This window comes from Rhodovulum viride (genome assembly GCF_003265965.1).
Classification (GTDB): Bacteria; Pseudomonadota; Alphaproteobacteria; order Rhodobacterales; family Rhodobacteraceae; genus Rhodovulum; species Rhodovulum kholense.
The window spans coordinates 110864-224354 of sequence record NZ_MUAV01000005.1 but is presented as its reverse complement, the minus strand read 5'-3'; the positions used below and the strand labels follow the sequence as shown (position 1 = coordinate 224354).

General features: G+C 69.0%; 101 protein-coding genes and 1 tRNA gene (2 of these 102 cut by a window edge). 51 read left to right on the top strand and 51 right to left on the bottom strand.

What is annotated here, in order from left to right; translation table 11 throughout:
• Nucleotides 1-595: the 5' end (the start) of an esterase-like activity of phytase family protein gene (locus BYZ73_RS06260; RefSeq protein ID WP_112315303.1), read on the bottom strand. 1574 nt of this gene lie to the left of the window's left edge; 595 of the gene's 2169 nt are visible here — the first part of the coding sequence; the start codon lies at nucleotides 593-595; the stop codon falls past the left edge of the window.
• A 181-nt stretch (nucleotides 596-776) separates the two neighbouring features.
• Between BYZ73_RS06260 and BYZ73_RS06255 the strand changes: the two genes are divergently transcribed.
• Nucleotides 777-1601: an NAD(+)--dinitrogen-reductase ADP-D-ribosyltransferase gene (locus BYZ73_RS06255; RefSeq protein WP_112315302.1), complete on the top strand. Its 825-nt coding sequence runs from the start codon at nucleotides 777-779 to the stop codon at nucleotides 1599-1601.
• Entirely contained in the window at nucleotides 1594-2478 is an 885-nt protein-coding gene (gene draG / locus BYZ73_RS06250) for an ADP-ribosyl-[dinitrogen reductase] hydrolase (RefSeq protein WP_112315301.1), read from the top strand. The genes BYZ73_RS06255 and draG overlap by 8 nt, the downstream gene beginning before the upstream one ends.
• Nucleotides 2479-2486: 8 nt before the next feature.
• Here draG and BYZ73_RS23720 read toward each other — a convergent pair whose 3' ends face one another.
• Together BYZ73_RS23720 and BYZ73_RS06240 are read right to left on the bottom strand one after the other, a co-directional pair.
• On the bottom strand, nucleotides 2487-3707 hold the full coding sequence (locus BYZ73_RS23720; protein WP_112315300.1) for a cyclin-dependent kinase inhibitor 3 family protein: 1221 nt from the start codon (nucleotides 3705-3707) through the stop codon (nucleotides 2487-2489).
• A 74-nt stretch (nucleotides 3708-3781) separates the two neighbouring features.
• Nucleotides 3782-4582 carry a transglutaminase family protein gene (locus tag BYZ73_RS06240; protein ID WP_112315299.1) on the bottom strand — a complete coding sequence of 267 codons (801 nt, stop codon included), beginning with the start codon at nucleotides 4580-4582 and terminating at the stop codon, nucleotides 3782-3784.
• Between the two features lie 130 nt (nucleotides 4583-4712).
• On the opposite strand from BYZ73_RS06240, the gene ggt reads away from it, so the two are divergent.
• Nucleotides 4713-6500 carry a gamma-glutamyltransferase gene (gene ggt / locus BYZ73_RS06235; protein WP_112315298.1) on the top strand — a complete coding sequence of 596 codons (1788 nt, stop codon included), beginning with the start codon at nucleotides 4713-4715 and terminating at the stop codon, nucleotides 6498-6500.
• Between the two features lie 6 nt (nucleotides 6501-6506).
• Here the strand turns inward: ggt and BYZ73_RS06230 are convergent, their stop codons facing one another.
• The 6 genes from BYZ73_RS06230 to BYZ73_RS06205 all read right to left on the bottom strand — a co-directional run bounded on the left by BYZ73_RS06230 (nucleotide 6507) and on the right by BYZ73_RS06205 (nucleotide 12959).
• Nucleotides 6507-7433, bottom strand: coding sequence for a DMT family transporter (locus tag BYZ73_RS06230; RefSeq protein ID WP_112315297.1), 927 nt, complete (start codon nucleotides 7431-7433; stop codon nucleotides 6507-6509).
• Between the two features lie 114 nt (nucleotides 7434-7547).
• Nucleotides 7548-8885 (bottom strand): TrkH family potassium uptake protein, encoded by a 1338-nt coding sequence (locus BYZ73_RS06225; protein ID WP_108025904.1) that lies wholly within the window; start codon nucleotides 8883-8885, stop codon nucleotides 7548-7550.
• A 4-nt stretch (nucleotides 8886-8889) separates the two neighbouring features.
• Nucleotides 8890-9558, bottom strand: a complete 669-nt coding sequence (locus tag BYZ73_RS06220; protein WP_245895602.1) for a potassium channel family protein — start codon at nucleotides 9556-9558, stop codon at nucleotides 8890-8892.
• Between the two features lie 93 nt (nucleotides 9559-9651).
• Nucleotides 9652-11211, bottom strand: a complete 1560-nt coding sequence (locus BYZ73_RS06215) for an AMP-binding protein (RefSeq protein ID WP_112315296.1) — start codon at nucleotides 11209-11211, stop codon at nucleotides 9652-9654.
• A 130-nt stretch (nucleotides 11212-11341) separates the two neighbouring features.
• Complete coding sequence (locus BYZ73_RS06210; protein WP_112315295.1) at nucleotides 11342-11893, bottom strand: DUF2087 domain-containing protein; 552 nt, start codon at nucleotides 11891-11893, stop codon at nucleotides 11342-11344.
• A gap of 157 nt (nucleotides 11894-12050) precedes the next feature.
• A complete protein-coding gene (locus BYZ73_RS06205; RefSeq protein WP_220086794.1) occupies nucleotides 12051-12959 on the bottom strand; it encodes a LysR family transcriptional regulator in 909 nt (302 codons plus the stop codon).
• Between the two features lie 90 nt (nucleotides 12960-13049).
• On the opposite strand from BYZ73_RS06205, the gene BYZ73_RS06200 reads away from it, so the two are divergent.
• From BYZ73_RS06200 to BYZ73_RS06160, 10 genes are all read left to right on the top strand, one after another.
• Nucleotides 13050-13601 (top strand): GNAT family N-acetyltransferase, encoded by a 552-nt coding sequence (locus BYZ73_RS06200; protein WP_112315293.1) that lies wholly within the window; start codon nucleotides 13050-13052, stop codon nucleotides 13599-13601.
• Nucleotides 13602-13605: 4 nt separating this feature from the next.
• Entirely contained in the window at nucleotides 13606-14919 is a 1314-nt protein-coding gene (locus tag BYZ73_RS06195; protein ID WP_112315292.1) for an MFS transporter, read from the top strand.
• 36 nt (nucleotides 14920-14955) lie between these two features.
• The gene (locus BYZ73_RS06190; RefSeq protein WP_112315291.1) at nucleotides 14956-16086 is read left to right on the top strand and encodes a TRAP transporter substrate-binding protein; all 1131 of its coding nucleotides are present in this window, start codon (nucleotides 14956-14958) and stop codon (nucleotides 16084-16086) included.
• A gap of 70 nt (nucleotides 16087-16156) precedes the next feature.
• The gene (locus tag BYZ73_RS06185) at nucleotides 16157-16741 is read left to right on the top strand and encodes a TRAP transporter small permease subunit (RefSeq protein WP_108025894.1); all 585 of its coding nucleotides are present in this window, start codon (nucleotides 16157-16159) and stop codon (nucleotides 16739-16741) included.
• Nucleotides 16738-18153 carry a TRAP transporter large permease gene (locus BYZ73_RS06180; RefSeq protein WP_112315290.1) on the top strand — a complete coding sequence of 472 codons (1416 nt, stop codon included), beginning with the start codon at nucleotides 16738-16740 and terminating at the stop codon, nucleotides 18151-18153. Before BYZ73_RS06185 ends, BYZ73_RS06180 begins: the two co-directional genes overlap by 4 nt.
• Nucleotides 18154-18163: 10 nt before the next feature.
• On the top strand, nucleotides 18164-19501 hold the full coding sequence (locus BYZ73_RS06175; RefSeq protein WP_112315289.1) for an amidase: 1338 nt from the start codon (nucleotides 18164-18166) through the stop codon (nucleotides 19499-19501).
• Nucleotides 19502-19535: 34 nt separating this feature from the next.
• Nucleotides 19536-19697 carry a hypothetical protein gene (locus tag BYZ73_RS22690; RefSeq protein ID WP_181497978.1) on the top strand — a complete coding sequence of 54 codons (162 nt, stop codon included), beginning with the start codon at nucleotides 19536-19538 and terminating at the stop codon, nucleotides 19695-19697.
• Nucleotides 19698-19847: 150 nt separating this feature from the next.
• Nucleotides 19848-21104 carry a PQQ-dependent sugar dehydrogenase gene (locus tag BYZ73_RS06170; protein ID WP_112315288.1) on the top strand — a complete coding sequence of 419 codons (1257 nt, stop codon included), beginning with the start codon at nucleotides 19848-19850 and terminating at the stop codon, nucleotides 21102-21104.
• Entirely contained in the window at nucleotides 21104-21715 is a 612-nt protein-coding gene (locus BYZ73_RS06165; protein ID WP_112315287.1) for a c-type cytochrome, read from the top strand. Before BYZ73_RS06170 ends, BYZ73_RS06165 begins: the two co-directional genes overlap by 1 nt.
• Nucleotides 21716-21873: 158 nt before the next feature.
• The gene (locus tag BYZ73_RS06160; protein WP_112315286.1) at nucleotides 21874-22377 is read left to right on the top strand and encodes a cytochrome b; all 504 of its coding nucleotides are present in this window, start codon (nucleotides 21874-21876) and stop codon (nucleotides 22375-22377) included.
• 99 nt (nucleotides 22378-22476) lie between these two features.
• On the opposite strand, the gene BYZ73_RS06155 is transcribed toward BYZ73_RS06160, so the two are convergent.
• From BYZ73_RS06155 to BYZ73_RS06145, 3 genes are read right to left on the bottom strand one after another with little or no spacing between them, the layout of a single operon-like run.
• The gene (locus BYZ73_RS06155; RefSeq protein ID WP_112315285.1) at nucleotides 22477-23451 is read right to left on the bottom strand and encodes a threonine-phosphate decarboxylase; all 975 of its coding nucleotides are present in this window, start codon (nucleotides 23449-23451) and stop codon (nucleotides 22477-22479) included.
• A 2-nt stretch (nucleotides 23452-23453) separates the two neighbouring features.
• Entirely contained in the window at nucleotides 23454-24401 is a 948-nt protein-coding gene (gene cbiB, locus BYZ73_RS06150) for an adenosylcobinamide-phosphate synthase CbiB (protein WP_112315284.1), read from the bottom strand.
• Nucleotides 24398-25192, bottom strand: coding sequence for a propanediol utilization protein (locus tag BYZ73_RS06145; RefSeq protein WP_245943064.1), 795 nt, complete (start codon nucleotides 25190-25192; stop codon nucleotides 24398-24400). The genes cbiB and BYZ73_RS06145 overlap by 4 nt, the downstream gene beginning before the upstream one ends.
• 717 nt (nucleotides 25193-25909) lie before the next feature.
• On the opposite strand from BYZ73_RS06145, the gene BYZ73_RS06140 reads away from it, so the two are divergent.
• Both BYZ73_RS06140 and BYZ73_RS06135 read left to right on the top strand, forming a co-directional pair.
• Nucleotides 25910-32824, top strand: a complete 6915-nt coding sequence (locus tag BYZ73_RS06140; RefSeq protein ID WP_181497977.1) for a type I polyketide synthase — start codon at nucleotides 25910-25912, stop codon at nucleotides 32822-32824.
• A 1-nt stretch (nucleotide 32825) separates the two neighbouring features.
• Nucleotides 32826-34136: an aminotransferase class I/II-fold pyridoxal phosphate-dependent enzyme gene (locus tag BYZ73_RS06135; protein ID WP_181497976.1), complete on the top strand. Its 1311-nt coding sequence runs from the start codon at nucleotides 32826-32828 to the stop codon at nucleotides 34134-34136.
• Between the two features lie 7 nt (nucleotides 34137-34143).
• On the opposite strand, the gene BYZ73_RS06130 is transcribed toward BYZ73_RS06135, so the two are convergent.
• Entirely contained in the window at nucleotides 34144-34938 is a 795-nt protein-coding gene (locus tag BYZ73_RS06130) for an SDR family NAD(P)-dependent oxidoreductase (RefSeq protein ID WP_112315281.1), read from the bottom strand.
• Complete coding sequence (locus BYZ73_RS06125) at nucleotides 34935-36053, bottom strand: capsular polysaccharide export protein, LipB/KpsS family (protein WP_181497975.1); 1119 nt, start codon at nucleotides 36051-36053, stop codon at nucleotides 34935-34937. Before BYZ73_RS06125 ends, BYZ73_RS06130 begins: the two co-directional genes overlap by 4 nt.
• Nucleotides 36054-36166: 113 nt before the next feature.
• Between BYZ73_RS06125 and BYZ73_RS06120 the strand changes: the two genes are divergently transcribed.
• Entirely contained in the window at nucleotides 36167-37450 is a 1284-nt protein-coding gene (locus tag BYZ73_RS06120; protein ID WP_146176245.1) for a capsule biosynthesis protein, read from the top strand.
• Between the two features lie 57 nt (nucleotides 37451-37507).
• Here the strand turns inward: BYZ73_RS06120 and BYZ73_RS06115 are convergent, their stop codons facing one another.
• The gene (locus BYZ73_RS06115; protein ID WP_181497974.1) at nucleotides 37508-42289 is read right to left on the bottom strand and encodes a PAS domain-containing protein; all 4782 of its coding nucleotides are present in this window, start codon (nucleotides 42287-42289) and stop codon (nucleotides 37508-37510) included.
• Between the two features lie 817 nt (nucleotides 42290-43106).
• Between BYZ73_RS06115 and BYZ73_RS06110 the strand changes: the two genes are divergently transcribed.
• A complete protein-coding gene (locus BYZ73_RS06110; RefSeq protein WP_112315278.1) occupies nucleotides 43107-43724 on the top strand; it encodes an exopolysaccharide biosynthesis protein in 618 nt (205 codons plus the stop codon).
• 65 nt (nucleotides 43725-43789) lie between these two features.
• Here BYZ73_RS06110 and BYZ73_RS06105 read toward each other — a convergent pair whose 3' ends face one another.
• The 4 genes from BYZ73_RS06105 to BYZ73_RS06090 form a co-directional block, all read right to left on the bottom strand.
• Complete coding sequence (locus BYZ73_RS06105) at nucleotides 43790-43930, bottom strand: entericidin A/B family lipoprotein (protein ID WP_075784054.1); 141 nt, start codon at nucleotides 43928-43930, stop codon at nucleotides 43790-43792.
• Nucleotides 43931-43996: 66 nt separating this feature from the next.
• Complete coding sequence (locus BYZ73_RS06100) at nucleotides 43997-45826, bottom strand: sensor histidine kinase (protein ID WP_112315277.1); 1830 nt, start codon at nucleotides 45824-45826, stop codon at nucleotides 43997-43999.
• The gene (locus BYZ73_RS06095; protein WP_245895608.1) at nucleotides 45823-46326 is read right to left on the bottom strand and encodes an RNA polymerase sigma factor; all 504 of its coding nucleotides are present in this window, start codon (nucleotides 46324-46326) and stop codon (nucleotides 45823-45825) included. The genes BYZ73_RS06100 and BYZ73_RS06095 overlap by 4 nt, the downstream gene beginning before the upstream one ends.
• A 47-nt stretch (nucleotides 46327-46373) precedes the next feature.
• Nucleotides 46374-46520 carry a NepR family anti-sigma factor gene (locus tag BYZ73_RS06090; RefSeq protein WP_337248276.1) on the bottom strand — a complete coding sequence of 49 codons (147 nt, stop codon included), beginning with the start codon at nucleotides 46518-46520 and terminating at the stop codon, nucleotides 46374-46376.
• Between the two features lie 120 nt (nucleotides 46521-46640).
• On the opposite strand from BYZ73_RS06090, the gene BYZ73_RS06085 reads away from it, so the two are divergent.
• Nucleotides 46641-47459: a response regulator gene (locus BYZ73_RS06085; RefSeq protein ID WP_112315276.1), complete on the top strand. Its 819-nt coding sequence runs from the start codon at nucleotides 46641-46643 to the stop codon at nucleotides 47457-47459.
• A 136-nt stretch (nucleotides 47460-47595) separates the two neighbouring features.
• On the opposite strand, the gene BYZ73_RS06080 is transcribed toward BYZ73_RS06085, so the two are convergent.
• Nucleotides 47596-47766 carry a DUF1328 domain-containing protein gene (locus BYZ73_RS06080; RefSeq protein WP_042459606.1) on the bottom strand — a complete coding sequence of 57 codons (171 nt, stop codon included), beginning with the start codon at nucleotides 47764-47766 and terminating at the stop codon, nucleotides 47596-47598.
• A gap of 177 nt (nucleotides 47767-47943) precedes the next feature.
• On the opposite strand from BYZ73_RS06080, the gene BYZ73_RS06075 reads away from it, so the two are divergent.
• Together BYZ73_RS06075 and BYZ73_RS06070 are read left to right on the top strand one after the other, a co-directional pair.
• Nucleotides 47944-48270, top strand: a complete 327-nt coding sequence (locus tag BYZ73_RS06075) for an ElaB/YgaM/YqjD family protein (protein WP_108025861.1) — start codon at nucleotides 47944-47946, stop codon at nucleotides 48268-48270.
• Complete coding sequence (locus BYZ73_RS06070; protein ID WP_075784060.1) at nucleotides 48270-48626, top strand: hypothetical protein; 357 nt, start codon at nucleotides 48270-48272, stop codon at nucleotides 48624-48626. Before BYZ73_RS06075 ends, BYZ73_RS06070 begins: the two co-directional genes overlap by 1 nt.
• A gap of 12 nt (nucleotides 48627-48638) precedes the next feature.
• Here the strand turns inward: BYZ73_RS06070 and BYZ73_RS06065 are convergent, their stop codons facing one another.
• The 3 genes from BYZ73_RS06065 to BYZ73_RS06055 form a co-directional block, all read right to left on the bottom strand.
• Nucleotides 48639-49733, bottom strand: coding sequence for a 5-(carboxyamino)imidazole ribonucleotide synthase (locus BYZ73_RS06065; protein ID WP_112315275.1), 1095 nt, complete (start codon nucleotides 49731-49733; stop codon nucleotides 48639-48641).
• Nucleotides 49726-50214 (bottom strand): 5-(carboxyamino)imidazole ribonucleotide mutase, encoded by a 489-nt coding sequence (gene purE / locus BYZ73_RS06060; RefSeq protein ID WP_112315274.1) that lies wholly within the window; start codon nucleotides 50212-50214, stop codon nucleotides 49726-49728. The genes BYZ73_RS06065 and purE overlap by 8 nt, the downstream gene beginning before the upstream one ends.
• Nucleotides 50215-50278: 64 nt before the next feature.
• Nucleotides 50279-50497 (bottom strand): YdcH family protein, encoded by a 219-nt coding sequence (locus BYZ73_RS06055; protein WP_075784063.1) that lies wholly within the window; start codon nucleotides 50495-50497, stop codon nucleotides 50279-50281.
• A gap of 156 nt (nucleotides 50498-50653) precedes the next feature.
• Here BYZ73_RS06055 and BYZ73_RS06050 point away from each other — a divergent pair, with 156 nt between their 5' ends.
• Nucleotides 50654-51067 (top strand): Hsp20 family protein, encoded by a 414-nt coding sequence (locus BYZ73_RS06050; protein WP_108025855.1) that lies wholly within the window; start codon nucleotides 50654-50656, stop codon nucleotides 51065-51067.
• Between the two features lie 11 nt (nucleotides 51068-51078).
• Entirely contained in the window at nucleotides 51079-51306 is a 228-nt protein-coding gene (locus BYZ73_RS06045) for a DUF1150 family protein (RefSeq protein ID WP_075784065.1), read from the top strand.
• A gap of 30 nt (nucleotides 51307-51336) precedes the next feature.
• Here the strand turns inward: BYZ73_RS06045 and BYZ73_RS06040 are convergent, their stop codons facing one another.
• Together BYZ73_RS06040 and BYZ73_RS06035 are read right to left on the bottom strand one after the other, a co-directional pair.
• Nucleotides 51337-52287 (bottom strand): alpha/beta fold hydrolase, encoded by a 951-nt coding sequence (locus tag BYZ73_RS06040; protein ID WP_108025853.1) that lies wholly within the window; start codon nucleotides 52285-52287, stop codon nucleotides 51337-51339.
• A gap of 5 nt (nucleotides 52288-52292) precedes the next feature.
• Entirely contained in the window at nucleotides 52293-52580 is a 288-nt protein-coding gene (locus BYZ73_RS06035; protein ID WP_108025851.1) for an SCP2 sterol-binding domain-containing protein, read from the bottom strand.
• A gap of 104 nt (nucleotides 52581-52684) precedes the next feature.
• Between BYZ73_RS06035 and BYZ73_RS06030 the strand changes: the two genes are divergently transcribed.
• From BYZ73_RS06030 to BYZ73_RS06000, 7 genes are all read left to right on the top strand, one after another.
• Complete coding sequence (locus BYZ73_RS06030) at nucleotides 52685-53212, top strand: tetratricopeptide repeat protein (RefSeq protein WP_342768191.1); 528 nt, start codon at nucleotides 52685-52687, stop codon at nucleotides 53210-53212.
• A 23-nt stretch (nucleotides 53213-53235) separates the two neighbouring features.
• On the top strand, nucleotides 53236-56214 hold the full coding sequence (locus BYZ73_RS06025) for a helicase-related protein (RefSeq protein WP_112315273.1): 2979 nt from the start codon (nucleotides 53236-53238) through the stop codon (nucleotides 56212-56214).
• 6 nt (nucleotides 56215-56220) lie between these two features.
• Nucleotides 56221-56598, top strand: a complete 378-nt coding sequence (locus BYZ73_RS06020) for an RNA-binding S4 domain-containing protein (protein WP_112315272.1) — start codon at nucleotides 56221-56223, stop codon at nucleotides 56596-56598.
• 51 nt (nucleotides 56599-56649) lie between these two features.
• Nucleotides 56650-56988 carry a ferredoxin FdxA gene (fdxA, locus tag BYZ73_RS06015; RefSeq protein ID WP_108025846.1) on the top strand — a complete coding sequence of 113 codons (339 nt, stop codon included), beginning with the start codon at nucleotides 56650-56652 and terminating at the stop codon, nucleotides 56986-56988.
• Nucleotides 56989-57262: 274 nt separating this feature from the next.
• Nucleotides 57263-57772, top strand: a complete 510-nt coding sequence (locus BYZ73_RS06010; protein WP_075784071.1) for a CarD family transcriptional regulator — start codon at nucleotides 57263-57265, stop codon at nucleotides 57770-57772.
• Nucleotides 57773-58155: 383 nt separating this feature from the next.
• On the top strand, nucleotides 58156-61179 hold the full coding sequence (locus tag BYZ73_RS06005; RefSeq protein ID WP_181497973.1) for a chemotaxis protein CheB: 3024 nt from the start codon (nucleotides 58156-58158) through the stop codon (nucleotides 61177-61179).
• A 308-nt stretch (nucleotides 61180-61487) separates the two neighbouring features.
• Nucleotides 61488-63635, top strand: coding sequence for a putative bifunctional diguanylate cyclase/phosphodiesterase (locus tag BYZ73_RS06000; protein WP_181497972.1), 2148 nt, complete (start codon nucleotides 61488-61490; stop codon nucleotides 63633-63635).
• 121 nt (nucleotides 63636-63756) lie between these two features.
• Here the strand turns inward: BYZ73_RS06000 and BYZ73_RS05995 are convergent, their stop codons facing one another.
• The 9 genes from BYZ73_RS05995 to BYZ73_RS05955 all read right to left on the bottom strand — a co-directional run bounded on the left by BYZ73_RS05995 (nucleotide 63757) and on the right by BYZ73_RS05955 (nucleotide 74757).
• A complete protein-coding gene (locus BYZ73_RS05995; protein ID WP_112315269.1) occupies nucleotides 63757-64854 on the bottom strand; it encodes a transglutaminase-like domain-containing protein in 1098 nt (365 codons plus the stop codon).
• A 115-nt stretch (nucleotides 64855-64969) separates the two neighbouring features.
• On the bottom strand, nucleotides 64970-66142 hold the full coding sequence (locus tag BYZ73_RS05990; protein ID WP_112315268.1) for a M20 aminoacylase family protein: 1173 nt from the start codon (nucleotides 66140-66142) through the stop codon (nucleotides 64970-64972).
• Nucleotides 66143-66145: 3 nt separating this feature from the next.
• Nucleotides 66146-66616 (bottom strand): L-2-amino-thiazoline-4-carboxylic acid hydrolase, encoded by a 471-nt coding sequence (locus BYZ73_RS05985; RefSeq protein ID WP_112315267.1) that lies wholly within the window; start codon nucleotides 66614-66616, stop codon nucleotides 66146-66148.
• A 16-nt stretch (nucleotides 66617-66632) separates the two neighbouring features.
• The gene (locus tag BYZ73_RS05980) at nucleotides 66633-67937 is read right to left on the bottom strand and encodes an NAD(P)/FAD-dependent oxidoreductase (RefSeq protein ID WP_112315266.1); all 1305 of its coding nucleotides are present in this window, start codon (nucleotides 67935-67937) and stop codon (nucleotides 66633-66635) included.
• A complete protein-coding gene (locus tag BYZ73_RS05975) occupies nucleotides 67934-69580 on the bottom strand; it encodes an aminotransferase class V-fold PLP-dependent enzyme (RefSeq protein WP_112315265.1) in 1647 nt (548 codons plus the stop codon). Before BYZ73_RS05975 ends, BYZ73_RS05980 begins: the two co-directional genes overlap by 4 nt.
• 11 nt (nucleotides 69581-69591) lie before the next feature.
• Nucleotides 69592-71229: an ABC transporter ATP-binding protein gene (locus BYZ73_RS05970; RefSeq protein ID WP_112315264.1), complete on the bottom strand. Its 1638-nt coding sequence runs from the start codon at nucleotides 71227-71229 to the stop codon at nucleotides 69592-69594.
• Entirely contained in the window at nucleotides 71226-72104 is an 879-nt protein-coding gene (locus tag BYZ73_RS05965) for an ABC transporter permease (protein ID WP_108025829.1), read from the bottom strand. The genes BYZ73_RS05970 and BYZ73_RS05965 overlap by 4 nt, the downstream gene beginning before the upstream one ends.
• The gene (locus BYZ73_RS05960) at nucleotides 72101-73084 is read right to left on the bottom strand and encodes an ABC transporter permease (protein WP_108025827.1); all 984 of its coding nucleotides are present in this window, start codon (nucleotides 73082-73084) and stop codon (nucleotides 72101-72103) included. Before BYZ73_RS05960 ends, BYZ73_RS05965 begins: the two co-directional genes overlap by 4 nt.
• A 65-nt stretch (nucleotides 73085-73149) precedes the next feature.
• Complete coding sequence (locus BYZ73_RS05955) at nucleotides 73150-74757, bottom strand: ABC transporter substrate-binding protein (RefSeq protein ID WP_108025955.1); 1608 nt, start codon at nucleotides 74755-74757, stop codon at nucleotides 73150-73152.
• A gap of 196 nt (nucleotides 74758-74953) precedes the next feature.
• Between BYZ73_RS05955 and BYZ73_RS05950 the strand changes: the two genes are divergently transcribed.
• The 3 genes from BYZ73_RS05950 to BYZ73_RS05940 are packed head-to-tail and all read left to right on the top strand — an operon-like array spanning nucleotide 74954 to nucleotide 77077.
• Nucleotides 74954-75676: an SDR family oxidoreductase gene (locus BYZ73_RS05950; protein ID WP_108025825.1), complete on the top strand. Its 723-nt coding sequence runs from the start codon at nucleotides 74954-74956 to the stop codon at nucleotides 75674-75676.
• Between the two features lie 28 nt (nucleotides 75677-75704).
• Complete coding sequence (locus BYZ73_RS05945; protein WP_112315263.1) at nucleotides 75705-76565, top strand: VOC family protein; 861 nt, start codon at nucleotides 75705-75707, stop codon at nucleotides 76563-76565.
• Nucleotides 76562-77077, top strand: a complete 516-nt coding sequence (locus BYZ73_RS05940) for an Lrp/AsnC family transcriptional regulator (protein ID WP_245943063.1) — start codon at nucleotides 76562-76564, stop codon at nucleotides 77075-77077. The genes BYZ73_RS05945 and BYZ73_RS05940 overlap by 4 nt, the downstream gene beginning before the upstream one ends.
• Nucleotides 77078-77080: 3 nt before the next feature.
• On the opposite strand, the gene selD is transcribed toward BYZ73_RS05940, so the two are convergent.
• Complete coding sequence (selD, locus tag BYZ73_RS05935) at nucleotides 77081-78133, bottom strand: selenide, water dikinase SelD (protein ID WP_112315262.1); 1053 nt, start codon at nucleotides 78131-78133, stop codon at nucleotides 77081-77083.
• Nucleotides 78134-78387: 254 nt separating this feature from the next.
• On the opposite strand from selD, the gene BYZ73_RS05930 reads away from it, so the two are divergent.
• Genes BYZ73_RS05930 through amaB form a run of 3 tightly spaced genes read left to right on the top strand, consistent with a single transcriptional unit; the run spans nucleotide 78388 to nucleotide 82618 of the window.
• Nucleotides 78388-79617 (top strand): NAD(P)/FAD-dependent oxidoreductase, encoded by a 1230-nt coding sequence (locus BYZ73_RS05930; RefSeq protein WP_245943062.1) that lies wholly within the window; start codon nucleotides 78388-78390, stop codon nucleotides 79615-79617.
• Between the two features lie 12 nt (nucleotides 79618-79629).
• Nucleotides 79630-81051 (top strand): hypothetical protein, encoded by a 1422-nt coding sequence (locus BYZ73_RS05925; protein WP_112315260.1) that lies wholly within the window; start codon nucleotides 79630-79632, stop codon nucleotides 81049-81051.
• Nucleotides 81052-81109: 58 nt separating this feature from the next.
• Entirely contained in the window at nucleotides 81110-82618 is a 1509-nt protein-coding gene (amaB, locus tag BYZ73_RS05920; protein WP_181497971.1) for an L-piperidine-6-carboxylate dehydrogenase, read from the top strand.
• Nucleotides 82619-82624: 6 nt separating this feature from the next.
• Here amaB and BYZ73_RS05915 read toward each other — a convergent pair whose 3' ends face one another.
• Nucleotides 82625-83518 (bottom strand): MurR/RpiR family transcriptional regulator, encoded by an 894-nt coding sequence (locus BYZ73_RS05915; RefSeq protein ID WP_112315309.1) that lies wholly within the window; start codon nucleotides 83516-83518, stop codon nucleotides 82625-82627.
• Nucleotides 83519-83779: 261 nt separating this feature from the next.
• Here BYZ73_RS05915 and BYZ73_RS05910 point away from each other — a divergent pair, with 261 nt between their 5' ends.
• From BYZ73_RS05910 to BYZ73_RS05880, 7 genes are read left to right on the top strand one after another with little or no spacing between them, the layout of a single operon-like run.
• The gene (locus tag BYZ73_RS05910; protein WP_112315258.1) at nucleotides 83780-84847 is read left to right on the top strand and encodes a substrate-binding domain-containing protein; all 1068 of its coding nucleotides are present in this window, start codon (nucleotides 83780-83782) and stop codon (nucleotides 84845-84847) included.
• Nucleotides 84848-84849: 2 nt separating this feature from the next.
• The gene (locus BYZ73_RS05905) at nucleotides 84850-85932 is read left to right on the top strand and encodes an ABC transporter ATP-binding protein (protein WP_112315257.1); all 1083 of its coding nucleotides are present in this window, start codon (nucleotides 84850-84852) and stop codon (nucleotides 85930-85932) included.
• Nucleotides 85932-86789: an ABC transporter permease gene (locus BYZ73_RS05900; RefSeq protein ID WP_112315256.1), complete on the top strand. Its 858-nt coding sequence runs from the start codon at nucleotides 85932-85934 to the stop codon at nucleotides 86787-86789. The genes BYZ73_RS05905 and BYZ73_RS05900 overlap by 1 nt, the downstream gene beginning before the upstream one ends.
• Nucleotides 86790-87563, top strand: a complete 774-nt coding sequence (locus tag BYZ73_RS05895; RefSeq protein WP_112315255.1) for an ABC transporter permease — start codon at nucleotides 86790-86792, stop codon at nucleotides 87561-87563.
• A gap of 14 nt (nucleotides 87564-87577) precedes the next feature.
• Nucleotides 87578-88819 (top strand): diaminopropionate ammonia-lyase, encoded by a 1242-nt coding sequence (locus BYZ73_RS05890; protein ID WP_112315308.1) that lies wholly within the window; start codon nucleotides 87578-87580, stop codon nucleotides 88817-88819.
• Nucleotides 88816-90072 carry a Zn-dependent hydrolase gene (locus BYZ73_RS05885; protein ID WP_112315254.1) on the top strand — a complete coding sequence of 419 codons (1257 nt, stop codon included), beginning with the start codon at nucleotides 88816-88818 and terminating at the stop codon, nucleotides 90070-90072. Before BYZ73_RS05890 ends, BYZ73_RS05885 begins: the two co-directional genes overlap by 4 nt.
• A complete protein-coding gene (locus tag BYZ73_RS05880) occupies nucleotides 90069-91043 on the top strand; it encodes an N-carbamoyl-D-amino-acid hydrolase (protein WP_112315253.1) in 975 nt (324 codons plus the stop codon). Before BYZ73_RS05885 ends, BYZ73_RS05880 begins: the two co-directional genes overlap by 4 nt.
• A 15-nt stretch (nucleotides 91044-91058) precedes the next feature.
• On the opposite strand, the gene BYZ73_RS05875 is transcribed toward BYZ73_RS05880, so the two are convergent.
• From BYZ73_RS05875 to BYZ73_RS05840, 9 genes are all read right to left on the bottom strand, one after another.
• Entirely contained in the window at nucleotides 91059-92111 is a 1053-nt protein-coding gene (locus BYZ73_RS05875) for an HlyD family secretion protein (RefSeq protein ID WP_112315252.1), read from the bottom strand.
• 10 nt (nucleotides 92112-92121) lie between these two features.
• Nucleotides 92122-93693: an MFS transporter gene (locus BYZ73_RS05870; RefSeq protein WP_245943061.1), complete on the bottom strand. Its 1572-nt coding sequence runs from the start codon at nucleotides 93691-93693 to the stop codon at nucleotides 92122-92124.
• A 47-nt stretch (nucleotides 93694-93740) separates the two neighbouring features.
• On the bottom strand, nucleotides 93741-94178 hold the full coding sequence (locus BYZ73_RS05865) for a MarR family winged helix-turn-helix transcriptional regulator (protein ID WP_108025801.1): 438 nt from the start codon (nucleotides 94176-94178) through the stop codon (nucleotides 93741-93743).
• A 106-nt stretch (nucleotides 94179-94284) separates the two neighbouring features.
• Nucleotides 94285-94533 carry a DUF6525 family protein gene (locus BYZ73_RS05860; RefSeq protein ID WP_220086793.1) on the bottom strand — a complete coding sequence of 83 codons (249 nt, stop codon included), beginning with the start codon at nucleotides 94531-94533 and terminating at the stop codon, nucleotides 94285-94287.
• Nucleotides 94530-95726 carry a GTP-binding protein gene (locus BYZ73_RS05855; RefSeq protein ID WP_112315250.1) on the bottom strand — a complete coding sequence of 399 codons (1197 nt, stop codon included), beginning with the start codon at nucleotides 95724-95726 and terminating at the stop codon, nucleotides 94530-94532. Before BYZ73_RS05855 ends, BYZ73_RS05860 begins: the two co-directional genes overlap by 4 nt.
• A gap of 154 nt (nucleotides 95727-95880) precedes the next feature.
• Nucleotides 95881-96534: a YggS family pyridoxal phosphate-dependent enzyme gene (locus tag BYZ73_RS05850; protein ID WP_108025795.1), complete on the bottom strand. Its 654-nt coding sequence runs from the start codon at nucleotides 96532-96534 to the stop codon at nucleotides 95881-95883.
• Nucleotides 96524-98269 carry a tetratricopeptide repeat-containing sulfotransferase family protein gene (locus tag BYZ73_RS05845; RefSeq protein WP_181497970.1) on the bottom strand — a complete coding sequence of 582 codons (1746 nt, stop codon included), beginning with the start codon at nucleotides 98267-98269 and terminating at the stop codon, nucleotides 96524-96526. Before BYZ73_RS05845 ends, BYZ73_RS05850 begins: the two co-directional genes overlap by 11 nt.
• Entirely contained in the window at nucleotides 98209-98694 is a 486-nt protein-coding gene (locus BYZ73_RS22685) for a hypothetical protein (protein WP_181497969.1), read from the bottom strand. The genes BYZ73_RS05845 and BYZ73_RS22685 overlap by 61 nt, the downstream gene beginning before the upstream one ends.
• 154 nt (nucleotides 98695-98848) lie before the next feature.
• Nucleotides 98849-99895, bottom strand: coding sequence for a porin (locus BYZ73_RS05840; protein WP_112315248.1), 1047 nt, complete (start codon nucleotides 99893-99895; stop codon nucleotides 98849-98851).
• A gap of 305 nt (nucleotides 99896-100200) precedes the next feature.
• On the opposite strand from BYZ73_RS05840, the gene BYZ73_RS05835 reads away from it, so the two are divergent.
• From BYZ73_RS05835 to BYZ73_RS05815, 5 genes are all read left to right on the top strand, one after another.
• Nucleotides 100201-100722 carry a DUF3576 domain-containing protein gene (locus tag BYZ73_RS05835; RefSeq protein WP_112315247.1) on the top strand — a complete coding sequence of 174 codons (522 nt, stop codon included), beginning with the start codon at nucleotides 100201-100203 and terminating at the stop codon, nucleotides 100720-100722.
• Nucleotides 100723-100866: 144 nt separating this feature from the next.
• Nucleotides 100867-103488 carry a leucine--tRNA ligase gene (leuS, locus tag BYZ73_RS05830; protein ID WP_112315246.1) on the top strand — a complete coding sequence of 874 codons (2622 nt, stop codon included), beginning with the start codon at nucleotides 100867-100869 and terminating at the stop codon, nucleotides 103486-103488.
• Nucleotides 103475-103978, top strand: a complete 504-nt coding sequence (gene lptE, locus BYZ73_RS05825; protein WP_108025787.1) for an LPS assembly lipoprotein LptE — start codon at nucleotides 103475-103477, stop codon at nucleotides 103976-103978. Before leuS ends, lptE begins: the two co-directional genes overlap by 14 nt.
• Nucleotides 103975-105003 carry a DNA polymerase III subunit delta gene (gene holA, locus BYZ73_RS05820; RefSeq protein ID WP_112315245.1) on the top strand — a complete coding sequence of 343 codons (1029 nt, stop codon included), beginning with the start codon at nucleotides 103975-103977 and terminating at the stop codon, nucleotides 105001-105003. The genes lptE and holA overlap by 4 nt, the downstream gene beginning before the upstream one ends.
• Nucleotides 105004-105056: 53 nt before the next feature.
• Nucleotides 105057-105644 carry a glutathione S-transferase family protein gene (locus BYZ73_RS05815; RefSeq protein ID WP_112315244.1) on the top strand — a complete coding sequence of 196 codons (588 nt, stop codon included), beginning with the start codon at nucleotides 105057-105059 and terminating at the stop codon, nucleotides 105642-105644.
• A 3-nt stretch (nucleotides 105645-105647) separates the two neighbouring features.
• Here BYZ73_RS05815 and BYZ73_RS05810 read toward each other — a convergent pair whose 3' ends face one another.
• From BYZ73_RS05810 to BYZ73_RS05790, 5 genes are all read right to left on the bottom strand, one after another.
• On the bottom strand, nucleotides 105648-106877 hold the full coding sequence (locus tag BYZ73_RS05810) for a TIGR03862 family flavoprotein (protein ID WP_112315243.1): 1230 nt from the start codon (nucleotides 106875-106877) through the stop codon (nucleotides 105648-105650).
• A 182-nt stretch (nucleotides 106878-107059) separates the two neighbouring features.
• Nucleotides 107060-107135 (bottom strand) — tRNA-Thr (locus BYZ73_RS05805).
• A gap of 54 nt (nucleotides 107136-107189) precedes the next feature.
• Complete coding sequence (locus BYZ73_RS05800) at nucleotides 107190-108587, bottom strand: heme biosynthesis protein HemY (RefSeq protein WP_112315242.1); 1398 nt, start codon at nucleotides 108585-108587, stop codon at nucleotides 107190-107192.
• A gap of 13 nt (nucleotides 108588-108600) precedes the next feature.
• Nucleotides 108601-109833, bottom strand: coding sequence for a COG4223 family protein (locus tag BYZ73_RS05795; RefSeq protein ID WP_112315241.1), 1233 nt, complete (start codon nucleotides 109831-109833; stop codon nucleotides 108601-108603).
• 81 nt (nucleotides 109834-109914) lie between these two features.
• Nucleotides 109915-110637, bottom strand: coding sequence for a uroporphyrinogen-III synthase (locus BYZ73_RS05790; RefSeq protein ID WP_112315240.1), 723 nt, complete (start codon nucleotides 110635-110637; stop codon nucleotides 109915-109917).
• Between the two features lie 78 nt (nucleotides 110638-110715).
• Between BYZ73_RS05790 and tsaD the strand changes: the two genes are divergently transcribed.
• The 4 genes from tsaD to BYZ73_RS05770 are packed head-to-tail and all read left to right on the top strand — an operon-like array spanning nucleotide 110716 to nucleotide 113451.
• A complete protein-coding gene (gene tsaD / locus BYZ73_RS05785; RefSeq protein ID WP_112315239.1) occupies nucleotides 110716-111801 on the top strand; it encodes a tRNA (adenosine(37)-N6)-threonylcarbamoyltransferase complex transferase subunit TsaD in 1086 nt (361 codons plus the stop codon).
• Entirely contained in the window at nucleotides 111798-112763 is a 966-nt protein-coding gene (locus BYZ73_RS05780; RefSeq protein WP_112315238.1) for an NAD(P)H-dependent glycerol-3-phosphate dehydrogenase, read from the top strand. Before tsaD ends, BYZ73_RS05780 begins: the two co-directional genes overlap by 4 nt.
• A gap of 2 nt (nucleotides 112764-112765) precedes the next feature.
• On the top strand, nucleotides 112766-113038 hold the full coding sequence (locus BYZ73_RS05775) for a YciI family protein (protein WP_112315237.1): 273 nt from the start codon (nucleotides 112766-112768) through the stop codon (nucleotides 113036-113038).
• Nucleotides 113038-113451: an EVE domain-containing protein gene (locus BYZ73_RS05770; RefSeq protein WP_112315236.1), complete on the top strand. Its 414-nt coding sequence runs from the start codon at nucleotides 113038-113040 to the stop codon at nucleotides 113449-113451. The genes BYZ73_RS05775 and BYZ73_RS05770 overlap by 1 nt, the downstream gene beginning before the upstream one ends.
• An 11-nt stretch (nucleotides 113452-113462) precedes the next feature.
• On the opposite strand, the gene BYZ73_RS05765 is transcribed toward BYZ73_RS05770, so the two are convergent.
• Nucleotides 113463-113491 carry the end of an MBL fold metallo-hydrolase gene (locus BYZ73_RS05765; RefSeq protein ID WP_112315235.1) on the bottom strand. The gene runs 832 nt beyond the window's last position, so 29 of the gene's 861 nt are visible here — the last part of the coding sequence; its start codon lies beyond the right edge, outside the window — the gene reads right to left on this strand; its stop codon occupies nucleotides 113463-113465.

The window sequence follows — 113491 nt, the reverse complement described above, 5'->3', positions numbered from 1 at the left end:
TCTTGAGGCTGGCGCAATCCAGCGCACCATCCTTCAGCCCGACCAGCACCAGCCAGCCCTCTGGCATCTGCGGCAGGACCCCGTCATTCAGGTCTTCATCGCGCTCGTTCTCGATGGCCACGGCCAGAAAGCTGCCGTCGGGCGCCTTGGCCACGCTGTCGGGCTGGCCGCCCAGATCGCAGGACCCGGTCTCGGTCCGGCTGGCGATGTCGATCGAGGCCAGCCGCCCCGACGGGTTGGTGTAGCTTTCCGACGTGTTGATGCCGACGAAGGCGGTCTGACTCAGCACCGCGACGCTGGTCGGCTCGCCGTCCAGAACCACATTGCCCAGCGGCTTCGGCGCCGCCGGATCGGCGATGTCGATCATCCCCAGCACGCCGAGCGGGCTGTCGGTATAGACCAGCGTCATGCCGTCGGCGGTCGCGTCGATGATTTCTGCCGAGCTTTCGCGGGACCGGTCCTCGCCCTCGGCCATGTTCTCGACCACCGGAAAGGATGCAATCCGGTTGAAATTCATCCCGGCGTTACCTTCGGCACCGACCGAGCCCGCGGCGAGGGCAAGCATCGAACTCATCCCCCAAAGTCGCAACGTCATCGTAACTCTCCACGCAATCTGCTCAAGACCTCATGGCGCGGCTTTGTAACGTCGCAATGAAGGCGGCCGGAACGCGGGGCGTCAGAGGCGCCTAGGCCCGGCCGCATGGCGCCAAATCGCCGCTTCGACCAGGGCGCCACGGGGCTTTCCCGCCGCCCGGCAAGGACGCATGATACCGGCGATGGACGACCAGCCCTCTCTTGCCCGGCGCGGCCCCCGCCATTCGACCAACCTGGTGGGTCGGTCCTCGGAATGGCTGGAAAGCTGCGCCTTCAACGACGCGCCCGCGCCGCTGCATATCTGGGGCGTGCAGGAGATGAACCAGGGGCTCTTCGGCATGCTCGACCAGGCCGCCGATCTGGCCGAGGCGGGCGAGGCTTTCCATGCCTACATGATGGCCATGTTCGGCATCGACGACGAACAACGCGACGTGCCCTCGGCCGGGCGTCAACGGTTCCGGTCGTCCTTCCTGCGGCTGATCCAGGGCTGGAGCTTCGACAGCAACGGCCCTGCGGGCGCGGTGCTGAAGGGCTGGGTCGAAAGCCGGTTCGGGGTCTGCCCGTCGTTTCACAAGGAGATCATCGACGCGGTGCCCGGCCCGGCCTGGGAGGTCTATACCGAAGAGAAGATGTCGAGCCAGTTCCACAACAACGCGATCTGGGTCCAGCTCGACCTGCTGTTCGAGTTTTGCCAGTGGGCGATCCGGACTTTCGCCTTTCCCGGCCAGAGCCATCTGACCCTTTATCGCGGCATCAACGATGTCGAACGCCACCTGATCGTCGAGCGCACCGACCGGCGCGAGGCGGTGATCCGGCTGAACAACCTCGTCTCGTTCTCTTCCGACCGCGAGGTGGCCGACTGTTTCGGCGACCGGATCCTCACGGCCCGGGTGCCGCTGTGCAAGATCCTGTTCTTTCCCGGTCTGCTGCCCTCGCATCTTTTGCGGGGCGAACGCGAATATCTGGCGATCGGGGGCGAATTCCGGGTAAGCGTCGATTATGTCTGACGCGACGCGCCCCGACCCGACCGACCGTGCGCTGGCCGCCTATCTGGGCTTTGCCATCGGCGACGCGCTTGGCGCGACCGTCGAATTCATGACCCGGCGCGAAATCGCGGCCCAGTACGGCCAGCACCGCGAGATCATCGGCGGCGGCTGGCTGCGCCTCGCCCCCGGTCAGGTCACCGACGACACCCAGATGTCGCTGGCCCTGGGCGCCTCGCTCATCCGCTGCGGCGGGCTCGATCCGCAGGATCTGTGCGAGGCCTTCGCCGCCTGGCTGAAGACCGGCCCCGCCGATGTTGGCAATACCTGCCGGCGGGGCATCCAGCGCTTCCTGAACAGGGGAACGGTCGAGGGGCCGCGGTCCGAAGGCGATGCCGGGAATGGCGGCGCGATGCGGGTGCTGCCGGTCGCGCTGGCGACGCTGGGCGCGCCCGACCGGGCCGAGGATTGGACGCTGGCCCAGGCCCGCACCACCCATCACCACCCGCTGTCCGATGCCGCCTGCCTGAGCCTCGTGCGCATGGTTCATCGCCTGATCGGCGGCGAGGGCCCCGGCGCGGTCCGGAACGAGGCCACCGCGCTGATCGAGGCCCATCGCGACTTCCGGTTCGAGCCCTATCGCGGCCAGTGTTCGGCCTATGTCGTCGACACGATGCAGACCGTGCTGCACCACTATCTCGCGGCCGACAGCTTCGAGGACTGCCTGATCCGCACCGTCAACGAGGGCGGCGATGCCGACACCACTGGTGCGCTGGCGGGCATGCTGGCGGGCGCGACCTGGGGGACGGAGGCAATCCCCGCGCGCTGGCTGGACCGGCTGGACCACGCCGTCGCCGAGGCCATCCGGGCGCAGGTGCCGGGGCTGCTGGACCTAGCCTGAGCCCCGCGTCACCCCAGACGCGCGGCCAGATCGGCCTTCCGGGCGATCATCTTCTCGGTCAGCCGTGCGCTGCCGCCCCTGCCCTCGACGGTGCCGCGGATCGCCTCGTCGGGCAGGCCGGTGACGACGCGCACGGCCTCGGCCAGCGCCGCCGGGGCGATATCGCCGAAAAGCCGCACGGCATGCGGGTTGTCGGGGTCATCCCTCAGCCGGTCAAGTTCGGCCACCTCCGCGCCGAAGGCCCGGCCCTTGGGGTCGCCGCAGGCGCGGAACTCCAGCGCGCCGCCGACATCGAGGGTCAGCACCCGGCCCCCCGCCACGCCCTGGTTGTCGCCGTCGAAGCCCGCCGCATCCCAGTTCGCGGTCCAGGCATGCACCCCCAGCCAGTGCTGCGCCGCCCGCCGCTCCTCCTCGGTGAACTGCGCGGCATGGGCCTTTTCCAGCGTCACGAACTCGGTTGCGACCTGGCAGGGGTCGACGGTCGGGCGGTAGGTCAGCGTCGGCGCCCCCGCCAGCCGGTAGAGCGCGGCCGCGATCCGTTCGTTGCGCGCATGGGCCGGACTCTCCAGCTCCTTGATATAGAACCGGCGCCCTTCGGCATCTCGATAGACCCCGCCCGGATTGCTGCCCAGCCGCCCGCCCGTCCGCTCAAGCGCCGCCAGATCCAAGTGCCGGTCGTCCGCGGGCTCTGTGCGCCGCACCAGCGCCAGCTGCGCCGGGGTTTCGATCGCGCCGGGCCGCGCCCGCCGCACGGCACGGATCGCCTCCGGGGGCGCCACGCCAAGCTCGGCCAGCAGCCGCGCCGCGATCATCCCGGCCCGGCCGAGCCCGCCTTTGCAATGGACAAGCACATCGCCGTCCTGCCGCAGGATCGTGCGGATCTCGGGGCCGGTCGTCGTCCATTGGCGCTCGAAGAAATCGTCCGGCACCGAATAGTCGCGGATCGGCAGGTGCCGCCAGACCATCCCCCGCGCCCGCACGCCCGCACCAAGCCCCGGCACCTTCAAGGCGACAAGCTCGGCCTCCTCGACCAGGCTCAGGACCAGCCGCGCGCCCCAGCCCGCAATGGTGTCCAGATCGGCATCGAGATCGCGCGCCCAGGCGCCGGTGCTGGCCACCGGGTCGTGCTTGCCGGGACAGAAGGTGATGCCGATCCGACCGTGGCCCGGCCCGACCGAGACCTCGGCGATTTGAAGAGGATGGGTCCTGCTTGTCCGTGCCTCGCGCATCGCCAACCTCCTGTCCCGCCCCGGCGCCCGAGGATAGCCGGGCTTCAGCCAATGGACCAAGCGGGGCCGCTGCTTCAATCGGGCGCAGCGCCGTCCGGCGCGGTCGCGACCCGCAGATCGACCTCCATCGCGGCCGTCACCGGCCCCGCGATAAAGCCGCCCTCGACCGGCATGGTCCCGGCCTGATCGGGCGCCACGGCCAGCGCGACATGACCAGCGCCGACCGCGCAGCCATGGGTCGGATCGTAGCCGCACCAGCCCAGGCCCGGTACCAGCGCCTCGGGCCAGGCATGCATGTGGCGCGGGCCGCCCGGACGCTCGCTTTCGGCCTGATAGCCGCTGACGAACCGCGCCGCGATCCCGCGGCTCGCGGCCGCGGCGATGAAAAGAACCGCCAGATCGCGGCAGGCGCCCTGCCCGCGCGCCAGCGTCACCTCCGCCGGCCAGGCGGCGCCGGTCGGCCGGACCTGCCGCGCGATCCGGGCATGGAGCGCCTCGGTCAGAGCCGTCAGGAACCGGTCCGGTTCGCCGCCGGGGGGACCCAGCGCCGCCGCGAAGGCCGCGACCTCGGGGGCAACGGCACAGAGGGGCGGCACAGGGCCGCCCTCCGGGGCCTCCCGCCCGGCCCAAGTCCTCAGCGTAAAGCGGCTTTCGAGGATCAGCGCCCGGGTCTCGCCCGCAAACTCCAGCCGGGTGACGCGGTTGCCATGGGCATCGGTCTCGTCCCGCCGGGCCACCGGCTGCGGCGTGACCGTGAGGGCATGGGAAAGCTCCGCGACACGGCCGGGCCGGGGCGTCAGGCGCAGCAGATGCGGGCCAAGCCGGACCGGGCCCGAATAGCGATAGACCGTCCGATGCAGCACCTCGAAACGCATGGTCCCAGCTTGCGCAGGATCGCCCCCGGGTCAACGGTCCTTCCGCAAGGTTACCCGCACCCGGGGTTCGGCATCTCGCCCATCGCGTGTAGGCTTGGCGGATCACACGCCGAAAAGGGAGGAAACCGACATGCCGAACTGGCCGATTGCCCTGCTGCTGGCCGCCTGCGCCAGCACCGCCACCGCACAGCAGGCGGCAGATGCCGTCGCCCCCGAAGCGGCCTCGGCGACCGAGGCCCTTGCCGGGATTTCGCCGGAGGCCCGCACCGCCTGGGACAGCCGCGAGGCCGGCCGCCCGACCGAGGCGCAGGACTGGATGGTCGCCGCCGCCAACCCGCTGGCGGTCGAGGCGGGCGCCCGGATCCTTGCCAAGGGCGGCAGCGCGGCCGACGCCATGGTCGCGGTCCAGACCGTTCTGGGTCTGGTCGAGCCGCAATCCTCGGGCCTTGGCGGCGGCGCCTTCCTCGTCTGGTACGATGCCGAAACCGGCGAACTGACCACGCTTGACGGGCGCGAGACCGCGCCTCTGGCCGTCACGCCCCGGCTGTTCCAGACCCCCGAAGGCGAGCCGCTGGAGTTCTACGACGCGGTCGTCGGCGGGCGGTCCGTCGGCACGCCGGGCACGCCGATGCTGCTGGAAGAGGCGCATCGGCGCTGGGGCCGGATCGCCTGGGCCGACCTGTTCGAGGACGCCATCGGACTGGCCGAGGGGGGCTTCGCGGTCTCGCCCCGGCTGGCGGGGCTGGTGGCCGAGGACGAAGAGCGGTTGCGCCGCCATCCCGCGACCGAAGCCTATTTCTTTCCCGAAGGCGCCCCCATCGCCACGGGCACGACGCTTCTGAACCCGGCCTATGCCGACACGCTGCGCCAGATCGCGCGGGACGGCAGCCGCGCTTTCTATACCGGCGCCATCGCCGAGGACATCGTCACCGCCGTGCGCGGTGCCAAGGGCAACCCGGGAGTGCTGTCGTCGATCGATCTGGCGCTGTACCGGGTGAAGGAGCGCACGCCGGTCTGTACCCCCTATCGCGGCCACGAGGTCTGCGGGATGGGGCCGCCCTCGTCGGGCGGGCTGACCGTGGGCCAGATCCTCGGCCTGCTTGAACCCTACGATCTGGCGGCGCTTGGCCCCGAGTCCGCCGAAAGCTGGCGGCTGATCGGCGATGCCTCGCGGCTGGCCTTCGCCGACCGCGGCCGCTACATGGCCGATTCCGACTTCGTGCCGGTCCCGGCGAAAGGGCTTCTGGACCCCGCCTATCTGGCGGAACGCGCGAAACTGATCGCGGGCGACGACGCGCTGCCCGAAGTCGCCCCCGGCGATCCCAAATGGGACCATGCCGGGCTTCGCGCCGACGACCGGTCCATCGAGTTTCCCTCGACCTCGCATATCTCGATCGTCGATGCGGACGGCAATGCGCTCTCGATGACCACGACCATCGAGAACGGCTTCGGCTCGCGCCTGTTCGTGCGCGGCTTTCTCTTGAACAACGAACTGACCGACTTCTCGTTCGAGACCCATGAGGCCGGCCGCCCCATCGCCAACCGGGTCGAGCCCGGCAAGCGGCCGCGCTCGTCGATGGCGCCGACCATCGTGCTGACCGACGGCAAGCCCTCGCTGGTGATCGGCAGCCCGGGCGGCAGCCGGATCATCGGCTATGTGGCGCAGGCCATCGTCGCGCATCTGGACTGGGGAATGGATGTGCAGCAGGCGGTGGCGATGCCGCATCTGGTCAACCGCTTCGGCACCTACGATCTGGAAGAGGGCACATCGGCCGAAAGCCTCGCCGACCCGCTGGCAGCCCTTGGCTTCGAGGTCGGCGCGCGCGAGCTGAATTCGGGGCTGCACGCGATTTCGGTCGGCGAGACGCTGCAGGGGGGCGCCGACCCGCGCCGTGAAGGCATCGCGCTCGGCCGCTGAGACGTCTCAGGCTTTCTGCGCGGCGGCCCGGCGCAGCCCCGGCCGCCGCAACACGCCCTGCGCCAGCAGCACGCCCGCGATCACCACGGCGCCGCCGATCAGATGGTAGGTCCGTGGCATCTCGGCCAGAAAGACCGCCGACAGCAGGCTGCCGAAGACCGGCATCAGGTGCAGAAAGCCGCCCGCCCGCGCCGCGCCGATCAGCGCCACCCCGCGATTGAAGAACAGAAGCGCCAGCAGCGAGGCGAAGACCGCCAGATAGCCGATGCTGAGCGCATCGACCGGCTGGCGCGGCAGCTCATGCCCCGAAAGCCACCAGACCGGTGCCAGAAGCGCCAGCCCAAGCCCGAAGATCGCTACCAGAAAGGCCATCGGGTGCAGCCTCGGCCCCGAGCGCAGGGTCGCGAAATAGACCGCGTTGCCCGCGACCCCCAGCAGCACCAGCGCGTCGCCGCGCCCCAGACCGATCTCAAGCAACCGCGCCGGATGGCCCTCGGTCAGGATCCAGATCACGCCTGCGAGCGACAGGGCGACGCCCAGCACCTGCATCCAGCCGATGCGGTCGCGGTAGATCGCGAATCCCGCCACGAGGATCAGCACCGGAATCGCCGATTGCAGCAGCAATGCGTTCAGCACCGGGGTCGATTGCAGCCCGACATAGATCAGCGTGTTGTAGGCGGAAACCGACATCAGCCCGGCGAACAGCAGGAAAGGCCAGGCGCGGGCGATCTCGCGCCGCTCGCGCCAAGCCAGGCGTCCGCCAAGCGCCAGCACCAGCGCGAAGGCCGCGACCCAGCGCCAGAAGGCCAGCGCCACCGGCCCCAGATCGCCCGCAGCCCCGGCGCCGACCGCGCGCCCCAGCACGAAATTGCCCGCCCAGAAGAGGCTTGCCAGCGTCAGCAGAAGCGGCGCGGCCGACCACAGGCGGCTCATCGGACCGCTCCCGACCGACGGCCTGAGATGTGAAGATCTGTCATGGCGTTGCCCTTGTCTCCGATATCCGAAGACCCGGCCACGCGGCACGATGGCCAGAACCGCCGCGACGGCCTAGCCCAGATAGACCGTGCCCGCAGGATAGGATACCCGCTTCGGGCTGCGTACCGCCAGCAGGAAGCCCAGGGTCAACGGACCGACCCGGCCAAGGAACATCACCCCCATCAGAACCGCCCGGCCCGCCGCATCGAGATCGCCGGTGATGCCCCGGCTCAGCCCGACCGTCCCGAAGGCCGAAACCGTCTCGAAGGCCAGATCGAGGAAATCGCCCTCGTGAAACAGGATCAGCACGAACAGCGCGATCAGGATCGTCAGGGTGCTGACCATCGACAGTGCCAGCACCTTCATGATCTGCTCGGCCCCCAGACGGCGCCCGAAGACGTCGATGGCGGTATGGCGGCGGAAGAAGCTGACCGTGGCCAGCAGCAGCACGATGAAGGTCGTGACCTTGATGCCGCCGCCCGTAGAGGTCGAGCCCGCCCCGACCATCATCAGCGTCATGAACAGCAGCGTCGTCGCCTGCGTCAGCCCGCCGATATCGACGGTGTTGAACCCTGCGGTGCGGGTGGTCGCGGCCTGAAACCAGCTGGCCCAGAGCTTGGTCGAGACGGCATCGAACTGTCCCAGCGTGGCCGGGTTGGTCCATTCCAGCACCGCGAAGGTCGCGGTCGACCAGACCAGAAGCGCAAGCGTGCCCACCAGCATCAGCTTGGTATGGACGGTATAGCCGCGCCAGCCGGTGCGGCGCTGCATGTCTGCGACCACAGTAAACCCGAGCCCGCCGAGGATCAGCAGGGCGGGCACGGTGACATTGACCACCGGATGCGCGACCCAGGCCGTCAGACTGTCGGAGTAAAGCGAAAAGCCTGCATTGTTGAAGGCCGAGACGGCATGGAACAGGCTTGACCACAGCCCCGCCTGCCAGCCGAATTCGGGCACGAAGACCACCGCCAGAAAGGCCGTGCCCGCCGCCTCGCAGACCAGCACGAAGCGCAGGATCGTCTTCGTCAGCCGGATCAGACCGCTCATCGAAGTCTGGTTCAGGTCCTCGCGCAGGTAATGGCGATGGGTGATGCCGACCGGCAGGCCCAGCATGGTCAGGATCAGGACCGCGAAGGTCATGAGCCCCAGCCCGCCCAGCTGGATCAGCACCAGGATCACGGCCTGGCCGAACAGGGTGAATTCGGTGCCGGTATCGCGCACCGCGAGTCCGGTCACGGTCACCGCCGAGGTCGCAGTGAAGGCGACGTCGGACCAGGTCATCGCCACGGTCCGGGCCACCGGCAGTTTCAGCAGAAGCGTGCCCGCCGCGATCAGTGCCGCATAGGTCAGCATCAGGGCCAGAGGCGGCGGCAGAAAGCGGCCGCTGCGCAGCGCGGCAAGGCGCGCCATGGGCTCAGGCCTCGTCCAGCAGGTCGTCGCCGAAGCGGCGCAGATCGGCACGGCGGCCCAGCACCAGAAGCTTGTCGCCGGTCTTCAACCGCAGCTCGCCGCCTTCGCAGGACAGGAACTCGCCCTCGCGCATCGCGCCCAGCGCCCGCAGGTCGTAGCCCGACAACAGCTTGACATCGCCGACCGCGCGTCCCTCCAGCGGCTCGGGCACGGTCAGGTCGACGACATGAAAGCCATTGCCGAGGCTCACGTAATCGCGCACCAGCGGGTTGTGCAGCATCTGCGCGATATGCTGGCCGACCTCCTGTTCGGGCAACACGATCCGGTCGACGCCGATCTTCGACAGGATGCGGTGATGGGTCTTCGACAGCGCCTTGACCCAGATCGCCTTCACCCCCAGCATCTTGACGTTCATCGAACAGAGGATGTTGGCCTCGAGATCCTCGCCGATGGCCACCAGCGCCACGTCGTAATTGCCGACCCCGGCCTCGCGCAGCGCCAGCTCGTCGCGGCCGTCGGCGATCACCGCCTCGGACAGCACATCGGCATAGCGGCCGACGATCTTGTCGTCGAGATCGACCCCCATGACCGGATTGCCGAACCGCGCAAGTTCGGTGGCGACAGTGCTGCCGAACGTGCCAAGGCCGATCACGGCAAAGCTGCGTCTTTTCACTTGGTAACCGCCTGTCCTTCGGGATGTCCGAGCCCGACCCTAGCACGTTCTGGCGCCCCCGGGGCAAGCCCCCGCGCAGCACTGCACCCTGGATCAGGCGGCATCGCGCAGAAGCCGCCGCAGGATCTTGCCCGAGGCCGATTTCGGCACCGCCTCGACGAAATGCACCTCTGCCAGCGCCTTGAAATGGGACAGATGCGCCAGAACATGGGCCTTCAGCGCCTCGGCATCCGCATCCGCCCCGGGCCGTGGCACCACATGGGCGACCGGCCGTTCGCCCGCCTCGGGGTCGGACCGGCCGACCACCGCCGCGTCCAGCACGTCGGGATGGGTCAGCAGCACCGCCTCAAGCTCGGCCGGGGCCACCGCAAAGCCCTTGACCTTGATCAGTTCCTTCAGCCGGTCGTGCAGCGTCACGAAGCCCTCGGCATCGATGCTGGCCAGATCGCCGGTCTTCAGCCAGCCGTCGGGCGTCAGGGTCGCGGCGGTGGCCTCGGGCGCGTTCAGATAGCCCTGCATCACTTGCGGTCCGCGCAGCCAAAGCTCGCCCGGCTGGTCCGGCCCCAGATCGGCGCCGGTTTCGGGGTCGACGATCCGAAGTTCGGTATTGGGAAGCGCCACGCCGACCGCGCCGGGCTTGTCACGGCCGGGCGCCGACATCGTGCCGATGGGCGACAGCTCGGTCATGCCCCAGCCCTGCATCACCCGGCAGCCAAGCCGCGCGGCCAGCTCCGCGCCCTGCGCGGCGCCCAGCGGGGCTGCGGCACAGATCACCGTCTCGACCGCGCCGAGGTCGAACTGACCGACCAGCGGATGACGCGCCAGCGCCGCGGCGACCGGCGGCACGATGTAAAGCTCTCGGGTCCGGCGCTCGTGAACCAGCCGCAGGAAAAGCTCCAGATCGAAGCGGGGCATCGTCACCAGAGAGGCCCCGTGGCCCAGCACCATGTTCATCAGCACGGTCAGCCCGTAGATATGGAAGAAGGGCAGGAACCCGACCGTCCAGTCCCCGGGGCGCATGTCGCAGGCGGCAAGCCCCTGGTCGATATTGACCACCAGGTTGCGGTGGCTCAGCCGCACCCCCTTGGGCAGGCCGGTCGTGCCCGAGGAATAGGGCAGCACGGCGATGTCGCGGGCGGCGTCGAGCGGCACCTGCGCCGCCAGCCGCGGCCCCATCAGCGCCTCGAGCGGCACGGCCCCCCGGTCGGGCGCCTCCGCCCCGATCACCGCGATGTCGCTCAGCCCGGCAGCCGCGGCCCCGGCGCGCGCGGTGTCCAGACAGGCGGGCACGGTCACCAGCAGACGCGCCCCGCTGTCCTTCAGCTGAAAGGCCAGTTCCTCGGCGGTATAGGTCGGGTTGACCGGGGTCACGGTGCCGCCCGCATAGGCCACGCCATGAAAGACCGTGACGAAATCGGGGCTGTTCGGGGCCATCAGCGCCACCACCGCCCCCTTGCCGATCCCGCGCGCGGCCAACCCGCCGCCCAGCCGCCGGATCCGGTCCATCAGCGCGCCCGCGGTCAGGCCCTGCCCCGAGGGTCCGTCGACCAGCACCACCTCGTCGGGACGGGACGTCAGGCCCCGGAACAATCTCTCGGTGACCGACAGGCCGGTCAGGGGCACAGGCGCGAACCTGCTGCTGTGAACGATCATCGTTTTCCTCCCGCCTTACGGGCGCGTGGGCCGCGCTTCTCGCCTTCCGGCAGCGTAGCACGGTTCTTGCCGATGACGATGGAAAACCGGGGCGGGACAAAAGGGTTCCGCCCCGAGCCCCTTTTGCAGATCAGCCGCGCTGCGCCAGCAGGCGGATCAGGGCACGCGGTTCGGGCGGAGGCGCCTGCTCGATCCGGCGATAGTCCGACCCGTCGCGCTGGCGGGTCACCAGCCCGGTCTCGAAGAGGTCGCGACGCAGCAGCGCGGCATCGCCGAAGAGGTGCCAGGCGTTCAGCCGCTCGTTCACCTGCCGCTCGGTCCAGGTCTGGCCCGCAGGCAGCCGCGCCCAGAGCGCCCAGAGACACAACACCTGCATCGCCCGCCGCGACGGCCAGCGCACGAGCCGCCCGTTTTCGTCGAAATGGGTCAGCGTCCGTTCGATCCGGCGGTGATCGACGGGGGCCGGATCGGGCACGGGCGCGGGTGCCGCGTCGGTCAGCCGGTCTTCGGCCAGCCGGTCGGCGCGCAGATGCTGAAAGTTGCGAAACCCGCCCGCGCGGGCCAGCATGTTCATCAGGCTCAGATGCGACGGCGCGGACTCGGCCGCGCGCAACTGATGCGCCAAGGCGCGGGAAAAGGCGGAAATGTCCTCGATCGCGAGGGGAATGGAAGGTCTGGTCATGGTCTCGGTCCCGATGTGCCGAAATCCGGATCGCTGGTCGCTGGCTTACGACGGGGCACAGGAAGGAAACCAGATGAGTGCCGAGTGACGGGCAGGTTCAGCTTGCCCCTGGGGCACAGCGACGCCTCGGTGAACTGCCGACCGTGCCCGGCACATATCACGGCGCCCGCTGCGGAACAACCCCGCCCAACCCCTGACGGATCGCCGCGACCGTGTGCCGGAGCCCGGGCGACAGCCGCTTGTCGCGCCGAAGCTGCAAGGCCAGCTGGCGGCCCAGCGGCGGGTCCAGCGGCTGCACCGCCAGCCCGCCCGAAGCGCCCGGCCGCGCCACCGACGAGGCTGGCAGGATCGACCAGCCAAGCCCCGCCGCGACCAGCTCCTTGGCGGCCTCGACGCTTTCCAGTTCCATGATCGGCGCGGGCCGCAGCCCGGCCGCACGGAACCAGCCGTCGATCAGAAGCCGGGTGTGGCCCGCGCTGTCGTAAAGGATCAGCGGCCGGGCGGCCATCGCCTGCGGCGTGGCCGGCGCCCCGGCATCGGCGGCCGGGCCCACCGCCAGCAGCGCCTCGTCGCAAAGCGGGCTTGTCTCCAGCGCCCGGCCCGCCGCGGGCAGGGTGACGATGGCAAGATCCAGCAGGTTCTGTTCCAGAAGCCGCTGGATTTCCGTGCTGTTGCCGGTGCGGACGACGAAATCGAGCCCGGGAAAGGCGCGCTTGAGCCGCCCCAGCACCGGCGGCAGCAGATGAATGCAGGCGGTCGCCCCGGTGCCGATCCGGACCCGCCCGGCGCGGCCGTCGCGATGCGGCTCGACGGCCTCGCGCACCGCGTCCAGTTCCTCGCCGATCCGCCGCGCGCCCCCGATCACGATCTGCCCGGCTTCGGTCGGCCGCACCCGCTTGCCCACCCGTTCCAGCAGCCGCACCCCGAAATGCCGTTCCAGCTGGCGGACCTGCTGACTGACCGCGGGCTGCGAAATCCCGGCCTTCTCGGCCGCGGCCGAAAAGCTGCCCAGCGCCGCGACATCGGCGAAAGTGGCAAGATGCAGAAGGTTGAGCGACTGGGCCAAGGTTTTCCTTATGCTTTGAATAAACGCCATAGCATTTTCTTTGTCTCTCCGGGATGCCATTCTCTGTCTCACCCAGACCCGGAGACCACGATGACGATCAAGCCTGCCCCTCTCGGCCCCCTGACCCTTGGCGACTGCACCCCGGAGGACCTGCCCGGCGTGCAGGCCATCTATGCCGAGGCGGTGCGCACCGGCACCGCCAGTTTCGAGCTGGACCCGCCCGATCTGGACGAGATGCGCGCGCGCTGGCAAGCGGTGATCGGCGCGGGCTATCCTTGGCTGGTGGCGCGGGCGGGAGACCGGGTGGCGGGCTATGCCTATGCCAACACCTTCCGCCCGCGCCCGGCCTATCGCGGTACGGTCGAGAATTCGGTCTATGTCGACGACGCGTTCCGCGGCCAGGGCATCGGCGGCGCGCTGATGCGCGCGTTGCTGGCGCGCTGCGAGGCGGCCGGGTTCCGGCAGATGGTCGCGGTGATCGGGGATTCGCAGAACCTAGGGTCGATCGCGCTGCACCGGGCGCTGGGCTTCGAGGATGCGGGCGTGCTGCGCTCGGTCGGCTGGAAGCACGGGCGCTGGCTCGATTCCGTGCATATGCAGAAGCCTCTCGGCCCCGGTGACACCGCGACGTTCGAAGCCTAGGCCGGTGATCGGCCGCCCGACCGCCGCCGCGGTGGGGCTGACCCAGATGGTGAACTGGGGCATCTCCTACTATGCCGTGGGGGTCTTCGCGCCGGTCATCGCCGCCGATCTGGGCTGGTCGCTGGCGCGCGCCCATGCCGGGTTCTCGCTGGCGCTGATCGCCATGGCGGTTTCGTCGGGCGCTGCCGGACGGCTGGTCGCGGCCCGGGGCCGACAGGCGCTGGCGGCGGGCTCGGTCCTTCTGGCGCTGGGGCTTGCGATGCTTGGCACAAGCGCGACCTTCCCCATCTATGCCGCGGGCTGGATCGTGGCCGGGCTCGGCATGCGGCTATGCCTTTACGAGGCCGCCTTCGCGGCACTGGTCCGCGCGGGCAGAACCGGCGCGCGGCGCGCCCTGTCGCAGGTCACGCTTCTGGGCGGGCTCGCCTCGACCGTCTTCTGGCCGCTGGGCCATCTGCTGGCCGAAACCCTGGGCTGGCGCGGCGGGCTTCTGGTCTATGCCGGGCTCGCGCTGGCGGTGGCGCCGCTGTACCTGACGATCCCGTCCGGCCCCGCGCCGACCCCGGCGGTCCTTGCCGCGGCCGGGCGCGCGGCCGGACCGGTGCGGCCCGCTGCGGCCATTGGCTTCGCCGTGCTGGTCGCGGCCTCGGCCTTTCTCAGTTCGGGGCTCTCGGCCCACCTGATCGGCCTTCTGGGCGCGCTGGGTCTGCCGGTCGCCGCGGCGGTCGGGCTGGCGGCGCTGCCCGGGCTGGCGCAATCGGGCGCCCGGCTTGCCGAGACGCTGGCCGGGCACCGGATCGGACCGCTGGGGCTGGGCGTGCTGGCCTCGGGCGTGCTGACGGCCGGGATGGCGGCAGGCCTGGCCGTGACCGGGCCGGGCGCCGCCGCGCTGGCCTTCGTGCTGGCCTATGGCGCAGGCAACGGCGTGCTGACCGTGGTGCGCGGCGCGCAACCCATGGTTCTGTTCCCGCTGGCCCGCTATGCCGAGATCTCGGGGCGGCTGGTCGCGCCCTCGTTCCTGGCCGCGGCGCTCGCCCCTCCGGCCTATGCCGCCGCGATCGAGATCTGGGGTGCACGCGCCGCAATGGGGCTGAGCTTCGGGCTGGCGCTGGCGACCTTCGCCGCCGCCTGGGCGCTTTGGGCGCGGATCGGCCCCGCCGCCGAACCGGGTCTTCCGGCCCGAGACCCGGACCCGGCGCGCCGGAGAACGGCGCGCTCCCCCTCCCTTTGGCTGCTTGCAACATGGGGTCAGCCGGGTATGCTCGACGGTGCGGGATCAGAGAAAGACGCAAAAAGCGCAGGCCGGACCCCGCAGTAACCCCCGATGCATCGGGGAGTAACGGGGAGGAGACCCATGACTGACACGTCCACCATGAATCGCCGTTCGTTCCTCAAGCGCAGCGCGCTGGCGGGCGGCGTCGCCGGGACCGGCGCGCTGGCCGCGCCCGCTGTGCTGGCCCAGGCGCCGATCGTGCTGAAGATGCAGACCTCCTGGGGCGCATCGAACATCTGGGACGAATTCGCCAAGGACTATGCCCGCCGGGTCGAGGAAATGTCGGGCGGGCGGCTCAAGATCGATGTACTGCCCGCGGGCGCCGTGGTCTCGGCCTTCCAGGTGATGGACGCGGTCAATGACGGGGTTCTGGATGCCTCGCATTCGGTCTGCGCCTACTGGTACGGCAAGAACAAGGCGGCGTCCCTGTTCGGCACCGGGCCGGTCTTCGGCGGCTCGGCCACCACGATGCTCAGCTGGTTCTACGCGGGCGGCGGCGACGAGTTGTTCCGCGAGCTGACGCAGGACGTGATGGGGCTGGACGTGGTGGGCTTTCTGGGCTTTCCGATGTTCGCCCAGCCCTTCGGCTGGTTCAAGGGCGAGGTCAACACCGTCGCCGACCTGCAGGGCTTCAAGTACCGCACGGTGGGGCTGGCCGCCGACCTGATGGCCAAGATGGGCATGTCGGTCGCCCAGCTTCCGGGCGGCGAGCTGGTGCCCGCGATGGAACGCGGCGTGATCGACGCCTTCGAGTTCAACAACCCCTCGTCCGACAAGGATTTCGGCGCGCAGGACGTGGCCAAGAACTATTACCTCGCCTCCTATCACCAGGCCTCGGAGAGCTTCGAGTTCCTGTTCAACCGGCCCTTCTTCGAGGATCTGGACCCCGACCTGCAGGCGATCCTGCGCTATGGCGTCGAGGCAGCCTCGACCGCCAATACCGCGAAGGCGATGGACCGCTATTCGGCCGACCTGCAATGGCTGCAGGACGAGGCGGGCGTCACCGTGCACCGGACCTCGAAAGAGATCCTCGACGCCCAGCTCAAGGCCTGGGACGAGCTGATCCCCGAGCTCGAGCAGGACGCCTTCATGAAGAAATGCCTCGACAGCCAGCGCGCCTGGGTCGAGCGCGTGACCTTCTTCGAGGTGATGAACTCGCCCGATTACACGCTGGCCTACGACCACTATTTCCCGGGCCGGCTCAAGCTCTGACCCGGACCCCGGTCCAGTGCCCCCGGCGGCCACCGCCCCGGGGGTTTTTCATGCGCCACAGGAGAGGCCCATGATCGGTTTCATACGTTTCGCCGACGCACTGTCGGCCTGGTTCGGCAAGACCTTCGCCTGGCTGATCGTGCTGATGGCTCTCGGCACCGGCTACGAGGTCTTCGTGCGCTACGTCCTGAACAGCCCGACCGCCTGGGCGCTGGACGTGTCCTTCATCATGTACGGGACGCTCTTCATGATGGGCGGGGCCTATACGCTGTCGCGGGGGGGCCATGTGCGGGGCGACTTCCTCTATCGGCTGTGGCAGCCCCGGACCCAGGCCATGGTCGATCTGGTGCTGTACCTCATCGCCTTCTTTCCGGGCGTGCTGGCGCTGATCTTCGCGGGCTGGAAATACGCCGCCCGGTCCTGGCGCTATGGCGAGGTCTCGGTGAACAGCCCGGCCGGCATCCCGATCTACCAGTTCAAGACCGTGATCGTGGTCGCGGGCGTGCTTCTGTTCATCCAGGGCATCGCCCAGGTGATGCGCTGCCTCCTCGCGATCCGCACCAACGAGTGGCTCGAGGCCGACGAGGACATCTTCGAGACCGAGGACATCCTGATGCGCGAGGCCGACAAGGCCGAGAGGGGCCCCCATATATGACCGACCCGCAGATCGCCCTGATCCAGCTCGGGCTTTTCATCGTTTTCGTGTTCCTCGGGTTCCCGATCGCCTTCACCCTGATGGCCATGGGCATCGGCTTCGGCTATTTCGCCTATTTCGACGCGGGCCGGATGTGGCGCGCCTTCGACCGGCTGGACGAGACCGCCGGGACATGGACCCAGATCACCACCTGGATCGAGGGACTCTTCAACAACCGCATCTTCGATCTTTTCGTGAACCAGACCTATACGGTGATGTCGAACGAGGTGCTGACGGCGGTGCCGCTGTTCCTGTTCATGGGCTACATCGTCGAGCGCGCGAATATCGTCGACCGGCTGTTTTCGACGCTCAACATCGCCTCGAAGAACATCCCCGGCTCGATGGGGGTGGCGGCGCTGATCACCTGCGCGCTGTTCGCGACCGCGACCGGCATCGTCGGCGCGGTGGTCACGCTGATGGGGCTTCTGGCGCTGCCCGCGATGCTGCGCGCACGCTACGACCCGGCCTTTGCCAGCGGCATCATCTGCGCGGGCGGCACGCTGGGTATCCTGATCCCGCCCTCGATCATGCTGATCGTCTATGCCGCCGCCACCAATGTCTCGATCGTGCGGCTTTACGCGGGCGCGCTGCTGCCCGGACTGACGCTGGTCGGGCTGTATCTCTTCTACGTCGTGGGCCGGTCCATCCTGCAGCCCTCGGTCGCCCCGCGTCCGACCGAGGACGAAATCCCCGACGTGCCCCTGGGTCGGCTGCTGTGGATGATCGTGACCTCTTTCCTGCCGCTCGCGGTGCTGATCGCGGCGGTGCTGGGCTCGATCCTCTTCGGGCTGGCGACACCGACCGAGGCCGCCTCGGTCGGCGCGCTGGGGGGGCTGGCGCTGGCCCTCATCTACCGCGCGCTCAGCTGGCAGAGGCTGCGCGAAAGCGTCTATCTGACGGTCCGCACCACGGCGATGGTCTGCTGGCTTTTCGTCGGGTCCTACACCTTCTCGGCGGTGTTCTCCTATCTGGGCGGCGAGCAGGTGATCGGCCAGTTCGTCGAGGGCCTGAACCTGACGCCCGTGCAGTTCCTGATCCTCGCCCAGCTGATCATCTTCCTTCTGGGCTGGCCGCTCGAATGGTCCGAGATCATCATCATCTTCGTGCCGATCTTCCTGCCGCTGCTGGCGCATTTCGAGATCGACCCGCTTTTCTTCGGCATCCTCGTGGCGCTGAACCTGCAGACGAGCTTCCTGACCCCGCCAATGGCAATGTCAGCCTACTACCTCAAGGGCATCGCGCCCCCCGAGGTGCGGCTGACCCAGATCTTCCGGGGCGTGATGCCCTTCCTCGTCTGCGTGCTGATCTCGATGGTGTTGATGTACGTCTTTCCGCAGATCGTCTACCTTCTGCCCGAACTGGTTTACGGATGAGGGCGCGCGCATGAAGGATCTCGACACACCGGTGGAGCTGGGCGCGGTCGAGTTGCGCGACCGGCTGGCCTCGGGCGCGCTTTCGGCGCTCGATCTGGTCGAGGCCTGCCTGGCCCGCATCGCCGCGCGCGAGCCCGAGATCGGCGCCTGGGCCTGGATCGACCCCGATTACGCTCGCGAGCAGGCCCGCAGGCTCGATGCGCACCGCGTCTCGGGCCGGGCGCTGGGGCCGCTTCATGGCCTGCCGGTGGGTCTGAAGGACGTCATCGACACCGCCCGCATCCCGACCGAAAACGGCTGCGCGCTCGATGCAGGCCGGGTGCCCGCGCGCGACGCCTTCGTGGTCGAGCGGCTGCGGGCGGCGGGCGCGCTGATCCTTGGCAAGACAGTGACGACGGAACTGGCCTTCCTGCATCCGGGCAAGACCCGGAACCCGCACAACCCGGCCCACACCCCGGGCGGGTCGTCCAGCGGCTCGGCCGCGGCGGTGGCCGATGCGATGGTGCCGCTGTCCATAGGCACCCAGACCGGCGGGTCGGTGATCCGCCCGGCGGCCTTCTGCGGCGTCACGGGCTACAAGCCGACCTTCGGCGCCATCCCCCGGCGCGGAGTGCAAATGCAGTCGCACACGCTCGACACGCTGGGCGTCTTCGCCACCGACCCGCTGGGCGCGGCGCTGGTCGCCGAGGCGCTGTTCGGCTTCGACGAGACCGACCCGTCCACGGCGCCGGCCCCGGCGCCGCGCCTGCTGGACACCGCCCGCAGCGCGCCACCGCTGCCGCCGGTCTTTGCCTTCGTCAAGCCGCCGGGCTGGGACCGGGCGGATGCGGAAACCCATGCCGCCTTTGCCGAACTGACTGCGGCCCTAGGCGATCAGGCCTTCGAGGTCGCCCTGCCCACGGCCTTCGAAGAGGCCGCCGCCCAGCGCGCCCGGATCAACATGGCCGAGATGGCGCGCTATCATTACCGCTATGTCCGCGACGGGCTGGACCGGCTGGGCGCCGAGACCCGCGATGCGCTGGAAGAAGGCGCCCGGATCCCCGCCCGCGACTACCTCGCCGCGCTCGACTGGCCGAAGGTCCTGAACGCAGGTCTGGACGAGCTCTTCACCCGCTGCGATGCGATCCTCTGCCCCGCCACGCTGGGACCCGCCCCGGAGGGCATCGGCGCGACCGGCGATCCGATCTTCAACGGGCTCTGGACGCTGTGCGGCACGCCCGCGGTCACGGTGCCGGTCCTGACCGCCGGAAACGGCCTGCCGATGGGGGTGCAGCTTGTCGGCCCCCGCGGCGACGACGCGCGGCTTCTGCGGACCGCGCACTGGCTTTACGGCTGGGCCGGGGCCTGAGCCCCGCCACCGCCCCCAAGGGAAAGGAGCCCCGATGGACCGCCTGATCGCCGCCTTCGCCTTCGCCGTCTTCCTCGGTTTCGTCGGCATTCTCGCCCTTGAGGTGCCGCATGTCGATCTTTGGGCGGTGATCGCGATCACCGTCGCGCTGGTTGCCGCCGATCTGGTGTTCGCGATCTTCCAGCCGCGCGACTGACCGTCCCAACCCCTTGGCAAAAAACATCTTTCTCCCTGACGATACCGACAAACGTTGGATATGCCGGCCCCAGGCCGCGTGCTAGGCTTTGTCAGGCCCGCAGGGGAGGATCGCGGGCCGGAAACGGGGAGAACCCCGAAGGGAGGAGACATGAAGACCACCTTGATCGGCGCGGCTGCGGCGGCCGTGCTTGCCATGCCGGCCTTCGCCCAGGGCGCGGACGTGCCCGACAATCTGGAAAAGCTGGGCAATTTCCAGACCACCGGCACCACCGAATTCACCTATGTCCCGCAAGAGGGCGCCTTTGCCGACGGGATCCGCAAGACGCTCGAGCGGATCACGCTGCCCGAGGGCTTCAGGATCGGGCTTTATGCCGTGGTGCCGGATGCCCGTCACATGGCGGTCGGCCCGCAGGGCATCGTCACCTTCGTCGGCACCCGCAAGGACAAGGTCTGGGCGGTCACCGACCGCAACAAGGACCGGGTCGCCGACGAGGTGAAGGACTTTGCGCCCTCGCTGAAATTCGCGATCCCGAACGGGCCCTGCTTTTCGAAGGACGGGTTTCTCTACATCGCCGAACAGAACCGCGTGCTGCTGTTCCCGGCGGCCGAGTTCTTCTACGAAAGCCCCGATGTCGCGGCCTTCAACCTGGTCAAGCAGGGCGAGCTGATCCCGCCCGAAGAGGAAAGCTACAACCACACCGCGCGGGTCTGCAAGATCGGCCCGGACGGCAAGATCTACATCTCGCTCGGCCAGCCCTTCAACGTCGCGCCGCCGGAAAAGCTGGACCTTTACCGCGAGGTGGGGATCGGCGGCATCATCCGGATGAATACCGACGGCACCGGGCGCGAGGTCTATACCTATGGCATCCGCAACTCGGTCGGGCATGATTTCGACCCGGAAACCGGCGATCTGTGGTTCACCGACAATCAGGTCGACGGCATGGGCGACGATATTCCGCCCGGCGAGCTGAACCACCAGACCGAGATGGGCCAGCATTTCGGCGCGCCCTGGTATGGCGGGGGCGATGTGCGCACCAACGAATATGCGGGCCAGGACGTGCCCTATGACGTGGTGATGCCCGCGGTCGAGATGACGGCCCATGCCGCCGATCTGGGCATGACCTTCTATTCCGGCAGCATGTTCCCGGAAGAATACCGGGGCGCGATCTTCTCGGCCCAGCACGGGTCGTGGAACCGCACGACGCCGGTCGGGGCGCGGGTCATGGTGAGCCATGTGGCCGAGGACGGCACCGCGACCTCGGAACCCTTCGCCGAAGGCTGGATCGACGAGAACGGCGAATATCTGGGCCGGCCGGTCGATGTGGCGCAGCTGCGTGACGGGTCGATCCTGGTCTCGGACGATCTGGCGGGGGCGATCTACCGCATCTGGTATGAGGGGATGTGATGAAGGGCCTTTCGGCCCTGGCGCTGGGCGGGCTGATGCTCGCCGGCGCCGCCTTCGGCGATGCGCCCCCCGGCGATCTCGAGGCCGGGCGCAAGGTGGCCGGGCTTTGCCGGGTCTGCCACGGGTTGCAGGGCGTGGCCCAGGTGCCGATCGCCCCGCATATCGCGGGCGAGCCGGTCAGCTATATCACCCGGCAGCTGGCCGCCTTCCGGTCGGGCGCGCGCGAGCACGAGATGATGACCGTGGTCGCGCGCGGGCTGACCGACACCCAGATCGCCGATGTCGCCACCTGGTATTCCGCCCATACCGCCCGCGCCAGCCTGCCGCCGGGCGCCGACGGCTCGGCCGCACCCGCGCTTTGCGTCACCTGTCACGGCGAGACCGGCATCGCGGTCAATCCCGACGCCCCCAATCTGGCGGCCGAGACCAACATCTATCTCGCCACCCAGCTCAAGGCGTTCCGGTCGGGCAAGCGCCGCCACGAGATCATGTCCGGGATCGCCGCCAACCTGACCGACGACGAGATCCGCGCCTATGCCGACTGGTATGCGGCGATGCAGCTGGAGGTGACCGAGCCGGGCGCCCCCGGCCCCTGCGGCGCGGCATGCTAGCCCCCCAAGCTGACCGGGACCTGAAGACCCAACCCCTTGTCTCTACACAATGAATTGCCTTGCACGGGGGTTTGGGCGGGCGCAGGTTGCGCCCGTTCCGGCGCCGGGGTCAGACCCCGTGCCGCCCGCCCAGTCAACCGCCCAGCAAGGAGACGGAAATGTCCGAGACCAACGCCAGCGACCCCGCCAGCCCCGAGGCCTATTCCTTCCGACAGAAACTCGCGCATTGGGGCGTGGTCGTCCTCGTCGCGGCGCAATACCTGGTCTTCGATTCCATCGGCCGCGATTTCGGCCGCGGCATGAAGACCGGCGAATGGGTCTATTCGCCCGCCGCCACCGGCCACATCCTTTTCGGCTTTGCGATCCTCGCGCTGATGGTCTGGCGGCTCAAGCTGCGCCGCGACGAGGGTGTTCCTGCCCTGCCCGCCGCCGAACCCGGCTGGGCCGCGACGCTGGCCCGCCTGACGCATGGCGCCTTCTACCTGATGCTGCTGGCGATGCCGCTGGTCGGCGCGGCGGCCTGGTACCTGCAATCGGGCAGCGCGGCCGAGATGCACGAGGCGGCGGCGAACCTGCTGATGGCGCTGATCGCGGTCCATGTCGGGGCCGTGGCCGTGCACCAGTTCCGGTGGAAAAGCAGCATCCTCAGCCGGATGATGTGACCCGGAGCGCGCCTCCCGCGCCGACCGCTCCCTGACCGGCAGGGAAGGCGTGGCGCGGCCCGCGGGCCGATCTCTCTCCCCCGGGCCGCGCGTATCCCGTCAGGCCGAAAGAGCCGCTTCAAGCCGGACCCATTCGGCCTCGGACCCGGGCAGGCCCAGCCGCAGCCAGGTTGCCGAATAGGGAAAGATCCGCGACCAGATCCGCGCGCGCCCCAGCCGCGCCTGTGCCGCCCCGGCATCGCCCGTGTCGTAAAGACGAAACAGCGCTGTGCCGCCCAAAGGCCACCATCCCGCCGCCTCGGCCAGCGCGTCGGCCCGGGCCGTTTCCGCCATCAGCCGCGCCCGGCTGGCCTCTCGCCACCCCGCATCGGCCAGCGCCAGCGCCCCCGCCTCAAGCGCCGGTCCCGAGACCGCCCAGGGCCCCGCCCGGCTTGCCATCGGCGCGATCAGCGGCTCCGGCCCCAGCACAAAGCCCAGCCGAAGCCCCGCAAGCCCGTAGAACTTGCCGAAGGACCGCAGCACCAGCACATTGCCCGGGCAAGCCCCCGGCAGCAGCGACAGCGCGGGATGCGGATCGGCGAAGCTTTCGTCGACGACCAGCACGCCCACCGTCCCGGCGATCCGCACCAGCGCCTCGGGGGACAGGCGCCGCCCGTCGGGATTGTTGGGGTTCACGATCACCGCCAACCCGGCCCCGGCCAGCGTCCCGGAGTCAGAGACCGTCTCTGCCGCACGGCCCACCGCCTCGAAGGCGCCAGCATATTCGTTATAGGTGGGGCCAAGCACCCGCACCGGCCCCTCGGGCGCGATGACGGGCAAAAGCTGAATCGCCGCCTGCGCGCCCGCCAGCGGCAGCAGCGGCCAGCCGGTGCCATAGGCACCGCGCGCCGCCCCGGTCAGGCGGTCCATCGCGGCCCGGCCCGGCAGGTCGCGCAGCGCCGAGGCCGAGGCCGGCGGCGCCGGATAGGGCACCCGGTTGATGCCGGTCGAGAGGTCGATCCAGTCGCCGGGCGCCCCGCCGAACCGCTTGATCGCCCCCGTTAGATCGCCCCCGTGATCGCGTCCGCCTGCCACCTCTACCCTCCAAACGCCCAGACCAGCGCCGCCAGCCCCAGCGCCAGCACCGCCATCGCCTGCAGATAAAGTCCAAGCCCCCGCCACAGGTCGCGCGGCTCCGGGTCGGGCGCACCCGCGTTCAGCCAGGGCTCGTCGCTGACCCTGTCGCCATAGATCCGCGGCCCCGAGAGCCGCAGCCCAAGCCCGCCCGCCATCGCCGCCTCGGGCCAGCCGGCATTGGGCGAGCGATGCGCGCCCGCGTCCCGCGCCATCGTCTTCGCCGCCCGGACCGGGTGCCGCGCCACAAGGCAGAACAGCGCGCCGGTCAGCCGCGCGGGCAGCAGGTTGGCCAGATCGTCCAGCCGCGCCGCGACCCGGCCGAAATCCTCATAGCGGTCGTTGCGGTGCCCGATCATGCTGTCGAGCGTGTTCACCGCCTTGTAGCCCGCGATCCCCGGCAGACCCAGCAGCACACCCCAGAAGACCGGCGCGACGATGCCGTCCGACGCATTCTCGGCCAGGCTTTCCAGTGCCGCCCGGGCCATCCCCGCGCGGTCGAGCCGCGCCGGATCGCGCCCGACGATCATCGACACGGCCTCGCGCGCGCCCGCCAGATCGCCCGCCGCCAGCGGCCGCGCGACCCGGGCCACATGATCGAAAAGGCTACGCGTGGCCACCAGCGGCGCGGCCAAAAGCCCGGTCAGGACCGCGCCCGGCCAGCCGCCGGGCAGAACCGAGGCCAGCGCCCAGGCGGGCAGGACCGCCGCCGCGACCGTGACCACGACCGTCAGCCCACCCAGCCGCCTGCGGGTTGCGGGCGCGGCGCCGGGGCGGTTCAGCCGCATTTCAAGCCCCGAGATCAGCGCGCCGATCCAGGTCACCGGATGGCCGATCCGGGCATGAAGCCTGTCCGGCCAGCCGACAGCCCCCTCGACCGCAAGCGCCACCAGCATCGCCGCCGCACTCATCGTCCGCCTCCTGTCCTGAACCGCAGCACCCGGCCAAGCCCCGCCGCACGCAGCGCCGCCTCGGCCTGCCGGGGCGCCTCGCCCGGCGCAAACAGCAGGCCCAGCGCCGTGCCGGTATGGGCCGCCACCAGCCCGAGCGCGCCCAGATCGCGCCCCAGCGCCCAGATCGGCGCGGGGTCCGGACCACCGCGCAGCGCATGACAGCGCCGGGCGCTTTCGGTCGCCAGCCGCGCCCGGCCGGCGCGATCCGGCGTGACGCGCCAGGCCGCGACCAGATCCGAGATATCGGCAAAGTCGGTATCGGCCGGGTCCGTGCGCCGCCCCGGCCCCGCAAAGCCGCCGACGATCTCGAAGCCCGGCCCGGGGGCCACACGGCCCAGCACCCGCGCCGCGCGCGGCGCCCAAAGCAGCGCCTCGGGGACGGGATGCATCAGCGGATCGGTCGCGCCCTCCAGCGCCAGACAAAGGGCTGCCTCGGTGTCTGGCGACAGCGCCATGGGCGCGAGACAGCGGATCGCCGCCAGCAGCGCCGCGCTCGAGGCACCCGCCCCGCCGCCGGGCGGCATCGCCGCAGACACCCGCAAACGCCCCGGCGCGATCCCGAAAAGCCGCGCCAGACGCGCCACCTGCCCCGGCGCCAGCACCGGCCGCCCGCCCTGCCAGAGCCCCGCCATCCGCCCCGGATGCCAGACCGCGCGAACCTCCAGCGCCGGACAAGGCACGGTGACCAGCGCGATAGGGCCGTCGGCGCCCAGCCGCCCCTGAAGGAACTCGCCGAAATGACCCGCCACCCGGGCGCCGCGGCAGGCCGGACCGGGACGGGATCGGGAAACGGGACGCAGGACAGGCGGGCTAGCGGGCATCGGACCAATCGGGCGGCGGAACCGGCCTTCGCAATGGCATTCCCGGCGCGGGGATGCAACGGGCACGGCCCGCCAGGGCCCCAACCCGCGAAGCGGTGCGGCTGCAGGGATGCGCAAAGCCCGGCCGTGTGCGGAGACCGGCCGAAGGCGAGGCGCTTCTGGCGCGACCCCCCGATTGGGGCACCCCGATTGTCTCTCCGACGACACTCGCGCCAGATCGACCGTCCCCGCGAAAACCTTCCCATCCGAACGGCGCGGGTCCGCAGCGCAGAAACCGGGCGTCACACGCATGCGAAAACACGCGCCGGGCCAGACCACGGTCTCAGGCTTTTTCATCTTCGAAACAATTGTATGAACCGAGGCTTCTCTGGTCCGCGCCGCGACCGGCAGACGCGAACGGGGGCCAAACGGCGCCACATTGCCTCATTTTTGATCGGCATCGGCAGAGACCTGCTTCATCAATTGGCCAGGCGCGCTACAATCTTGAAGCGAGGTGATGTGTATGCGTTAACCTTGCCGTCGAAATACCCATGCGCTATCCGAAGTTGCGAAAAGCGCATTTCAGTTCTTTCTTTGCCGGACCGGAGCCGAATGATCAGCCGCCACTCCATCGGATCTGAAATCGCCGACGACCGCGTTTCCTGCGTGACCGGGTATTCCGCGATCCTTCCCGGCGCGGACGGGATCGACGCGGTCTGGCGGGTGCTGAGCGAGGGCCGCTGCACAATCTCGGACATGCCCGAGGACCGCTGGAGCAAGGCACGCTGGATGTCGCCCGAGCCCGGGCTGGCCGGGCACAGCTATTCGCAGCGCGCCGGGATCGTCGCGACGGCCTTCGATTTCGACGCCGGATGCTTCGGCATCACCCCGCGCGAGGCCGAGCAGATGGACCCGCAGCAGCGCCTGCTGCTGGAAGTGACGGCGCGGGCCTTCGATCATGCCGGAATCGACCCCGCGGCGGTCGCGCCCGAGCGCGTGGGCGTCTTTATCGGCGCGGCTTCGCTCGATCATTCGACGACCATGTTGCAAGACCCCGACATGGCCGGGCCGCAATACATGCTGGGCAATACCGGCTCGATCATGGCCAACCGGATCTCGCATCTGTGGAACCTGCAAGGGCCGAGCTACATCGTCGACACCGCCTGTTCCTCGGGGCTGTTCGCGCTGGACCAGGCACGGCGGGCCATCGCCTCGGGGCAGATCGACACCGCCATCGTCGGCGGCGTCAACCTGCTTTTGTCGCCGATGCCCTTTGTCGGTTTCTCGCAGGCGGGCATGCTGTCGCCGCAGGGGCTGTGCCGGGCCTTTGCCAAGGGCGCCGACGGCTATGTGCGCAGCGAGGGCGCGGTGGCTTTCGTTCTGGAACGGCTGACGACCGCGCAGGCCGCAGGGCGGCGTGTCCGGTCGGTGCTGGTGGCGACCGCGGTCAATTCCGCCGGACGCACCCCCGGCATCGCGCTGCCCTCGGCCGACCGGCAGGCCGCGCTGATCGAGGCGGCCCTGGCCGAGGCGGGCTATGACCCCGACGCGCTGGCCTTTGTCGAGGCGCATGGCACCGGCACCGCCGTCGGCGACCCGCGCGAGGCCGATGCCATCGGCCGGGTCTATGGCCGCCGCCGGGCGCTGCCGCTGCCGATCGGATCGGCCAAAAGCAATTTCGGCCATCTCGAACCCGCCTCGGGGCTTGTCGGGCTGCTGAAGGCGCAGATGGCCCTGGACCGCCAGACGATCCCGGCGACGCTCCATTGCGACGAACCGAACCCGGAAATCGACTTTGCCGGGCTCAACCTCGATGTCGCGCGCTCGGCCCGGGCGCTGCCGCCGGCGGGTCGGCCCTGGCTGGCCGCGGTCAACTCCTTCGGTTTCGGCGGCGCCAACGCCCATGCGGTGATCCGCCAGCCCCGGCCCGAGGAAAACGCCCCCGATGCCGAGGCCGCGAGGCTGCCGCCCGCATTGCTTCTGTCCGCAGCCAGCGAGGCCGCACTGACCGAGCTCGCCCGGTCCTGGCACGCGCTGGCCGAGGCGGCCCCGGCCGATCTGGGCGCGCGGATCGCCACCGCGAACTGGCGCCGCGCGCGCCACCGCCATCGCCTGTGCTTGCCTGCGGCGAGCGCCGATGCCCTGGCGGACGGGCTGGGGGCGTGGCTGGGCGACGCGCGGAGGGCCGCGCCGGGCGCCAGCGCCGAAACGACGCTGCGCGACGCGCCGCTGGCCTTCGTCTATGCCGGGAACGGCGCGATGTGGGCGGGCGCCGCCCGGACCCTGATGGAAACCGACGCCACCTTCCGCACTGTCTTTTCCGAGATCGCAGCGGACTTCGCGGCGCTCGGAATCCCGGGCCTTGCCGACAGGCTGGCCGATCCCGATCTCGAGGCGAGGCTGGGCGAGGCCGAGGTGGCGCAGCCCCTGACCTTCGCGATCCAGGTCGCGCTGACCGAGGCGCTGGCCGAGGCCGGGCTGCGGCCGGGTGCCGTTCTGGGCCATTCGATGGGCGAGGTCGCCGCGGCCATCGCGGCCGGACGGATCGCCCGCGACGACGGCCTCCGGATCATCGCGCATCGCTCGCGCGCCTTCGAGCCCCTGCGCGGCAAGGGCGGCATGGCGGCCTTCGCCGCCCCCCGCGACCGGATCGAGGCGCTGATTGCCGATCACGGGCTGGCCGCCGAAGTCTCGGCCGAGAACGCCCCCGAAAGCATCACCGTCAGCGGCACCGGGGACGCGCTGAAGGCGCTGGCGCGCATCGCCCGCAGCCATCGCATCGCCGGCCGCATCCTGCCGATTTCCTATCCCTATCACTCGGCAGCGGTCGAAACGCTGCGGCCCGCCCTGACTCGCGGCCTGGCCCGGATCGCGCCCCAGCCCGGCAGCGTTCCGTTCTATTCGGGCTGGGACGGCACCCGCTATGACGCGCCGCTCGACGGGGTCTACTGGTGGCGCAACGCCCGCCTGCCGGTGGCCTTCCGCGAGGGCGTCCGGGCGATGGCCGAGGACGGCATCCGGGTCTTCCTGGAAATCTCGCCGCGCACGGTTCTGCGCACCTATCTGCGCGACACCCTGGCCGAGCTCGACTGCGAGACCCGGGTGCTGGAAAGCCTCGATAGCGCCCGGTCCGAAGAGCGCGACGCGGGCAGCATCGCCCGCGCGGCACTGGTGGCGGGCGGGGCGGTCGACCGCTCCCGCGTGCTGGGCCCCGAACGGCCGGTGGCCGACGGGGTGCCCGACTATCCCTTCGACCGCCAGACCTACCGGCTGGACAGCCCGGTTGCGGCCGACATCTTCCACCGCCGTCCGCAGCATCCCTTGCTTGGCGCCCGCCTGCGCCCCGACAGCGCCGAATGGGAGGGCGAGATCGCCCTGGCCCGCATCCCCTGGCTGGCCGATCACCGGGTCGGCGGCCGCGTGCTGCTGCCCGCCACCGCCATGGTCGAGATGTTCGCCCATGCCGGCTGCGAGATCCTGAAATCCGACGAGATCGAGCTGCGCGACGTCGAATTCCTGCGCCCTCTGGAATTGCCCGAAAAGGGCGCCGTGCCGGTCCGGCTGGTCCATGAACCGACGGCCCGGCGGCTGCGGATCGAGGCGGGCGGGCCGCGCGCCTGGGCGCCGGTGGCCGTGGCCCGACTGTTCGCCGCGACCTGCACCCGCCCCGCGCCGGTGACCGCGCCCGAGGCGATGGGCGCGGCCGGACCGCTTTACGACGGGCTCAGGGCGGCCGGGCTGGACTATGGACCGGCCTTCGCCCGGGTCAGGGTGCTCGACCGCGACGGCCCGGCCGTTCGCATGACGCTGGCGCCCCGCGAAGGGGCGCCGGGCTTTCGCTTCGACCCGGCGCTGGCCGATGCGGGGCTGCATGGCGCGGTCCTGCTGCTTGAGGGCCGCGATGCCCGGCTGCGGGTGCCCGCCCGGATCGCCAAGGTGCGGGTCTGCGGGCCGGGCCAGATCATCTGCGCGCGGCTGAGCCGCGCGGGCGGCTGGGACGAAAGCCTGGCCTTCGATATGGTGCTGGCCGACGCGACCGGCACCGCGCTGCTGGCCTTCGAGGGGCTCCGGCTGAGGCCGCTGCCCACCGGGGCGGCCGAGCCGCACACCTATTGGGACGAACGGCTGGTGCCCCTTGCCGGAGGCGGCGCGGCCGGGATCGCCGCCGCTGCCGAGGCGGCCTGCCGTCCGGACCAGCCCCCCAGCGATGCCGATGTGCTGCGCGCGGCGCTTGGCAGCCGTCTGGCCTGGGACCGGGTCGCGACCGGCGCCGACCCGGCCGATCCGCGCCATGACATGGCCCGGCACTGGCTGGCATCGACCGGTCACGGAGAGGGCGCGCCGCAGCTTTCGGCCGACTGCCCCTGGCCCCCGACCGACGCACTTCTGGCGATGCTGCCCGAGGTCGCGCCCGGCGCCTCGGCCGAGCTGAAATCGGCGCTGGCCGCCGCCGCAGACGAAGAGCGCCCCGCCGACCCGCTGCCGCTGGCCGCGCGCACGCTGGAAACCCTTTTGGACGGCACCGCGCCCCTGGGCCGGATCGCGCTGGCGGGCGCGCTCGATCTGGGTCTGGTCGCGGCGGCGCTTAGGGCGGGTGCTCACGTCACCGTGCTGGCCGAGGATGGCGACGCGCTCGACCGGCTGCGGGCGCGGCTCGACACAAGGCTGCCCTTGCGGTTTCTCGCGCTGACCGAGGCCCGGGCCGCCGATGCCGCCGATCTGGTGCTGGGCTGCTGCCTTGCGCAAAGCCTTTCCCAGCGCGAAAGCGCCGGGCGGCTCGCGGCGATGGTTGCGCCCGGCGGCTCGCTGATCGCGGCCGAAGAGGCACCCGATCTTTTCGCACTGATGACGCTTAGGCATCGCGACGCCGACGCGCTCGACCGGCTGGAACGTGCCTTCCATGCCGCAGGGCTCGACACTGCCAGCGGCACCGCGCAGGGCTCCGAGGCGCTGAGACTGATCCGCGCCACCCGCCCCACCGCCCGCGCCGACGCCCGGCCCGCACTTGCCCTTACCGGCACCGGCCCGCTGGCCAAGGCGCTGGCCGCGCTGCCGCCGGGCTCCGATGCGCCGGTGGCACTCCATTGCACGGCGCTTGACGGCGACGACCCGCTGGCCGCCGCGCGGATCTTCCGCGATCTGCCCGAAACCGACGGCCCGCTTTGGATCGCGGTCGGGGGCACCGACCGTTGGGAGGAACTGACCGGCTGGCGCCGGGTCGTCGCCAACGAAACCGGCCGCGACATCCGCCTGATCTGCGCCGACAGCGACATCGCGCCCCAGCGGATCGCGGCGCTGGCCGCGACCTCGCCCGAGGCCGAGATCCGCCTGACCGCCACGGGCGCCGCCGCGCCGCGCGTCGTGCCGGTCAAGCCGCTGGCCCCTGAGGCCGGCCCGCGCCGCCTGGTGGCCGAGCGCCGGGGCGTGGCGCTCGACGGTCTGGTCTGGGCCAAACTGCCCGACCGACCGCTGCAACCGACCGAGGTCGAGATCGAGGCGGTGGCTTCGGGGCTCAACTTCCGCGATGTGATGTGGGCGCAGGGCGTGCTGCCCCCCGAGGCGCTGGAGGCCGGATTCTCGGGTCCCTGCCTCGGCATGGAATGCGCGGGCGTGGTGACCCGCGCGGGCGCCCGGGCCGGGCTGAGCCCCGGCGACCGGGTGATCGCGATGGCGCCCCATGCGATGGCCAACCGGGTGATCACCCGGGCCGAGGCGGTGATGCCGCTGCCCGAGACGGTCGATCTGGAAACCGCCGCCGGGCTGCCGGTGGTCTTCGTCACCGCCGATTACGCGCTGACCGAGGTGGCCCGGCTTGCCCCCGGCGAAACGGTTCTGGTGCATGGCGGCGCGGGCGGCGTCGGGCTTGCGGCGTTGCAGGTCGCCCGGCGGCTTGGCGCCCGGGTCTTCGCCACGGCGGGCAGCCCCGCCAAGCGGCGGCTGGTGACGGCGATGGGCGCCGAGGCGGTGTTCGACAGCCGCAGCCCCGGTTTCGAGGACGCGGTGATGGCCGCGACCGGCGGGCGCGGGGTCGATGTGGTGCTGAATTCGCTGGCGGGCGAGGCGATGGAACGCTCGCTGGCCTGCCTCGTGCCCTTCGGCCGCTTCGTCGAACTGGGCAAGCGCGACCTTTACGAAAACAACGTCATCGCGCTGCATGCCATGCGCAACAATATCGGCTTTCATGCGGTCGATGCCGACCAGTTGCTGCTGCACCGGCCCGATGCGGCGCGGCGCACACTTGAACGCCTGCGCGAGACCTTCGCCGAGGGGGTCTATCAGCCACTGCCGGTCACTGCCTACCCGGCCGAGGACGTGGCCGAAGCGATCCGCACGATGCAGCGCGCGGCCCATGTCGGCAAGATCGTGTTGTGCGCGCCGAAAGACCGGGGCCCGGCCCGCCCGGCGGCCGCACCGATCCGGGGCGGCTGGCTGGTCGTGGGCGGCACCCGGGGCTTCGGGCTGGAAACCGCGCGCTGGCTGGCCGCGCAGGGCGCCGAGCACCTGTGGCTGATGAGCCGGAGCGGCGCGGTCGCGCCCGAAACGCTGGAGGGCCTCGGCGTCCCGGCCGAGGCGCTGGCCTGCGACGTGACCGATACCGCCGCGCTTGACGCGGCGCTGGCGCAGATCCGCACGGCAGAGGTGCCGCTGCGCGGGGTGGTCCATGCCGCCGCGATCTTCGACGACGCGCTTCTGGCCGATCTCGACGAGACGCGACTGGCGGCGGTGCTGAGGCCGAAGCTTGTCGGCGGTCAGATCCTTGACCGGCTGACGCGCGGCGATGCGCTCGATCACTTCTGGGTCTTCAGTTCCATCGCGGCGCGGTTCGGCAACCCCGCGCAGGCGCCCTATGTGGCGGCCAACCGGGGGCTCGAGGGCCTTGCCCGCGCGCGGCACGAAGCCGGTCTGCCGGGGCTGGCCATCGCCTGGGGGCCGATTGCCGATGCGGGCTATCTGGCGCGCGAAACCGGGCTGCGCGAGGCGCTGGCCAAGCGGCTGCCGCCGATGACGACCGAAGCCGCTTTGCGCCGTCTGGGCCAGGTGCTGGCCGCCGGGGCCTCAGGCCCGACCCTGACCGTCGCCCCGATGGACTGGTCGCGCATGGCCGGCACGCTGCCGGTGCTGGGCAGCCCGCTGTTCGACCTGATCGACATCCGGGCCAGCGCCGCCGGACCCGGCAGCTTCGATCTGGCCGCGCTGCTGCAGGCCAAGGGGCCAAAGGAGGCGCGCAAGGTGCTGACCCGGCTGCTGGTCGAGGAGGCGGCCCAGCTGATGCGCGCGGCGCCGGGCGACATCGACCCGCGCCAGCCGCTGGAGCTGATGGGCTTCGACAGCCTGATGGCGATCAACCTGCGCATGGCCGCCGAAGAGCGGCTGGGCGTGACCGTGCCGGTCATGTCGATCGACGAGGGGCTGACGCTGACCGGGCTCGTCAACCGGATCATAGAGGCCAGCGGCGCCCCCGAGGCCGAGGATGCCGTGGTCGAGGAAATGGCCCGCCGTCACCTGGCCGACGGGACGCTCGACAAGGGCCAGCTGGACGAGATCAGGAAGCTCGCTCAGGGCAGTTCGGGAGGCCGTTGAGATGACAGGGACACGCGACACGCTGGACCGCCTGCGCGCCCTTCATGCGGGAACGCCACGCGGGGTTGTCCCGCCGGGACCGGCCAAGGCCGGGCCGGGCCGGGCCGATTTCACCACCCATCCGGGCTATCGTCAGGTGGCGGTGGCGCGCAGTGCGGCCGCCGCGCTGGATCTTGCGAACCCGTTCTTCCGCGAAACCGGGGCGGTCGAGGGCACCCGGGTGCGGATCGGCGACCGCTGGATCGAGAATTTCTCGGGCTACGACTACCTCTCGATCAACGGCGATCCGCGTCTGGCGGCGGCGGTCGGCACGGCGGTGGCCGAATTCGGGGTCTCGGCCCGGGCCTCGCGGCTGGTCGGCGGCGATCTCAGCCTGCACCGGAAGCTGGAAACCGGGCTGGCCCGGTTTCTGGGAACCGAGGCGGCGCTGGCCACCGTCTCGGGCCATGCCACCAACCTGGCCGCGATCCGCACCCTGACCGGCCCGGGCGACGTGGTTCTGGTCGACAGCTTTGCCCATAACTCGGTCTTCGAGGGGCTGCGCGCCTCGGGCGCCGATCATGTCTCGGTGCCCCATAACGACTGCGCCTGGCTGGAAGACTGGCTGTCGCGCAACCGCGAGCGTTACGACCGCGTGCTGATCGTGGTCGAGGGGCTTTACTCGATGGATGGCGACATCCCCGATCTGGCCGCTTTGGTGCGCATAAAAGAGCGGTTCGAGGCCTGGCTGATGGTCGACGAGGCGCATTCGGTGGGCGTTCTGGGCGCCACGGGGCGCGGAATCTGCGAAGAGGCCGGGATCGCGCCCGGGCGGGTCGATCTGCTGATGGGGACGCTGTCGAAGACCTTCTGTTCCTGCGGCGGGTTCCTTGCCGGGTCGGAAGCCGTCATCGAGATCCTGCGCCATACCGCGCCGGGCTTTGTCTATTCGGTGGGCCTGTCGGTGCCGAATACCGCCGCGGCGCTGACCGCGCTGGAGATCCTCGAGGCCGAGCCCGAACGGGTGGCCCGGCTCCTGGCGCGTTCGGTCCGGTTTCTGGACCGCGCAAAGGCGGCCGGGCTCGATTGCGGGCTTGGCCAGGGTTACGCCGTTGTGCCGCTGATCGTGGGGGACAGTCTCAAGGCGACGCTGGCCTCGAACAAGGTCTTCGAGGACGGGGTTCAGGCCTTTCCGATCATCGCGCCCGCCGTGCCGAACCAGAAAGCGCGGCTGCGCTTCTTCATCAACGCGGACCATTCCGAAGCCGCCATCGACGCCGCCGTGGCCTCGGCCGCGGCCCGCATCCGGGAGGTCGGCGGTGCCAGCTTCTGAGCCCGTCCTAGCCGCCCGCCGCCTCGTCGGGATCGGGCAGGATCTCGGCCCGGTAATGGGCCATGATCCGGTCAGCGAGTGGCGCGGGCAGCCGTTCGCCAAGCCAGGCGCCAATAATCAGCGGCAGCGGAAAGGCGATGATGGTCCGGCCGCGTTCAAGCCCGCGCGCGACGATCCGCGCGGCGCGACCCGGCGACATCAGCATCGGCGCGGGGCCCTTCTGGCGGTCGGTCATCGGCGTGTCCATGAAGCCCGGAATGACGGCCGTGACCCGGACCCCGCTGCCCTTGAGGCTGCGCCGCAGCGCGGTGGCATAGGCCTGCAACCCCGCCTTGGTGGCGCTGTAGGACAGAAGATCGCCATGCGGCGCGATCGCGGCCAGCGAGCCCACGATGGCGATGCGGCCCCGGCGCCGCGCGCACATGGCGGGCAGCAGCGCCTGCACCGCGTGGATCGTTGCGGTCAGGTTGACGGCAATCACCCGTTCGGCCTGGGCACCCGGCTCGATCCCGTCGCGATTGCCGGTCTTCACCCCTGCATTGGCGATCAGCAGATCGACGGGATGGGCCGCGTCGAACACCTGCAGGCAGCCGGTCAGCGCGGCGGTCTCGGTCAGGGCCACCTCCGCGGTCTGAACCTCGGCGCCGCGCGCACGGGCGGCCTCGGCAGCGGCGGCCAGCCGCGCAGGGTCGCGCCCCATCAGCAGCATGTGGCACCCCGGCGCGGCCAGTTCGGCAGCCAGCGCCCGGCCAAGCCCGCCGCTTGCTCCGGTCAGCACCACGGATCGGATCGGATCGGTCATTGCGGTCTCTCCCCGGCGATGAAGCGGGCCAGCGCCTCGGCGCCCCGCCGCGCGTCGGGCCCGTCGAAGGCACCCGGCACATGGTAATCATGGCGCAGAAACCGGCGAAACCGGTCGGCCTCGGCCGGATCGGGCCGCTCGGGCGCGGTCCAGAAAGCGTCAAGCCCGACACGCGCGGTCAGTCCCGACAGGTCGTAGACGGCGCGGCCCAGCACCTTGACCGGCACACCCTCCAGCAGCGCGGACAGCCCGACCGTGCTGTTGATCGTCACGATGCCCGCAAGCGCGGGGTAAAGCGCCTCGGCCCGCCCGCCGGTAAAGACCGCGACGCGGTCGCCGATTCCGGCGGCCCGGGCCAGCCGCTCCGCGCGCCGGTCCCAGCGCCTGAGCCCGTTGTCGAGCGGGTGTTCCTTGATCGCCAGCAGCGCATCGGAGGGCGCATGGGCCGCGAAAGAGGCCATGATCGCCGCCAGATCCTGCTCCTGCGGGCGGCCGGTGCCATGGTCGCGGATCTGGAAATCGGTATCGAGCTGCAAGGGCACCAGGAAGACCGGCCCGGCATGGGCCGCGATCCGCGCCAGCGCCGCGTCGGTCTGCCGGGCGCGCGCCCGCGCCCGCAGGGCCTTGAGGATCCAGCCGCGCCATTCGGCCCAGGGGCTGTCCAGCGCATAGTGCCGGTAGCGCGGGTAGAAGATCGGCCCGAGCAAGACATTGACCAGATGATAGGCCACGTCGAAACCGGCATAGCGCAGGAAGGACCCCGGCGCGGGGTCGGGCATGGGCAGGTCTGGCCGCGAGCCCTCGGTCGCCGCGAACCGGGCCGGGATCGCCGAGCGGCCGCCGGTGCCCCAGGGCTCGACCGAGATCAGGCCGGGGCGCAGATAGCCCTGCTCGATGACCCATGGCGTGATTCCGCCGGCAACCTTTGCCGCCGAAACAGCGTTAACGTGATATTTACGTCCGTCGCCAAGCATCACGAGATCCGTCGGATCTTCGCGCCGGATGAGGTCGGCAAGGGCCTCGCCGAAGCGCTCTGTCGGCCCGCGATAGGCGATGTAACGACCGCAGCCCGCCCCCCAGTACAGGCGGTCGCCCGGGGCAAGACCAACCCGCAAGACCTCTGCCCCCAGTCGGGCGCAGGCCATTGCAACCTGACGAAAGAACGGCGACGAGGGTCCCTGCAGGAAAACGATCCTCCGGCCAGCCAGCGGAAAACGGGACAGAGACATTGACGGAGTTCCAAAGCCAGTTCGTCGCACCCAGAGGCCTTCGGCCGCAAAAGCACGCGCAGGTTGTGGCACTCGATCCCGAGGCTTGCAAGGGGCGCGTGTTCCTGATGCTGCAGGGCCACCCGTCCGGATTCTGGCGCGATCTGGCCGCCGGGCTCGAAGCGGACGGCCACCGGGTGGTCAAGGTCAATTTCTGCCTCGCCGACCGGATCTTCTGGGGCCGTCGCCCGGCCATCGAGTTTCAGGGCGGGCTGAACCGCTGGCGCCGCTTCGTCTTTCGACTGATCGAACGCGAGGGCGTGACCGACATCCTTTATTACGCCGACCGGCTGCCCTATCACGCCATCGCGCTGGAAGAAGGCCGCAGGCTGCGCCGCCGCTGCTGGGCGATCGAGTTCGGCTATCTGCGCCCTGACTGGCTGACACTGGAGCCCGAGGGGATGGGCGCGCTCTCGACCTTTCCGAAGACCCGCAGCGAGATCGAGGCGCTGGCCGAGGGCGTTGAGGCGCCCGACATGCGCAACCTCTATCCCTTCGGCTTCGGGGTCGAGGCCTTCAACGAGGTCAGCTTTGCGCTGCTGCAAAGCTTCGGGCGGCCGTTCTACCCACTGCATGTGTCCGACCGGCCGCACTGGCCGGTGATCGAATATCTCAGCTGGCTGCCCGGGCTGGTGCGCGGCCGCCACCGCGAACGCGCGGCCGTGGCCCTGACCGAACGGCTTGTCGCCGAGGGCACGCCGTTCAACCTGGTCGCGATGCAGCTGGAGGTCGACTACCAGATCCGCGCCTCGTCGGATTATCCCGACCTGATCTCGTTTCTCGACGAGACGCTGCAATCCTTCGCCGCGACCGCGCCCGCGGACCGGCATCTGGTGGTCAAGCTGCATCCGCTGGACAGCGAGCTTGGGCGCTGGTTCTCGCGCATTCCGCGGCTGGCCCGGCGGCACGGCATCGCCGAGCGGGTGCACGTGATCCGCGGCGGCGATCTGGGGGCGCTGATCGGCGGCTCGCGCGGGGTGGTGCTGGTCAATTCGACGGTCGGCATCCATGCGCTGCGGATGGGTGTGCCGGTCTGCGCCATGGGCCGTGCGGTGTATGACCTGCCGGGCCTGACCCATCGCCGCGGGCTCGACCGGTTCTGGACCGCGCCCGACCCGGTCGACACCGACTATTTCCGAAGCTTCCAGCGGGCGCTGTCTACGATTCAGGTCAAGGGCTCGTTCTACAACCTTGAAGGCCGTGCCGCCGCCATCGCCGAGATGCGCCGCCGCCTCGCGGTCTAGCGGGCCGCGCCGCACGCCAGAGACAACGGCCCGGGCGCGTGCGGACCTGGCCGATCGTCAGGCCCGCTTCTCCGGATGCGCCAGAGCGTAGGCAAGAAAATCGTCCTCGGACAGAGGCTTGGCGAAAAGATATCCTTGGAAGATGTTGCAGCCGATGCCGCGCAGGACCGTGGCCTGTTCGGCCGTTTCGACGCCTTCGACCACGGTAGCGATGCCCAGCGTCTCGGCGATTTCGATGATGGCGCGCACCAGATTGCGCGCACGCATGTCGGTGGCCACCGGACGCACGATCCGCCGGTCCACCTTAAGCGCCTGCGGCGCGATCTCCATCAATCCGATGATCGAGGCATGACCCGACCCGAAATCGTCGATCTCGATGTCGATCCCGGCGTCGCGGATCTGGGCGAGGTGGAAGCGGAAGGCGTCGCTTTCCTCCTCGACAAGGATCGATTCCAAAAGCTCGAAGGTCACCTTGGTGCCGCTGCCGACCATCGAGCGCGCCAGCGACACCACATCCGGGTCGTGCATCCGACCCGAACTGACATTGAAGCTGATCTTGGGCAGCACCAGCCCCTGCGCCCGCCAGCGTTCCAGCGCGCCGCGCGCCTTCTGCATCATGATCCGGTCGATCTCGGCCACGATCCGCAGCTGTTCGGCCACATGCATGAAGGCATCGGGCGCCAGCAAGCCCTTTTCGGGATGGCGCCAGCGCAACAAGGTCTCGGCCCCCACCAGATGCCCGTCCTCGGCCGAGACCTGCGGCTGGAAGAAGGGCACGAATTCGTCGCGCTCCAGCGCCTCGTGCAATTCGGCGCCGATCTCGCGGTCGTTGAGGATGTTCCGGTGCAGATCGGAGGTGAAGAACTCCATCCGGTTCCGCCCGCCCTCCTTGGCGCGGTAAAGTGCGGCATCGGCGAACAGCTGCAGCTCGGCCCCCATCGCGTCGATGTCTTCGGTATGGGCGATGCCGAAGCTGGCGCCGAACCGGCAAAGCCGTCCCTCATAGGTCAACGGGCGGGCCAGCGCGACCTGCACCCGTTCGACCACCTCGCGGGCGTTTTCGGCGCTCATGCCCGGCCCGAGCAGGATCGAGAATTCGTCGCCGCCGATGCGTGCCGCGAAATCGGCGGCGCGCAGGGCCCCGCGCAGCACCTCGGCGACCCGGATCAGCACCCGGTCGCCCGCCTCGTGGCCCAGCGTGTCATTGACATATTTGAAGTGGTCCAGATCGACCCGGATCAACACCGCGTCGTGCGGCCCGTCGCCGGTTCGCGCCGCCTCGATCCGCTCGGCGAGGATCTGGTCGTAGTAGCGGCGGTTGGGCAACCCGGTCAGCCCGTCATGCAGCGCCTGATGCTCGTTCTCGGCCCGCATCGTCTCGGCCAGTTGATGCGCCTGGCGCAACTCCGCCTCGCGCCGCACATCGGCGGTGACGTCATGCAACGCCCCCGCCCAGACGATGGTGCCGTCATCCTGGCGGCGCGGGGCTGCAGCACCCGACAGCCAGACCTGCCCGCGCGCGGGGTGACGGATGCGGAACCGCTGGCTCCAGAGGCTGAGATCGCGGGCGCTCGCATCGGTGCTGTCGGCCACCCGCTGCAGATCCTCCGGATCGACCCGTTTCATGACGTTGCCGTCCAGCATGTCGATCTCTGCCCGGGTCAGGCCCATGATCTCTTCGAACTGCGGGCTGGTATAAGGAAAATCTGTGCTGCCATCGGGCTTGCGGCGAAATTCGTATAGTCCGACCGGCGCAATCAGGGCCACCGAGCGCAGCCGTTCATGGGCCCGGCGCACCTCTTCCGCGGCCTCGGCGGCGCGCCGTTCGACGGCCAGTTTTTCGGTGATGTCGAAGACGTTGCCAAACCAGACAACGATCCCGCCCTCGCGACGGAACGGCAGCGACGAGACCAGGACCCACCGGAACTCGCCCTCGGGCATCCTGACCCGCAGCCGCATCTCGAACGGGGTCAGCCCGCGCCGCGACTTCGAGATCGCCAGGCGCAGATCCTGGATATGATCGGGATCGACCCGTCTGAGAAGCGCCTCTGAATCGGCCTCGATCTCGGCCCGGGTCAGGCCCATCAGCGCGGGCAGCTTGGCGCTGAAATAGGGCAGGTCGAACTGCCCGGCGGGCGTCACGCGAAAGATGAAAAGCGCGCCCGGCGCGTTGTCGGCAAGGGTGTTCAGCCGTTCGCCCGCCAGATGCGCGGCCTCGGCGGCCTCGGCGAGGCGGCGTTCGTTCTCCTTGACGTGGTCGATGCTGACAAGCGCCCCGGCGATCAGGTCGGGCTGGTCGGTCGCGCTGCGGTCGACCCGGCGCGCGACAGTGCGATACCAGTGATAGCTGCCATCGGCATGCCGCAACCGGTGTTCGTGGGTATAGCCGTCCGCCCGGAACTCGAGCAGATCGCGCATCTCCTCGATGGCCGAGTCGCTGTCCTCGGGATGGATCAGACCGCGCCAGCAGCGGTTCTCGGGCGGGAAGGCGTCGGGCGCGTAGCCCAGAAGCCCGTAGGTGCCTTCCGGTATCCAGCCTTCGCCGGTGTCGGGGCAGACGACCCAATGGGCGATGCCGCTGCACAGCGCCGAGGTGCGCAACATCTCTTCGCGGGTCTGCGATTCGGCCCGTGCGGCCTCGGCCTCGGCCAGCGCCTCGGACAGCCGCGCCTCGTTCTGCTTCTGGCGGTCGATGCAGGTATGGGCGCCCGCCATCAGCGGCGGCAGCCCCTCGGCGCGGCGGTCGATGAGCCGCGCCACGGTGCGGTACCAGTGATAGGACCCGTCCTTGTGTCGAATGCGGTGGTCGAAGTCGTAGACCTCGGCCCGGCCCTCGATCACCGCGTCCATCGCGATGGCGGCCGCCGGCAGGTCGTCGGGATGGATGAGGCCGCGCCAGCCCGCATCGTCAGGCACGAAATCGCCGGGCTCGTAGCCCAGTTGCCGGAATCCCTCTTCCGTCATCCAGGCCTCGCCGCGCTCGGCGCAGATCGACCAGGCGCCCATGTCGCCGCAGATCGCGGCGGTGCGCAGCATCTGTTCGCTGGCGCGGGCCTCTTTCCGGGCGGTTTCGGCCGCGGCAAGCGCCTCGGCCAGCCGCGCCTCGTTGGCCTTGATCGCCGTGATCTCGGTCAGGGTGCCGCAGACCATGTCGGGCAGGCCGGACCCCGCACCGTCCAGCCAGCGCGCCTTGGACGCGACCCAGCACCAGCCGTCATCGCCGCGGCGCACCCGGAATTCGGCCGAGAACGCCTCGGTCTCGCGGCGGTAAAGCGCGTCGACGAGGCCCAGCGCCTCGGGCGCGTCGTCGGGATGGATCATGTCCCGGAATTCGGCCGACCCGATCCGGTGCCCGGGCGGGTACCCCAGCATCGCCGCCAGATGCGCATCCGCCCGCACCAGGCCCAGCGCGGGGATCGCATGCCAGGGCACGACATTGCTGTATTCGGTGGAGACCCTGAGGATCGTGGCCTGAAGGTGAAGCTTGCCGCGCGCCGCCTCGGCCTCGTCGCGGGCCCGGCGCGCGGCCTCAAGCGCGCGGGCCAGGTCCTGTTCGTGGGTCTTGCGGGCGGTGATGTCGCGGCTGATGCCGCAGACCAGCGGCGGCAGGCCGACCTCGGCCAGCGGCACCAGCCGGGCGGTCGTTTCGTGCCAGCGCCAGCTGCCATCGGCGGTGCGCATCCGGGAATCGATGTGCAGAAGCTCGCATTCCCCCGCCAGGAGCGCCTCGAGCGCGGCGTGCGCGGCCCCCGCATCGTCGGGATGGATCACCTCGCGGAACCCGATCCGGCTGGTATCGATGCTGCCCGCCCGATACCCCAGCGACCGGAAACAGGCATCGCTGAGCCAGTAGGTCCCGGTGGCCGGGTCAAAGGTCCAGTGCCCGAACCCCGCACCCTCGGTGGCGATCCGCATCAGACCTTCGGTCTTCGCGGCCTCGGTTCGGGCGCGGCGCGCCTCGAAGAGAGCCTGCTGAAGCCGGGCCTCGTGGTCCTTGAAATGGGTCACGTCCGACAGGCTGCCGCACAGAATGGTCCGGCGGCCCGGCGTGGCAACGATCCGGCGGGTGGTCGCCTCGACCCAGAGATACCTGCCGTCGCGATGACGCAGGCGGCAGTCGATCCGCACGCTTTCGACGCCGCCCCGGATCAGCTGCGCCGCCACCGCGCGCATCGCCGGGCGGTCTTCGGGATGCAGCCGCGCCCGCAGCCAGGACGAGTCGAGGGCGACCTCGCCCGGGGCAAATCCCAAAAGCGCCGGAACCCCGTCGGCGACCCAGATCCGGCGCCGGGCGGGATCGAGATACCATTGCGCGAAGCCCGCCGCCTCGGCCGCGCGCTGCAGCACCTCATGGTGGCGCGACATGCCCGGCGGCAGCCAGGCGGCAACCTCGACGCCGGACTCGATCCCCGCGTCGTCGTCTTCTCTGGCACGCGGATCAGCCCCGGCGCCGCAGAGCCCGACCGGTTCGGCCTGCACCAGCACGGCGCTGGCGATCCCCGAAAGCCGGGTCAGCGAACAGTCGAGCAGCCGGAACCGTCCGGTCCCGGTCAGGAACCCGCCCCGATAGCGGACCCGGGCGCGCCCCTCGCGCAAAAGCGTGGCGCGCGCGCCTTGCAGGCGCCGGGCGCAGCGTTCGGGCAGCAGCGCATCGTCGCCAAGCCCGGCCCAGTCCGCCGCCGGACGTTCGAGCAGCGCCGCAGCGGCGGCATTCGCCGCAAGGACCTGACCATCGGCGCCGGTGGCCCAGGCGGGTACGGCCAGCGCGGCCACAAGATCGGCCAGCCGGGCACGGAGCGCCGCCGGGCCCACGGAGCTCCCGGCGCGGCGCAGGGTCATGCGGGGATCGCGCTCCTTGCTCATGCGACCGGCCATCGGGGCGGCCATCCGCGTGCCGCAGGTGCCATGGGCAGCCCGGCCGGGCCGGGCCGGTCAGGACGGCCCGCCTGCGCCGCGGGTGCGATCCCCCCGGCGGCGATGCCGGGGACCGCGCCCCGAAGCCCCGGCCGCTCGGGATCGGCCAGGGGCGCGATCGGCCCGGGGACCCGGCCCGACGCTTCGGAGGACAGGTCCCCGCGACGGAGGTCGTGCCCCGCACGGACAGCGTGCGGATCCCGCGCCATCTGCCGGACGCGCAAGGCGAGGTCGGGGGCAGTGGAGCGACGCGCCCGCAATGGGGCAGGAGGGGGCCAGGCGATCTTCGGACAAGTCGGACCGTCGGTCCGCTCGGTTTCGCCCACTACCGGTGCTGCCAAAGGGGCGCGACCGGAAAGAGCCGGACCGCATCGGGTCGGCGCGCGGGGGACCGGCACCGCACAGCGCGGGGATCGGCCCACCGAGACGGAGTTTGGCATGGCACTCTCCAACGGCGTGACTCCGATACCTTCCCTTACGTAATCCCGTCGTGCCACTCTGGCTTTGACGCCTGAAGGTGCCGTTAAGCGGAACGATGTCGTGCAGATGTCGGTCTCTGTTCAATATCAAGACTTTCGCTCAAAGACCGGCGATTGAAGCCGCCAGAACGAAAAAAGAACATGGAACCGCCCCAATAAGGCCCGATCCGGTCCAGCGAACGAAACCGGCATCCGGGCGTTGAGTGACCGGGTCCGGTACGAATCGCGACCCGTCAAGCGCAACCGCAAGCCGAGAGGTCCCCATGGCCCGAACCGAAGACTACACCCATGACGGGCCCAGCGCGCTGCGCGAGGCACCGGTCTCGACCATCCTCGACGCGGTCGAGCAGGCTGCGCGGGGCGACCGCGTGACCGTGCGCCACCTGTTCGAGGCGCTGGGCTCCGGGTCGTTCCTGCCGCTGATGATGGTGCCGGCGCTCGCGGTGGTCTCGCCGCTGAGCGGGATTCCCGGATTTTCCAGCTTTTGCGGCCTCGCGATCGCGCTGGTCGCCGGGCAGATGGTGATCGGCAAGCGCCATCTCTGGGCGCCCGGCTGGCTGATGCAACGCGAGATCCGGGCCAAGCGGGCGCGCAACGCCGTCGACTGGCTGCGCCGCCCGGCGCGCTGGCTGGAATGGGCGGCGCGGCCGCGGCTGCGGTTTCTGGTGACGCCGCCTCTGGTCAAGATGCTGCAGGCGCTGTGCCTGCTGGCGGGGCTCTCGATGCCGTTTCTGGAACTGGTACCGTTCAGTTCGTCGCTGCTGGGGGCGGCTGTGGTGACCCTGTCGGTGGCAATGCTGGCCCGCGACGGCCTGCTGGCGCTGATCGGCCTTGCGCCCTTCGCCGTGGCAGGGGCCGTGATCGCGGGTGTTCTGGGCTGAAACGCCGATCCGTTTCGGGACCGGGCGGAAAACGAAAAGGCGGGCCGAAGCCCGCCTTTCGCCAATCAGTTCTGAGCCTCGCGCGCCTCTTGCGAAATCGCGCCGCCGGCCTTCTCGATATCCTGGCCTGCGCCCTCGACGGTTTCGCAGGCAGCAACCCCGAGAAGCGCAGCCGCGGACAGGCAGAAAACAACGATACGGGTCATGGAACCTCCTGTTTCAATTACGGAAAGCCAACGCCTCTCATGCCGTTAGGGTTCCCTGCGATCAGCTTATTCTGCCGCTTCTTCGGACTCGGGCTCGTCTTCCTCCTCGGTCGAGGCCGGCAGCGGCCGGAAGGTCAGGTGCACCTCGTAACGGTCGGGCTCGGAATGAGCCTCGAACTCGGCATCGAGCTGCGCCGCGAAGGACGAGATCAGCTGCCGGCCCATGCCCGAACTTTCCGTCACGCCCGGCTCGTCCGCAGGCTCGGGGTCCTCGCTGCGGGAATTGACCACGCTCAGGCAAACCCGGCCATCGTCCAGCATCTGCAATGCCATGGTGATCCAGGCAGGCCCGCCCGAGGGTGGCGGCCGGCAATACTTGACGGCGTTGATCGCGGCCTCGGTCGCCAGCAGCGACAGCGGCACCGACTGGTCGGGATTGACCTCGACCGGGCTGAACTGGGTCGCGATCTTGACGCTCTTGTCGGTGCCGTCGATATCGCCGACCACGACCAGCTGGCGGATGATGTCGTCAAGCAGACGGTCGGCGCGGACCATCGACAGCTTGCGCGCCATGTAGAGATAGCGGTGGATCGCGGCCAGCGCCATCACCCGGTCCTGCACCCGTTTCAGCAGCCGCCGCGCCTCGGCGCTGCGGGCGTTGCGGATCTGCATGTTCATGATCGAGGTGATGAGCTGGAGGTTGTTCTTGACCCTGTGATGGACCTCCTTCAGCAGGATCGTCTTCTCGGCCAGATCCTCTTCCAGCGCGCGGTCCTGTTCCGCCAGCCGCCGGGTCATGCTGCGAAATGCTTCGGCCACGACCTCAAGTTCATGCGGGGCATGATCGAGCCGGGCATGGGCGAAATCCGTGTGCCCGCTGGCGTAAAGCCGCATCCAGCTTTGCAGCCGCTTGATATGCCGGATCACCAGCCGGTGGACCGCGAAATAGGCCACCACGATGCCCGCCCCCCACATCAGGATCGGGAAATACAGGGCCATGGTCCGGCCCGCCGTCGGCACCAGGCTGTTGCGCCCGGGCGCCCAGCTGCCCATCACGAAGACGCGGTCGTCGATCACCGGAACCACGGCGAAATCGCGGATCTCTCCCAGCCGGTTCGTGCCGCGGAACGACTGCCGCCCCTCGGCCGCAAGCAGATCGAGCGTGCGGTTGCGCGGCAGAACCTCTTCGAAGGACTCGGGCGTCGCGCTGTCCTCCAGCCGCCCGACGTCAGTGCCGTCATCCCGCTTGGCCGCTTCGGCGGTCAGGAACTCGCCCTCGCGGTCGAAGACCAGCAGATCGACCTCGGCGCCGCCATCGTCCAGCGTATAATAGGCCGCCGCATAGGGGATCGAGATCACCACGAAGCCCCGCAGGTCGGAGGCCTCGTAGACCGGCACGCTGACACGGACCACCCGCGCCCCCCGCAGCGGCACGCTCAGCCGGGTGTCGACGCGCGGCTGCGGATCGCGCAGCAGGTTCAGGAAATAGGATTCGTCCAGAATCCGCCGCCGCTCGCCGGTCGAGGAACAGGTGATCTGGCCCTCGGTATCGACGAAGCCCGCGAAAAGATAGATCGGACTGTCCTTGACCAGCCGCGCCAGCACCGAGTCGCAGGAAACGCCCCCGCCCTCGAAAAGCACATTCGCCGCCGCCACGGTCCGGGCGGCACCGAAGGCTTCCTGGATCAGCGCCTGGGTCCGCGAGGCGGCGCGCTGGGTCCGGTCCATCAACGCCACCCCGGACAACCGCTCGGTCTCGCGCAGAACATTCGAGGTCTGCGAGACCGAGATCAGCCCCAGCGGCAGCATGGCCACCGTCAGCGCCCCGATCAGCCAGAGGGCAAGACTCTTGGTCAGGCGACGCGCGGAGATCCGCGCCTTGAGAGTGTCGGTCATGCGAGCCGCTTGGACGACAGACCCGCCAGGGTCACCGGATCGGTCATCGACAGATCGTCGGTATCGTTCAGATGCATCAGCTCGGCCAGTCGCACCCGCGCCCGGTTCACCCGGCTCTTGATGGTGCCGACGGCGCAGCCGCAGGTGGCCGCCGCCTCTTCGTAGGAAAAGCCCTCGGCCCCCACCAGGATCAGCGCCTCGCGCTGTTCGTCGGGCAGCTTGGCGAAGGCGACCTTGAAGTCCTCCATCGCCAGACGGCCGTCATGATGCGGCTTTTCCGACAGATGCGCGGCCAGCGCGCCATCCGGGTCCTCGACCTCGCGGCGTCGCTTGCGGTGCATCGAATAATAGGTGTTGCGCAGGATGGTGAACAGCCAGGCCCGCAGGTTGGTGCCGGCCTCGAACTTGTCGAAATTGGCCCAGGCCTTCACGATGGCGTCCTGCACCAGGTCATCGGCCGTGGCGGCGTTGCGGGTCAGGCTGAGCGCGAAGGCCCGCATCGCCGGGAGGTGGGTCACCAGTTCTTCCCTGGGATCCGACACCGCACTCACTTAGTGTCACCGTTATTTGCCTTGGCCACGTCTTCGCCATCGCCGCGCAGCTGTTCCAGCAGCTTGAGAAACCGGTCGGGGACCTGTTCCTCGACGGCTTGCGCATAGACGCGCCGCAAGTTTTCGTCGATCTGCTCTTGCATATGACCCCTACGGTCCTTCTTTGCCATTCCGGTCGGCCCGCCCTAACTCTCAGACTGCGGAACCAAACGCGCCGTCGCGACGTTCGGTTCCCATGAACAACAGTTTTTTCGAGGTCGCGCATGACGCATCCAAATCCCTCTGAAGATCTTTCCCGGGTGATCGGGGCGGAACTTCCCTATCTCAGACGCTACGCGCGGGCGCTGACCGGCAGCCAGACCAGCGGCGACGCCTATGCGATCGCGACGCTCGAGGCGATCCTTGCAGATCGCGGGATCTTCGAACAGGGCCTGCCGCCCAAGGTCTCCCTGTTCAAGGCGTTCTACGGCATCTGGTCGTCGTCTGGCGGACGGATCGGCGAACCCGAACCGGTCTCGGGCATCGAGGCGCGGGCGCAATCCCGGCTGGCGTCCCTGACGCGCAATACGCGCGAGGCGCTTTTGCTGCATTCCATCGAGGGCTTCACCAATGACGAGGTGGGCGCCGTGATGGGCATTCCGGGCGACGAAGCCGCCGCCCTGATCGGCATCGCGCGGGACGAGATGGCCCGCAGCATCGCCGGGCGTGTGCTGGTCATCGAGGACGAGGCGATCATCGCCATCGACATCTCGGCCATCGTCCAGGGTCTGGGCCACGAGGTCACCGGCATCGGCCGGACCCGGCGCGGCGCGGTCGATCTGGCGAAACAGACGCCGCCGGACCTGATCCTCGCCGACATCCAGCTGGCCGACAAATCCTCGGGCATCGACGCGGTGAACGACATCCTTGCCGAGCTGGGCGACCGGCCGGTGGTGTTCATCACCGCCTTCCCCGAACGGCTGCTGACCGGCGAGCGGCCGGAACCCGCCTTCCTGATCTCGAAACCCTATACCGAGGATCAGGTGCGCTCGGCCGTCAGCCAGGCGATGTTCTTCTCGAGCACCGAAACGCTCGGCGCCTGACCTGCCTCGCGGCGGAGCACCCGGTGCATCCGCTGCGACTGACCTGAAACAATCGACCCCGCCGGGATCGCCGACGGGGTCTTTCGTGCCGCCCGCGCGGGCCCGCGGGCGGCGTGCAGTCTTCAGTGTCTTCATCTTAGGGCATGCGACCCCGCAGCGCCCGCGCCACCAGCGCGACGACGAAGAGAACGAGGAAGACGAAGAACAGGATCTGTGCGATCCCGGCCGAGGCCGATGCGATGCCCCCGAACCCGAAGGCGGCGGCGATCAGGGCGACGACAAGAAAAACGAGTGCCCAATACAGCATTTCAAGGCTCCTTTCATGTCCGGTTGTGCTGACCCAACGTCGCCGGGGCCGAGTGGTTCCCGGCCTGTACAGGGGGTCTCTCGCAAGCGTGATCGCGCCGCGACCGGACGGAACCCTGTCCGGCGCGGCGGCGTTTCTTGCGCGTATGCGATACCAAGCAACCGAAAGGAGGCCGTCATGGCACAATCGGCTCAGGCACGGAACGGCAGCGCCAGCGTTCAGGATCTCGAGGTCCAGATCGACGCGCTGAAGGACGACATCGCCCAGATCGCCCGCACGCTGGGGGATCTGAGCGCGGCCAAGAAGAACGACATGCGCGATACGGTGCAGAACCGCGCGGCGGCGCTGCGCGACCGCGGCGAGGCCACGGTCGCCGAGATGCAGAGCCGCGGGATGGAAATGGGCGAACAGGCGGCCGATGCGGTCCGCCGCCAGCCCGCCGCGGCGATGGGCATCGCCGTGGGCCTCGGCTTTCTCGTCGGGCTGATGACGGGTCGCCGCTGATGTTCTCGCTGCCCCTCGACGAAGCCGAACGCCGGGCGCGAGCCTTTTCGCACCGGCTGGCGCTCGGCACCGCGGGCAGCCTCTGCGCGGGCGTCGGCGCCGCCTTCCTGACAGGGGCGGCGTGGCTTGTGCTCAGCGCCGGTCATGGCGCGGTCTTCGCCGCCACCGTGATCGGCGCGGCCTATCTGGGGGTGGGGCTGATCTTCTGGGGTCTCAGCCTGCGCCGGAGCCCGCCTGCGCGACCCGCAGCCCCGGCCGATCCTTACACGCCCTTCGTGCACATGGCGGAAGGCTTTGCGGCCGGGCTGGAAGCCGGCCGCGCCGCGCGTGCGCCTAACGGCGATGCGCGGCACTAAACCCGGCTGCGTTCAGGACGCGGCCGGGCCGACCCAGCGATTGGCATGGCCCATCTTGCGGCCCGCGCGGGTTTCGGTCTTGCCGTAGAGATGCAGCGCGACCTTCGGATCGGCGGCCAGATCGGGCAGGCGGTCCATGTCGTCGCCGATCAGGTTTTCCATCACGATGTCGGAATGGCGCGCCCCGTCGCCCAGCGGCCAGCCCGCAACGGCACGGATATGCTGTTCGAACTGGTCGATGACACAGCCGTTCTGGGTCCAGTGCCCGGAATTATGCACCCGGGGCGCGATCTCGTTGACGATCAGACCGGCTTTCGTCACGAAAAGCTCGACCCCCATTACCCCCACATAATCGAGCGCATTCAGGATGCGCCCCGCCAGCAGCACCGCATCGGTGCGCTGCGCGACGGTCAGCGGCGCGGGCACGGTCGTTGTGCGCAGGATGCCGTCGCGATGGACGTTGGCGCCCGGGTCGAAACAGGCGACCTCGCCCGAGGCGCCCCGCGCCGCGATCACCGAAATCTCGGACGAAAACTCCACGAAACCCTCGAAGATCGCCGGCGCGCCGCTCATGTCGGCCAGCGCCGCCGGGCCGTCCTCGGGACCCATGATGCGGGCCTGCCCCTTGCCGTCATAACCGAAACGGCGGGTCTTCAGGATGCCGGGCACGCCGATCTCGTCCAGCGCCTCGGCCAGATCGACCTCGTCATCGACCGCGGCGAAGGGCGCGGTCGCCAGCCCAAGCCCGTTCAGGAAGGATTTCTCGACCAGCCGGTCCTGGCTGACGGCCAGCGCCTTCCGGCCCGGGCGGATCGGCACGACGGCCTCGATGGCATCGAGCGCGGCGGTGGGGATGTTCTCGAATTCGTAGGTAACGACATCGACCGAGCCGGCGAACCGCGCCAGCGCCGCCGTGTCCTCGTAGGACGCGGTCGTCACATGGGCCGCGACCTGACCGGCGGGCGGCTCGGGTGCGGGTTCGAAGACATGACAGCGAAAGCCCAGCCGCGAGGCCGCGACCGACAGCATCCGGCCAAGCTGGCCGCCGCCGAGAATGCCGATGGTGGCGCCGGGGGCGAGAGGGGCGGCGGCGCGAGGTTCACTCATCGGCCGGAACCTCGGGGATCGAGGCCGACAGATCGGCGCGCCAGCGGTCGAGCCGGTCGGCCAGAGCGGGATCGTTCAGCGCGAGGATGCCCGCAGCCATCAGCCCGGCATTGGCGGCCCCCGCCGCGCCGATGGCCATGGTCGCGACCGGAAAGCCCTTGGGCATCTGCAGGATGGAATAAAGGCTGTCGACGCCCGACAGCGCCCGGGTCTGGACCGGCACGCCGATCACCGGCACCCGCGTCTTCGACGCCATCATGCCCGGCAGATGGGCCGCGCCGCCCGCGCCCGCGATGATGACCTGCAAACCCCGCTCGACCGCGGTCTTGCCATAGGTCCAGAGCCGGTCGGGCGTCCGGTGGGCCGAGACGATGCGCGCCTCGTGGGGCACCTCCAGCGCGTCCAGGATGTCGGCTGCCTCTTTCATGGTGGACCAGTCCGACTGGCTGCCCATGATGATGCCCACTTTCACGTCGCCCATGCGGTACGGCCCCCTCGTTTCGCGAGCGGGCACTATAACCGTGCGCGACGGCGACGCAATGCGGCTAGGCGATGATGTCCGGCGTCAGCTGATCTTCGATCAGCGCGATGCGGTCCTTCAGGGCCAGCTTCTGCTTTTTCAGCCGCTTGAGGGTCAGGCTGTCGCCGGTCCCCTTCTCCTGAAGCGCGTGAATCGCGTCGTCGAGATCCCGGTGCTCGCGCCGCAGGACCTCCAGTTTGACGCGCAAGACCTCGTCCGAATTCATCTCGCTGGCGATGTTCATCTGGTTCCCGGGGCTGAGTCGATGCGGTTCCTTGAAGTGTTAACATAGCCATTTAATGCCCTTGCGGGAAGCCGCCCCGGTTCCCATATCCTGGGTCGGACCGCCGCGGATGCGGGGTCCCGGAACTTACAGGTCGCTTGTTCAAGGACTTGCCCAATGACGAAACTCACCCTCGGTTCGTATCCCTTCCTTCTGGGATTCGAGCAACTCGAACGCCTTGTCGAGCGGACCGCCAAATCCGGCAACGAAGGCTACCCGCCCTTCAACATCGAACAGACCTCGGAAACCGGCTACCGGATCACGCTGGCCGTCGCGGGCTTTCGCGACGAGGACATGGCGATCACCGTCGAGGACCGGCAACTGGTGATCCGCGGCCGTCAGGTCGAGGACTGCGCCGAGCGCGTGTTCCTGCATCGCGGCATCGCGGCCCGGCAGTTCCAGCGCAGCTTCGTGCTGGCCGACGGGGTCGAGGTGACGGGGGCGACCATGGAAAACGGTCTTCTGCATGTCGATCTGAACCGGGCGGTACCGGACAGCGTTGTCCAGACGATCCGGATTTCCAGAGCGTGAGGTAAACGGTCATGAACGAGAAATACGATCTTCTGCCCGAAGGCGGCGAGCGCATCGTCTATGTGCGGCCGGTCAAGGTCGCCGACCTGCCCGAAGAGGTGCAGCGTCAGGCCCTGGGACTGGACGAGCTTTACGCCGTCCACGACGTCAATGGCGACCGTCTTGCGCTGGTGCGGGACCGCAAGCTCGCCTTTCAGCTGGCACGCCAGAACGACCTGGCGCCGGTCAACGTCCACTGACGCCGCCGCGGCCCCCGGGGGCCGCCGCGCTCAGCCGGACTGGGCGCAAACCTGGGCGCGGAAATGCGCCGCGGCCTGGTCGAACAGCCGGTCGCGGATGGCGGGCGGTTCCATCATCATCTCGTGGCGCCCGTCCTCGATCAGCTCGAGCCGTCCACCCGGCCAGTCGGCCATGCGCCGCCGGATCGCGGCCGAATCGACGATCCGTTCGCGCCCGCCAAGGAAGGTCAGGGCCGGCACCGCCGGAGAGGGCTGCCGCGCCAGCCAGGCCGCCTCGGACAGCGCCTCGCCCAGCCATGTCAGCGTCGGCCCCGCGATGGAAAGATCGGGATGCGCCGTCAGCTGGCGGCGCAGCATCTCGTACATCTCGCGGTCTCCGGTCAGATCGTTCGTCTCGAAGGGCGTGGCCAGCACATAGGTCGTGCCCCCGGTACCGGGCACCCGGACCGGCCCGAGCCCCAGCCGGGGCGCAAGCCCGGTCAGCGCCCAGGCCAGGGGCGCGATCGCGGCACTGATGCGAATGCCCCACATCGGTGCCGAAAAGACTGCCGTCGCCACGTCGAGCCCCTCGATCAGCGCACGCAATCCGATGGCGCCGCCCATCGAATGGGCCAGCATGTGATAGGGCCGGGGCAGGCCCAGCGCCTCGGCGGCCTTGCGCACCGCCCGCACATCGGCCTGGAAATCCGCGAACCGCGCGACATGGCCCAACGAGCGGTTCGCAAGCGTCCGGTCGGCCAATCCCTGCCCGCGCCAGTCGATGACCAGCGTGGCAAAGCCGCGGGCCTGAAGGGCAGCCGCCGCAGCGCCGTATTTCTCGGCATATTCGGTGCGGCCGCAAAACAGCAGAACGGTGCCAGCCGGCGCCTCGCGGCCCCAGACACCGATCCGGATCCGCACCCCGTCCTCGGTCCGCAGCCAGAAGGCGCGGCCGCCCTCGGGGCCACCCGCCACCTCCGCGTAAAGCGGCGCCTCGTCCATTGCGATCAGGTGAAGATCTGGGCCAGCTGCATCGCCTTGCCCATGTCGCCCTCGATCTTGAGCTTGCCGGTCATGAAGGCCGTGGTCGGGTTCAGCTCGCCCTCCATCATCGCCCGGAAGGTCTCGAGACTGGCCGACAGCGTCACATCCGCCTCGGCATCGCCCGCATGGGCGCCGTCGGAATCGACGATGATGTCGCCGGTATCCTCGATGGCGAACTTGGCAACGCCATTGAAGCCGCCCGACAATTTGGCGTTCAGGGCCTCGACGGCCTTGTCCAGCGTGTCGCTCATTCGGGATCCTCCGATTTGTGATTGCGGGGCATGTCGCCTTTTCCGCCTGTTGCGCTATTCTGGGGGACGTTATGGCCAAAACGCTGCGCATTCTCAATCTTGCCTTGGCGGTATTTTCCGCGGCAGCGCTGTTCGCTGAGCGGGGCCTTGCCGATTCCGCCCGCGCCGACGAGCTGCTGGAGGAGTTGCAGCTGCCCGACCTGCCGAACTGGCAGCGGGTCGAGGATGCGCTTTGGACCGAATGGTCGAAATCGGGGTCGGCCTCGATGGACCTTCTGCTGAAGCGCGGGCGCGATGCCATCGAGGCCGAGGCCTTCGGCACCGCCATCGAGCATCTGACCGCGCTGGTCGATCATGCCCCCGATTTCGCCGAAGCCTACAATTCGCGGGCGCTGGCCTATTACCGGTCGGGGCTTTACGGGCCCGCTCTGTCCGACCTGGCCCATACGCTGGAGCTGAACCCCCGCCATTTCGGCGCGCTGACCGGGCTTGGCACCATCCTCGAAGAGACCGGGCACGACGCGGCGGCGCTGGGCGCCTATCGCGCCGCCCATGCTATACATCCCCACGATCCTGACCTAGAAGAGGCCGTGCACCGGCTCGAGATCGTCACCTCCGGCCGGACCCTCTGAACGACGGGCGAAGGGGCTGAAGGATGACAGCGCAGTCGAGGATCACCGCGGTCCTCGGGCCCACCAATACCGGCAAGACCCATTACGCGATCGAGCGGATGCTGGCGCACCGTACCGGTGTGATCGGCCTGCCTCTGCGCCTGCTCGCGCGCGAGGTCTATGACCGGATCGTCGCGCTGCGGGGGCCGTCGGTGGTGGCGCTCGTCACCGGCGAGGAACGGATCGTGCCCGACCGCACCCAGTACTGGGTGGCGACCGTCGAGGCGATGCCCGAGGCCACCGGCGCCGATTTCCTGGCCATCGACGAGATCCAGCTTTGCGCCGATCCCGAACGCGGCCATGTCTTCACCGACCGGCTGCTGCATGCCCGCGGCCAGCACGAAACGCTGTTTCTGGGCGCCGACACCATGCGCAACGCCATCGCCGCGATGGTCCCGAAGGTCCAGTTCATGCGGCGCGAGCGGTTCTCCGAACTGGTCTATGCCGGGTCGAAAAAGATCAGCCGGATGCCGCCCCGCTCGGCCATCGTCGGCTTTTCGGTCGAGAACGTCTATGCCATCGCCGAGCTGATCCGGCGCCAGAAGGGCGGCTGCGCCGTGGTGATGGGGGCGCTCTCGCCCCGGACCCGCAACGCCCAGGTCGAACTCTACCAGAATGGCGACGTCGATTATCTGGTCGCGACCGACGCCATCGGCATGGGGCTCAACCTCGACATCAAGCATGTGGCCTTCTCGGCGCTCGACAAGTTCGACGGCCGCCGGATGCGGCCGCTCTGGCCGAACGAGCTGGCACAGATCGCGGGCCGGGCCGGGCGACATACCCAGGCCGGCAGCTTCGGCGTCACCGGCGAGGCGCGGCCGCTGCCCGACGAGGTGGCCGAAGCCATCGTCGAGAACCGGTTCGACCCGGTCGCCCGGCTGCAATGGCGCAATTCCAGGCTCGACTTCGGAACACCGGAGCGGCTGATTGCCGCGCTCGAGACACACGCAGAGGGCGATTGGCTGACCCGGGTGCGGGAATCGGACGACCTGCAGGCCCTCAAATCGCTCTCGGGGCTGCCCGATCTTCGCGCCCGGATCCGCGATTCCCGGGACGTGAAACTTCTTTGGGATGTCTGCCGAATACCGGATTTCCGGGGGATTTCGGCCGCCGAACATGCCGGTCTGCTGGAACGGATCTTCGGCTTTCTGCACGGGGCGGGCCGGGTCCCGGACGACTGGATGGCGCGACAGGTCAAGCGCATCGACCGGACAGATGGCGACATTGACACGTTGTCGAAACGTCTGGCCTATATCCGCACCTGGACGTATGTCGCCCAGCGCACGGGGTGGGTCGCCGACGAACCGCATTGGCGCGAACAGACGCGCGCGGTAGAGGACCGCCTGTCGGACGCGCTGCACGGCGCATTGACGCAAAGATTCGTAGACCGGCGGACCTCCGTTCTGCTCCGCCGGTTGAAACAGAAGGAGAGCCTTGTGGCCGAGGTGAACGACAAGGGTGAGGTGACGGTCGAGGGGCAATTCGTCGGCCGTCTGGAGGGCTTCCGCTTCCGTCAGGATGCGTCCGCCAGCCCCGATGAAGCCAAGACCCTGCGCCAGGCGGCGCTGGTGGCGCTGGCTCCCGAATTCCACCTGCGCGCCGACCGCTTCTACAACGCGCCCGATACCGAGCTCGATTTCACCGAGCAGGGCGGGCTGATGTGGGGCGCGCATGCGGTGGGCAAGCTGGTGGCGGGTGCCGATCCGCTGAAGCCGGGCATCGACGCCTTCGTCGACGAGGAGGCCGGGCCCGACGTGATCGAGAAGGTTCGTCGGCGGCTGCAGCATTTCATCGACCGCCGGGTCGCGACCCTGTTCGAGCCGCTGCTGAACCTGCAGCGCGACGAGACGCTGACCGGGCTGACCCGGGGCTTTGCCTTCCGCATCGTCGAGGCGATGGGCGTTCTGGCGCGGGACGGCGTGGCCCAGGAGGTCAAGGAACTGGACCAGGAGGCCCGCGCCGCGCTGCGCAAGCACGGGATCCGCTTCGGCCAGTTCACGATCTTCATGCCGCTCTTGCTGAAGCCCGCGCCCACCCGTCTGCGGCTGGTGCTGTGGTCGCTGGCGCGCAATCTGGACGAATTCCCCGAAAGCCCGCCGCCCGGGCTGGTGACGATCCCGGTGGTTCCCGGTGTGACCGAAGAGGTCTACCGGCTGGCGGGCTATCGCCCGGCCGGCACCCGCGCGATCCGGATCGACATGCTGGAACGGCTGGCCGATCAGCTTCGGTCGGAAGACACCCGGGGCGGTTTCGAAGCCAAGGCCGACATGCTGTCGATCACCGGCACCACGCTCGAGCAGTTCGCCGATCTGATGCAGGGCCTCGGCTACCGCGCCGAAAAGGGCGAGCGGCCCAAGGTCAAGGCGGCACCCGCCGCCGAGGCTCCGGCCAAGGATGCGCCTACGGAGGCGGCTGCCGATGCGGCGGCCGATCAGCCTGTCGACGCGACGCCCGAGGCGGCCTCTTCCGAGGCCGCGACAGAGCCGATGCCCGATGCAGCGCCCGACTCCCCCGCGCCCGACGCCAACGCCGATTCCGTGGCGGACACCGGGGCCGATTGTGCGGTGGATGCCGAGCCCGAGACCGCGGCTGAACCGGCGACCGAAACAGAGGCCGCACCCGCAGAGGACGCCGAGATGGAGGTGTTCTACACCTTCACCTGGGCGCCCCGGCGGCGGCCCGGCGGCGGGCGTCAGCGCGGCGATGGCGCGCAGGGCGGTCAGGACCGTGGTCAAGACCGCGGACAGGGCGACGGCCCGCGCGGCCGTGGCGGCAAGGGCGGCGGCGGCAAGCATGGCGGCAAGGGTGGCAAGCATGGCGGCGGTGGCAAGCCGGGCGGCAAGGGCGGCCCGCGCCATGACGGACCCAAGACCTTCGAGGCCCGCCCGCCCCGCAAGGAAAAGCCCATCGATCCCGACAACCCCTTCGCCGCCGCGCTGATGGGGCTGAAGACCAAGAAGTAGCCCCGCGTGACCGAAGCCCCGCGTCCGACCCTCCGTCTGGACAAGTGGCTCTGGCAGGCCCGCTTCTTCAAGACGCGCACGCTGGCCACCAAACTGGTGGCCGGTGCCCATGTGCGCGTGAACGGCGCCAAGACCGACAAGCCCGCCGCGCAGATCGGCCCCGGCGACACGCTGACCTTTCCCCAGGGCCACCAGATCCGCGTGGTCCGGGTGCTGGCGCTGGGCGAGCGCCGCGGCCCCGCGACCGAGGCGCGCACCCTCTACGAGGACTTGACCCCGATCAAGGAAACGCCGCCCGCAACGCCTAAATACGAGGGTGGAGGCCGTCCGACGAAGAAACAGCGCCGCGACCTTGACCGAAGCCGCAAACCGCCGCTTGAATGATCGGCAGTCGTGGTTTAGGTCCACCCAGATCGGAAAATCGAGAGTTCGCCCATGACTTACGTCGTCACCGACAACTGCATTGCCTGCAAGTATACCGACTGTGTCGAGGTCTGCCCCGTGGATTGCTTCTACGAGGGCGAGAACATGCTGGTGATTCATCCCGACGAGTGCATCGACTGCGGCGTGTGCGAACCGGAATGCCCGGCCGACGCGATCCGGCCCGATACCGAACCCGACATGGACGAATGGGTCGAGTTCAACCGAAAATACGCCGAGGTCTGGCCCTGCATCATCACGCGCAAGGACCCGCTGCCCGAAGCCGAGGCACGCGACGGCGAAGACGGCAAACGGGCCAAGTATTTCTCGGAAACGCCCGGCGTCGGGGGCTGACGGGACGCCGTTAACCCCTGCCGCCCACAGCTTAAGCGGGAAATTGCCCGCACATTCATGCGCTTGCCCCAACGGAACCAGCATGCCGCTTTCCGTGGGGCGTTTTTTGTGTTATGCTTCCTTTACAAATGGCAGACCGAATCTTCAAACCACACGCAGAATCCGCCTTCTGCGGGGTGGTTTTTCAGCGCCAAGGGAAATGGATAAGCCGGGCATCGCGAGGTCCGGACCTTTTCTTGTCGTTGCCCCTGCGGTCCATGCGAGGAAGTGCTGTATGACCAAGACCAAGAAATCCGAGTTCCGCCCCAACGATTACGTGGTCTACCCCGCTCATGGCGTGGGCAAGATCGTGTCGATCGAGGAGCAGGAAATCGCTGGCATCCCGCTCGAGCTTTTCGTCATCTCCTTCGAGAAAGACAAGATGACCCTGCGCGTGCCGACCAACAAGGCGACCGAGGTGGGCATGCGCTCGCTCTCGACGCCCGATGTGGTGTCGAAGGCGATGGCAACCCTGAAGGGCAAGGCCAAGGTCAAGCGGGCCATGTGGTCGCGCCGCGCCCAGGAATACGAACAGAAGATCAATTCGGGCGACCTGATCTCGATCGCCGAGGTCGTGCGCGACCTGCACCGCGCCGACGACCAGCGCGAGCAGAGCTATTCCGAACGCCAGCTGTACGAAGCCGCGCTGGAACGTCTGACCCGCGAAGTCGCGGCCGTGTCCGGCATGGACGAGGTTGGCGCGCAGAAGCAGGTCGACGAGGTTCTGGTGTCGCGCGCAGCCTGACGCCGCCGCACGCCAAGCCCAAGGCAGCCTATCCGATGGCATCGGCCGGGACACGGTCGGTGCCTTTCGGTTTTCGGGCATCCCCGTCCAATGTGTGGCTATCTTTTCCGTGGCTTGCGCCTATTCGGCCGCAGCATGGACCGGGCGATCCGCAACGACTGACCCTACGTTACGACCGCGTCCCGGCACCGGGCTTTCCGTTTCAAATCGGGACCATGACCGGCCCGCCTGGGGTCGGCGCTTGAGTGCTGCAAATTTCCGCAGCCGAAACCGGTTGATCAACTGCAAGTCGTATGCGAGAACCCTCGCGAGGATGAAGTTAACACTTCATTTAAATGCGCAACCGCAAGCGCAGAAATGAAAAAACGGGGCACACATTCCTGATGGGCACCGAAGCCGACCCCCGGTCACTTCCCGACGAGACAGATCCCCAGGCCGCTCCTCCGATCGTCGGCATCGGTGCCTCGGCCGGTGGCCTGTCCGCCCTCGAGACCTTCTTCGAAAACTGTCCCTCGGACTCCGGCGCCGCCTTTGTCGTGATTCAGCACCTGTCACCCAAGCACAAAAGCCTGATGGCAGGGCTTCTGGCGCGGCGCACGGCGATGCCGGTCAGCATGATCGAGACCGACACGCGGGTCGCGGCGAACCATGTCTACCTGATCCCGCCGGGTGCGGTGATGCGCATCGATCGCGGTGTGCTGCGGCTGGCCCCCCGCAATGAGGGACTGTCGCTTCCCATCGACATCTTCTTTTCGTCCCTCGCGGAAGATTGCGGCGACCGGGCCAGCGGCATCGTGCTGTCGGGCACCGGCTCGGACGGCACGCGCGGCGCCATCGCGATCAATGCCGCAGGCGGTCTGGTCCTGATCCAGGACACCAAGGAGGCCAATTTCGACGGCATGCCGATGAGCGTGCGCCGCGCCGGGGTGGTCGATGCCGAACTGCCGGTCAGCGACCTGGCGCGGCGGGTTCTGGAACACCGCAGCCGCCCGCCGAAGATCCCGTTCGGCCCGGAACAGGATTCCGAGACCGGCCAGAGCGCCGCCGGATCTGACGGATCTTCGGGCGAGACCGACACGCTGGAGGTGATCTTCCAGGCGCTCGAGGACGCGACCGGCACCAATTACCGGCTCTACAAGGGCTCGACCATCCTGCGGCGGATCGGCCGCCGCATGCAGGTTCTGGGCCAGCCCGACCTGCAAAGCTATGTCGACCTGATGCTGTCCTCGCCGGGCGAGGTCACGGCGCTGAACCGTGAGCTGCTGATTTCGGTCACCCGCTTCTTCCGCGATGAAGACGCGTTCCGGGTGCTCGAGGAAACCGTCGTCCCGCGGATCGTCGAGTCTCTGGGGCCCGACCAGACCGCGCGCGCCTGGGTCGCGGGCTGCTCGACCGGCGAAGAGGCCTATTCGATCGCGATCCTGCTGCACGAGGCGTTTCAGCGGGCCGGGCGTGCGCCGATGGTCAAGGTGTTCGCCACCGATGTCAGCCAGGACAGCCTGCAATTCGCCTCGGCGGGCATCTATCCGGCCTCGGTCGGGGCCGAGATCAGCCCCGGGCGGATGGAACGGTATTTCATCGCCAATGGCGACACGGTGCAGGTGTCGAACGAGTTGCGGCAATCGCTGGTCTTTGCCCGGCACGACCTGCTGTCGAACCCGCCCTTCACCCGGATGGACCTGGTCAGCTGCCGCAACACGCTGATCTATTTCCGCCAGGACGCCCAGAAGGACGCGCTGTTGCGGCTGCAATACGCGATCCGCAAGGCCGGGTTCCTGTTCCTCGGCAGCAGCGAGACGCTGTCCAGCCTGCAGAACGGGTTCCAGCCGATCGATTCCAAGCACAAGGTCTTCGTCCGGGTCTCGGCGCGGCCCTCGGGACAGTTCGACCTGTCGGCGCTGAAATCCTCGACCCCGTTCGATCACGGCCTGAAGTCCCGTCAGTTCGCCGCTGACAGGGACAGCCGCCCGGTGATGAGCGCGCGTGCCTTCGGGACCCGCGGTCCGGTGCGCGAAAGCCTGACCGACATGGCAATCAACGCCCTGCTCGACGCCTGGGCGCCGCCGTCGATCCTGGTCAACGACAAGCTTGAGGCGATCCATTTCTTCGGCGACCTGCGTCCCTTCCTGCTGACCCGGTCGGGCGCGGCCAGTCTGGAACTGGTGCGGCTGCTGCCCAAGACCCTTGTGGCGATGGCCAGCGTCCTGATCCATCAGGCGATCGAGACCGCCCAGGCCCATGCCTCTGAACAGATCGAGGTGCGGCTGGAGGACACTGCCAGCGTGCTGCGGCTGCATGCCATTCCATTCGCAAGCTCCGAGCTTGGCGCCTGCGTTCTGCTCAGCTTCGAGAAGATCGAGCGCGAGCCCCGGACAACGCCCGAGGGCGAGAAGCAGATCGACCTGACCGCGGTGGCGCAGGCCCGGATCGACATCCTCGAACGTCAGCTCGACTCGACCCGGGCCGATCTGCAAACGACGATCCAGGAACTCGAAACCTCGAACGAAGAACTGCAATCGACCAACGAAGAGCTGATGGCCTCGAACGAAGAGCTGCAAAGCTCGAACGAGGAATTGCAGTCGGTCAACGAAGAGATCAACACGGTCAACGCCGAATACCAGGAAAAGATGGCCATGCTGAACCGGCTGAACGCCGATCTGACCAGCATGATCCGCGCCGTCGGGGTGGCGACCGTGTTCCTCGACGAGGCGCTGCTGATCACCCGGTTCTCGCCCGATGCCTGTTCGGTCTTCAAGCTGCGCGAAAGCGATGTCGGGCGGCCGTTGGGCGACATCGCCCACAGGCTGAAATACCCCGCCCTGCTGGACGACATCCGCGACACCATCCGCACCGAGGTCAGCTTCGAGCGCGAGGCCGTGGCCGAGGACGGGGCGCTTTACCGGGTGCGGATCATGCCCTATGCGGTGCAGTCCTCCGGCCATCGCGGGGCGGTCGTCACCCTGACCAACGTGACCGTCTATCGCGACCTCGCGCGCTTGCAGGGGGTCATCGACGCCCTGCCCGAACATATCGCGGTGCTGGATTTCGACGGCACCATCGTCCTGACCAACAAGGCCTGGACCCGCTTTGCCCGCGCCAATGGCGATTCCGGGCTGGAACGCTGCGGCCCGGGCGCGAACTATCTCGATGTCTGCCGGTCTCCCATGCCGGGCCAGCCGGTGCCGTGGGACCCCGAAGACCAGCGAATCGCCCTGCGCGCGCTTGAGGGGCTGAAGTCGATTCTCGAGGGCAGCCAGACTTATTTCGCGCTTGAATACCCCTGCCATTCGCCGAGCGAACAGCGCTGGTTCTACATGACCGCCGCGACCGTGGCCGGAAGCGAGTTCGGCGCCGTGGTCAGCCACATCGAAATCACCTCCTGGTTCCGGAATATGAAACAGGGTTGACGTTGCGTCCCCCAAACGACGCAACGTCACGACCGCTAACCCTCAAAAAACACTGCCGGATTTCCCTGTCGCGCTAAGGTTGTTTAATGGTTCGTTAGCATTGTCGAACGACAGTCCGGACCGTTGGCGTGACTGCACCGAGGACTGTGCCAGAAATGGGACGACACGATGCGCCGGTTCCCCTGCCGGCTGCGGAAAGCGGTGGGACGAGTGACTTCGAGAGGGCTTCCCCCCAGCCCTCCGAGCCGCCGTCCCGCGTTCGGCGCCGGGCGGCGGCCGAAGACTGGAGCATTCTGGCACCGGGCAGCGTGCAGACCAGCGCTGACCATCTGGAACTGGTGCAGGCCGAACTTGAACTTCAGAACCAGGAGTTGCTCGAGGCGCATGCCGCCTCGGAGAGGGAGCGTCAGAAATACCTCGCCCTTTTCGAACACCTGCCGCTGCCCGCGGTCGTGCTGGACCGGGCCGGGGTGGTCCGCGAGGCCAACGACTCGGCCGCTGCGGTCTTCGGCTTTCCCTCCGTCGATCACCTCCACAACCGCTCGATCTACCGGATGCTGGACCAGGATTCCCGCAGCCGCGTGCATGCCTACCTCTCCGGGAGCCAGTCCCGGACCGAAGCCTTCCCCCAGCCCACGGCGATCGTGCCCGTCCATGTCGGACGCCCCGGCGACGGGGTGCATCTGTCCTATCACGCCCACCTGGCGCGGCTGCCGTCCTGCGCCCATGACGGCGACCGGGTTCAAATGCTGCTGGTCGACCGCCATGCCGACGACCGCCAGGAACGCGATCTGCGCTGTCGGCAGATGCTGAGCGACGCGACCTCGACGCTCTTCCACGCCTTCGACCTGACCGGGAACCTGATCTTCAGCAACCAGGCGACCAGTGCCCTGATTGGCAACCGCAAGGGCCTGTCGGTCGACCAGCGGCGCGATTTCGACGGGCTTCTGGGCTCGCGTGCGCTCGATATCGAGGTGCTGATCTCGGGCAAACCGGCCAGCAACCATGGCAGTTTCGCCCCGACCCCGGACAACCGGCGCAGCTTCCTGATCCAGAAATTCCCGCTGCGCGACGAAAGCGGCAAGGTCTTTGCCGTCGGCGGCACCTCGACCGATGTCAGCGCGCTGATGGCCGGCCATAACGAACTGTTCGCCGCGTTCAGTATCGCCAACGATCTGGCCAATCGCGACCCGCTGACCGGGCTCAACAATCGCCAGTGCTTCCTCGAGCATCTGCGCTCGGCCATGGCGCAGCTCGACCCGACGAGCAAGGGGCTGGTGCTGGGCTTTCTCGATATCGACGCCTTCAAGGACATCAATGACGGCATGGGCCACGAGGTGGGCGATGCCATCCTGTCGGCCTTTGCCGGGCGCCTCGAAGAGGCGATGGGCGACCGGGCCTGCGTCGGCCGGTTCGGCGGCGACGAATTCCTGCTGTTCATGTCCGACGCCGCGCCGGAAGAGGCCGAACAGATCCTGCACCGGACGCTGGGCGAAATCCGCTCGCCCTATGAAATCGGGGGCACCCGCGTGCTGCTGACCTGCAGCATCGGGCTCAGCCATTATCCGCGCGACGCGGGCACTGCCGAGGATCTTCTGCGGGCCGCCGACATGGCGCTGTATTCCGCGAAATCGAATGGCCGCGACCGGGTCTTCCATTTCAAGGAAAGCCTCCGCTTTACCAGCGAGCGTCGCCTTCAGGTGTTCAGCGCGCTGCGCAAGGCCCTGTGCGAGGACAGCTTCCGTCTGGTGTTCCAGCCCAAGTTCGACATTGCCGACCGCGGCCGGATCGTCGGTGCCGAGGCGCTCTTGCGCTGGCGCGATCCGCAGCTTGGCGACATCTCTCCGGCCGAATTCGTGCCGCTGGCCGAGGCCAACGGGCTTTACAATGCGCTCGACCTGCGGGTGCTCAAGCTGTTCGCCCGGCAACAGGGCGAGTGGATCAGGCGGGGCCTGCGGGTTCCGATTTCGGTCAACATCTCGGCACGGTCGCTGCAGACCACCGAACTGGTGCCGACGGTTCTGGCGCTGCTCGACTATCACGACATCCCGCCCGAGCTTCTGCTGCTGGAAATCACCGAAACCGGGCTGATGAACTGCACCACCGAGGCCACCCGGAACCTCGCTAATCTGGCCGATGCGGGCGTGCGGATCTCGATCGACGATTTCGGCACCGGCTATTCGTCGCTGGCCTATCTTCAGAAGCTGCGCCCGAGCGAACTGAAGATCGACCGCAGCTTCATCGCCCAGCTGAACGCCCGCGACGGGGCCTCGGACAGCATCGTGCGCGCCATGCTGGCACTGGCCGAAAGCCTGCAGCTGACGACCGTGGCCGAGGGCATCGAGAACGAAGAACAACTGGCCTGGCTGGCCCAGAACGGCTGCGGTTTCGGCCAGGGCTTCCTGGTCAGCCCGGGGCTCGAGATCCCGGCCTTCGAATCCCTCGTCGCCGCGTAAGACGGCGCGAGGCGGGGAAGACCGCCCGCCCGGACCCTGTGTCCGGGCCGAGACGGAAAAGCCCACGGGGCGGTGCAAAGCGCCGCCCCGTTTCGCGTCTGCGGGGCCGGTCCGTTGCGCCTCAGGCGCCGAGTTCGCGCACCGTGATGGTATAGGCAAAGCCCGACGGCTCCAGCTCGTCGCGCCGCCGCCCGGCGGATTCGGCCTGCGGATACATCAGGAACGGCAGCGGCCCGTTCGCCGATCCGGGCAGCGTCACGTCATGGGCGGCGTTGAGGGCGATCCAGTTGCCCTCCCAGGCACCGAACAGACCGGCACGCACCGCCTGCACTTCCGGATCGGCCAGCGTCAGGGTCTTCGGCGGCTCCTCAAGCACGACCTTGCGCACATCGGCAGGATCGGCGGGCACCCAGCCGAAGCCGTCCAGATAGACATCCGCCCGGCAATGCTGGGCCTTGGTCACATCGGACGACCCCGCGCCGAGGCTCTTGTAGCCAAAGGCCGAGGGCGCCACGCGAAGGCCGTAAAGATCGCGCGCGGGCAACCCGGCGGCCCGGGCGAGCCCCACGAAAAGCGCGTTGAGATCGGCGCATTTCCCGGTCAGGTCGCCGCTTTTCAGCATCGAGGCCACGTCGCCCAGCCCGCAGCCCCGGGTCTTGGGATTGCGTTCGGTGCTGTCGACCACCCAGTCGTAGATCCGCCCCGCCTTTTCCAGATCGCTGTCCGCATCACCGACGATGTCCATCGCCGTCTCGTGGACGATGCCGTCGGTCGGGATCAGCGCGGTCGGGGCGGTGTGGCGGGCGCGTTCGGCCTCGGACAGGGGCGGAAGATCCCGCGGGCGCGACAGATCGACGGCCCGGTCCTGCGCCGAGGCAACGGCCGTGACCACCAGGTCGGCAGGCGCGTCGGCGGCGGGCCACACCGCCTCGACAAACCGTGCGCCGGTGGCGCCGTCGGTCTTGAGGCCCGCGCGCTGGGCATTGGTGGTCCATCGCGCGGCGCCCGCCTGCATCCAGTCGCCCTCGGTCATCGCGGGCACCGGCACCCAGGCGCGGACCGGTTTTCCCACCCGCGGGATCGCCAGCCGGGTCGTGATTTCGAACCGGCGCCAGCCCGAGGGCTCGGGGGCGAACCGGGCCGCAGCCGGGCGCGGCAGCGTCATCCCAAGCGCCATCGCAGCCCCTGCGGTCAACACCGCCCGTCTCTTCATCGTCATGGCAAAGCTCCCTCCCTGCCGATCCGGGGCCCCGGCTCGGCCAAAGCGGGGGCCTATGCGGCGGGATCTAGCCCGGACAGAGGGATTGCCCAGACGCCCGTTCGCCGAAGGGAGATCAGCCCGCGACCGGCAGGCGCTGGCGGACCAGCGTGGTCCAGTAGGAACAGCCCCAGCCGATGGCCTCGTCGTTGAAATCGTAGCGCGGGTGGTGCAGGCCCTCGCTCGGCCCGTTGCCGATATTGATCAGCGCGCCCGGCACCTCGTTCAGCATGAACGAGAAATCCTCGCCCCCGAGGGTCGGCGGCATGTCGGTCGTGACCGCGCCCTCGCCCGCGACCGCACGCGCGGCGGTGGCGGCCAGATCGGTCTGGGCCGCGTGGTTCACCGTCACCGGATAGTGGCGGATATACTCGACCCGGCCGGTCGCATCGCAGGCCGCGGCGATGCCCTCGACCATCTGCTTGAGCCGCGCCTCGATATGGTTGCGCACCTCCTCGCGCAGGGTGCGCACGGTGCCGGTGATCGAGATGTCCTGCGGGATCACGTTGAACGCATCGCCCCCGTGGATCGAACACAGCGACACCGCCGCGCTGTCGATCGGGTCGATGGTGCGCGAAGTCAGGGTCTGCACCGCTTGGATCACCGCCGCCGCGACCGGCATCGGGTCGATGGTGGTGTTCGGCCGCCCGGCATGGCCGCCCCGGCCCGAAACGGTGATCCTGACCTCGTCGACCGAGGCCATGATCGGCCCCGGCGCGATGGTGAACTGCCCGACCGGCAGGCCGGGGCGGTTGTGCATCCCGTAGACCTCGTCGCAGGGCCAGCGGGCGAAAAGCCCGTCCTCGATCATCGCCTTCGCGCCCGCGCCCCCCTCTTCGGCGGGCTGGAAGATCACGATCACGGTGCCGTCGAAGGCCCGGCTGTCGGCCAGATGCCGAGCGGCGCCCAGCAGCATGGTGGTGTGCCCGTCATGGCCGCAGGCATGCATCTTGCCCGGCACGGTCGAGGCCCAGTCGGCGCCGGTTTCCTCGCGGATCGGCAGCGCGTCCATGTCCGAGCGCAGCCCGATCATCCGCCCCGAGGCATTGCTCTGGCCCCGGATCACGCCGACGACGCCGGTCCGGCCGATGCCCTCATGCACCTCGTCCACCCCCGCCGCGCGCAACGCCTCGGCCACCTTCGCCGAGGTCCGGGGCAGATCGTACAGAAGCTCGGGATGGCGGTGCAGGTCGTGGCGGAACTCGACCAGTTCAGAGATGTGTTTGGCGACCCAGTTCTCGACGGCCATCCTTCAGTCCTTCTTCTTCATGCGATACCGGAAATCGCAGTGGGTCGCGCCCTTCATGATCGTCTGGGTGCGGGTCATCTCGATCTCGGGATTGTAGCCGATGCAAAAATCGCCATCGCGGTTGCAGGACAAGAGATGGCCGATATCGCCGATCCCCATCTCGCGATACATCTCGGCATAGCGGCAGCGGGTGACGTTGAAATCCATCTTTTCGGACGACATCTCCAGCGGCTCGATTTCCAGCGCGTCTTCCTTCGTCCAGTTCGGCAGGATCGCGGCGTAGTCCACCAGATCCGGGGCGTGGTCGAGACCGGCGGCCAGTGCCCGGCCCTGCTCGATCGCCGAGCGCGAGCAGGTCTCGCCGATCACCGCCTCGGCCTCGGCCCGGCCCGAACGTTCCGAGATGACGTCGAAGACATGTTTCAGGATCATTGCCTCGATGCGGCGGCGTTCGAGGATCGGCAGGTCGTTCATTCTCTTGGCTCCTCGCTCAGAGATCGGGTTCGGTCAGGTCCTTGCGGCGCAGCCAGGCCAGATAGGCCGGGGCGAGCCGGGTCAGCAGCGCGTGATAGGGGAAGGCCTGCGGTGCGGTCACCGGCAGCGCCAGCCCGCGCGGGTCCTCGCCCGCGACGGCGCGCGCCATCTCGCGGCCAAGCGCGGTGCCCAGCGCGACGCCGCGCCCGTTGCACCCGGCCCAGGCCCAGCCGTCGGGGCCAAGCCGGTGAACGCGCGGGAAGCGGTCCCAGTTCATCGACAGATAGCCCGACCAGACATGGGTCATCTTCGGCACGCCAAGCTCGGAGAAGGCCTCGGCCAGGTTCCGCGCGGCCTTGGCCTCGGCCCGCCCGGCATCGTTCCAGCCCGGAATGATCGCGGCACCGGTGATCAGCCGGTTGCGGGCGTCGTAGCGGAAGAAGCGCAGATCGCCCCGCGTGTCCGACACCGCCTGCCGCCCGGGCAGGATCCTTGCACGCAGGTTCTCGCCCAGCGGTTCGGTCGCCATCTGCCAGGAATGGACGGGAATGAAGCTGCGCGCGATCTTCGGCGCCAGCCCGCCCGCCAGCTTGCCAGTATAGGCGTTGCTGGCCAGGATCAGCGCGCGCGCCCGGACCTTGCCGGTCGCGGTCGCAGCGACCCATTCGGCGCCCTGCCGCTCGAACCATTTCACCGGGCTCCGTTCGTGGATCCGGCCGCCATGGGCCTCGACCGCGCGGGCCAGTTCGCGGGCCAGCGCCAGCGGGTTGATATGCCCGCCCGAGGGCGCATACATCCCGCCATGCCAGAAGTCGGTGCCCAGGATCTCGGCGGTTTCCCTGGCATCCTTCAGCGAGACGTCGAAGCCGAACCTTTGCCAGGCCTCGACCCGCTTTTCGCTCAGCTTGACGCGGCCCGGCGAATGGGCGGGCTGGAACCAGCCGGTCTGTTCGGCCTCGGCCTTCAGACCTTCGCGGCGGACGATGTCGAAGAGCAGCCCGGCCGAGCCGCCGATCAGCTCGGCAAAGCGCCGCCCGGTCTCGCCGAACCGCGCGACCCAGGCATCGGGCTCGGCCGCGGTCAGGGTCGGGATCACCTGGCCATTGTTGCGCCCCGAGGCGCCCCAGCCCACGGCCTGACCTTCCAGCAGCACGACCCGCTTGCCCTCGCGCGCCAGATGGAGCGCCGCCGACAGCCCGGTGAAACCGCCGCCGATGATGACGGTATCGGCCTCGACACTGCCCGAGAGCGGGGGCGCCGGGGTCCGGGCGGGCGCGGTATCGGCCCAGAGCGAGGGCGGGAAGGTCACGGGATCGGTCATGCAGGGGTCTCCTCGTCGGTCAGCGCGGCATGGGCCTCGTCGGGCAGCCAGAACCAGCGCAAGGCCTCGTCATCGGCATCAAGAGCGGTGCCGGCGGCGGTGGGGGCCGCGGCCCGGCCGTTTTCGGCCAGACGGGCCGCCTCGGCAAGGCAGGTCTCGAAATCGGGGGCGGCCGCGTCGTCCTCGGGCAGCGCCCAGAGGTCCGAAAGGTTGCCGGGCGGCGGCGCGGGCTCGGCGCCCAGCGCGCGCCAGACCCCATGCGCAACGTCCAGCCGGTACAGCGGCAAGAGCGCCAGCCCGTTTTGCGCAATGAAGACCAGCGCCCGGGCCAAACGGTCGATATCCTCGTCCGAGAAGAAATAGTTCACCCCAAGCCGCACCCAGCCCGGCCGGAAGGCGGTATGGCCGCGCGCGACGGCCTCGGAAAAGCGGTGGCTGCGGGCGTCGTCGATCTCCAGCAGATGGTGGCCGTAGGGCCCGGCGCAGGAACAGCCGCCGCGCGCCTGGATGCCGAAAAGATCGTTCAGCAGCGCCACGACGAACCCGTGATGCAGATGCCGTGCGCCGATCCGGATGTTGAACGAGAAGATCCCCAGCCGGGGCGCGTTCCGCGGCCCCAGAAGCTCGATCCCCGGCTCGGTGGCCAGCGCGGCCTCGAGGCGCGCGCGCAGTTCGCCTTCGCGGGCCTCGATGGCCTCGGCGCCCAGCTCGGTCTTCAGCGCCAGCACCATGCCCGCCCGGATATTGCCGACAATCGACGGTGTGCCCGCCTCTTCGCGCGCCTCGACCGCCTCGACATAGCATTGCTCGGCCGCGCTGACGAAGCTGACCGTGCCGCCGCCGACCACCGTGGGCCGGGGCGTGCTCAGCAGCGCCCGGTCGGCGATCAGCAGGCCCGAGGCCCCCGGTCCGCCCGGAAACTTGTGCGGCGAGACCAGCGCCGCGTCGATCCGGTCGCCCGCGCCGGGTGCGCTTTCGGCCATCCGGATCGCGACATAGGGGGCGGCGGCGGCAAAGTCGATCACGCACCAGCCGCCCGCCGCGTGCAAGAGCCGTGCGACCGCGCGGATATCGGTGCGGATGCCGGTCACGTTCGAGGCAGCCGAGAAGGCCCCCACCATCAGGGCCGCATCAGCATGGGCCGCGATTTCGCGTTCCAGCGTCCCGAGGCAGAGCGCCCCCGCCGCATCCAGCGGAATACGGACCAGCTTCGCCCCGCTTTCGCGCCAGGGCAGGTCGTTCGAGTGATGCTCATAGGGACCGACGAAGACCACCGCCTCGGGGCCGAGCTGCCCGGCGCGCCCGCCCATCTGCAGCGCCCGGACCAGCTTGTCGGCGGCGCCGGTACTGCCCGCACCGCAGAAGATAACGGCATGGGCGTCGTCCGCGCCCATGCCCTCGCGCACCGCCGCGCGCGCCAGTTCGCGCAGCTCGGTGGTCCGGCGGCCGGTATAGGAGGTTTCGGTGTGGGTGTTGCCGTAGGCCGGCAGCACATGGCGCCGGATCGCGTCCTCGACAAAGCCCAGCGCCCGGCCCGAGGCGACATAATCGGCATAGATCAGGGCGCGCGGGCCGAACGGGCCGGGAATGGCGGCGCCCTCCCCGATCAGGGCGCGGCGGATGTCTTCGAAATGCAGTGACATGGGAAGGTCCTTCAGGCGGCGTCCGTTGCCAGGTCGGGCGGCGTCCAGCCGCGACCCGGTATCGAGGCCAGAAGCTGTTGCGTATAGGGATGGCTCGGCGCGGCAAAAAGCTCGGCAGTGACGCCGGTCTCGACGATCCGGCCCTTCTGCATCACGATCACCCGATCGCACAGCTGGGCCGCGACCCTCAGGTCGTGGGTCACGAAAAGAACCGACAGGTCGAGCCGGTCGCGCAGGTCGGCCAGAAGCTTCAGCACCTGCGCCTGCACCGAGACGTCAAGCGCCGAGACGGGTTCGTCGGCAACGATCACCTTGGGCTCCATCGCCAGCGCCCTTGCGATGCCGATCCGCTGGCGCTGCCCGCCCGAGAATTCATGCGGATAGCGCGTGGCGGCGGCGGGCGAGAGTTCCACGAGTTCCAGCAATTCGCGCGCGCGGGCGCGGGCGGCCTTCGGGTCGGCGCCATGGACGATGGGCCCCTGGGCGATCAGATCCTCGACCCGCTTGCGCGGGTTCAGCGAGGCCATAGGGTCCTGGAACACCATCTGGATATGGCGCCGCATCTCGCGCAGCTCGCGGGGCGAGCAGGCCAGCAGGTCGGTGCCGGCGACCTCGACCGCGCCGCAATCGGATTCCAGCAGCCGGGTCACGATCCGCGACACGGTGGTCTTGCCCGATCCGCTTTCGCCGACGACGCCCAGCGTCTCGCCCCGGCGCAAGGTGAAGGACAGGTTGTCGACCGCCGTCACCGGCGCGCGCTTGCCCGAAATCAGGCTGCCGCGCGCGGCGAAGGTCTTGACCAGTCCCTCGGCCCTCAGGACCACCGGCGCATCCCGGAAATCGCGCGGGCGCGGCGGCACCAGTGCCGGGATCGCGCCGATCAGCGCGCGGGTATAGTGATGTTTCGGCCGGTTCAGCACCTCGGCCGCGGTGCCCTGTTCGACCATCTCGCCCTTGCTCAGCACCACCACCCGGTCGGCAATCTCGGCCACCACGCCGAAATCGTGGGTGATGAACAGAATGCCCGCGCCTTCCTTTTCCTGCAGCTCGCGGATCAGCTTGAGGATCTGCAGCTGCGTGGTGACATCGAGCGCCGTGGTCGGCTCGTCGGCGATGATCAGTTTCGGCTCGCAGGCCAGCGCCATGGCGATCATCACCCGCTGCCGCTGCCCGCCCGAAACCTGATGCGGATAGGCATGATAGACCGACCGGGGGTCCGGGATATGCACCAGATCGAGCAGTTCCAGCACGCGGGCGCGCCGCGCCTTGCGGCCCAGCCCGGTGTGCAGCCGCAGCACCTCGTCGATCTGCCAGCCCACGGTCTTCTGCGGGTTCAGCGCGGTCATCGGCTCCTGGAAGATCTGGGCGATGCGGTCGCCGCGGATCTGTTTCATCTCGCGCTCGGACAGGGCCAGCAGGTCCTGCCCCTCGAAACGGATCGAACCGTCGGCGACGCGGACATGGGGTTCGGGCAGAAGCCGCATGATCGCGCCCGCGGTCAGCGACTTGCCGGACCCGCTTTCGCCGACCAGGCAGACGATCTCGCCGGGGTTCACGCTCAGGTCCAGGCCCGACAGCGCAAAGGGCCGGTCTGCCCCCTTGGGCAGGGCGATCCTGAGGCCACGGATGTCGAGAACGGGATCGGTCATTGTTTCTTCTGCCTCGGATTGAGCGCGTCGTTCAGCCCCTCGCCCAGAAGCGAGAAGGACAGCACCGTCAGCACGATGGCGATGCCGGGAATGACGGCGCAGTACCAGTCGGTGCGCAACACCGCGCGGCCCTGCCCGATCATGTTGCCCCAGCTGGCATGGTTGGGATCGCCGAGCCCCAGAAAGGCCAGCGCGCTTTCCAGAAGGATCGACAGCGCCATGATGACCGAGGCGTAGACGATCACCGGCGGCAGCGCGTTGGGCAGGATCTCGCGAAAGATCAGCGCCCCGTTCGAGACGCCCAGATTGCGCGCCGCATCGACGAATTCGCGGCTGCGCAGCGACAGGAACTCGGCCCGCACCATCCGCGCGGGCGCGGTCCAGGACACGATGGCGATGGCCAGCGTGATATATTCGATGGATGACCCCAGGATCGCCACCAGCGCCAGCAAAAGCACGAAGTTGGGGATGGTCTGGAAGGCCTCGGTCACGCGCATCAGCACGTCGTCGACCCAGCCGCCGAAGAAGCCCGCCAGCGCGCCCACGACAACCCCGATGGCAATCGACAGCAGTGTCGCCAGAACGCCGACCAGCAGCGAGATCCGCGCCCCGTGGAACAGCTGGGCCAGGATATCGCGGCCGAGCTGATCGGTGCCAAGCGGCACGGCCCAGTCGGTGAAGGGCTTCGTCAGCGGGTCTCCCGCGCGGCGGAGCGGGTCGGTGGGCTCGATCAGCCCGGCCGTCGCGGCCATCACGAGCACGGCCCCGAACAGCACCAGCCCCAGCAGGGCGGCGCGGTTGCGGGCGAAACGGCGCCAGAGCGCGACGGCGGGGGCGGGTTCGGCGCGCGGCAGGTCGGTGGTCGCGGCGGTCATTTCAGGGCGATCCTTGAATCGAGGCGGGCGTACAGCAGGTCGGTGAGGAAGTTCACGATGACGACGATGATCGCGCAGAGGAAGATGATGCCCATCAGCATGTTCATGTCGCGCTGGATCACCGACTGATAGGCCAGCTGGCCGAGGCCCGGCAGCGCGAAGATGGTCTCGACCACCACCGAGCCGCCCAGCACGGTCGAGAATTGCAGCCCCAGCAGCGTGACCACCGGCAGAAGCGCGTTGCGCATGATGTGATGGATCATCAGCCGGGTCTCGCCCGCGCCCTTGGCCCGCGCGGTCCGCACGAAGTCCAGATCGGCAACCTCAAGCACGCTGGCCCGCATCAGCCGCAGATAGAAGGACAGGTAGATCAGCGACAGCGCCGCAGTCGGCATGATCAGGTGCAGCGCGACGTCAAGCACATGGTCCCAGCCGGTATAGAAGGCCGCGACATCGCTCAGCCCGCTGACCGGCAGCCAGCCCAGCTTGACCGAGAACAAGAGGATCATCATCAGCGACAGAAAGAAGCTGGGCGTCGCGTAGAAGATCAGCCCCAGCGTCGAGATCGCGTTGTCGGTCAGCGAATAGGCGCGCCGGGCGGCGATGGCGCCGAGGCCCACGCCGATCGAGAACGCCAGCGAAAGGGAGGTGCCCATCAGCATCAGCGTGGTGCCCAGCCGTTCCCACAGGATCGCCGCTACCGGCTGTTCGTAGACGAAGGACCAGCCGAAATCGAACTGGATCAGCTTGGCCATGTAGCGTCCGAGCTGGACCCAGACCGGCTGGTCCAGCCCGTATTCGGCGCGCAGCCGCGCGATATAGGCGGCATCGGCGCCACCCATGTCGCCGACCAGCGCATCGACGGTATCGCCGGGCGCCAGCTTCAGCAGCAGGAAGGTGCCCACCATGATCAGGATCACCACCGGCACGGCCTGCAAAAGCCGCCGCAGCGCATAGGAAAGGACTTGGGTCAGTTGCATGTCGGGGGTTCCGGAAGGGGGGCCAGGCCCGGACGGTCGCGCCGCCCGGACCCGGGGTCATCGGATCACTTCTCGAGCCAGAGATCGTACCAGCTCGACGAGTTCCAGCGCGGGGTGTTGTGGTGGTTGTGCAGCTTCTGCGAGGTGACCGAGATGAAGGGATGCTCGATCGCGAAGATCACCGGGATCTCTTCCATCGCGAGCTTCTGGATCGCGTGATAGTCCGCGGCCCGCTGGTCGGGATCGAGCTCCGCCTGGGCCTCGTCGATCATCCGGTCCATCTCGTCGGACTGCCAGCCGAACTGGTTCGACCAGGGCGTTCCCGCCGGCGAGCCCGAGCGCAGCCAGACCATGGTCGACACGGCCGGGTCCGACCGGAACTGGTGCCAGCCGTTCGCGGTGTCGAAATCGTGGTCGCGATAGACCCCGTTCAGGAAGCCCGGCGCGTCATTGGTCAGGATCTCGACCTCGATGCCGATCTCCTTCATCGCCTGGGCGAAATACTCGGCCCAGAGCTGGGTATATTCGCCCCAGGGCGCAGGCCGGTGGCGCAGCTTGAACCGGATGCCGTCGGGACCTTCGGGATAGCCGGCCTCGTCCAGCATCTTCTTGGCCAGCTCGGGATCGTAGGCATAGGTGGTCACGTCATCGGTGTAGTTCGCGCCGCCGGCGGACGGGATCGGACCCCGGCCCGGCTTGGCATAGCCGCGCATGATGGTCTTGATCGCATAGTCGATGTCGAGCCCGTGATAGATCGCCTGCCGCACCTTAAGATCGGCGAGGATCGGGTTGCGGTGATTGAACTCGACGGTCGAGTGGGCGACGTTGTTCTCGTAGCCTTGGGTCCCGACATCGAAGCCGTCCATCTTCGAGAACCGCTCGATATCGGCCATCGAGACGCCGTTGAAGCCCGACTCGTGGATCTCGCCCGCCTCGATGGCCGCCGCCGCCGCCGACTTGTCGGGGATGAAGCGCCAGACGATGCGGTCGAGATAGGGATATTCCTTGCCGCGCCAGTAATCGTCGTTGCGCTCGGCGATCACGTATTGCCCGCGCTTGTACTCGACGAACTTGAACGGCCCGGTACCGACCGGCGCGGTATTGTGCTCGTTCCGCATGATGTCGGTGCCCTCGTAAAGATGCTTGGGCACCGGATGGCCAAGATCGGGCATCGCCGCGACGAACAGGTCCAGCGGCATCGGCTGGGAATAGTTGAACACGGCCGTATGGGGATCGGTGCAGTCGACCGACTCGAGGTACTGCTGCAGCGTCGAGGAATAGTTGAGCAGCGGCTTCCACAGCTCCATCGCCGAGAAGGCGACGTCGTCGCAGGTGAAGGGCTCGCCGTCGTGCCAGTTGACGCCCTCGCGCAGCTTGACGGTGATGTGCAGCCCGTCCTCGGTCGAGGACCAGTCCGTCGCCAGCACCCCCACGGGGCCGTCATAGGACTTGTCGATCAGCGGCTCCATGATCTTGCCGGTGATGTTGTAGACCCCGGTCGAGGCCCGTAGCGCGGGGTTCAGGATGCGCTGTTCCGAGGGCATGTGGATGATGGCGGTGCCGCCGTGCCGCGGCTCCTGTGCCGCGGCGGGTCCCGCCAGGGCCGAGACGGCAGCCCCGGCCAGAAGCCAGCCCCATGCCGATCCGCAGGCCGATCTGCTGGTCGTGATCATGTCGAAATCCCTGTTGTTATGGTCTTGCCATCCGGGCATGCGCCCCGGAAGCGTCCGCCCGACCAAAAAGCGGCAACCCGACAGCAACGTCAATGCAAATTTTGCGCCCCAACGATGATTTTCGGAAGGACATCCTACCTTTTTGGCTATACTGCGCGAAAACATTCCCCCATATTCGCAGAGAGGGTGAACAAATATGCAGAACTGTGTCTGGATCACGGGCGCCGGTTCCGGAATTGGCGCGGCCATGGCGCGGGCCTTCGCCGGGGCGGGCTACCGCATCGCGCTGACCGCGCGTTCGGAGGACCGCCTGACCGCGCTGGCCGAGGAACTTGGCGGCTCCGGCGACCGGCTGCGGGTCCTTGCCGGCGATGTCACCGACCGGGCGCGCATTCTGTCAATTGCCGAAGAGATCGTCCAGTGGGCGGGGCGGATCGACGTGCTGTGCAACAATGCAGGGCTGAACGTGCCGCTCCGGCGCTGGGACGAGCTTGACTGGGACAGCTGGGACCGGGTGATCGCCACCAACCTGACCGGCGCGCTGAATGTCATCGCCGCGGCGCTGGGGCCGATGCGGCGGCAGAAATCCGGCGTGATGATCCATACCTCGTCCTGGGCCGGGCGGTTCCATGCGCCGGTCGCGGGCGTGCCCTATGGCGCCTCGAAACACGCGCTGACCGATCTCAGCGCCAGCCTCAACGCGCAGGAGGGCGAAAACGGCATCCGCTCGACCGCGCTTTGCCCGGGCGAGGTGGCGACGCCGCTGCTGAACGGACGGCCCGGCTTCGACCCGGCCCGCGCGGCCGAGGTGATCCAGCCCGAGGATGTTGCGGCACTGGCGCTGCAGGTCGCGGGCATGAACCCCAATGTCGCGATCCATGAAATCACCTTTGCGCCGGTGCTGCGCGCGCCCCGCTGACCCGCCCGTTGAACTGAAGGAGCTTCCGATGAGCCATCCCGTAAAAGGCGTCGATCACGTCTTTCTGCTGGTCGAGGATCTCGACCGGTCGGCCGAGGCCTACCGCCGCCTGGGCTTCACGCTGTCGCCCAAGGGCCTGCACAGCGCGGCCAAGGGCACGGCGAACTACACCCTCATGTTCCCCGCCGATTACATGGAGCTGCTGGGCATCGTGACGCCCACCGAGGGCAACGCGCCCCGGCGCGAGGCTCTGGCGCGCGAGGGCGAGGGGCTGCGCGCGGTCGCCTGCCGGATCGACGATGCCGACGCCGCCAAGACCGCGCTCGACGCGCTGGGGATCGCCACCGGCGAGGTCGGGCATTTCGAGCGCCCGGTGCCGCTGCCGGGCGGCGGCACCGCGTCCGCGGCCTTCGCCACCCTTCCCTACGCCGAGGCCGAACTGCCCTTCGGTCTGGTCTTCATGTGCCAGCACAAGACCCGCGAAACCGTCTGGCTGCGCGAGCTTCTGACCCATCCGAACCGCGCCTGCGGTCTGGCCGCGATATTCGCCCAAAGCGCCGATCCCGAGGCCGCCGCCGCCCGGCTGGCCCGGCTGTTCGCCGCCGGAGCGGTTCTGCCCATCGACGGCGGGGCCAGGGTCGAGACCGGCCCGAATTCGGCGCCGATCCTCTGCCTGACCGGGGCCGCTCTGGCCGCGCGCTTCCCCGGGCTCGACCTGTCTGCGGCGCCCACCGAGGGATTTGCCGGGCTTGCGCTCAAGTCCGACGACATGGCGGCGACGGCAGCCTGCCTGGCCGGGGCCGGACTCGCGCCGGTCGAAACCGCCGACGGTCTGGCTTTGGCGCCCGCCGATTGCGCCGGGGCAGTGCTGGAGTTCCGTCCCGCATGAGCACCAGCCGCAAGACCCGCGGGGCGGACCGGAAATCGGCAGAGATGCCCGATTTCGACGAGATCGACCGCAAGATCCTCGAGATCCTGCAGCGCGACGCCGATCTGGCGGTGAACGCGCTGGCCGATATCGTGGGACTCAGCCCCACCCCCTGCTGGCGGCGGATCAAGCGGCTGGAAGAGGCGGGCGTGATCAAGGGCCGGGTCGCGGTCGTCGATCATGCCCGCGCCAATGTGGGCATGACGGTCTTCATCGGCATCACCGCGCCCCGCCACGAGGCGTCCTGGCTGAACAGCTTCCGCGCGCTGATCGACGACATCCCCGAGATCGTCGAGGCCTACCGGCTGACCGGGGCGACGGACTACATCCTCAAGGTCGTGGTGCCCGATATCTCGACCTATGACCGGGTCTACAAGACGATGATCGAGCGGCTCGACTTTTCGCAGATCAATTCCTCGATCTCGATGGAAGAGCTGAAATTCACCACCGCCGTGCCGACCAGCTATCTGTGACGCTCAGGTCAGCGCGACCCCCGGGGCTGCGCCATCCGCGGCCTCGATCCGCCCGATCCGCCTGGCCGCCTCGAAGCCGTGCCGGGCGAAGATCTCCAGCACCGCCTCTGCCGTATCGGGGGCCGTGCTGACCAGAAGCCCGCCGCTGGTCTGCGGGTCGGTCAGAAGCGCGCGGTCGTCCTCGGCGAACCCGTCGGGCAACAGGACGCTTGTGCCATAGCTCTGCCAGTTCCGGCCCGAGGCACCGGTCGCGCAACCCGCCGCCAGCAGCGCGCGCACGCCGTCCATCACCGGCACCGCGCCCCAGTCCAGCACCGCCCGGCAACCCGCGCCACGTGCCAGTTCCAGCGCATGGCCCGCCAGCCCGAACCCGGTCACGTCGGTCAGCGCATGCACGCCGTCAAGCACGGCCAGATCGGGGCCGGGCGTGTTCAGCCGCGTCGTCGTGTCGATCATCCGGGCATAGCCGCCCGCATCAAGCAGCCCCTTCTTCAGCGCGGCCGACATGACCCCGGTGCCAAGCGGCTTGCCGAGGATCAGCAGATCGCCCGGCCGTGCGCCGGTATTGGCCCGGACCCGGTCGGGATGGACGAGGCCCAGCGCCACCAGCCCGTAGATCGGCTCGACCGAATCGATGCTGTGCCCGCCCGCAACCGGAATGCCCGCCGCCGCACAGGCCGCGGCGCCGCCTTCGAGGATACGGCCGATGGTATTGGTGGAAAGCTTGGCGATGGGCATGCCGAGAAGCGCCAGCGCCAGTATCGGCCGCCCGCCCATGGCATAGACGTCGCTTAACGCGTTGGTCGCGGCGATGCGGCCGAAATCATAGGGGTCGTTCACCACCGGCATGAAGAAATCCGTGGTCGCGACCAGCGCCTGGCTGTCGTTCAGCCGGTAGACTGCGGCATCGTCGGAACTGGCGGTACCGATCAGCAGATCGGGCGGCACCGGCAGGCCGGGCATTTTCGCCAGCAACTCGCTCAGCACCCCGGGCGCGATCTTGCAGCCGCAGCCGCCGCCATGGGCCAAGGACATCAACGCGGGCTCGTCGGTCATGCTGGGTCTCCCTGCGGGCAGTTCCTGCGATTGGACCGCCCGCCGGGTCCCGCTGTCAACGGAAAGCGGGACCGGCGCCTGTCGGCCCCGATGGCCGAGGGCCGCCTTTGGCGCATCCGGCACTGGCAACGCGCGCGCGGCTGGGGCATGTCGGAGGGAACGAGGTTGCCCGCCGCGCCGTTCGACCGGAGCCCGAGATGCTGAACCACCCCCGTTCCCATGGCCTTTGGCAAGAGACCGCACCCGCGCTGGCCTTGGCGGACACGCCCCCGCTGACAGGGCCCGCCGAGGCCGATGTCGTGATCGTCGGCGCGGGCTATACCGGGCTGTCGGCCGCGCTGCATCTGGCCGAGGCGGGCCTGCGGGCCGTGGTGCTTGAGGCGGCAGAGGTCGGCTTTGGCGCCTCGGGCCGGAATGTCGGGCTGGTCAATGCCGGGATGTGGACCCTGCCCGACCAGATGCCGAAGGCGCTGGGTCCGCTCTACGGCCCCCGGCTGCTGGAGCTTCTGGGGTCCGCCCCGGCCGAGGTCTTTGCCCTGATCGCGCGGCACGGGATCGCCTGCGAGGCGGTGCGGAACGGCACGCTGCATTGCGGGGTCGGCGCGGCCGGGCTGGCCGAGCTGACCGAGCGCGCCCGGCAATGGCGCGCACGCGGCGCCCCCGTCGAGCTGCTGGATGCCGCCGAGGCGTACCACCGGATCGGCGGCGGGTCCTATGCCGGGGCGCTTTGGGACCGGCGCGCGGGCACGGTGCAGCCGCTGGCCTATGGCCGCGGGCTCGCCCGGGCCGCAATGGCCGCAGGCGCGGTGATCCACGCCCGAAGCCCGGCCACCGGAATTGTCCGCGAGGGGGGCGACTGGGTGGCCCGAAGCCCGGCCGGTCAGGTTCGCGCGAAATGGCTGGTGCTGGCGACCGACGTCTATACCCGGCAGGTCGCGGCCGGGCTGCGCCGCGAACAGGTCCGCCTGCCCTATTTCAACATGGCGACGCCGCCCCTGCCGCCCGAGATCCGCGCGACGATCCTGCCGGGGGGCGAGGGCTGCTGGGATACGCGGCAGGTGCTGTCCTCGTTCCGGCTCGATGCCGACGGACGGCTGGTCTTCGGGTCGGTCGGGCAGCTTGCCACGCCCGATTTCGCGGTCCATCGCGCCTGGGCGCTGCGCGCCATGCACCGGATCTTTCCGCAGCTGAGGGGCATCGGCTTTGCAACGCACTGGTTCGGCTGGATCGGCATGACCGGCGATCACCTGCCACGCCTGCACCTGCCGGGCGAGAATGCAATCGCCATGGCTGGCTATAACGGCCGGGGCATCGCACCCGGCACCGTCTTCGGCAAGGCCATCGCCGCCCATGTCGCGGGCGACCTGCCGCTCGAGGCGATGCCGCTACCCGTCTCGAGGCTCGCGCCCGCGCCGCTTCGCCGGGGGCGCGAGCTGGTCTTCCGCGCCGGTGCGGTGGCCCTGCACCTTCTATCCGACCACTGACGAGACCCAGACATGCCAAGCCTGCACCTGACCCATCAGGTCCCGCCCCAACTTCTGTCCCGCGCCGCGGGGAGCCTCTCGATCCTGCTGCTGTCGGCGCTGATCGCGGGGACGCTTGCCAGGGGACGGCTGGCGGGCGCGGGCGCGCTTCTGGACATCGCGGCCATCGCGGCGGTGGCGCTGGCGCTGTTGCGGCTGGGCCGGGTGTCGCGGATCGCGCGGATCTTTCTTGCCGCCGCCGCACTGTCGGTCGCGCTGGTGGCGATGGCGCTGCCCGAGGCGATGCCCGCAATGCGGCACGCGCTGATGCAGGGCACGGCCTTTTCGGCTTTCCTGACGGCGCTGGCGCTGATCCGGGCGCCGGTGCGCGGCTCGAAGGCCATCGGACGGGCGGCCGAGGCGCTGTTTGCCCATACCGCGCGGGTGCGGATCCTCGCGGTCAGTCTGGGCGCGCAAGCCATTTCGGTGCTGTTCAATATCGGCACCATCGGCATGATCTCGGATATCGCAGCCGATCACGATGCCCGCCGCGCGGCCGAGGGGCGGCGGCGGATCGACACCGGGGCGATGACGCTGGCCGCGCTGCGCGGCACGCTCATGATGACGGTCTGGTCGCCCATCGGGCTGGGCTTTGCCATCGTCACCAGTTCGATCCCCACGCTCGACCCGGTGCTGTTCCTGGCGCTGGCCCTGGCCGCGGCCCTGACCATCGCGGTCAGCACCGCGCTTCTCGACGCGCGAAAGGCGCACGCGCCGTCGGGTCAGGCGGCCGAGGCCCCTCCGCCCGGATCGGCCGCCGCGCTGGTCGCGGTGCTGGCGGCCGTGGCGGGGCTTGTCGCCGTAACGATCCTCCTGCACCGCCTGCTGGACATCAGTTTCCTCGTTGCCGCCTGCATCGTGCTGCCGCTTCTGGCCGTGATCTGGCCCCGGATCGAGCGCGGCCTGCCCCGATCCGGCGGCGGCACGCTGGCCCGGGTCTCGGCCGCCTCCGAGGGCATGGCGACCGAAAGCACCATCTTCCTGGCCGCCGCCGTGATCGGCGCGGCGGTCGCCCAGGGGGCGCAGGCGATGGGCATCGACGCACTGATCGAGCGCGGGTCCCTGCCGCCGCTTGCGGTGATCCTCGCCTGTCTGCTGGCGATCCCGGGCGCGGGCGCGCTGATGATCCCGCATTCCATCGTCATGGTGATGGCCGCGCAACTGTTCGGCGCCAGCCCGGTCGGCGCCCAGCACCCCTATGCGCTGGGGCTTGCGCTGTGCCTGGCCTGGGCGCTGGCGATCTCGGCCTCGCCGATCTCGGCCATGTCGATCATCACCGGTCGGCAATTGAACCGCCCGCCCCATCATGTGACGTTCAGGGTCAACCGGGGCTTCACGCTGGTCGCCATGTCGCTCGCCCTGGCGATGACCGCCCTTGTCTATGTCGTCGAATAGGCCCGGCCCGGTGCCCCGGTCCGGGGCCTTGGCCCAAGCCCAGCAGGAAGGATCGCAAATGACCCTGAAAACCGAAACCGACGCGCTTCTGGCACATCTTGGCATCGCGCGCGGCGCCTTTACCGGCGGCGGCATGACCAGCTTTTCGCCCATCACCGGCGAAGCGATTGCCGATCCCGCACCCGCGACCGCCGACGAGACCGCCGCCGCCATCGCCCGCGCCAAGGCGGCCTTCCGGGTCTGGCGCATGGTGCCCGCGCCCAGGCGGGGCGAACTGATCCGGCTTTTCGGCGAGGAATTGCGCGCGGCCAAGGCCGAGCTTGGCCGTCTGGTGTCGATCGAGGCGGGCAAGAGCCCCTCGGAAGGCGCGGGCGAGGTGCAGGAGATGATCGACATCTGCGATTTCGCGGTGGGCCTCTCGCGCCAGCTTTACGGGCTGACCATCGCGACCGAGCGCCCCGGCCACCGGATGATGGAAACCTGGCACCCGCTGGGGGTGGTCGGCGTGATCTCGGCCTTCAACTTTCCGGTCGCGGTCTGGTCCTGGAACACGGCGCTGGCGCTGGTCTGCGGCGATCCGGTGATCTGGAAACCCTCGGAAAAGACCCCACTGACCGCGCTTGCGTCGATGGCGATCCTCGACCGCGCGCTTGCACGGTTCGGCGAGGCGCCCGAGGGGCTGGCGCAGGTGCTGATCGGCGGCGCCGAGGTCGGCGCGGCGCTGGTCGACAGCCCCGATGTTGCACTGGTCTCGGCAACCGGCTCGACCCGGATGGGGCGGATCGTCGGGCCGAAGGTGGCGGCCCGCTTCGGCCGCGCGATCCTGGAACTGGGGGGCAACAATGCGGGCATCGTCTGCCGCTCGGCCGATCTCGACATGGCGCTGAGGGCGGTGGCCTTTGGGGCGATGGGCACGGCCGGACAGCGCTGTACCACGATGCGGCGGCTTTTCGTGCACGAGGATGTCTATGACGCGCTCGTGCCCGGCCTGATCCGGGCCTATGGCTCGGTCACCGTCGGCAACCCGCTGGAGACCGCGGCGCTGGTCGGGCCCCTGATCGACGGCGCCGCCTATCGGGCGATGCAGTCCGCGCTGGAAGCCGCGCGCGCGGCGGGCGGAACCGTTCATGGCGGCGAGCGCGTGGCCATCGGCCCCGACACCGCCTTCTACGCCCGCCCCGCGCTGGTCGAGATGCCCGACCAGACCGGCCCGGTTCTGGAAGAAACCTTCGCGCCCATCCTCTACGTGATGAAATACAGCGACCTCGACGCGGCGATCGAGGCGCATAACGCGGTGGGCGCCGGGCTGTCGTCCTCGATCTTCACCACCGATCTGCGCGAGATGGAGCTGTTCCTGTCGGCCCGCGGGTCCGATTGCGGCATCGCCAACGTCAATATCGGCACGTCGGGCGCCGAGATCGGCGGGGCCTTCGGTGGCGAGAAGGAAACCGGCGGCGGGCGCGAAAGCGGGTCGGACGCCTGGAAGGGCTACATGCGCCGCGCCACCAACACCATCAACTATTCGCGCGAGCTGCCGCTGGCCCAGGGCGTCGTCTTCGACATCTGAGGCGGCTCAGGTGCCCGGGTCGGACAGTTCCAGTTCGTCGAGATCCTCGCGCAGGGTCTCGACCTCGTTCAGGTACGAAAGGCCCGCCTCGCCCAGCGCAGCAGCGCAGTCCGTCGCCAGAAGCCGCATCAGCGCCAGCGCGCCCGCATAGGAATCGCGCGGCGTGCGGGTTTCCACCGCGCAGGTGAAGGTCCAGACGGCATGGGCCGGGGCGCCGCGCAGGCTGGCATCGCAGACCAGCAGCACCCGCGTGCCGCGCGCGGCCACCGCCTGCACCAGCCGCGAGAACCGCGCCGGGCGCCGCCGGAGCCCGACGATGACTGCCACATCCTCGGGGCCGAGCCCGGCAATGCCCTCGGCCGCGGTCTGTCCATCAAGAAGCAGCGGCGCGACATCGGGCCGGATCTGGGCCAGCTGGGCGGTCAGGTAATCGGCCAGGAACCGGCTGTTGCGAAAGCCCATGACCCGCACCCGCCGCGCCTGCCCCAAGGCCCCGGCCGCCTCGCGCAGCAGCGCCGGATCGACCCGTGTCAGCGTCGCCTCGATCAGGTCGGCCTCGGCCCGGATCAGCCGGGCGAAGGGTCGCCCCTCCTGCCCCGGCTCGGTCTCTTCGGTCATGAACAGGGGCGAGCCGGTCTCGCGCAGCTTGCGCGCATCAAGCCGGGCGCTTTCGAAATTGCGATAGCCAAGCCGCTGCACGATCCGGCTGACCGTGGCGTTCGACACGCCCGCCTGCGCCGCCAGCTCCGAGGCGGTCCAGACCGCCATTTCGTGCGGCGCCGACAGGATCGCGTCGGCCACCTTGCGTTCGCCCCCCGGCAGGCCGTCATAGGCCCGGTGGATCCGCTTGAGCAGCGATCCGGCCGGTTCGGCCCCGTCTTCCATTTGCGCGCCGGGCATGGTCATGGCGCGACGTTTTCACAGAACCGACTCAGGCGCAAATCTGTTTTCACTCCGCCTCTGGCGCTCCTGTCCGGACGGCCCGGCAAACATCTTGCGCTTGATTTCGAGGCGCATCCCGATGCGAGACGCCCATTCGTGCGGCAGATGAGGGATGAAATCATAGTTTCGCTATTTTATATTTTGCGAAAATTCATTTTCATTTCCAGTCTGACGCCAGGACGGCCTGCCCCTTCCCATTCCGCTACGAAAGGACACCGCATGAACCGCAGAGACCTTCTGAAGACGGCCCTGGCCGGGACGGCGCTGGGCGCGCTTGGACCCGCCTTCCGGGCCGATGCCGCCACCGGCATCCTGTGGATGACCTGGGAGAACCTCGCCAAGGACGACTACCTTGCCCCGTTCCTTGCCGCCAACGACATCTCCCTGACCAAGACCTTCATCGGCACCGATGACGAACAGTTCGCCAAGCTGCGCGCCGGCGGTGCCGATTCCGTCGACCTGATCACGCCCGGGCTCGACAAGGTCGAATATTACACCGCCTCGGACCTGCTGCAGCCCATCGACTTTGCCAGGGTGCCGAACGCCGCCAAGCTTTACGACACCTTCAAGCAGACGCCGCTGGGCAAGGTCGACGGACAGACCTACGGCATCCCGTTCTACTGGGGCATCAACCCCATCGTCTACCGCGCCGATCTGATGGAAGCCGAGCCCGACTGGTCGGTCTTCTTCGAGGGCGACGCCTATAACGGCAAGCTGGCCATGCGCGACTATGCGCTGGAAGGCATCATGATCGCGGCGATGTATCTGGGCATCCCCGAATCCGAGATGTTCACCATGGACGACCGCCAGCTGGCCGAGGTGAAGAAGGTTCTGAAGATCCAGAAATCGAAGCTGCGCACCTACTGGAACTCGATCGGCGACCTGACCAACCTCTTTGCCACCGGCGAGGTGGTCTGCGCCTTCTCCTGGGTGCCGCCCTATTACGATCTTCGCGCCAAAGGCATCGACATGGGCATGGCCAAGCCGAAGGAAGGCGTCATCGGCTGGTGCGATACCATCGCCGTACCGAAGGGTGTCGAGGGTGCGCGGCTCGACGCGGCCTTCGCGCTGGTCGACTACCTGCTGGGCCCCGATTACGGCAAGATGCTGGCGGTGGGCGGCCCCTATGCGCAATCGACCTCGGCCGCGCGCGACCTGTTGAGCGACGAGCAGCAGGACAAGATCTTCGTCAAGGACCTGTCGGTGATGGACAGCTTCGTCTGGAAGCAGAACCCGCCCCGCTATGGCGACTGGGTCGCCCTCTGGAACGAAGTGAAGGCCAGCTGAGAATGGCTGTTGCCGCAAAAACCGCAGCCGGGCGCCGGACGCGCCCGCTGCTGGAGGTCATCGCGCTGCACAAGTCCTACGGGTCGGTGCAGGCGGTGCGGGGGATCGACCTGTCGCTGGCGCATGAAAGCTATGTGACCCTGCTGGGGCCCTCGGGCTGCGGCAAGACCACGCTCCTGCGCATGGTCGGGGGCTTCGAGGCCATCGGATCGGGCGCGCTGATGCTGGACGGGATGCGACTGGACGATCTGCCCGCGAACCGGCGTCCGATCAACACCGTCTTTCAAAGCTACGCGCTGTTCCCGCATCTGTCGGTTCTGGAAAACGTGGCCTTCGGGCTCAGCTATCGGTCGGTCCCCAAGGACAGGATCAAGGCCCGCGCCCGCGAGGCGCTGGCGACCGTCCGGATGGAGGCCATGGCCGACCGGCGGCCGCGCCAGCTGTCGGGCGGCCAGCAACAGCGCGTGGCGCTGGCCCGCGCCATCGTCAACGAACCGCGCCTTCTGTTGCTGGACGAGCCGCTGTCGGCGCTCGACCGCCGGATGCGCAAGGACATGCAGATCGAGCTGAAGGACCTGCAACGGCGGCTGGGCATGACCTTCCTGCATGTGACCCACGACCAGGAAGAGGCCTTTGCCCTGTCGGACCGGATCGTCGTGATGCGCGACGGCCGGATCGAACAGCAGGGCGCGCCGGGCGACATCTACACCCGCCCCGCCACCGCCTATGTGGCCGATTTCATAGGTGGCGCCTCGTGCCTGCCGGGGCGCATCCTCGGTCAGGTCGGCAAGAGCTATGCCATCGAGACCGCGCTGGGCCGGCATGTCGTGCCCGGGGTGAGCGGGCTGAGCGTGGGGGCGCGCGCGGTGCTGTGCCTGCGGTCAGAACAGGTGGCGCTGGGGGACACCGGCACGCCCGCCGAAGTGACCCACGCGGTCTATCGCGGCGCTGACTGGCTTCTGGAATGCGTGGCCAGCGGGCAGCTCTTTCAGGTTGCCCATGCCGGGCCGCCCCCCGCCCCGGGCGAGACGGTGCGGCTGTCCTTCGACCCCGACCGGGTCTGGATCGCGCGGGAGGCGGCCTGATGCGCCCGCAATCCGCCGGAACCTGGCTGGCCATGCCCGTGGTCGCGGCGCTGGGCGCGCTCTGCCTCGCCCCCCTTGCGATCCTCTTTGCCTATTCCTTCTTCTCGGTCGATTTCGTCACCATCTCGCACGATCCGAGCCTGAAGAACTACGCCCGCATCCTGCAGTCCGAGACCTATCGCGGGCTGATCGCGCGCGCCTTCGGATCGGGGCTGCTGGTTGCCGCGATCACCGCCGTGATCGGCTATCCCGTCGCCTGGTTCCTGGCCAAGCGGGCGGGCGCGGCCAAGACCATGCTGCTGACGCTCTTGCTGGTGCCGCTTTATTCCGGGGACCTGCTGCGCATCTTCGCCTGGCGGGTGCTTCTGGGGGCCGAGGGCGCGATCAACCGCAGCCTGATCTGGCTTGGCGCCATCGACGCGCCGTTGCAGGGGCTGCTGTTCAGCCCGCTCGCCACCCATATCGCGCTGACCTACAACTACCTGCCCTTCATGGTGATCGGGCTGTGGCTGGCCTTCGAAAGCCTCGACGATGCCTGGCTGGAGGCCGCAGCCGACCTGGGCGCCCCCGGGCGGGACCGATTTCGGCGGGTGACGCTGCCGCTGACCGCGCCCGGGCTGATCGCGGGCGGGCTGATGGTCTTCGTGATGGTGGTGGGCGACTATCTGACGCCGCAGCTTCTGGGCGGGGCCTCGGGCGTGACCGTGATCTCGGCCATCAACGACCTCTTTGGCACCGCCTTCGACTGGCCGCTGGGCTCGGCCATCGCCTGGACCATGCTGGCGATCCTGATGCTGTGCTTCGGCGCGGGCGCCACCCTGATCCGGCGGTCGAGCCTCGTGGCGGAGGGCGCCTGAATGTCCCGTCTCGGAACGCTCTGGGTCTGCCTCGTCTTCGGCTTCATGTATCTGCCGATCGCCATGATCGCGCTGTTCTCGGTCAATGCCTCGGATGTCATGGCCTTTCCGCTGACCGGCGTCACCGGCCAGTGGTTCGCCGAGATCCTCGGCGACGGCCGTCTGGGCGGCGGGTTCCTGACCACGCTGGCGGTGGCCTTTCCGGTGGCGCTTCTGACCACGCTCCTAGGGGCTGCCGCGGCCCTGGCGCTGACCTTCTACGCCACCCGCTTCCGCGTTCTCTTCGCGGCGCTTCTGCTGCTGCCCTTCCTGGTGCCGCGGCTGATCCTTGCCGTGGCGCAACTGATCCTCTTCAAGGAACTGGGCGTGTCGCGCTCGCTCCTGACGGTGATCGCGGGGCAGTCGGTCATCATCCTGCCCTTCACCACGGTCATCGTCGCCTCGGTCCTGATCCGCATCGACCGCCGCCTGATCGAGGCCGCCGCCGATCTGGGCGCCTCGGGCTGGTCGAGCTTCCGCCGGGTGGTGCTGCCGCTGATGGGCAACGGGCTGATGGCCGCCTGGGTGATCGCCTTCGTGCTGTCCTCGTCGGAATATGTGCTGACCGCCTTCCTGTCGGGTCGCCAGCAGGCGCTGTCGGTGCTGGTGGCGTCCGATTTCCGCTTCGACCTTTCTCCCAGCCTCAACGCGCTCGCCGTGCTGATCGTGCTGGGCAATATCGCCCTCGTGGTGATCGCCGAGGCGATCCGCCACCGCGCGGGGCGGCTCAACTGACCATGCAGGGGACCATGACCCAGACGCTTTCCTTCACCAACACGCTGGGCCAGGGCGCCCGGACCGAGATCGTCCTGAACCCTCACTGCGCGCCCGGCTACGGCCCCGCGCAAGAGGCCGTTCTGAACGACGCCGCCTTCGCCCGCGCCCGCGCCACCATCGCCGCCTGGCCTGGCTATGCGCCGACCCCGCTGCTGAGCCTGCCCGGGCTTGCGGCCGAGGCCGGGATCGCCGGGCTTCACTACAAGGACGAGGCCGGGCGCTTCGGGCTGGGCAGCTTCAAGGCACTGGGCGGGGCCTATGCGGTGCTGCGGCTGCTTGCGCGCGAGATCGCCGCCCGCGAGGGCATCGCCGAACCGACGGCAGAGGCGATCCTCGCGGGCGATCATGCCGCAACCGTCTCCGCCATCACCGTCTGCTGCGCCACCGACGGCAATCACGGCCGGTCGGTCGCCTGGGGCGCGCGCACGTTCGGCTGCCGCTGTACGATCTTCATCCACGCGACCGTGTCCGAGGGCCGCAAGGCCGCCATCGAGGCCTATGGCGCCGAGGTCCGCCGCTGTGCCGGAAATTACGACGACAGCGTCCGCGAGGCGCAGGAGACCGCCACCCGCGAGGGCTGGTTCGTGGTCTCTGACACCTCCTATCCGGGCTATACCGAGGTCCCGAAGGACGTGATGCAGGGCTATGAACTGATGGCGGCCGAGGCCGCCGACCAGCTTGGCGCCGCCCCCACCCATATCTTCGTTCAAACGGGCGTCGGCGGCGTCGCGGCGGCGGCGGCAGCCCAGTTCCGCCGCCGCCATGGCGCGGCCGCGCCGAAGGCGATCCTGGCCGATCCCGAGGCCTCCGCCTGCTGGGTCGAGACGATCCGCGCGGGCACGCCCACCGCCGTCACCGGCGATCTCGACACGCTGATGGCGGGGCTTGCCTGCGGCGAGGTCTCGCTTCTGGCCTGGGAGGTGCTGAAGCCGCTGGCCTTTGCCGCGGTCTCGGTCGCCGACAGGGATGCGGTGGCGATGATGCGGCGGCTCGCGCGTCCCCTGCCGGGCGATCCGGCCATCGTCGCGGGCGAATCCGCCGTCGCAGGACTGGCCGCGCTGATGGCTGCCGCCGCCAACCCCGAGGCCGCGGCGGCGCTGGGTCTGGGGCCGGACTCGCGGGTGCTGCTCTTCGGTACCGAGGGCGACACCGACCCCGCGCTTTACGAGAAACTGGCCGGGCGCCCGGCCGCCGAGGTGAGGGCCGAGGCATGACAGCGGACCTGACGATCGACCTTGACCGGCTGATGGGCCGGATCGCCGCACTGGGCCGGATCGGCGCCCTGCCCGGCGGCGGCTGCAAGCGGCTGGCCCTGACCCCCGAGGATGCCGAGGGCCGCGCGCTGGTCACCGGCTGGTTCCGCGACCTCGGGCTTGACGTCCATACCGACGTGATCGGCAATTGCTGGGCGATCCGGCCGGGGCGGTCGAGTGGCGCGCCGGTGGTGATGGGCTCGCATATCGACACGGTCGCGACCGGCGGGCTCTATGACGGGGTGCTGGGCGTTCTGGGCGGGCTCGAGGTCATCGAAAGTGCGATCCAGGCCGGAATAGAGACTGAAAGGCCGCTGGCCGTGGCCTTCTTCACCAATGAGGAAGGCGCGCGCTTCGCCCCCGACATGATGGGATCGGGCGTCGCGCAGGGCGGGCTCGACCTGGACGAGATACTGGCCAAGGTCGGGATCGACGGGGTCAGCGTGGCCGAGGCGCTGGCAGCCATCGGCGCCGCCGGGTCCCACCCGGTGGGTGCGCTGGCACCCGACACCTATCTGGAGCTGCATATCGAGCAGGGCCCGGTGCTGGAGGCCGAAGGGCTTGCCATCGGGGTCGTGACCGGGGTGCAGGGGATTTCCTGGACCGAGATCACGGTCGAGGGGCAGGCCGCCCATGCCGGCACCACGCCGATGGCGCTGCGCCATGACGCGGGGCTGGTGGCGGCGCGGATCGCGGCCGAGGCGCGGGCCATCGCCGACGCGTTCGGCCCGCCGCAGGTCGCGACCGTGGGCCGGATCGCGCTGACGCCCGATCTGGTCAACGTGATCCCCGAACGCGCCGTACTGACCGTCGATCTGCGCAACGCCGACGAGGCCCGGCTTCAGGCGGCCGAGGCCCGTCTTTTCGCGCAAGCCGAGGCTTTCGCCGCCGCCGAGGGCTGCCGCCTGTCGCGCCGCACGCTGGCCCGGTTCGAACCGGTGGCCTTCGACGCAACGCTGGTCGACGCCGTCGAGGCGGGGGCCGCGGCGCTGGGGCTGACACACCGGCGCATGCCCTCGGGGGCGGGCCATGACGCGCAGATGTTCGCGCCGCGCTGCCCCTCGGCGATGATCTTCGTGCCCTCGCAAGACGGCATCAGCCACAACATCCGCGAATACACCGCGCCCGAAGAGATCGCGCCGGGCGTCCGCCTGCTGGCGCAGGTGGCGCTGGCCCGCGCGGGCCGGGTCGACCAGAAAGGACAGACCGAATGAGCCGCAAGATCGTCGCCGCCGCTGCCCAGCTGGGCCCCATTGCCCGGACCGAGCCGCGCAGCTCGGCCGTTGCGCGCATGCTGGCGCTGATGAAAGAGGCGCACCGGCGCGGCGCCCGTCTTGTCGTCTTCCCCGAACTGGCGCTGACCAGCTTCTTTCCGCGCTGGCTGATCGAGGACGAGGCCGCGCTCGATGCCTTTTACGAGACCGAGATGCCGAACGCCGACACCCGGCCGCTGTTCGATGCCGCGGCGCGACTGGGCATCGGGTTCTATCTGGGCTTTGCCGAACTGCTGACAGAGGGCGGGGTCAAGCGGCGCTTCAACGCCTCGATCCTCGTCGATCCCGAGGGCCGGATCGCGGGCCGCTACCGCAAGGTTCACCTGCCGGGGCATTACCATCCCGAGGACTGGCGCCGCTTTCAGCACCTGGAAAAGCGCTATTTCGAACATGGCGATCTGGGCTTTCCGGTCTACGACTTCATGGGCGGCAAGGCGGGCATGTGCCTGTGCAACGACCGCCGCTGGCCCGAAACCTTCCGGGTTCTGGCGCTGAGGGGCGCCGAACTGGTCATGCTGGGCTACAACACGCCGCAGCACTATCCGCAGGCGCCCGAACACGACCATCTGCAGGATTTCCACAACCATCTCAGCCTGCAGGCGGGGGCCTATGCCAATGGCTGCTGGGTGATCGGCACCGCCAAGGCCGGGCTCGAGGAAGGTTGCGAACTGATCGGCGGCAGCTGCATCGTGGCCCCGACGGGCGAGATCGTGGCGATGGCCCAGACCCGGGGCGACGAGGTGGTGACCGCCGAGATCGACCTCGACCGCTGCAGCGAGCTGCGCAAGAACATCTTCAACTTCGCGCTGCACCGCGAGCCTGGAGATTACGGCCCGATCTGCGAGGGCGCCGAGGCACGGGCGGCCGAGCGCGAGGCGATCACCAAAGGCAGCCGCTTCGACCGCGACTGACGCGCCGCCCGGTCGTCACGGCCGGGCCGGATTTCCATCGCGCCGGGCGTGCACGACGACCGACATGCCCGGCGCCAGACGGTCCTCGCCGGTCTGGCCGGGATCGATCTCGATCCGGACCGGAAGCCGCTGGGCGATCTTGGTGAAGTTTCCGGTCGCGGTCGAATTGCCGAGCACGCTGAATTCCGAGGCGGTGGCGGGCGACAGCATCGACACGGTGCCCGCGAACGGCCGGTGGCCCAGCGCATCGACATCGAAGCGGACAGCCTGCCCCGGATGCAGCCCGGACAGGTCGGTTTCCTTGACGTTGGCGATCACCCAGATCCGGTCGGACACCAGCGACATCAGGGCGCTGCCCGCGGTCACGTATTGCCCCACCCGCACATTGATCTGGCCCAGCCGACCGTTTTCGGGCGCACGGATCGCGGTATGTTCAAGGTCGATCTTGGCCAGCTCGACCGCCGCCAGTTCGGCAGTGACGCTGGCGCTGAGCGTGTCGGTGCGCACCTTGGCGGTGCTCAGATCCTCGCGTGCCACATCGACATCGCTGAGCGCCTCGGTCAGCGCCGCCTCGGCCTGACGCAGCTTGAGCTGGGAATCCTCGGCATCGGCAGCCGAGATCACGCCCTTTTCGCGCAGCCGGTCCTGCCGGTTCCATTCGGCCCGGGCGGTGTCGACAGCGGCACGGGCGGCCTCGGCCGCGGCCTTGCGCGAGTCGAGCGTGGCGCGGGCAGAGTTGATGTCCTGGTCGTTGGCCTTCAGCGCGGCGCGAGCGCTGGCCAGTTCGGCCTCGGCCCGCGCAAGGGTCTGCCGGGCGGTCCGGTCGTCGAGCCGCACCAGAACGTCGCCGGTCGCCACGGTCTGGAAGTCCGATACCGGCACCTCGGTCACATAGCCCGCGATCTGCGGCGACAGCGTCGCGACATTGCCCCGCACATAGGCGTTCTCGGTCCGGATCTCGTCCCCGGCAAAGGGCGGCAGATGCCACGCGTAAAGAACGACGACGACGCCGAGAAGGCCGATCAGCACGATCAGAAAGGTGGGGATGTGGTGTTTCAGGATATGCACGTGAGAAACCTCATTTGGCGGCGGGGCCGGGTCCGGCCATCCGCGCCCGCAGCCAGTCGCGCGCTATATGCCCCAGCAGCGCGGCAAGCGCGCAGAAGGCAAGCGTCGAGATCAAGGCAGAGACATCGTTATAGGCGGACACCGTCGCCTCGCGGGTGACATCCGAGACCAGCCGGGCGACCGCCTGGGTCTGCAGCTGGCCCGGATCGGCGACGCTGGATGACAGCTGCGCCCGGATCCGGGCCAGCCGGGCGGCCACCAGCGGGTCGCCGACCTGAAGCTGGGCGTCGATCCATTGCGCATGGGCCGTGGTCCGGGCGGCCACGAAGGTCCGGTAGAGCCCCGCGCCGATCGTGCCGCCAAGGATCTGGCTCGACAGAAAGACGATGACGAAGCTCAGCAGATATTGCGGACCCTTGCTGAACGCCTTGACCAGCCCGGTCGCCATCGCCGATGGCAGGAACAGCGCCGCGGCAAAGCCGACCATGCCCTGGCTCAGCATCCGCTGGGCCGGGCTGACATCGGAATTGGCATGGGCCTCCAGCGCCGAGCCGACCGCGATCAGCAGAAGCGCCACCACATGGATCGCCGGTACGCGCTCGATCTTCATCACCAGCGCGCAGGCGACGCCGCCGGCCACGGTGGCCAGCGAGATCACCCAGAAAAGCGGCGCGATCTGTTCGGGCGCGTAGCCCAGCGCCTGAAACAGGCCGGGCGCCCCGGCGGTCTGTTCGGACAGGATGATCCGGAAGACCAGCAGCGCCGCGCTGAGATGCAGGATCTCGGGCGTCGTGATCCAGCGCACGTCCAGAAGCGGCGCCTTGCGGTGCAGCTCGATCACCAGCGCCGCCACCACCCCGGCAATCGACAGCGCCAGCACCGGTCCGATCCAGGGCGCGGCGGTCCACCAATAGATGTAGCCGGTGGTAAAGCAGGACACGAGCCCGCCGAACGCAGCGGCGATCAGTCCGAACGAGATCAGATCGAGCCCCCGGATCACCCGGACCCGGTCGCCATGCGGCAGCGGCAAACGGAACACCAGAAACAGGCAGACCATCGACATGCCAAGCTTGAGCAGCAGGATGCTGGTCCAGCTGCCATCGGTGAGGATCTCTGGGCTGAGCGCCCGCGCCAGCGGCATGCCGAGCGACATGAAGGTCAGCGCGCATGGCAGGCCCAGCCTCATCTTCAGCCGCTGCGGCAGCGGTTCCAGCGCATAGAGGATGGCCAGCGTCGACAAGGGCGCCGCCGAGATCCCCGACAGCAGCTCGACCACCAGCGCCGAGCGCAGATCGACGGTCAGCAGGCTCAGAAGCGCCACCGCCGCATAAAGCGCGATGGACACTTCCGCAAAGCGGCGCAGCCCGTATTGCGCCCGGATCTTGATCAGCATCAGTGGCAACGAGGCGCGCGGCGCCATGAAGGCCACGATCAGCCAGGAAGTCTGGCTTTGGGTTGCGCCAAGCTCGCCGGCCAGCGTCGGGATATTGGCTGCCAGAAAGCCCTGCCCCAGCGATTGCGAGACACCGATGAAAAGCGAGGCGCCGATATAGGCCAGGGCCAGCGGCAGCGGTTTCGGCACGAAAGGCGGAGGTTTTGGCACGGGGGGAGCGGAAGGCGGCGTCTCGCTCATCGGACGCCCATCGCATCGAGGTTCCGCTGGATCTTGCGGATCGTCGCCAGCGCCCGGTCAAGCTCGTCCGGATCGATGCCGCGATAGACCTCACGCCGCAGATCGTCCGTGAACTCCGTGACATCTCGCGCCTGCCGACGGGCGTCCGCCGTCAGATAGAGGCAGCGCACCCGCTTGTCCTCGGCCGAGAAGCGACGTTCGACCAGACCCGCCGCCTCGAGCGCATCGAGGGTGCGGTTCATCGAGGGCGTCCGGATATCCAGCCGCTCGGCCAGTTCGACCTGGGTCAGCCCCTCGCAACCGGCGATGGTGACCAGCGCCTGTGCCCGCGCATAGGTCATGTCAAGCGCGGTGGCGCGCGCATTGAACCGCTTGCGGATCCCCCGCACCAGCCGGAACACCTCGGGCAGAAACGTCTTCTGAACGGCTTGCATCGCCGGATCGCCCTTTAATTACCCTGCTAATGATTAGGAAGATAAGGTTTCGTCCGGCAGAGGCAAGCAGGTCCGGTTCACGACGTCTCGACGACGAGGGGGGAGGTCAGCGCCGCCGGGCGCCCGCTTCGCGGTCGAGCGTCGCCCGTTCGGCCGCGTCCAGACGCGCCAGCGCTCCGGCCTCCGACCCGGTCTCGGCCAGGGCGCGGACCCAGATCCGCGCGACCGAGGCCGCGCTCCAGGGCAGCACCGCCCGGGCCGCCCAGGCCCGGGCCGGGGCAGGCAGACGGTCATGCGCCGCCATCGGGCAGAGCCGCCGCCGGGACCGAAGCGAACTTCGGGCGTTGCCGGTCACGCCCCGTGGCCCCAATGCGGAAACGGGTCTGCCAGCCGCGCCCAGGCCTCGGGCTCGAACCGCGTCTCGGGCACCAGGCACCGGTCGAGCATGGCCGTGATACGGGCACGGTTCATTGTCCCGAGCGTGCCGATGAAGACCAGCTCCTGGCGACGGTCGCCGAATTCCCCGGCGACGCGTTCGGCCATGCGCGCGCGCTCTTCGGGTGGCCAATGGGCCTCGGGCACGGCCGCCCACCAAAGCCCCAGCCCGCGCACCTCGACCATCGGACCCGCCATCGAGAACTCGCCCGCCCAGTGCGGCCGCGTTGCGATCCAGAAATGGCCCTTTGCCCGGATCACGCCCGGCAGCGGGGTGTCGAAGAACGCGGCCAGCCGGGTCGGGTCGAACGGCCGCTCGGTCCGGTAGACGAAACTGGTGATGCCGTATTCCGCATCTTCCGGGACGTGATCGGCAAAGCCGTAAAGCTCCTTGACCCAGGTCGGGTGGCGGTGGGCGGCCTCGAAGCTGAACCGCCCGGTGCCGAGGATGTCGGTCGTCGCGACGCGGCCGAAATCGGTTTCGACGATCCGGGCATCGGCGTTCAGCGCACGCAGGATCGTCCGGGCGGCGGCCAGATCCGGGGCCGAGGCGGCAGAGACCTTGTTCAGCACGATCACGTCGGCAAACTCGATCTGGTCGGTCAGAAGGTCGACCAGGCTGCGGTCATCCTCAGCGCCGAGGTCCTCACCGCGGTCGGCCAGGAAATCGCGAGACGAGAAGTCGCGAAGCAGGTTGGCGGCATCGACCACAGTGACCATGGTGTCGAGCCGCGCAATGTCCGACAGAGACCGGCCTTCGCCGTCGCGAAACTCGAATGTGGCCGCGACCGGCAGCGGCTCGGACACCCCGGTGCTTTCGATCAGCAGGTGATCGAAGCGGCCCTCTTCCGCCAGCCGCCGAACCTCGACCAGCAGGTCGTCGCGCAACGTGCAGCAGATGCAGCCATTGGTCATCTCGACCAGCCGCTCTTCGCCCCGGGTCAGCGCGCCACCGGCCCGGACGAGATCGGCGTCGATGTTGACCTCCGACATGTCGTTGACGATCACCGCGACCCGGCGGCCCTCGCGGTTGTTGAGCACATGGGTCAGCAGCGTCGTCTTTCCGGCGCCGAGAAAACCGGAAAGGACGGTTACGGGAAGGCGGTCGGCCATGCGGCACCTGTATGTTATACTATCTCATATGTGATAGTATAACATAAACTCGGAAGCAAGCGACCGATGCGCCCGTCGCCAGGATCGGGACAGGATGGGCAGCGGTGCGAGACCGCACCGAGTGCGATTTTTCGCAGAAAAATCGGGCGCCTGCTCAGCCGTAGCTGCGGGTGCCGAAGATCGCGCTGCCGACGCGCACATGCGTCGCCCCCAGCGCCACGGCCTGCTCGAAATCGTCGCTCATACCCATGGAAAGACCGGCCAGCCCGTTCCGCGCCGCGATCTTCGCCAGAAGCGCGAAATGCAGGGACGGCGTTTCCTCGACCGGTGGAATGCACATCAGCCCCCGCACCGGCAGATCCATCCCCCGGCATTCCGCGATGAAGGCATCCACCTCCGCGGGCAGCACCCCGGCCTTCTGCACCTCTTCCCCGGTGTTCACCTGGATGAAGAGATCCGGGCAGGCTCCCCGCTCCTGCGCGTGATCGGCCAGACGCCGGGCCAGCTTGGGCCGGTCGAGCGAGTGGATCGCATCGAAAAGCTCTACCGCCTGCCGCGACTTGTTGCTTTGCAGCGGACCGATCAGGTGCAGCTCGACCTCTCCGAATCGCTCGCGGAAGGCTGGCCACTTGCCCGCCGCTTCCTGCACTTTGTTCTCGCCGAAGATGCGCTGCCCCTCTTCCAGAACCGCCTCGACCCGCTCCAGCGGCTGCACCTTCGAGACGGCGATCAACGTCACCGACCCGGGTGCGCGCCCGGCCGTCCGTTCCGCGTTCGCCAACCGCGCGCGAATGTCCTCAAGCCCCATTGTCGTCTCCGATTGCATCGCCCAGCGCCTCCGTCAGTTCGGCCAGTTCGTCGGCATGCCGCTGCCAGGCCTTCATCGAGGTGGCATAGATCGGCTGCCGCACCTGGGCGAGGCTCAGCGTCGCCACCCGGCGCTCGGTCTTGTGGAAATTCAGGCAATTGTCCTGCCAGTCCAGTCCGCAGGCCGCGACCAGCGCCCGGGCCTGGGTCTCGGGATCGGCGATCAGGTCCTCATAGCGGATCTCGTAAAGATCGCCGGGCAGCTTCCTGCGCCAGAAAGCGATCATCTCGAGGAACATCCGGTAGTACAGCCCCAGATCGCGCAGGTTGGTCGCGTAGCGGTGCGTGCCCTCGGCAAACATGTTCTTGTAGATCGACAGGCAGATGTCGCGCGGATCGCGATGCACGACCACGATCCGGGCGCGGGGCAGCGCCAGCCGGACCAGCCCGGCCACCATATAGGTCTGGATCGACTTGTCGCTCACCAGATCCGACCCCGGAAACCGGCTCCGGAACTCTGCCTCGATGCGATGGCCCAGCGCCGCGATCTCGGCATCGCCGATCCGGTCGAGCGGCCGCAATCCGTCCGCCCCCTGCAGCAGCTTCATCGCTTCGGCCGCCACATAGACGATTTCGCCGCCGCCCGTGACCCGCGAATGACTGGCCACGATCTGCTCGACCAGAGTGGTGCCCGAGCGGGGCATGCCGGTGACGAAAATCGGCGCGTACTCCGCGACGCCCTCGATTTTTCGCTCAGAAAAATCGGTGCCCTCGAAGGCGGCCATCACCGCGTCGATCTCGGCCCGGCGTTCGGCGATGTCATAGGGATGCCGCGCCCGCATCAGGTCATTGGCGGGCCGAAGATAGGTGAAGACCCGATCATGCGCCTTGATCTGCTCCATCGCCGCCGACAACGCAAAGCCCAGATGCATCCGGCTTTCGTCACCCAGCGCCGGATCGGCGAAAAGCGCCTCCATCTGGGCCAGCAGAGGATCTTCGGGCGTCACCTTGTAGGTGGCCAGCATGGTCCGGTAATGCTCGCCGTTGCGGGGCTCCAGCGCGATGGCCTGCCGGAAATCCGCCTCGGCGGCGGCAAACTCACCCAGCGATTGCAGCAGCATGCCGCGCAGACTGTAGCCCAGCGCCAGACCCGGCTCGGCGGCAATCGCGGCGTCGAAACTGCCCCGCGCGGTCTCGGTCCGGCCCTGCTTGGCCTGCGCCTCGGCCAGACGGACACGGACGATGGCGCGGTCATGCCCGGCGTCGATCGCCGCCTCCAGGACCGTCTCGGCCGCCGCCGGGTCGCCGGTCTCCATCAGCAGATGCGCCAGCGCGAGATGCCCGTCGAGATAACGGGGCTCGGCCGCCACCGCCCGGCGGAGCGCCGCCTCGGCCTCGGTCTTGCGCCCGAGCCGGGCGAGCCCCTCGCCCAGCGCGGCCAGCGTCAGCGGGTTCTTCGGCGCGCGCGCCAGTGCGGCCTCCAGGTGCCGCACGCCCGCCGCCAGTTCGCCGGTCCGCACCAGAAGCCGACCGAGCCCACTGCGCAATTCGGGGTAGTCGGGGGCCAGCGCCAGCCCCGCCTCGAAGCTCGTACGGGCGGCGGCGGTCTTGCCCAGATCTGTCTGGGCGGCGGCCAACAGCGCAAAGGCCACGGCCGAATCGGGATGCGCCCGGGTCAGAACCTCGGCGCGCCGTTCGGCTTCGCCGGGGCGGCCCGCCCGCAACGCGGCCAGCACCGCCTCGGCCGCCTGCGGCGGCGCCGACCCAAGCGGGGCGCGGGGGGGCCGCCTTTCGCGGGGGCAAGCCGGGCCTCGAGCGTCGAGAGCAGTGCCGCGGGCAGCCCCGCTTTGCGCGCAGCCTTCAGAAAGCGCGTGGTCCGGGCAGGATCGCCAAGCCGGGCCAGCGCCTCGGCCTCCATCTGCCAGATCGCGGCCTCGGCGGGCCGGGCCCTGCGTGCCGTTTCGAACCGGGCCGCGGCCTCGTCCGCGGCGCCGCGTGCCAACGCGATCCGGCCCAGCTGGACCGCGGCCTCGGCCAGTCCGGGCTGGCCGTCGAGAAGCGCGCGATAGGCCGCTTCGGCCGCCTCGATCCGGCCCGCGCGCTGCAGGCGCTGCGCCTCGTCGAAGCGGCGCTTCGTCTCGGTCTGGCTCAGCGGCAGCATGGTCGAACTCCTTCCGGGGCGGTGTCGGGGCCGGGGTAGCACGCCGCCGCCGCCTTGTCGATTTCGCGCCGGGCGCCGGGCGCCGAACGCCTCCCCGCAAATGAAAAGAGCGGACCCGAAGGTCCGCTCTTCCCAATTCGAAGTCCGGTTGGACTTAGAACGACATCGCGATACCCAGCGAGTAGGTTTCGAGGTCGCGGTCGTCATTGTCGATGTCCGAGTCGCCGTAGCCGGCCAGCAGCGTGGCGCCACCGCCCAGATCGTAGGCCGCGGTGATGCCGTAGCCGTCGGCGTCGCCAGTGCTCGTGTCGAACTTGCCGTAGTTCACACCCAGCGACAGGGCATTGATGGTGTAGCCCAGGCCGATGCCGTAGTGATCGATGTCACCTTGGTTCTGATCGGCGTCGAAGTTGGCGTATTCCAGACCAACCGTGAAACCGTTGTTGAAGTCGGCCGTCGCAGACGCGGCGATGATGTCAACTTGGGTGCCGGGGAGGTAGCTGTAGCCGTAGTCGAAGAGGTTGCCCGGAGCCCAGCCCGCATTGGTGACTTCGAGGTACTGGTAGCCGAGGCCGAAGCCGAGGCCCACACCGCCCATGTCGGTGTTGTAGCTGATCGCCAGGGCGTAGCCGTCGTCGGCGCCGTCAGGGTTGAGCGGATCCTTGTCGTCGTTCAGTTCCATCGACGCCGAGAAGCCGAAGTCGCCGAACGCATAGTCATAGCGCAGGATCTGGTTGTCGTAGGCGCCGTCGCCGTACCAGCCGAGGTAACCGGCATGGGTGGTTTCGTCGTCGCCGATGGTGGCCTGGCCGATCGCGTTGGCGGTTTCGGTCAGGCGCTTGTCGACGGCGCCGTCGATTTCACCCAGGGTCAGGGTGCCGAAGTCGCCCGAGATGAAGACCGCTTCGTTGTCGAGCGCGACGTTGCCGTTTTCGTTCGGTTCGGCTTCGGTCGAGAAGTCGACCGAGATCCCGAAGGACAGGCCATTGTCGGTCTGGCCCGAGCCGACGACCGTCAGGGTGAAGTCGTTGTTGAATTCGACGCTCGAGTCGCGGGTGTTACCGGTGTAGGCGTTGACGCCCGGGGCGTCTTTGCCGCCGCCGACGATACCCATTTCCGCCGAGCCCGAGAAGGTGATGTCAGCCGCAGCGAAGCCGGCCGAGGCAACCAGCGCGGTGGTCGCGAAGAGAACCTTTTTCATGGTTTTCCCTCATTCGTTTCTAGATGCACCTCAGGCCGGAGCCCCGAACTGAGTATGTTCGTGGTGTCGCTCCTCCCCCCCTGAATTGCAAGGAACACGGTCCGGGGCCGCGAACGCTCCGCCCGATTGATGCAGCGATGCCACACAGCGGGTCCTGCCCCGGCAGGCCGCGGGACAGCCTGCCGCACCCGCTGTCGGCCTTGCTCCGGGACGCGCGCGCAAACGAGCCTTTGAAAAGGGAAAAACCTTGTCGGCTTTCCGTGCCTCCGGTAAAGACCCGAAAAGGATCGAAGGGGATAGTGAGAATGACCGTTTCCAGCTTCTCGCGCGTGGCGCTGATCGCCGTGGCAACGGCCGGTCTTTCGGGCTGCGGCGGCGGATGGTTCGGCGGCAGCTCGGACCCCGAGGCGCGGCAGGCCAACCTGGATGCGCAGTACCAGAACACACCCATGGCCGAGGTCGAGCGCGAGCGCGAGCGTCAGTCGAAATCGACCGTCTGGGACCTGTTCAACAGCGACGACCCCAATGTGACCGTCGAGGTCAACAAATACCTCTGGCAGGCCTCGCTGGAAGTGCTGAATTTCCTGCCGATTCGGTCGGTCGATCCCTTTACCGGCGTGATCGCGACCGATTACGGCACCCCGCCCGGGGGCGGCCGTGCCTATCGTGCCACCGTCTATGTGCAGGACCCGGCGCTTGATGCGCGGTCGCTGAAAGTGTCGCTGCAATCGAAGGGCGGCGCTGTCAGCCAGGAAACCGTGCGCGCCGTCGAGGACGCGATCCTGACCCGCGCCCGCCAGCTTCGCGTCCGCGACAGCCGGCTCTAGCCTTCTCCCGAAGCCCGCCCGGACGTGCGGGCTTGATACGGCCACGCGGCGCAGGCGGCTCTGGACGCCTTGCGCCTGCGCGACTATTGACATCGCCGTGCCCCGCACCGACCGCCCGCAACGAAGTACCGAGGACCGCAAGACATGGCGCGCTACACCCCAGCCGAGATCGAGCCGAAATGGCAATCCGCATGGGAGGCGGGCGGCACCTTCGCCGCCACCCGCGACGAAGCCCGGCCGAAATACTACGTGCTCGAGATGTTCCCCTATCCCTCGGGGCGCATCCACATGGGCCATGTGCGCAACTACACGATGGGCGATGTGGTGGCGCGCTACAAGATGTCCTGCGGGTTCAGCGTGTTGCACCCGATGGGCTGGGACGCCTTCGGGATGCCCGCCGAAAACGCCGCGATGGAGCGGGGCGGCCATCCGAAGGACTGGACCTATGGCAACATCGCCGACATGCGCGCGCAGATGAAGCCGCTGGGCCTCAGCATCGACTGGTCGCGCGAATTCGCGACCTGCGACCCCGAATACTATGGCCAGCAGCAGGCGATGTTCATCGACATGCTGGGCGCGGGGCTGGTCTATCGCAAGAACGCGACCGTGAACTGGGACCCGGTCGACATGACCGTTCTGGCCAACGAGCAGGTGATCGAGGGCAAGGGCTGGCGGTCGGGCGCGCCCGTGGAACGGCGCGAGCTGACGCAATGGTTCTTCAAGATCTCGGATTTCGCCGAGGAGCTGCTGGAGGCGCTGGACGGGCTCGACAACTGGCCCGAGAAGGTCAAGCTGATGCAGCGCAACTGGATCGGCCGCAGCCGCGGGCTGCAGATGGGCTTCGATCTGGTCGCGGCGCCCGAAGGCTTCGACCGGGTCGAGGTCTATACCACCCGGCCCGACACGCTGATGGGCGCAAGCTTTCTGGGCATCTCGCCCGACCATCCGCTGGCGAAGGCGCTTGAGGCCGAGAACCCCGAGGTGGCTGCCTTCTGCGCCGAGTGCCGCCGCATGGGCACCTCGGAAGAAGAGCTGGAAAAGGCCGAGAAGAAGGGCTTCGACACCGGTCTGAAAGTGCGCCATCCCTTTGACGAGACGTGGGAACTGCCGGTCTATATCGCCAACTTCATCCTGATGGATTACGGCACCGGCGCCATCTTCGGCTGCCCGGCCCATGATCAGCGCGACCTCGATTTCGCGCGGAAATACGGGCTTCCGGTGATCGACACCTTCGTGGCGCTGGACGGCGGCTCGCCGGTCGGCACCGAGGCTTTCGTACCGGCGAAGCCCGAAAAGGTCCGCTGGCTGAAAGCCTTCGCCTGGGACGAGATCGCCAGCGGCGAAGAGGCCATCGAGGCCGCGATTCGCCATTGCGAAGAGAAGGGCATCGGCCAGGGCGTGACCAAGTTCCGCCTGCGCGACTGGGGTCTCTCGCGGCAACGCTACTGGGGTTGCCCGATCCCGGTGGTGCATTGCCCCGAGTGCGGCGTGGTGCCCGAGAAGAAGGAAAACCTGCCGGTCCGCCTGCCCGATGACGTGACCTTCGACCAGCCCGGCAACCCGCTGGACCGGCACCCGACCTGGCGCGATTGCGCCTGCCCGGCCTGCGGCAAACCGGCGAAGCGCGAAACGGACACGATGGACACCTTCGTCGATTCGTCCTGGTATTTCGCGCGCTTCACAGCCCCCCATGCGGCCACCCCGACCCAGATGGCCGATGCCGACTACTGGATGAATGTCGACCAGTATATCGGCGGGATCGAGCATGCGATCCTGCATCTGCTCTATTCGCGCTTCTTCGCCCGGGCGATGCAGATCACCGGCCACCTGCCGAAGAAGGCGATCGAGCCCTTCGACGCGCTGTTCACCCAAGGCATGGTCACGCACGAAATCTACATGACCCGCGACGACAAGGGCCGTCCGGTCTATCACCTGCCCGAAGAGGTCGAGAACGGCGCGCTGAAGGCGACCGGCGAAACGGTCGAGATCGTGCCCTCGGCCAAGATGTCGAAGTCGAAGAAGAACGTCGTCGATCCGGTCAACATCATCCAGGCCTTCGGGGCCGATACCGCGCGCTGGTTCGTGCTGTCCGACAGCCCGCCCGAACGCGATGTCGAATGGACGGCGGCGGGCGCCGAGGCGGCGTTCCGGCATCTGGGCCGGGTCTGGCGCATCGCCGAAGGTCTTGTCGAGGAACTGAACGGCGGCGGGATCGCGGCCTATGAGGAAGAGGCGCCAGCGACCGCGTCAGCCGATGCGAACGGTCCGGGCGCGGCCGAAAGGGGGGGAGACGACCTGGCCCTCCGCCGCGCCCTGCACAAAACCATCCACGATGTGACAATGGGTATCGAAAGTTTCGGCTTCAATACCTCGGTGGCAAAACTTTACGCCTTTACCAATACCCTGGCCAAATCCACGGCCTCCCTTGCCGCGCGACGAGAGGCCGCGACGGTCATGGCGCAGCTGATGGCGCCCATGACCCCGCACCTGGCCGAAGAGGTCTGGGAGGCGCTGGGCAATCCCGGGCTGGTGGCCGAGGCGCCCTGGCCCAAGGCCGATCCGGCGATGCTGGTCGAGGATACGGTGACGCTGCCGATCCAGATCAACGGCAAGCGCCGGTCCGAGATCCAGGTGGCCAAGGACATGCCCAAGGAAGAGGTTGAAAAGCTGGTGCTTGCCGACGATGCTGTGATCAAGGCGCTGAATGGCGGCGCCCCGAAAAAGCTGATCGTCGTCCCGGGCCGCATCGTCAATGTCGTCGTCTGACCGCCGCGCCTTTCTGATATCCGGGCTGACCGCCGCGGGGCTCGCGCTGGCGGGCTGCGGCTTTCGCCCGGTCTACGGGACCGGCGGCCCGGCCGAAGGGCTGCGCGGCAAGATTGCCGTCGATGCGCCCGACTCGGTGGTGGGCTTCATGCTGGTCGAAGAGCTCGAGACCCGGCTTGGCCGGGCCGAGGCGCCGCGCTGGCGGCTGGCCTACGGCATCGACACCGACAGCGAGGGTCTGGGCGTCACCGCCGCGCAGGACACCACACGCTACAACATCACCGGGCGGGTCAGCTTCCAGCTGCGCGATCTCGACAGCGGGCAGGTGGTGCAGTCGGGCGAGGTCGCGTCCTTCACGGCCTATTCGGCAACCGGCAGCACGGTCGCGACCCGCGCCGCAGAACAGGACGCCTACCGGCGGCTGATGGTGATTCTCGCCGACGAGATGGTGACGCGGCTTCTCGCCAGCTCCGGCGCCTGGGCGCAATGAAGCTTTCCCCGCGGGAGGCCACGGGGTATTTCGCGCGGCCCGAACCGGACCGCGCGGGGCTTCTGATCTATGGCAATGACGCGATGCGCGTGGCGCTGAAGCGCCAGCAGGTGATCGCCGCCCTTCTGGGCCCGAATGCCGAGGAAGAGATGCGGCTGACCCGGCTGTCCGCCGCCGACCTGCGCAGCGACCCGGCGGCGCTGACCGATGCGGTCAAGGCGCGCGGCTTCTTTCCCGGGCCTCGCGTTGTGTTTCTGGACGAGGCGACCGATGCGCTGGCCGACCGGATCCTCGGGGCGCTGGCCGACTGGCAGAAGGGCGACGCGCAGATCGTGCTGACCGCGCGCCAGCTGCCGCCCAAATCGGCGTTGCGAAAGGCCTTCGAGGCGCATCCCGACGCCTATGCCATCGGCATCTACGACGATCCGCCCGGCCGCCCCGAGATCGAGGCGATGCTGGCCGAGGCCGGGCTGGGAACGGTCGACCGCGCGGCGATGGGCACTCTGCTGGACCTGGCCACCGCGCTCGACCCCGGCGACTTTCGCCAGACCGTCGAGAAGGTCGTGCTTTACAAGCTGGACGATCCCGCACCGCTGACGCCCGAGGACGTGGCCGCCTGCGCGCCACGTTCGACGGAGGCCGAGGCCGATGCGCTGATCCATGCGGTGGCCGAGGCGAAGACCGCCGAGATCGGCCCGCTGCTGCGCCGGTTGCAGGCGCAGGGGATGGCGCCGGTCACGCTCTGCATTGCAGCGACGCGGCATTTCCGCCAGTTGCACGCCGCCGCCGCCGATCCCGATGGCGCCGCCTCGGGGATCAACCGGCTGCGCCCGCCGGTCCATTTCAAGGCGCGCGACCGGATGGTGCGGCAGGCGCAGGGCTGGGGCATGCACCGGCTGGAACAGGCGCTGGGGCTGCTGCTCGATACCGACCTGCAGCTGCGTTCGTCCCAGCGCGCCCCGCAGATGGCCCTGATCGAACGCAGCCTCGTCAAGCTGGCGGTTCTGGCCTCGCGGCGCCCTTGACCGCGCCGCGTTTTGCTGGAACCCCTGAGGAACGTGCCAAGGGGGATGTGGCGATGTATCGGGTCATTGGCAGCGGCAACAGTCGCGCGCGGCGGGTGCTGTGGATAATGGAGGAACTGGGGCTCGATTACGAGCATGTGCCCGCGCTGCCCCGGTCCGAGGATGTGGTGGCGCTCAATCCCGCGGGGAAGGTGCCGGTGCTGATCGCCGACGGGGTGCCGATCCTCGATTCGACCGCGATCCTGACCTTTCTGGCCGACCGGCACGGGCAGCTGACCCAGCAGGGGGGCACCATCGCGCGCGCCATTCAGGACAGCATGACCCAGTTCCTGCTGGACGAGTTCGACTCGGCGCTGTGGATGGCGGCGCGGCACAGTTTCGTGCTGCCCGAAGAGCTGCGACAATCGGCGATCAAGGACAGCCTGAAATGGGAATTCACCCGCAGCCAGGAGGTTCTGGTCGGGCGCATGGGTCCCGGGCCGTTCCTGCTGGGCCCCGAAATGACCGTGCCCGACATCATCCTGACCCATTGCGGCGACTGGGCCGAGGCCGCGCATTTCCCGATCACCCAGCCCCGGCTGGCCGAGTATCTGGCCCGGATGCGCACCCGCCCCGCCTACCGGCGCGCCCAGGCCGCCTGAGGGCTAGCGCGCCAGCCGACGGGCCGCCGCCTGCCCGGCCCAGCGGCCTGTCGCCAGACAAGCGGTCAGCAGATAGCCGCCGGTCGGCGCCTCCCAGTCCAGCATCTCTCCGGCCGCGAAGGTCCCAGGCCGCGCGGTCAGCATCAGGTCGGGATCGAGCGCCTGCCACATCAGCCCGCCCGCGGTCGAGATCGCCTCGTCGATCGATCGCGGCCCGGCATGGGCGATGGGCAGCGCCTTGATCCGCGCCGCCAGCGCGGGCCCTTCGGGCAGCGGGCGGCCGAATTCCATCAGCAGCGCCAGCCGCGCCGGGTCGAGCCCCAGCGCCTTGCGCAGATGGTTCGAAAGGCTCGCCTTGCCGCGTGGCCGCGACAGCCGGTCCGCCACCCAGTCGGGCGTCCGGTCAGGCAGAAGGTCGGCGACCAGCGGCGCCCCGTCGCGCAGCGGCCGGGACAGCGCATAGATCCCCCCGCCCTCGAGCCCGCGCGCCGAGATCACGAACTCGCCCCGGTGCCAGGGCCCGGCGCCTGCCCGCAGCGCCACGCCCTTGACCGGCAGCCCGAAATGGCGGGCCATCGGCCCCGACCAGTCGACCTTGAGCCCGACATTGGCGGGCGCGAAGGGCGCCAGCGGCAGCCCCGCTTGGATGAGCGGCCCGGCCCAGGCCCCGGTTGACCCTAACCTTGCCCAACTCGCCCCTCCGAAAGCCAGAATGGTGACCCCGGCCGCGACCCGACGCGGCCCTTCGGGCGTCTCGAAGACCGAGGTATCGTGGTCCCAGCCAGCCCAGCGCCAGCGCCGCCTGAGCTGCACGCCCTGCCCCGCGAGCCGCCCAAGCCAGGCGCGCAAAAGCGGCGAGGCCTTCATCGCGTTCGGAAAGACCCGACCGGTGCTGCCCGCAAAGACCGGCTGGCCCAGTCCCTCGGCCCAGCGACAGACCTCGTCCGGGCCGAAGGCCTCAAGCATAGGCCGAAGTCGTGGACCAGCCTCGGCATAGGCGGCAAGGAAGGGCTCGAACGGTTCGGCCTTGGTCAGGTTCAACCCCGATTTGCCCGCCATCAGGAACTTGCGCGCGGGCGCGGCCAGCGCCTCGGCAATGACGACCGGCACGCCCGCCGCGCCCAACGCCTCGGCCGCCATCAGACCGGCCGGACCCGCGCCCACGACCAGCGCCGGAAGCCGTTCGGCCGCCTGCTCCGGCGCAGCGTCCTGCATTCCTGCCCTGTCGCTCATGGCCGCACCTCCGTTCCGCCCAGCCGCGCGGCACCATGCACGGCGGCCTCTGCATCCTCTGCCTCGGCAACATCGCAGCAGCAAGGCCGGGCGGTTCCCCTGGACGGGGCAAGTCCCGGCGCGACCGCGAAAACGAAAAGAAGGTCGGCGGGACCAAACCTGCCGACCTTCTTTGCGATCAGTGGTGCCGGTGAAGGGACTCGAACCCCCGACCCCATCATTACGAATGACGTGCTCTACCAGCTGAGCTACACCGGCACTGTGGCGGGGTCTTTACCACCCTCGCAGGTGGGTGTGTAGACCCTTTTTGTCCTAGTCCGCCGACTTTTCCAGACCGCCGCCAACCAGCAGCGGCAGCATGTCCGACGCCCCGGCCAGCGCCGCCTGGTTCGCGGGCGCAGGCTTCCAGGCCAGCGTGTCGAACCCGCCGCAATGGCCGCAGACCGGCGCCCAGGCCGGCTGGATCGTGGCGCAGCTGTCGCAGACCCATTGGGGCCCGCGCGGAGCGCTGAGCGCCTTGGCCAGGAAGCCGCGCACGACCTCGTCGTCAGAGCCCAGACCGCGCTCGACCGCCGCCATCAGGGTCAGGGCGCGCACCGTCGGCGCGGTGTCGGCCAGATCGCCCAGCGCCTTGCGGGCGGCCGGGAAATCCTCGGCGGCGATGGCCAGTTCGGCCGTCAGCATCCGGGTTTCGGGATCGTCGGGCCGAACATCGGTCAGCTGGGCAAAGCGCAGGATCCGGTCCTGCGGGGTCTCGTCGGGCACCAGTTCGGCGAAGGCCGCGGCGATGTCGGGATGGGGCTGGGCCTCCCAGGCGCGGCGCAGCACCCGCACCGCCTGCTTTTCGCGGCCCTGCGCGTGATAGGCCCGGGCCGCCATCACGGCGGCGGGCACCAGGTCGGGCGACAGCTTGTTGGCCTCGATCGACAGGTCGCGGGCGCGCGGCTCGTCGCCATCGACCATCAGGTCGCGCGCCTCGCAAACCGCCAGCACCGCGTCGCGGCGCCGGTGCAGATCGCGCGGGATATTGCCGTGCCGAAGCTTCGCGTTCAGCGTCTTGCGCGCGCCCTTCCAGTCCTCGGCATTGGCCTGCAGCTGCAGCAGCGTGGTCTGGGTCTCGGCATGGCGCGGCTTCAGCACGAAGGCCTTTTCCGCCAGCTTGATCGCGGTTTCCGTGTCGCCCTCGGCAAGCTTCTGCTTCATCAGGCCGCGCACGCCCACGAAACGGGTGCGGTCGTCGCCCAGAAGCTTCTTGTAGATGTCGCGGGCCCGGCCCTTGTCGCCCAGCATCTCGGCCGCCTGGGCCGAGAGCAGGTTGGTCAGGTCCGGCCGACGCAGAAAGCGTTCGGCCTTGGCGGCGTTCGACATCGCCAGCCGCGCCTCGCCCGAGGCCAGCGCCAGCATGCCGTCCGCCAGCGCCTGGAACCCGCGGCGTTCGCGCGAGCGGCTGAAATAGCGGCTGATCGCGGTTTCGTCGCCGTTCAGGAACCGCACCAGCGCCACCAGGAACCCGGCGACGCGCAGCAGCAGCCAGACGCCGACCACGGTCAGGAGCGCCAGGATCACCGCCTGCAGCGGGCCCAGCACGAATTCCATGTCCGCGACCGCGACCCGGAGGCCCGGTCCCGTCTCCATCAGGATGCCGGCCCCGTAGGCGAGCGCGGCGACAAGGATCACGAAGAAGAGGATCTTGAGAAGGGACCAGAGCATGTTTCGCGCGTCCTCAGTTGCTGTTCAGCGTTTGCTCGAGGCTCTGCGCGGCCTCCACGGCATTGGCGCGGGCACGGGCGGCGTCGATCCAGTCCGACATCTCGGCCTTGGCCTCGGCATCAAGCCCGTCGAGTTCGGACAGCACCGTCCCCAGATCGTCCTTGCGCAGCGCCGCCTCGGCCCGCGACAGGATCGCGTCGGCATCGTCGCCCTCCTTGGGCGTCAGCGACCGCACGCCCAGCTGGCTGCGCACGAAGGCCTTGAACCTGTCGCCCACGCCACCCGCGGCCTGCTCCTTGAGCGAGGTCTCGAGTGCGGCCCGGGCCGCCGCCGGAAATTCTGATTGCAGCTCGGGCAGGGTGGCGACGCCGGTATCGGCCACCGCCGTCAGCGCCTCGGGCACCTCGATCGACCCGAACTGGCCCAGCGCGGGCGCAAAGGGCGAGCCGTCGGCCAGCGCCGCGTCGATCCGCATCAGCGCACCGCGCGCCTCGACCTGGGCGGCCCGGTCCATTGCCGCGCCGATATCGGCCTCGGCCTTCTCGGCCACCTGCTGCACAGAGGCGCTGAGTTCGGCATTCTGCTCGCGCATCTGCGCGATCTGATCCTCATAGGCCTTGAGCGCGGCCGCCGCCTCGCCGCTGGCCGCCGCGGCCGGGGAATTGGCGAGCTCGGTCACGCGCGCGTCGATCCCGGCGACCTGCTCGGCGATCTTGCCGATCTCGGTCTGAAGCGCGTCGATCTGCCCGGCCAGCGCCTCGCTGCCGCCGTCCGTGGAAAGGCCGTTCAGCGCGGCCTCGATCCGGTCGAGCCGGTCGGCATTGGCGGTCAGGGCCGCCATGCCCGCCTCGCCCAGACCGGCGCTGGTGCCCGGGAAGGACCAGCCCTCGGGCTGGATGTATTGCGCGGTGACGAAGCCGATGCCCGCGGCCAGAATGCCGCCCAGAACCGGAGACACCGCCCCGATGAGGCCCGGCCGGGCCTTCGCCGGAGCTGGGGCAGCAGCGGGCCTTGCCGCCGGAGCCTCGGGCTCGGGAGTCGTTTCGACCGGCGCCTCGTCCTGAACGGGTTCAGCCGGGCCCGCCGCCGCAGGCTCGGGGGTGTCGGCACCCGGTTCGTCCGCGTCGTCACGGTCGCGCGCCGTGCGGATGGCCGCCTCCAGCCGACCTTCGCCGGGCTCTTGTCCGCCTTCGGGATGCGACGGCTTGGTATCCTGGGAATCGGTTTCGTCTTCGGTTTTAGCCACGGGAACCCGCCTTTCGATTCGCTTCGTCTCAGACCGCGCGTCGCGCACCGCCTCACACATTAAAGACTCGCCGTTACGGCCTCAAGGCACCCCCACGGCGCCCATTACCGCAGCCAGACCGTCCATCATCGCCGGGCCGTCGGGCCGATCAGCCTCGATCAGGGCCACCGGGTCCGGCCCGTCCCAGGAGGCCGTGACTGCCGCGCTCATGCTCACCAGCGCAAGCCGCCCGCACGATCCCTTCAGCCGCTCGGCGACCAGCCGGGCCGACCGGGGTGAGAACAGCGGCAGCAAAGTCAGCGGCGCGGCCTCGATTTCGGCCAGGATCCCGGGCGGGAAGGGCAGGGCCTCCTGCGCATAGACGATACGCTCTTCGGTGGGGATGCCGATGGCGCTGAGCGCCTCGGCCAGTTCGACCCGGGCATGTTCGCCGCGCAGGTGCAAAAGCCGCCCCTTCGGCCGGTCGGCGGTGAAATGCGCGATCATCGAGGCCGCGGTGCCCTCGGCCGCGCTGGCCCGGAACCCGGCGGACCGCGCGGCATCGGCGGTGCGTTCGCCCACGCAATAGGCGGGCAGGCTCCGGTCGTCATTGACGGCCGCCAGCGCGGCGACGCCGTTTTCCGAAGTAAACAGAAGCCCCGCGAAGCCCTTGAGCGAGACCGGTTCTGTCCGCGGCACGATGTCCAGCACCGGCGCGGTGCGGATCGCGATGCCCGTGCCGAACCTCTGGACGAACGCGTCAGCAAAGCGGTCCGACTGGGCCCGGGGCCGGGTCATGAGAAGCAGCGGCGGATGCTGGGGCAAGGCGTACCTCCTCGCGGGATTGTGCCTGTGGTCCCCGTGGTGTTACCTGCCGACCGACGGGTACGCAACGGCAGAGCCATGGCCGACACACTGACGATCCTGGGGCTGGAGAGCAGCTGCGACGATACGGCCGCGGCCCTGGTGCGCCTGCGTGTAGGCGAAAGGCCCGAAATTCTGGCCTCGGTGGTCGAGGGCCAGACCGCGCTGCACGCGGCCTACGGCGGCGTGGTGCCCGAGATTGCCGCCCGCGCCCATGCCGAACGGCTGGATCTTTGCGTCGAACGCGCAATGGCCGAGGCCGGGCTGGGGTTTGGCGATCTCGATGCCGTGGCGGTGACTGCCGGACCCGGGCTGATCGGCGGCGTGCTGTCGGGGGTGATGGTCGCCAAGGGCATCGCCGCCGCGACCGGGCTGCCGCTGGTCGGCGTCAACCATCTGGCCGGGCATGCGCTGACGCCCAGGCTGACCGACGGGCTGGACTTTCCCTATCTGATGCTGCTGGCCTCGGGCGGGCATTGCCAGTTTCTGGCGGTGTCGGGGCCCGAGGAGTTTGCCCGGATCGGCGGCACCATCGACGACGCGCCGGGCGAGGCCTTCGACAAGACCGCCAAGCTGCTGGCGCTGTCCCAGCCGGGCGGTCCGGCGGTCGAGCGCGCCGCCGAAACCGGCGATCCGGCGCGCTTTGCCTTTCCGCGCCCGCTGATGGACCGGCCGGGCTGCGACATGTCGTTCTCGGGCCTCAAGACAGCCCTTCTGCGTGCCCGCGACCGGATCATCGCCGAAAAGGGCGGGATCACGGTGCAGGACCGCGCCGATCTTTGCGCGGGCTTTCAGGCGGCGGTGCGCGACGTGCTGGCCGGCAAGGCCGCCCGGGCGCTGGCCGCCTGTCCCGAGGCGACCGCGCTGGCCGTCGCGGGCGGGGTCGCGGCGAACCGCGCGATCCGGGCTGCGCTGGAGGATCTGGCCGACAGGGCCGGGCTGCCCTTCGTCGCGCCGCCGCTGTGGCTTTGCACGGACAATGCCGCAATGATCGCCTGGGCCGGGCTTGAACGCTTTCGCCTTGGCGCCCGCGACGACATGGCGCTGGCCGCCCGGCCGCGCTGGCCGCTTGACAGAAGAAGCCCCGCGCTGATCGGGGCCGGCAAGAAAGGAGCCAAGGCATGACAAGGATCGGAATTGCGGGGGCAGGGGCCTTCGGCACGGCGCTGGGCGTCGTGCTGGCGCAATCCGGGCGCAAGGCGACGATCTGGGCGCATGAGGCCGCCTTTGCCGACGAGATCCGACGCCGCAACGAAAACCCGCGCCTGCCGGGGGTTCAGCTGCCCGAAAACGTCTCTGTCTCGGCCCGGATCGCCGAAATCGCCGAGTGCGACCTGATCCTGCTGACGACGCCGATGCAGGTGCTGTCCAGCGTTCTCGACACTTACGGGCCGGTGCTGAAGGCCCGGCACATGGTCGCCTGCTGCAAGGGCGTCGATCTGGCCACCGGCCGGGGGCCGAGCGCGATCATCGCCGAGACCTGCCCCGGGGTGGTCCCGGCCGTGCTGACGGGTCCCAGCTTTGCCGCCGACATTGCCCGGGGACTTCCGACCGCGCTGACGCTGGCCTGCGCCGATCCCGAGGCGGGCGTCGCGTTGCAGGAACGGCTTTCGACGCCGACGCTGCGGCTGTATCGCAGCACCGATACCGTGGGCGCCGAGCTGGGCGGCGCGCTGAAGAACGTGATGGCCATTGCCGCGGGCATCGTCATCGGCACCGGGCTTGGCGAAAGCGCGCGGGCCGCGCTGATCACCCGGGGCTTTGCAGAAATGCAGCGGTTTGCCCAAAGCTATGGCGCCGAGCCGGAAACGCTGGCGGGCCTGTCGGGCTTCGGCGATCTGGTACTGACCTGCACCTCGCAGCAGTCGCGCAATTTCGGCTATGGCGTGGCGCTGGGACAGAACGCCTGGTTCGACCCCGATGTGACCGTCGAGGGTGCGGCGACTGCCCGCGCCGTCGCCGCCATCGCCAAGGCGCGTGGCATCGACATGCCGGTGACCCAAAGCGTCGCCCAGGTCATCGACGGACGCCGCAGCATCGAAGAGGCGGTCAAGATCCTGCTGAGCCGCCCCCTGAAGGAGGAATGACCATGTATTTCGCGCTGATCTGCCGGGACAAGCCCGGCCATCTGGAGACTCGCAAGGCCAATCGCGACGCGCATCTGGCCTATGTCGCCGAGACCGGCGTGGTGGCGCAGGCGGGGCCGTTCCTGGATGAGGCGGGCGAGATGTGCGGCTCGCTGGTGATCCTAGATGTCGGGGACAAGGCGGCGGCCGAGGCCTGGGCCGCGAACGACCCCTATGCCGGGGCGGGCCTGTTCGAAAGCGTCTCTGTGCAGGCCTGGAAGAAGGTCGTCGGCTGATGGCCTTCTGGCTGTTCAAGTCCGAGCCCAACACCTGGGGCTGGGACGATCAGGTCGCGAAAGGCGAGGCCGGCGAGGAATGGGACGGCGTGCGCAACTATCAGGCCCGCAACAACATGCGGGCCATGAAGACCGGCGATCGGGGCTTCTTCTACCATTCGCTCAGCGAAAAGGCCGTGGTCGGCATCGTCGAGGTGATCGCCGAGGCCCATCCCGACAGCAAGGCCGACGATCCGCGCTGGGAGTGCGTCGATATCAAGGCGGTCATGCCCTTGCCCCGGCCCGTCACGCTGGACATGTGCAAGGCCGAGCCGCGGCTGAAGGACATGGTCCTGGTCAACAATTCGCGCCTTTCGGTGCAGCCGGTGACCGACGAGGAATGGCGGATCGTCTGCGAGATGGGCGGTCTCTGAGGGGCCGCCGCTCAGAACCGGTTCAGCGGGATCTTGAGAT

Bases quoted from the DNA above. Each gene is read 5' to 3' on its own strand.
- BYZ73_RS06255 (WP_112315302.1), top strand. From the start codon at position 777: ATGGACGACCAGCCCTCTCTTGCCCGGCGCGGCCCCCGCCATTCGACC.
- draG (WP_112315301.1), top strand. From the start codon at position 1,594: ATGTCTGACGCGACGCGCCCCGACCCGACCGACCGTGCGCTGGCCGCC.
- BYZ73_RS23720 (WP_112315300.1), bottom strand. From the start codon at position 3,707: ATGCGCGAGGCACGGACAAGCAGGACCCATCCTCTTCAAATCGCCGAG.
- BYZ73_RS06240 (WP_112315299.1), bottom strand. From the start codon at position 4,582: ATGCGTTTCGAGGTGCTGCATCGGACGGTCTATCGCTATTCGGGCCCG.
- ggt (WP_112315298.1), top strand. From the start codon at position 4,713: ATGCCGAACTGGCCGATTGCCCTGCTGCTGGCCGCCTGCGCCAGCACC.
- BYZ73_RS06230 (WP_112315297.1), bottom strand. From the start codon at position 7,433: ATGAGCCGCCTGTGGTCGGCCGCGCCGCTTCTGCTGACGCTGGCAAGC.
- BYZ73_RS06225 (WP_108025904.1), bottom strand. From the start codon at position 8,885: ATGGCGCGCCTTGCCGCGCTGCGCAGCGGCCGCTTTCTGCCGCCGCCT.
- BYZ73_RS06215 (WP_112315296.1), bottom strand. From the start codon at position 11,211: ATGATCGTTCACAGCAGCAGGTTCGCGCCTGTGCCCCTGACCGGCCTG.
- BYZ73_RS06210 (WP_112315295.1), bottom strand. From the start codon at position 11,893: ATGACCAGACCTTCCATTCCCCTCGCGATCGAGGACATTTCCGCCTTT.
- BYZ73_RS06200 (WP_112315293.1), top strand. From the start codon at position 13,050: ATGACGATCAAGCCTGCCCCTCTCGGCCCCCTGACCCTTGGCGACTGC.
- BYZ73_RS06190 (WP_112315291.1), top strand. From the start codon at position 14,956: ATGACTGACACGTCCACCATGAATCGCCGTTCGTTCCTCAAGCGCAGC.
- BYZ73_RS06185 (WP_108025894.1), top strand. From the start codon at position 16,157: ATGATCGGTTTCATACGTTTCGCCGACGCACTGTCGGCCTGGTTCGGC.
- BYZ73_RS06180 (WP_112315290.1), top strand. From the start codon at position 16,738: ATGACCGACCCGCAGATCGCCCTGATCCAGCTCGGGCTTTTCATCGTT.
- BYZ73_RS06175 (WP_112315289.1), top strand. From the start codon at position 18,164: ATGAAGGATCTCGACACACCGGTGGAGCTGGGCGCGGTCGAGTTGCGC.
- BYZ73_RS22690 (WP_181497978.1), top strand. From the start codon at position 19,536: ATGGACCGCCTGATCGCCGCCTTCGCCTTCGCCGTCTTCCTCGGTTTC.
- BYZ73_RS06170 (WP_112315288.1), top strand. From the start codon at position 19,848: ATGAAGACCACCTTGATCGGCGCGGCTGCGGCGGCCGTGCTTGCCATG.
- BYZ73_RS06165 (WP_112315287.1), top strand. From the start codon at position 21,104: ATGAAGGGCCTTTCGGCCCTGGCGCTGGGCGGGCTGATGCTCGCCGGC.
- BYZ73_RS06160 (WP_112315286.1), top strand. From the start codon at position 21,874: ATGTCCGAGACCAACGCCAGCGACCCCGCCAGCCCCGAGGCCTATTCC.
- cbiB (WP_112315284.1), bottom strand. From the start codon at position 24,401: ATGAGTGCGGCGGCGATGCTGGTGGCGCTTGCGGTCGAGGGGGCTGTC.
- BYZ73_RS06135 (WP_181497976.1), top strand. From the start codon at position 32,826: ATGACAGGGACACGCGACACGCTGGACCGCCTGCGCGCCCTTCATGCG.
- BYZ73_RS06130 (WP_112315281.1), bottom strand. From the start codon at position 34,938: ATGACCGATCCGATCCGATCCGTGGTGCTGACCGGAGCAAGCGGCGGG.
- BYZ73_RS06115 (WP_181497974.1), bottom strand. From the start codon at position 42,289: ATGACCCTGCGCCGCGCCGGGAGCTCCGTGGGCCCGGCGGCGCTCCGT.
- BYZ73_RS06110 (WP_112315278.1), top strand. From the start codon at position 43,107: ATGGCCCGAACCGAAGACTACACCCATGACGGGCCCAGCGCGCTGCGC.
- BYZ73_RS06105 (WP_075784054.1), bottom strand. From the start codon at position 43,930: ATGACCCGTATCGTTGTTTTCTGCCTGTCCGCGGCTGCGCTTCTCGGG.
- BYZ73_RS06100 (WP_112315277.1), bottom strand. From the start codon at position 45,826: ATGACCGACACTCTCAAGGCGCGGATCTCCGCGCGTCGCCTGACCAAG.
- BYZ73_RS06095 (WP_245895608.1), bottom strand. From the start codon at position 46,326: ATGCGGGCCTTCGCGCTCAGCCTGACCCGCAACGCCGCCACGGCCGAT.
- BYZ73_RS06090 (WP_337248276.1), bottom strand. From the start codon at position 46,520: ATGCAAGAGCAGATCGACGAAAACTTGCGGCGCGTCTATGCGCAAGCC.
- BYZ73_RS06085 (WP_112315276.1), top strand. From the start codon at position 46,641: ATGACGCATCCAAATCCCTCTGAAGATCTTTCCCGGGTGATCGGGGCG.
- BYZ73_RS06080 (WP_042459606.1), bottom strand. From the start codon at position 47,766: ATGCTGTATTGGGCACTCGTTTTTCTTGTCGTCGCCCTGATCGCCGCC.
- BYZ73_RS06075 (WP_108025861.1), top strand. From the start codon at position 47,944: ATGGCACAATCGGCTCAGGCACGGAACGGCAGCGCCAGCGTTCAGGAT.
- BYZ73_RS06070 (WP_075784060.1), top strand. From the start codon at position 48,270: ATGTTCTCGCTGCCCCTCGACGAAGCCGAACGCCGGGCGCGAGCCTTT.
- BYZ73_RS06065 (WP_112315275.1), bottom strand. From the start codon at position 49,733: ATGAGTGAACCTCGCGCCGCCGCCCCTCTCGCCCCCGGCGCCACCATC.
- purE (WP_112315274.1), bottom strand. From the start codon at position 50,214: ATGGGCGACGTGAAAGTGGGCATCATCATGGGCAGCCAGTCGGACTGG.
- BYZ73_RS06055 (WP_075784063.1), bottom strand. From the start codon at position 50,497: ATGAACATCGCCAGCGAGATGAATTCGGACGAGGTCTTGCGCGTCAAA.
- BYZ73_RS06050 (WP_108025855.1), top strand. From the start codon at position 50,654: ATGACGAAACTCACCCTCGGTTCGTATCCCTTCCTTCTGGGATTCGAG.
- BYZ73_RS06045 (WP_075784065.1), top strand. From the start codon at position 51,079: ATGAACGAGAAATACGATCTTCTGCCCGAAGGCGGCGAGCGCATCGTC.
- BYZ73_RS06040 (WP_108025853.1), bottom strand. From the start codon at position 52,287: ATGGACGAGGCGCCGCTTTACGCGGAGGTGGCGGGTGGCCCCGAGGGC.
- BYZ73_RS06035 (WP_108025851.1), bottom strand. From the start codon at position 52,580: ATGAGCGACACGCTGGACAAGGCCGTCGAGGCCCTGAACGCCAAATTG.
- BYZ73_RS06025 (WP_112315273.1), top strand. From the start codon at position 53,236: ATGACAGCGCAGTCGAGGATCACCGCGGTCCTCGGGCCCACCAATACC.
- fdxA (WP_108025846.1), top strand. From the start codon at position 56,650: ATGACTTACGTCGTCACCGACAACTGCATTGCCTGCAAGTATACCGAC.
- BYZ73_RS06010 (WP_075784071.1), top strand. From the start codon at position 57,263: ATGACCAAGACCAAGAAATCCGAGTTCCGCCCCAACGATTACGTGGTC.
- BYZ73_RS06005 (WP_181497973.1), top strand. From the start codon at position 58,156: ATGGGCACCGAAGCCGACCCCCGGTCACTTCCCGACGAGACAGATCCC.
- BYZ73_RS05995 (WP_112315269.1), bottom strand. From the start codon at position 64,854: ATGACGATGAAGAGACGGGCGGTGTTGACCGCAGGGGCTGCGATGGCG.
- BYZ73_RS05990 (WP_112315268.1), bottom strand. From the start codon at position 66,142: ATGGCCGTCGAGAACTGGGTCGCCAAACACATCTCTGAACTGGTCGAG.
- BYZ73_RS05985 (WP_112315267.1), bottom strand. From the start codon at position 66,616: ATGAACGACCTGCCGATCCTCGAACGCCGCCGCATCGAGGCAATGATC.
- BYZ73_RS05980 (WP_112315266.1), bottom strand. From the start codon at position 67,937: ATGACCGATCCCGTGACCTTCCCGCCCTCGCTCTGGGCCGATACCGCG.
- BYZ73_RS05975 (WP_112315265.1), bottom strand. From the start codon at position 69,580: ATGTCACTGCATTTCGAAGACATCCGCCGCGCCCTGATCGGGGAGGGC.
- BYZ73_RS05970 (WP_112315264.1), bottom strand. From the start codon at position 71,229: ATGACCGATCCCGTTCTCGACATCCGTGGCCTCAGGATCGCCCTGCCC.
- BYZ73_RS05965 (WP_108025829.1), bottom strand. From the start codon at position 72,104: ATGACCGCCGCGACCACCGACCTGCCGCGCGCCGAACCCGCCCCCGCC.
- BYZ73_RS05960 (WP_108025827.1), bottom strand. From the start codon at position 73,084: ATGCAACTGACCCAAGTCCTTTCCTATGCGCTGCGGCGGCTTTTGCAG.
- BYZ73_RS05955 (WP_108025955.1), bottom strand. From the start codon at position 74,757: ATGATCACGACCAGCAGATCGGCCTGCGGATCGGCATGGGGCTGGCTT.
- BYZ73_RS05950 (WP_108025825.1), top strand. From the start codon at position 74,954: ATGCAGAACTGTGTCTGGATCACGGGCGCCGGTTCCGGAATTGGCGCG.
- BYZ73_RS05945 (WP_112315263.1), top strand. From the start codon at position 75,705: ATGAGCCATCCCGTAAAAGGCGTCGATCACGTCTTTCTGCTGGTCGAG.
- BYZ73_RS05940 (WP_245943063.1), top strand. From the start codon at position 76,562: ATGAGCACCAGCCGCAAGACCCGCGGGGCGGACCGGAAATCGGCAGAG.
- selD (WP_112315262.1), bottom strand. From the start codon at position 78,133: ATGACCGACGAGCCCGCGTTGATGTCCTTGGCCCATGGCGGCGGCTGC.
- BYZ73_RS05925 (WP_112315260.1), top strand. From the start codon at position 79,630: ATGCCAAGCCTGCACCTGACCCATCAGGTCCCGCCCCAACTTCTGTCC.
- amaB (WP_181497971.1), top strand. From the start codon at position 81,110: ATGACCCTGAAAACCGAAACCGACGCGCTTCTGGCACATCTTGGCATC.
- BYZ73_RS05915 (WP_112315309.1), bottom strand. From the start codon at position 83,518: ATGCCCGGCGCGCAAATGGAAGACGGGGCCGAACCGGCCGGATCGCTG.
- BYZ73_RS05910 (WP_112315258.1), top strand. From the start codon at position 83,780: ATGAACCGCAGAGACCTTCTGAAGACGGCCCTGGCCGGGACGGCGCTG.
- BYZ73_RS05905 (WP_112315257.1), top strand. From the start codon at position 84,850: ATGGCTGTTGCCGCAAAAACCGCAGCCGGGCGCCGGACGCGCCCGCTG.
- BYZ73_RS05900 (WP_112315256.1), top strand. From the start codon at position 85,932: ATGCGCCCGCAATCCGCCGGAACCTGGCTGGCCATGCCCGTGGTCGCG.
- BYZ73_RS05895 (WP_112315255.1), top strand. From the start codon at position 86,790: ATGTCCCGTCTCGGAACGCTCTGGGTCTGCCTCGTCTTCGGCTTCATG.
- BYZ73_RS05890 (WP_112315308.1), top strand. From the start codon at position 87,578: ATGACCCAGACGCTTTCCTTCACCAACACGCTGGGCCAGGGCGCCCGG.
- BYZ73_RS05885 (WP_112315254.1), top strand. From the start codon at position 88,816: ATGACAGCGGACCTGACGATCGACCTTGACCGGCTGATGGGCCGGATC.
- BYZ73_RS05880 (WP_112315253.1), top strand. From the start codon at position 90,069: ATGAGCCGCAAGATCGTCGCCGCCGCTGCCCAGCTGGGCCCCATTGCC.
- BYZ73_RS05865 (WP_108025801.1), bottom strand. From the start codon at position 94,178: ATGCAAGCCGTTCAGAAGACGTTTCTGCCCGAGGTGTTCCGGCTGGTG.
- BYZ73_RS05855 (WP_112315250.1), bottom strand. From the start codon at position 95,726: ATGGCCGACCGCCTTCCCGTAACCGTCCTTTCCGGTTTTCTCGGCGCC.
- BYZ73_RS05850 (WP_108025795.1), bottom strand. From the start codon at position 96,534: ATGGGGCTTGAGGACATTCGCGCGCGGTTGGCGAACGCGGAACGGACG.
- BYZ73_RS22685 (WP_181497969.1), bottom strand. From the start codon at position 98,694: ATGCTGCCGCTGAGCCAGACCGAGACGAAGCGCCGCTTCGACGAGGCG.
- BYZ73_RS05840 (WP_112315248.1), bottom strand. From the start codon at position 99,895: ATGAAAAAGGTTCTCTTCGCGACCACCGCGCTGGTTGCCTCGGCCGGC.
- BYZ73_RS05835 (WP_112315247.1), top strand. From the start codon at position 100,201: ATGACCGTTTCCAGCTTCTCGCGCGTGGCGCTGATCGCCGTGGCAACG.
- leuS (WP_112315246.1), top strand. From the start codon at position 100,867: ATGGCGCGCTACACCCCAGCCGAGATCGAGCCGAAATGGCAATCCGCA.
- lptE (WP_108025787.1), top strand. From the start codon at position 103,475: ATGTCGTCGTCTGACCGCCGCGCCTTTCTGATATCCGGGCTGACCGCC.
- holA (WP_112315245.1), top strand. From the start codon at position 103,975: ATGAAGCTTTCCCCGCGGGAGGCCACGGGGTATTTCGCGCGGCCCGAA.
- BYZ73_RS05815 (WP_112315244.1), top strand. From the start codon at position 105,057: ATGTATCGGGTCATTGGCAGCGGCAACAGTCGCGCGCGGCGGGTGCTG.
- BYZ73_RS05810 (WP_112315243.1), bottom strand. From the start codon at position 106,877: ATGAGCGACAGGGCAGGAATGCAGGACGCTGCGCCGGAGCAGGCGGCC.
- BYZ73_RS05800 (WP_112315242.1), bottom strand. From the start codon at position 108,587: ATGCTCTGGTCCCTTCTCAAGATCCTCTTCTTCGTGATCCTTGTCGCC.
- tsaD (WP_112315239.1), top strand. From the start codon at position 110,716: ATGGCCGACACACTGACGATCCTGGGGCTGGAGAGCAGCTGCGACGAT.
- BYZ73_RS05780 (WP_112315238.1), top strand. From the start codon at position 111,798: ATGACAAGGATCGGAATTGCGGGGGCAGGGGCCTTCGGCACGGCGCTG.
- BYZ73_RS05775 (WP_112315237.1), top strand. From the start codon at position 112,766: ATGTATTTCGCGCTGATCTGCCGGGACAAGCCCGGCCATCTGGAGACT.
- BYZ73_RS05770 (WP_112315236.1), top strand. From the start codon at position 113,038: ATGGCCTTCTGGCTGTTCAAGTCCGAGCCCAACACCTGGGGCTGGGAC.